Source organism: Litoreibacter ascidiaceicola, from assembly GCF_900129235.1.
GTDB classification, from domain to species: Bacteria; Pseudomonadota; Alphaproteobacteria; order Rhodobacterales; family Rhodobacteraceae; genus Litoreibacter; species Litoreibacter ascidiaceicola.
The window spans coordinates 1-112,469 of sequence record NZ_FQUV01000010.1 but is presented as its reverse complement, the minus strand read 5'-3'; the positions used below and the strand labels follow the sequence as shown (position 1 = coordinate 112,469).

Sequence of the window (112,469 nt, the reverse complement as noted above, 5' to 3'; positions counted from 1 at the left end):
GCATTGCAGCCTCCAACGCAAGTTAACATGCTGTAATGTAACACAAAAAAACGGACAAACGAAGCTAAATCACGCGATCACTTGGGAAATGTGGGATCATAACCGTCGCAGCATCGGTGGTTGGGATCCTGATTTCCATCCCAATCGGACTGGGCGCGGCACGCAATATCGCACCGCTGCCCGTCTATATGATCTGCCGTGGCATCGTTGCCATCAGCCGTGCGCTGCAAGAAATCATTGTGGCGATCCTGCTCGTTGCCATTTTCGGCTTCGGACCTCTCGCGGGCTTCCTTACTCTAAGTTTCGCCACCATCGGTTTCCTGTCCAAACTTTTGGCCGAGGATATCGAAAGCATGGATCGTTCACAGGCGGAAGCCGTGCGCGCGTCTGGCGCACGCTGGGCGCAATGGATCAACTACGGCGTGCAACCTCAGGTCATGCCACGGTTGGTCGGGCTTTCAATATACCGGCTCGACATCAACTTCCGCGAAAGTGCGATCCTTGGCTTGGTCGGTGCAGGTGGCATCGGAGCTACATTGAACACCGCATTTGACCGCTACGAATACGATACAGCCGCAGCAATCCTGATCCTGATCATCGTGATCGTCATGGCGCTGGAATACATCTCCGGCATCGTTAGAGCGAGGGTGCAGTAATGCCTGTAAAGCACCAAAACGGCACCGACATCTGGCGGCGCAGGACGACCAAGCAATCTGTCGCGCACTCGGCAATGTGGCTCACAGGACTCGCAATATTTGCCGTTTGCTGGCAGCAGATATCAAACGCGACCACATGGTTCTTCGTTTGGGATGCGCCGCGTATTGCAAGTGACATCTGGACCCGCGCAACACCGCCACGTTGGGAATACATTAGCCAACTAGGTCGGCCGATCTGGGATACATTGAACATCGCAACCCTCGGCACGCTGATCTCGCTGTGTCTTGCCGTTCCGGTGGCGTTTCTGGCGGCAAGCAACACGACACCTTCGCGCCTTTTCATCCGGCCGATTGCCCTGTTGATTATCGTCGCGACCCGCTCGATTAATTCGCTGATCTGGGCGCTGCTGCTTATCGCAATCATTGGGCCCGGCGTGTTTGCGGGCGTGATCGCAATCGCGATCCGCTCAATCGGCTTCTGCGCGAAGCTTCTGTACGAGGCCATCGAAGAAATCGACGCCGTTCAAGTTGAAGCCATCACCGCGACGGGCGCTTCTCGCTGGCAGGTTATGGCCTACGGGATTGTGCCCCAGATCATGCCAGCCTTCGCGGGGATTGCCGTGTTTCGCTGGGACATCAACATTCGTGAGTCAACGGTATTGGGCCTAGTTGGTGCAGGGGGCATCGGGCTTCAGCTTTCATCGTCGCTGAACGTGCTTGCTTGGCCTCAGGTCAGTCTCATCCTGCTCGTGATCCTCGTCGCAGTTGTGATCAGCGAATGGGTCTCGGCTAAAGTCCGTGGAGCGATTATTTGAGCGGAATGGATACCGCCAAAGCTCTCGCTGCGTATGAAGCAGTCCGGCACCGGCTCCCCGAATTCGTTCCGCCTAAAAACAAGCCGGAGATCGTCGCTACATTGGAGGACATAGCAGATCAGTATGATGCGTTTCTCTTAGATGCTTTCGGCGTTCTAAACATCGGAGAAACCGCGATTCCCGGCGTGGTGGAGCGGATCCAATTGCTGAAGTCGCGGGGCAAGCAGGTCATCGTCGTATCCAACGCTGCCGGGTTCCCGCACGCTGCGTTGATGGAGAAATACTGGCGGCTTGGATATGATTTCTCAGCCGAAGACGTGATCACCAGTCGTGCGACTTTGTTATCCGCGATTGGCACTGCCGAAGGTAAGCACCTTGGGCTCATGGCAACGCCGAAAGCAGGTTTGCGCGATCTTGAAAGCTTGAACGTAAGCTATCTGGAAGAAGACCCCGCCGTTTATGAAAAGGTCGATGGCTTCTTGATGATCGGCAGCGCCGTTTGGACCGAAACCCGCCAATCGCTGCTCGTGCAGGCATTGAGGCAACGCCCCAGACCCGTTTGGGTCGGCAACCCCGACATCGTCGCCCCGCGCGAAACAGGCTTTTCAACGGAGCCCGGGTATTTCGCCCACAGACTTGCCGATGAAACCGATATTACACCGCAGTTTTTCGGCAAACCCTTCGGAAATATATTCGAGCTGGCCTTTCTGCGCCTGAGTAACAACATCTCGCGTGATCGCGTTGTGATGGTCGGCGACAGTCTTCACACGGATATTTTAGGCGCTCAAACCGCTGGAATCGCTTCAGCCCTGATTGCAGATTACGGGTTTTTCGCTGACCACGACGTGCAAAGCGCAATTGGTGCATCAGGGATTTCCCCTGATCATATCGTCGCGCGCCCCTAACAGCACTTAGGTTCAAGACCTGCTGTGCAACGACAAGCCCTGCGTGGCGATTGCGGCGCGATCCTAAAGCTGGGCATCCAAGAAAAGATGGTGACCCCGATTGGATTCGAACCAATAACCTGCCCCTTAGGAGGGAACCGTTCATAGCGCTATTCCTTCTTTGGTTTCCGTTGTTTGGGTGCCTGTACAGGGTCTTCCTGTACATGGTTTGTACGAACCCGCGCTCTAATGTCGGCCTCATCAGTCTCCGCATGGGCGTAAATCCGCATTGGCAAATTGGGGTCAGCCCAGCGTCCAGCCTTGGCCGCATTTACGGGATCGACACCCTGCCGGACAACTAATTCAGTGAAGAACCCATGACGCCCTGCTTGGTGCCAGGATAGGTATTGGATGCCAGCCCGCTTGCAGATGGTCTTCCAGCGTGTGTTGTACCCGGTCGAGCTGCCGTAGCCAAAAACGCGCGGCTTCATGAATTTACCGGTCTTGCGGTTCTTGGGTCGCTTTGGTGGCAAAGCCAGCAGTTCGTCCATCAATTCTGGCGATACCGTGATCCAGCTCTCGGGGTGTCCCTTCTGGGCCTTCACCCTGACCTTGTTCTCGGCAGGCCTCAGATCATGAGGCTCTAACGAACCAGCCTGATCGATCCGCGCCGCCGTCTCGAACATGAACCGGACCAGCGCCGCGTTGTATGGATCAGCTGCGCTGCAAAACGCCTCGATCCACTCCTTGTCCGATGGGGTTCGCTCCACCCTACTTTGCTTTCCACGCCGCCTGTCTTGGACGGTCCGCTCGAACTTGTCATAGGGTTTCACCCTGATCAGCGGTGTTCCTCCCAACTCATGCGCGTTGTTGTTTACCGCACTAGCGGGCGTCATGATCTCGCGCCACCACGTGTCGGTAAGCGTTTTGCACTTTATTGGTAACGTGCAGCAGTCACTTTTGCCCTGACTCTCGCGCGGGGTTTTGCGTGTTGGCGCGGCCTGCTACGCCCCGTCTCGCGCCGCGCAAAACGGTACTTACCCCTTGCAAGCAACTATAATTTTGAGTAGCGGAATTTATGGCCAATAAGCAAACGACAAAGCCCCGCACGGCGAATAAGACCAGTAAAGCAAGCAAAGGCAAGGCCACCGCGATTGTGGTGCTTGGCATGCACCGCTCTGGCACATCTGCGCTTAGCGGCATTCTGTACAAGATGGGCTGTGTTGGGCCAAAGACGCCATTCCCCCCCGCGCCAAACAATGAAAAGGGCTTCTTCGAGTCAAAGCCGCTCAGCGACCTGCTCGATCAGGTCCTAGGCTCTGGGGATTCCTCTTGGCAGGACTGGCGGCCGTTTAATCCGCAGTGGATGCAGTCGGTTGTGGCCGATCCGTTCATTGATGACGCCGTTGACATGCTTGCCGCCGAATACCCAAATGCAAAACTGTTTGTCCTCAAGAACCCACGCCTGTGCCGGTTAATGCCATTCTGCACCCAGATGCTCGAGCAAGCAAAAATCGAGCCCTTCTTCATTCACACGCACAGAAACCCCATCGAAGTGGCCGCATCGCTGGTGGCCCGAAACAAGATAAGTGCAACTTTGGGGCATCTGCTTTGGCTACGCCACGTGTTGGATGCCGAAATCGCAACGCGGGGCCGCACGCGTTACTTCACGAACTTCACGTCCCTGTTGAATGACTGGGGCAAAGAGCTCACCCAATTTCAAGACATCACCGGCTTCACCTTCCCCAGATCGGTTATGCAGGTTCGCAAGGAGGTCTCGGAGTTTCTGGCCCCTGACTTGCGCCACCATGAGGCCCCCACCGAAATCCCCACCGGCGATCTTGACGTGTCGGGCTGGACCCGCAGCGTATTCAGCATTTTGCAGCGATGGGCTGGGACGGATGGAAACCCCAAAGACTTCGCCGAGCTGGACGAAATCCGCGATCGCTTTGACGAGCTGGCCATAAATTTCGGCGGTGTCATTCAGGACGGCGTGAACTTCCCAAAGGCTAAAAGCGACGCCGCCGCTGCTTTGAGGGCAGCGCAGAGCAAGCTGGTCGAGGTCGCGACCGCCAAAGAGGCGCTGCAGAAGCAAAACACCGAGGCCGCCGAGAAGACCGCGGCGTTGCAAGCGGCGCATGCCATCAAACTAGGCGAAATCGCTGCGGAAAAAACAGCGGCAGAGGCGAAAGCACAAGCGGATGCCGACGCGTTGGCCAAACTGACAGCAGAGCTTGCCGCTACGCAATCGCTGGCAGAGCAACAGGGCGGCGAAGCCGCCGCCAAAGTCATAGCGCTGGAAAACGAGTTCAGCATCAGGATCGCGCAGGTCAATGCAGACAAAGACGCCGTACTCGCAAAAGCGCAAACAGACGCCGACGAGCTGACCCGGCTGAAGGGCGAGCTGGCGACAACGCAAAGCGCGCTAGAGCAACGCAGCCTAGAGGCAGAGCAGTCGCACACCGAGCTTGGCGAATTGCATGCCATTCTTGCGCAGCAATCCGAGGACGCTACCGCCCAGTTCAAGACGTTTGAAACCGAACGCGATGAGGCTTTGACGGCCGCAGCCGTCACAGAAGCGAAGTTGCGGCAGCAGCTCAGCGACCGCTTTGACGAGTTGGCGCAGCTGGGGGCGATGCAAGTCAGCACTCAGAAGGCTTTAGACGAGGCCCATATCCGCAATCACCAACAAGGCTTGGACTACCGCGACCTGCAAGAGCAGGCACACGCCACGGGTGCCGCGCTACAGGCGGTCAAGAATAGCACATCTTGGAAACTCACAGCACCTTTGCGCAGGTTGATGGGCGTCCTGCGCTCCATGACAGGCCGGGGCCGCAAGTAAGCGGCACGCGCGCGCCTCGCCCTAGCTTTCGCTCATCATTTTGCGAATTTGACTGCTTGAAATAGACGGCGTGCGCTCGAAGTAGTTGACCTCGCACTGGTCTTTGAGGAAATCGAACTTCCCTGTCCAGTCGTCACCCATCGTGAACACGTCGACCTGAAACAGCCGGACATCTTCGGTCTTCTGCTCCCAGTCATTCTCTGGAATGACCAGATCTACGTAGCGCAGAGCTTCAAGGTCGTGCTTGCGGTCCTCGTAGCTGAAGAGCGCCTTCTTGTCCTTCTTAGCGTTGAACTCGTCCGTAGACAGGCCAACGATCAGGTAATCCCCCAGCTCTCGGGCGCGGCGCAGCAGGCGAATGTGGCCGTGGTGCAGCGTATCAAATGTCCCATATGTGATGATCCGGCGCATAAACTTGCCCTTTCAGATTTCTCGGTAGGGCGTTTGATACCTGAAGCGAGCCCGCCCCGAAAGACTGTTTTAGAAACTCTGCGGTCTCGCGGCGTGCTCCAGCCTGCGGCAAGCGACGGTTTAATGCGTGAACACCGTTAGGTCAGCATTGCCAACTGTTGTCATTTAGGCCCCTCCTCTCTTATAGTAGGGTGCCAGCGAGCGGTGTAGGAATTGCTCCGATGTTGCCGCCAAGGACATTAATAAATGTTTAATTCTAAAGAGACACGAGCCGCAATTGCGTGGTTATCGGATTCTGGTCTTTTTGACGAAGACTGGTACATGTCTACTTATCCAGACGCCGCCAAAAGCGGCCTGTCCGGCGCAGAGCATTACGTTCAGATTGGAGCCATGTTGCGGCGCAAGCCAAACGCGGATTTCGACCCAGAGGCGTACCTCGCGCAGCGCCCGCAACTCGAAGCCTCTGGCCAAAACCCATACTTGCACTTTGTATCACAGGGCGTAAACCCGCCGCCAGAATCCGCCTCCAAGGGCACGGTGTCCACGGGCAAAGCGCAACCGTCAGACGTGGTGGTTGACGAGGCATTCTATCTGCTGAACAACCCCGATGTCGCCGCAGCGGGCGTCAACCCGACGCGGCATTTCAACTCGTACGGGCACGAGGAAATGCGCAACCCCCGCGCTGACTTCGATCTTTGGTGGTACAGCCAGAATTACCTGCTTGGCACGCCGGACGAGGCGGTAAACCCGCTCAAGCACTACAACGAGATTGGCCGCGCAAAGGGCTACCTTCCGCGCCCTCCCCTGCCGGTGGCCTTCAACACCGCACACTCTAAGCCTTTAAGCGATCAACCGCGCCGAATTTGCCTTTTCGCCGCTTATGACGGGCAAGGTATCGTGGACGACTACGTGCTCGACTACCTGCGTGACTTGTCTCAACACGCCGACATTTACTACTTGGCCGATTGCCCCATCGACAAAACCCAGATGGCCAAGCTGGACGGGTTGGTCAAAGGCGCGTGGGCGCAGCGGCACGGCGCTTACGATTTCGGGTCATATTCCATGCTAGCCCGCGATTTAGTCGGCTGGGATGTCATTGAAACATATGACGAGATGATATTAGCCAATGATAGCTGCTATCTGGTGCATCCGCTTGCCGAAACCTTCCGCGAAATGGCATCGCGGCCTTGTGCGTGGTGGGGATTGCAAGCGACCAAAGGGTTGATATCGACGGCGCATCAGAACAAAATTCCGACTGAAGTCCTCGTCCCTATGACTGACATCAAGAAAACCTATTTGGCCGCGTTTGAAACCGATGTGTTGTATGACTTCCTTGTCGGTTCATACTTCTTGGCCTTTCGCAAAAGTGTTATCAACGACCAAGACTTCCGCCGGATTTTGGACAATGTCACCGTTGAACAAAACAAACTGAGAATCATTCGGAAGTACGAGATCGGCATAACTCGGTTTTTGATCGGAAAGGGGTACGAGTTTGACACGTTGGTCGGTAGCGTGTCGAAGCAACAGCCGATTTTCACGCAGCGCGCTTTCGATCTGATCGACGATGGTTTTCCGCTTCTCAAGCGGTATTTCCTAGCGGAAAACCACTATAAAATGCCCGGCCTTGCCCAGTGGAAGTCGCGGGTCTTGCAGGCAAATCCGGCCGCTGATGTTGACAGCTTCGAGCGCAACCTGCTGCGCGTCAGCAACGCGAGTAAGTTGTACAGGAATTTCCGCATTGGCCAGAACAAGGAGCTGTCCAAGACCCCGCGCACCCATACGGAAATGGAGGCAGAGGATCTCGAGACTCCGAAATACGACCACTGGTGGGCGTTCCCAGTCTGCTGCCACAGCCACCTCTTTTCAGACAACAACCGCGCGGTGTTCGAGCAGGTCAAGAACGACCCAAACGTCAAAAAGATCATCTTGACCCGCAACGTTCACGTTGAAGTCGAAGGCGTGAACACGGTTGTCGTTCCACTGCAAAGCTATGAAGGCCAGACTTATTTGTTACGGGCCCGACAGGTATTCCTGCGCCACGGCGTGCGGGCCAATGTCGGGTATCCGTTGTCCAGTGATCTGCATAATTTTCACAATCTGTGGCATGGTATTCCGCTCAAACGCATCGGGTACACCTCTCTGGATCAGACTCGCAATCTTGATGACATGGTCGCTGAAAACAAGCGTCTCAAGTCAGTTATTGCCGCATCAAAGGTTGACCGTCTGGCCATGGCAGCAGCCTATTGGCCACTGACCTACCATGACATCTGGGTCACAGGTCTGCCGCGTCACGACTTTATTCTAGCTCCTGAATCGCAACTTCCTTCAGATTTTAAATCGCGAACTGATTTTTTGAACACCCGTTTAAAGGGTAAGAAATTTGTTCTTTTCGCTCCGACCTTCCGGGCAGATCAGGAAAACGGATATTACAGCTTTTCTGAAGACGAAGTACGCGAGCTTGCTGATTGGTTGACAAAGAACGACATGATCATGGGAATCCGCGAACACATGGCCGATAAAACCCGACTGTATAGTTCACAGTTACAGGGGGAGTGTTTCATGGATGCGTCGGAACGGCTGTTCCCGGATATAGAGTTGTTATACCGCAAGGCAGATTTGTTGCTTACGGATTATTCCAGTTGCTTCATCGACTTTATGCTGACCGGGCGTCCGATGATCAGCTTTGCCTTTGACCAGGACAGCTATACCAACACCGAGCGTGGGCTGTTCTACGAGCAAGAAATGGTGTTTCCCGGTCCGATTTGCACCGATTTCAGCCAATTGATGCGCGCATTTAGGAAATCCATCCAACCGGTGACGGAATCCGAGCGGCAATCCTACGTATGGAAGACCAGATTTTTTCACACGTTCCACGATGATCAAAACTCGGAACGGCTCGTCAGCAAGGTGAAGGCTACCTATGAAGGGTCTGATCACATGCTCATGGATCAAGATGTAAGACCCGTGAAAAAAGGGAGGCGTATTACGTTTGTCTATTCTCCAAATAATAACATCACCAATCGGTATCGCATTTACAACTTAATGGAGCATCTGTGCGATGCAGGTTGGGCCTGTCAGGCGGTCAATTCAAAGTCTCTGAAACCCGAAATTTTAGAAAAATCGGGCATTCTGTTTATCTGCCGAATTCCGCTGGCCGATGAATTAATTGATATCTGTGAATCGTTTAAATTAGGCGGCGGCAAGATTATTTTTGACCTCGACGATCTCATCCACGACATCAAAGCTTTCAGCCAATCTGAGTACTTTCGCAAGCGCCCTGAGTTCAGTAGCGACTTTACCGTTCTGTCAGAGCAAACCCGTCAAATGATCGAAACCGTTGATGCCGTCACTGTGACCACACCCGCCCTTATGCGGACGATCAAACCGTTCAACAAACCCGTCACTGTCATACCCAACTCGATCTCGACGGCGCTTAGTCGGAAGTACCATTCCATACCTGAGCGGAATTCGGACAAGATCCGTATTTGTTATCTTTCTGGCACCGCCACCCATTCCGAGGATTTTGCGCAATGCCGCGATGCCTTGATTGCGATGCTGCAAAAACATCCGCAAGCGGAACTGCATGTCGTTGGCAAGATGGGCATCGATGAAGCAAACGTAGAAGAACCCGAGTTCCAATTTATCCGCCACCATCTGATGTCATATGAAGCGATGCAGGAATTCCTGTCGGGCATGGACATCAACCTTGCCCCGCTTAGTCCAAGCGTTTTCAATGATGCGAAGAGCGAGCTGAAGATATTCGAGGCCGCCCTGCACGGCGTCGCAACCATCGCCTCCCCGACCGAAAGCTACGCCGCTGCGATCGACAACGGCCAGAACGGGTTCTTGGCGTCCACACCCGCCGACTGGGAAGCCGCGCTGGATCGTTTGATCACGTCGGCCCAGGACCGCAACCGTATTGGCCGAGCCGCGTTCAACGAAATAGCCCCGCGGTTCAGCGCGGCGGGCGCGGCCAAGACACTTTTGGATGTTTTGAACGGGCTGCTGAAGCCGTAGACCCCGCTTTCCCTAGCGCGTCATTCAGGGCATACACGATCCCATGTTAACCAAGCTCTTCCGCAAAGCGACCGCGCCCAACAACCGGCTTTTAGTCATTGGCCACTCTCACGCGGTGTGCATGCAGCAGGCTTTGGGCAAGCGTCCCGACCTGACAAATGTGAGGGTGTTAAACCTGCGCAAGATCACCGATGGCGGCATGGGCCCTCACAAAGTGGCGCAGGTCGTCAAAGCCGAAGCAAAAGGGTTCAACCCTGATGCTGTCTGGTGTTTCATGGCAACGAGCACAACGTGCTGCGCGTGCTTGAGCACCCAAAGCCATTCGCCATCGGCGACACGGTCCACGGAAGCGCCCCAAGCCCTGCGCAAGACCGCGACTTCATCATCCCGACCTCAGCCGACCCAAATGCGTCAGCCCGCGATCAATCTCGACCTACCGCGCTTCTAGCTCTGTCTCAGCCTCTCTTCGGCGTCCTTCGCTAAACTCAAGCTCATGCTCAATTGTTCGTCCAGCGTCGCGTAGCTCTCCTCTTTGTTCAACAATCCACGCAATGCTTTCAGTGACACGGCTTGCGAACGCACCAGCAGCGTCACGCATTGCGCGATACCATCCAGTTGGCTCTGCATCCTGTCCGTCGAGCGTTCCTCTAACCCGCTCAATTTCTGCGCTGAGACCTCGTAGGCCGTCACCAACCGCTCGACGCAGGCGAGTAAGTCGCGTTCCAAGGCTGTCAGGGGTGTCGTCATCTAATCCTCCTCGATCTTGATGCAGGTCACTGATCTGCCGCCAAGCGTGCAGGTCCTCAGCCGCGTCTTGGTCGGGTCCAATACCAGCCAGGTCCCGTCCTCCCTGTTGATCCGCGTCAGGCCCAGTTCGGTCATCTCCGAGCTCGCCAGCATCAACGTCCAAAGCAAGCTCGCAGCCATCATCGAGACGATCCCCGCCAAGAACGTCCCCGTGATCAGCCAGGGCGAGATCGTCAGCCAGCTCTTGTTCTGTCGCAGAAAGCTGCGGGTATCGCTCTCGATTGTAAGCTGCGCGCTGGTCGCAATGCTGTTCAAATCGGCCCTGAAGCTCTCCAGTTGCGATGCCATCGAGGCGGCGTAATCCTGACGGATCGTGTCCAGTTCCGAATTCAGCTTCTCGCTCAGCCGTGTCGGCTTGCCAGTCTTCATGGAAAATCTCTCCTTTCAAACGCCAGCGTTCGTCCGTGTCCGGATCGCGGGCGGTCAGGTATGCTTTGCCGACGCGCGGCAGGTCGTAGCCTGCATCTGTGAGGGCATCGATCATGGTTGCGCGGTCAGCGATCAGGCCGACGCTGATCTGGTCTTGCAGCCATGCCTGCAGCTCGTCGCGGCCTTGCGCTCGGGTCGGGGTCTCGATGATGTCGCGGACCTCTTGAGTGCGCTCCAGCTCCATCGGATCGGCCCAGCCGTGGCGCTGGTTCATCACGTCGCGCAAGGAATCGAAGGCTTTCTCATAGCCCGGCGGCGCGATGTTCAGGCTGCGCCCCGAGGTCAGCTCTAGACGCGGCGTGCAGAAGTGAAGCTCAACGCGGTCTTCGTGGGTGTGCCGGACCCAGAGCACCTCATATTGCGTCGGGTCCAGCCCCGCGAAGGCCAAATCCTGGAAGTGGTCCATGACCTCGGCCTGCTGTTCCTCGGTCGGGGCGTCGGTGTCGGCAAAGCTAATTACGCCTGCGCGGTAGGTCCACTGGTGGCGGCTGGCGTCGATCAGGGCTTCGGTGCGGTTAGGGTTGCCGCGCAGGACCTCGGGCAGTGGCTCGCGCGTGACCGTCATCGGCTGGCCGTCGGCATCGCGGATCAGGTCGCGGTTGTCGTCATAGGCCAGCACCTTGTCCGCCACGAGGTAGCCGACCGGACCAGCGCCCGCGCCTTTGCCGTTGCGGAAGAACTTGATCAGCATCGGCGGGCAGCCTCGATGATCTGGGGAAGTTGGCGTTCGATGGTCAACAGGTGGCGGGCAACCGTGAGCGCATCGAGGTCGACACGGCCTGCCAACATCGCGCGATTCAGCCACCGGGCGATCTGGTTGAGGTTGCCGCCGATGCGGCCAACGGCCAGCACAAGCGCTGGGTCAACGCGTGGAACAGGCTTGCGACGGCGGGCTTCGGTCAGGCCAAGCGCCTCACGCAGCAGGATCGCGGCGGGCAGGCCAGCGGCTTCGGCCTTGGCGCGCAACTGGGCCTTCTCTGCTGTTGTGCACCGAAAGACGAAGGTCTCGGTCAGCGGCTCTTTGGTGCGGGCTTTTCCCGCGCCGGTGGGGTTCGAAGGGGAGGCCTGCCGCCCCTCGCAAGGTCCCGTGTCAGCAGCGCCAGCGCATGACATGGGTCGCCTTGCTGTTTGCTCTTCGGTGGGATCGGTTGCGGTCATGATCCGAGGCCTGCGGCTTGAATTTGCGCCTCTGAAACCAGCTTTGAGGCGAGCAACGCCGTGACTTGGTTGCCCGTGATGTGTTTGCACATCGGGCTGCGGTCGCTGATCCAGCAGCCGAGCCGCTTGTGGTGATCGGCACTTGCAGCTTGGGACTTCTCTCGCTTGGCGCGGATATCCTCGATGTATCTTTGCCAGCGCCGCGACTGAAACCAGTTGTCGGAAAAGCAGACCTTGGAGCGGGTGAAGCCTGCGCTGTCGGTGGCGTAGGCTTGGACCGCTAGCAGCAAATCCTCCGGTGCGATCTCGTCTTTCATGGCCACTTCGATCTGGGCAAGGCAGGCCGCTTTGCCCCGCAATCGGTCTGGCGGATAGGCGGCCAAAATCTTCTCAGCTTTTTCATCCGCCACTACCTCGCGCTTGCGCGTAGGTGGTTTATGGATGGTTTTAGGACGGTTTGGGGGCCGTGGTGGCCCCGGTACCCCGGCCACTGTGGCCCCCGTTCCGGGTTCAGTCTGGACGGGGTCCACTGTGGCCCCCGTCTCAATCTCGGGCTCAAGCGTGGGGTCCAGCGCCTCCACCTTCGCTAGATTGATCCGGTAAACGACGGTAAAACCGTTCTTGCAGGTCCGTGCGCCGGTCTCGACCAGGATGCCGTCCTTCAGAAACTCGCGCACGGTTCGCTTGACGGTGGTCTCTCCCAGCTCCGTGTGCCGCTGAATCGTTCCCTTAGAACACCAGATGCCTGAGCCATCGTCGCTCGCCTTGTCTGCCAGGAACATGATGATCTGCTTGCGCGTTGCGCTGCCGAACTTCCGTTCTGCGCATGTGTTTGCAACCCGCCAGCTCATTGGAAGGCCTCAAAGTGCGCAAAGACGTGCGAATTTTGTACAGGTTTTGTACGAGATTTCCGCCGTTTCAGCAGAATTCGGCCTGAAAACTCACGGGACTTTCTGCACGCTCCTGCACAACGCCCTGTAAATAAGCCATATTTTTCAGTTGTTTTTGGTGACCCCGGCAGGATTCGAACCTGCAACCTGCCCCTTAGGAGGGGGCTGCTCTATCCAGTTGAGCCACGGGACCACGCGAACTGTATGGCGTTTTTCACGGAAGGCAGGCAACCCTAAATGCCGTCACAGTTGCGCCTTGGAGTGGGGGATGTTTAGCGCTATCATGCCTCACACTCAAAAGTTGACGAGATACACATTGGCCGAACGCTCAAGCCCCGAATACCGCCACCAGCTCACCCTTCGAGACGTGTCGGAGGCGTCTGGGGTAAGTGAAATGACAGTCAGCCGCGTGTTAAGAAACCGTGGAGAGGTGTCTGACAAGACCCGCGAAAAGGTTCTGCTTGCTGCCCGCCAGCTTGGCTATGTCCCAAATAAAATCGCTGGAGCCCTTGCTTCTAACCGCGTGAATCTGGTGGGCGTGATCATTCCCTCTCTGTCTAACATGGTGTTTCCGGAAGTGATGATGGGGATATCCAAGGTTCTTGATGGTACGCCTTTGCAGCCGGTCGTTGGTGTCACCGATTACGTTCCCGAAAAAGAAGAGAAAGTCATATTCGAGATGCTGTCATGGCGCCCGTCTGGCTTGATCATCGCCGGACTTGAGCACACCGATGCCGCGCGTCGCATGATGGAAAACGCTGGTGTACCCGTTGTCGAGATAATGGATGTGGACGGGCCCGCGGTTGACGCTGCAGTTGGCATTTCCCACACACGCGCTGGCCGCGAGACCGCGAAAGAAATCTTGAAGCGCGGGTATCGCAAAATCGGCTTCCTTGGCACCAAGATGCCGCTCGACCACCGCGCACGGAAACGCTTTGAAGGGTTCGAAGCAGTCTTGCGTGAGAACGGTCTAAGCCTTGAGGCAGAAGAGTATTACTCCGGTGGTTCCGCCTTGGGTAAAGGTCGCGAGATGACTGCGAATATCCTCAAGAAGAACAAGGACTTGGACTTCCTTTACTATTCCAACGACATGATTGGTGCGGGTGGCCTGCTATACTGCCTGGAAGCAGGAATTGACGTTCCTGGCAAGCTGGGACTGGCAGGATTCAACGGTGTGGAATTGATAGACGGATTGCCTCGCAAATTGGCAACTATGGATAGCTGCCGCGTTGAAATCGGGAAGGCCGCCGCACAAATCATAGCCAGCGAAGCCGATGGTTCTGTTGACGCTGCCGCGGAGAAACGCGTTGAGCTTTCCCCGATATTTGCCCCCGGCGACACCCTACGTCCAATGGCGTAGATGTTGCTTTGGCGCGCTAATCTCCACCAGCTTTCTTGCCGTGATTGCGTCGTGATAGCTCGCAATTCAGTGTCGCCCCAAGCAGGACGACCCAAGCGCTAATATAGAACCACATCAGCAATGCGACGACGGCGCCAATTGATCCGTACACCTCGTTATATTTGCCGAAATTTGCCAGATAGAGCGAGAACGCCCAAGATGCCGTTCCCCAGATAACCAAGGCGACCAAGGCACCGGGGGATATCCAGCTGGTTTTGAGATGTGGCGTTTTATGGTTGGGGCCAAAGCGATAAATCAGACCCAAACCGAGGACCACGGCAGAAATCACAACCACCCAGCGGAGCAGTTCGAACATGTCTTCGGCATACTCCCCCAGTGGCAGTAGGGCCAATGCGATCGGGAAGACCACAATACCCGTAAGCGCAATCAGCGACATGGCAATCAAGCACATCGTTAGAAGCAACGCTGCGAAAGTCCTCCTTAGTCCCGTCCGATGGGGGGCCGAATACACCGCGTTCAATCCACGGATCAGAGCAGACACTCCTGCGCGCGTTGACCAAAGTGCCGCCATTAAAGAGATTAAAGTCGTGTATCCCAACGTCGAGTCATTGGCATTGATCAACGCATCCACCTGCGTCTCGAAAAGCCTGAATGCATCGCCTGGGATAAAACTGCTTAACAAGGTAACCTGTTCGTCGATCAGGTTTGGATCAGAGAAAACGCCCCAAAGTGCAATAAGGGCGGCCAGAGCCGGAAAAATCGCCAACATTGCGTAGAAGGCGACACCTGCCGAAATCAAGCTCAGGTTGCGTGCGTCCATCGCTGTCAGCAAATTGCTTACGAAGGTGTAAGCCGACACTAAATAACGCAGTATCTTCACGATCAACGGGCCGGTTTCGGACCCGCGAAGTACCAGATCAAGAAGCCGATGATTGGTAAGAACAGAACCAATGCGATCCACAACACCTTTTGTGCAGTCTCAATCTTAGCATTAAAAATCGAAGCAATGGCCCAAATGTCGAGCGCGAAGACGATGAGGGCGAGCAAAGAGTTTAGGCCCATTTCAGGCTCCTTTTGCGTTAGTCGGCATTCCTAAAGGTAAGCGCGTCCAGCCCGAATACCAAGCGTTGCGTTGGGCCTAGGCCTCGAAGTCCTGCCTGCCGATGGATACATACGCTGCAAAGCCAGATTTTTTGGCGTCTTTGGCCGAGTAAATGTTACGCAGGTCAGCCATACGTGGACTCTTCATCTTTTTGGCAATCTTCTTGAGGTCCAGCGCCCGGAATTCGTTCCATTCGGTCAAGATCACAACGGCATCAGCATTGTGCACGGCCTTGTAGGGATCATCGGCCCATTGCACGCCCGGCAGTAGCGCCTCGCCCTCGCGGAAGCCCTGCGGGTCAACCACTCGAACCTTCGCACCACCGCCAACCAGCGCCGGTACAATCGTCAAGGAGGGCGCATCACGCATGTCGTCGGTGTTCGGTTTGAAGGTAACGCCTAAAACAGCAATCGTTTTACCATTGAATGTTCCTTCACAAAGATCGCGCAACTTTTCGATCATCCGCATTTTAATACCGTCGTTCACGCGCATGACAGTCTCGGTGATTTGCATGGGGACCGCATGTTCCTGCCCTATCCGCGCCAGCGCAGAAGTGTCCTTGGGGAAGCACGATCCACCATAGCCCGGCCCTGCATGCAGAAACTTGTTTCCGATTCTGCCATCCATGCCCATGCCACGGGACACCTGTTTGACATCCGCACCCGTCTTTTCGCACAGAGCCGCGATCTCGTTGATAAACGTGATCTTGGTCGCCAGAAATGCGTTGGCGGCATATTTGATCATCTCAGCGCTCTCGAGGTCGGTCGTGATAATCGGGAAATCTCGCAAATAAAGCGGTCGGTAGACTTCTGCCATTACCTCGGCTGCTCGGTCGGTCTGAACACCTACAACCACCCGGTCTGGCTTCATGAAATCGTCAATCGCTGCACCTTCGCGCAAGAACTCCGGATTGGAGGCAACATCAAACACAAGATCAGGAGCAGCTTTACGCACCACCTGTTTGACCTGCCGATTGGTACCCAACGGGACCGTCGATTTCGTGACGATCACGGTATAGGGATTGCCTTCAGCAGCACAGGCTTTGGCAATGTCTTCAGCCGCCGCATACACGAACGATAGATCGGCATGCCCGTCACCGCGCCGCGTCGGGGTGCCGACGGCAATGAACACCGCATCGGCGCCCTTGACCCCTGCGCTCAAATCAGTGGTGAATGACAGTCGGCCAGCCTCTACGTTCTTCGCCATCAGGTCATCCAAGCCGGGCTCGTAAATCGGAACGTTACCACTGTTGAGCATTTCAATCTTGGACGGATCGCGATCTACGCACACCACATCATGTCCGAAATCCGAGAAACATACACCGGACACCAATCCAACATACCCGGTGCCAATCATCGTGATTTTCATACTATCCTCTTGAAACAACTCACTGCGACTTGCGAAACTTTAAGGCCAACTGTCAACGAAAAGTCAGATTTGCAGCTTGCCCCGTAATCGGATGCGATCTTTGTACCTCACATTGCAGGGGTGTTTAGAAAACTGTTTTGATCATTATCCACGCATCCAAACACAGGTTGCGCTTCCGTTGATACATCAGATCAAGGCGGGCTTTGCGCGGGACACATCGCCTTGCATAGATCTCGTCTGTCTCTTTCGACGACTGACATTTTGCCAACAAATACTCTTCGTGACGATGAAACGCGATCGAGGCCAAACCGGTAATTCCGGGCCGGCTTTTCAGCACCTGTGCATATACATCGGGAAAGCGCTCGACATACTCCCGCAGCGGTGGTCGTGGCCCGACAAAGCTGATATCGCCACGAAGCACGTTCCAAAGTTGCGGAATCTCATCAAGCCGTAAACGGCGCAGCGTCGCGCCTGTCCGTGTGACCCGATGGGCCTTGTTTCCACCTGACACACCCTGATCTGCTTGTGTCACTGTCATGGTGCGAAATTTAACCAACGGAAACCCTTGCGTCGGAGTTTTCATGCGTTCTGCCGCGTAGAAGACGGGGCGACCATCGAGCAGCGCCACCATCAATGCCGTCACAAGCAAAACAGGGAGCAAGATAGTGCCAAGCAACAGCAGGGCCGAAAGGTCGAACAGACGTTTTGAAATGGTCAAGCCAAGACCCCCAGAGTGCGCAACTCGGCTACCATACTGTCCGGCGTCGTAGCAAGACTGCCCGACCCGATTGCTGCTTCGAGCAACGCGCAGTCCAGCGTAATGCGCTGCGTTTTATAGCGTTCGGCTGCAGCCGCTGTCCAAGCCCATGGAAGCCCCGCAGCTTGGACCAGGTCCGCCATCTCAACCGGCGGTGTGGCTGCAAAATTCAAGACCGGAGGCAAGCGCGTGCGGTGTTCAACCAAAAGCTGCAGACAACGGGCGAACTGAGACGGGCCAATATAAGAACGCAACGGTCCCTTATTGTCTGAAAACCTGTCCAAGCTAAACGTCTTGCGGCTCGGAGCTTGAGCGGCTTGCCCCAGCAACGCGTCAGCTCCGGCCACATTCCCGATCCGAAGGCAACACACGTCGATAGGCGCACCCAAATCCGCAACGGCATGCTCCATATCGAGCTTTGCCTGACCATATGCGGTAGTCGGTGCGGGATCGTCGCTCTCGGACAACCCTTCACCCACTGCGTAAACTGCTGATGACGACGCCAGAAAAATCCGCGGCACACCAGCTTGGGCCGCTGCTTCGACAACCGCGCAAGAAAGCGCTGCGGTCTGGGATAAGTCGCCCGCAGTTGATGGCGTTGCTCCAATCATCGCGAAGATCGCGCCCAATCCACCTTCGGCCTCATTGAAGCGCAGCAGCGGGTCTGGGCCATCCTCGAGGGGCGACCATTTGAGATCGAAGCCTTCACCGCGGGATTGTGACCGAACCGGCACGTTCGGGGGCACAGCTGTCCAGTGCTTCAAAAGCAACTGGCTCACCCGGCCCGTGGCCCCCATCAACAACAAAGGTCGGTCGTTTAAGTTAGATGTTTGCAGGGCCATTGCAGACGTCAGACCACGTCATCCAAACCCGTTTCAGCAACATGAAACCCGTCCACGCTTGCCTCGATAATCGCACGCAACTTCAGTGGATCATTCGCCGCAATTGCTGTGCGTATCTGCTTCAAAATTCGCGCCATCTCGATCTGAGAAAGTTTACGTTCTTCGGCACGCATGATCTTTTCATGCGGCGTCGGCAGCATGTTGTTCCCGATCAGCAATTCTTCGTAGAGTTTTTCGCCCGGACGCAAACCCACGGTCTGAATGTCGATATCGCCCTGCGGGTTGCTTTCGTCGCGCACGGTCAATCCGGTCAGCTCCACCATGCGCCGTGCAAGGTCGCGAATGTTTACCGGCGCGCCCATATCCAGAACGAACACATCGCCACCAGTTGCATAAGCACCCGCCAGAAGCACCAGACGCGCAGCTTCCGAAATGGTCATAAAGTAGCGGGTGATCTTGTCATGTGTCAGAGTTATCGGGCCACCAGCGGAAATCTGGCTTTGGAACAGCGGAATAACAGAGCCGGAAGAGCCCAACACATTACCAAAACGCACCATGGCGAACTTCGTAACTTCGGAGCGCGTTTGCAGATCCTGAATGGCCAATTCAGCAAGCCGTTTGCTAGCCCCCATGATATTGGTCGGGCGAACTGCTTTGTCAGTCGAAACCAGTATGAACCGCTCGACACCGGCTTTTTGCGCAGCTTCTGCGGTTGTGAGGGTCCCGAACAGATTGTTCCGCAACCCTTCAATCTCGTTCTCTTCGACAAGTGGCACGTGCTTGTAGGCCGCGGCGAATAACACAATGTCAGTTTCGGATTCAGCCATGACATTGGACATGCGTTCTTTGTCGCAGACAGATCCAAGCCGCGTCACCAACTCAACTCCATGCAGCGCCGCCAACGGCATGAGTTCTTGAGAAATCGTGTACAGCGCGTACTCGGAGTGATCCACTAAAGTCACGCGCTGTGGTCCACGCAATATGATCTGGCGACACAGTTCCGAACCAATTGAGCCACCGGCCCCCGTGATTAGGACGCGACGGCCTGCATAGGCGCGCGCAACCTCCGGCGTCTCTAGATCAACTTTATCGCGACCCAAAAGGCGGTCGGCTGTGACGGGACGAAGGTTTGACGCCAAACCCGTTCCTTCGACCAACTCGCTGTAGGACGGAAGCGCATGAACTTCGCATCCAAATTCTGCAAGCTCTTGGGTTAGACGACGCATCTTAGGTTCACTGACCGATGGCATCGCCAACAAGACGCGCTCGACCTCTTTCGACTTCACCAATGCTTCCAGCCGAGACCTGGAACAAACCTCCATGCCGGAGACTGTCATTGATTGTAGTGTGACGTTGTCATCCACAAACGTAACCGGGCGCATCTGAAAATCTTGACGCAAAGCCGCGAGCAGTTGAACGCCCGCAGACCCCGCTCCATAGATCGCCACCGGGATTCGACCTGCCCCGTCGTTAAACCGGCGAACCAGAAAATTCCTGCCCAGCGTTCGAATGCCCAAATGCAACAGAAGAAAGACCGGTCCGGTCAGCATCACGACAGCGCGTGGAATATTCAGGCCCAGCGCGTAGGTGATAATGGCTGTCAAAATCGCGACTGAAAGAGCCGCGAACGCGCCCCGGCGCATGTCGTGCACTTCAAAAGCCATAAGCTTGATGCGATTTAAACCAATTTTCAGAAATACGGGCGTCGCGAGAATAGGTGCAATGAAGAAAAGTGGTAGGGCCGACCAAAGCAAGTCGCTTGCGGGCGCCGTATCGAACAGCAGCGCGAGTGCGATTAAGAGGCTTGCTGGGACCAAGACAACGTCAATGAGGAGGAGGATCTGACGCTTAACAGGCCTTGGAAGTGTAACAAGATAATCAAGCATTAGAAAAATTCGCCCCCTACCCCACAACTCTCAGGAATTGAGACTGGCAATTAAGCTTGCTTAGGGATTATTAGATTTAGCTCTGATGAGCCCGAGTCCGCAACAGACTTCCCTTGCAATACAGGGGGAAACGGCGGTTTTCTGCTGCATAATTGACCATTCATGGTGGATTCATGCACTTTAACGACATCGTTGAAACTCTTGGCTTGAATGATTCATGGCTTAGAATACCAATTTCCGAGCATTCGGAAGCACAATAACAGTCTATTTTCACCCCGAATCAATGACATCGCGATAGATAAACTTGCGTTGATACGCGCATCTCACTTACCTGATTGGTGGCAGCCAGCATGTTCGAAACGGCTTGATAAATGGTTAACGGTCCCGTGAGGTTTTTTCATCGGCAATCGCTTCAACAGCAGAACGCGACCCTTTTTTGCACAACAGTTCGTAGGCAGACATTACTGCTTCACGAAAAACAGGGTTTTGCGCAATCGTTGTGTCAAAAACGGCGTCGATATCCAGCAGGTTTGCAACTTTCGATGAGGGGTCCAGACCCGCTGCCGATGCCTCTCTCAGAACCGCTGCGAGCGGGTCACGAACATCAATCGCTTGGCCGCTTTCATCGACGCCACCGACGTAGCGCATCCAACCTGCTATCGCGAGCGCCAACCCTTGAATGGGTCGCGACGCTGCAAGATTGTCGGCAACGGTTCCAAGCAGCCGCTGCGGCAGTTTTTGCGATCCATCCATCGCGATCTGCCAAGTGCGGTGGCGGATAGAGGCGTTTTGATAGCGCTCCAATAATGCAGCACAATAGGTTGGCAAGTCTTCACCCTCTGGCTGCGATACAGCCGGGATAATCTCTTCCGCCCACAGCTTTTGGCAGAATTTCGCGAAGGCCGTATCAGCAACGGACTCGGCAATTGTTTCATAACCTGCAAGATACCCCAGATAGGCCAGTGCCGAATGCGTTCCGTTGAGGCAGCGCAGCTTCATCGCCTCGTGTTTTTCGACGTCTGCAACGAACTGGGCACCACCCGCCTCCCAGCGCGGGCGCTCTGCGTCAACGAAGTCATCCTCGATCACCCATTGTCGAAATGGCTCGTGCTGCACGCATGCGGGGTCAAGGTATCTGGTAGAGGCTGCAAGTCGCTCCACGTCAGCTTCGGTGGTCGCGGGTGTGATCCGGTCAACCATGGTCGACGGGAATGGCACATCCGTTGCGATCCAGTCTGCAAGATCGGAATCCGCTGCGCGAGCCAACGACACGACGATTTCGCGGGCCAACTTTCCATTCGCAGGAATGTTGTCACAAGACAAAACGGTGAAAGGCTTATTCCCAGTCGCACGACGCTGCGCCAGCGCCGCAACAATGTAGCCAGCTGCAGAGCGGGGGTTACCCGGCTTCGCGATGTCATGGACGATATCCGGGTGGTCCATTTTCAATTTGCCGGTCGACGGTTCGTAACAATACCCCTTCTCGGTGATCGTCAGCGACACAATACGAATGGCCGGATCAGCCATAGCCATAATAACCGCGTCAGGGTTTTCCGGTGCGACGAGCACATCACAGATAACACCGACCACTTTAGTATCAGACCCGCTCGGCCCCAGTGAGACCGAGGTATATACCCCGTCCTGCGGCCCCAGTTGGTCACGCGCAGTCGCGCTACGGAGTGACACTGCCACGATACCCCAATCACCGCCGTGACTTTCAATCGCGTCCTGCGTGTAGATTGCCCCGAAGGCCTTGAAGAACGCGCCCGGACCAAGGTGAACAATCCCCGGCTTTGGCTTGGTCATGGATCGGGTCAGGCGGGGATGATCGGGCAAGTCGGCCTCCCTATTGTCACGTCAATGCAGATCAAAGCCTGTAGGCGGCTTTGGCAAGACCATAAGCAAGGTCTTGAGCCACCTCGAAGGCCTCAGCCATGCCCAGTCGACCCGTCTCCACCAAGCTGGCAAGATATGCGCAGTCCGACCGACGCGCCACGTCGTGCCGCGCAGGTATCGAACAAAAGGCCCGCGTGTCGTCATTGAAACCCGCAGTGTTGTAGAACCCGCATGTCTCGGTCGTCGCCTCGCGGAACCGCTTAATGCCTTCATAGCTATCGAAGAACCACCAAGGCGGTCCCAGCTTCAACGAAGGATAAGCCCCGGCGAGGGGGGCGAGTTCTCTGCCGTAAACCGTCTCGTCCAAAGTAAACAGAAGCACGGTCAAATCCGGCTCCATGCCGACCGCATCAAGCAATGGCTTCAAACCGCCCACGTAATCCGTCCGCGTTGGGATATCGAAACCCATGTCGCGACCGTGTGCGCCAAAGACCTGCTGCGAGTGGTTGCGCCCGGACCCAGAATGTATTTGCAGAACAAGCCCGTCTTCCAAGCTCATTTTCGCCATCTCCGTGAGCATCTGCCCCCGAAAGGCATCCGCCTCGTCTGCCGTGTGACTTCCCGTCAGAACTTTCTGGAAAAGTGTCTCGGCATCCAAATTGCTCAGGTTTTCGGTACGCGCCGTCGGGTGTCCGTGATCACTTGCCGTTGCCCCGAAGTCTTTGAAGAATGCGCGGCGCTTGCGGTGGGCGTTTAGATAGCCGCCCCAAGATGCCGTGTCCTCGCCTGTGATCTTGCCAAAGGTTTCCACATTCTTCGAAAACCCCTCAAATTCCGGATCAACCACGGCGTCTGGCCGATAGGTTGTGATCACCCGTCCTGACCAGCCGCTGTCTTTGATCCTCTGATGCGCCCGTAGGTCATCCAACGCGCCTTCGGTCGTTGCCAGACACTCAATCCCGAACGCCTCGAACAATGCACGAGGGCGGAAAGCATCTTGCGATAGCTTGTCGTCTATGTGGTCGTAATATGCGTCAGCAGTCTCCGCGCTCAGCGGGATATCCAACCCGAATACATGCTCGAATGAATGGTTCAGCCAAAGCGCCGAGGGTGTGCCCCGAAACAGATGGAAATTCTGCGCAAACAACCGCCATATCTTTCGCGGATCAGCCTCTGTCGCGCCGCCATCCGCGCGTGGGATACCAAGGTCGGCCATCGAGACACCCTGACTGACAAGCATCCGAAAAACGTAGTGATCGGGGATCACCAGAAGTTCGGCCGGATTTGGAAACCGCGCGTTGTCTGCAAACCAACGCGGGTCGCAATGCCCGTGGGGGCTAAGGATCGGCGTGTGTTCAATGCTCTCGAACAAACTGCGTGAGGTTTTGCGCAACTTGGGATCGGAGGAGAAAAGCCGGTCTGGCTCGGTAAGTGGCATCTCGGTTCCTACTCGCTTGGAGAGCTTCGCCTGCAATACTGATATGCTAACATACCAGCTTGTCAAACTCGCCTCGCTTCATGAGAGGCACCCGCGTCTTCGAAACCACCTCCGAAGCACAACACATGAATACAATCGCACAGCTTTTCATGGGAACGCTAGCCTCTTGCAAAGTCTTTGATTGGTCGGAAATCCGCTTTCTCCGGCCACAATCATGCAGCGCACACAACATACCACTTGGATGTTGAAAGCCTAGATTTACCCGGCTGGCCTACAGCATTTGAGCAGACCACACCGCCGAAATGATGGCATCATTCAGCCTTTGCCGATCTTCACAAGCTGACACCAACAACTTATCCCTGCCAATAGAAGACTTCACCCCCTACAATAGAAACAAAAAGGGGTTTTCACCTTGATTTAACTGGTCAGCTTGTTAATCGAGACGCGAGACAATTTATGCTTAGGGATAGACTTTGTGATTGTTGTTCACTTTTTCATTGGCGTGATGACTGGAACAATCGCTGCTGCGAGCAGCCTACTTCTTGGATATTCTGTCTTGTGGTCGCTCTTTATGTACTCCGCCGTGGGAGTGCTCGGAATGCTCGTCTCAGTCGCAATAATCTACACTTTGCCAAGGTCTTCGAAGGCCCAAAAGTTGTCGCAAAAAATTTCCAAGGCCAACTTGAACTAGTCTTGGATAAGTGGGTTGCAAGGATCGGCTGATTTTGATCACGCGAGCGCTGCAGATACTCATCATCTCAATTGTTGCACAAGGGTTTCCGATCCTTGAACAATGGGTCCTTAGAGGCATCTCAATCAGTCAAATGTAGCTTCAAAATCGCCGCATATTCACCTGTATCAGTGGTCCATGCAGAACCGTATGGACCGTGATGCTCTGCAAAGAGAGAACAGCAATACCTGACCCTTTAGCTCTAATTTTAGCTCGGGGCGCTGTTGCATTGAATTACTCTGAACCCCGTTTAGTATGCGATAGGCGTTACTATGGTTCTGCGCGTTCATGGTGTAATGATCGGCTATTGTTTTAAAGGTTGGATGAAATGACTGATAAGCCCGTGCTTGTAGTAGATTTAGACGGAACATTGCTACGGTCCGACATCCTCTTTGAGACATTCTGGAGTGCCATCGGTCGAAGCCGGATGAATATGGTACGCGGCGCACGGGCATTACTACATGGAAAAGCTGCGTTGAAGCGGATCCTTGCGGAGGAGGGACCAATTGATGTGGCTACTTTGCCTTATGATGCACAAGTTGTTGCCTATGTGGAGAAATGGCGCGCAGAAGGTGGCAAAGCCGCGCTCGTAACAGCCAGCGACGAAAACATCGCACAGAGCATTCAGGATCATTTGGGCGTGTTCGACGAGGTGTATGGCTCTGACGGGATGCGCAATCTCAAAGGACCGAACAAAGCAGCGTTCTTGACTGAGCATTACTCAAAGGAAGGATTTGCCTATATGGGCGACGCGGCGGCGGATATCCCGGTTTGGTCAAAAGCAAGCAAAGCCATTACCGTGAACGTATCCGCAGCATTGTCTCGCCAAGTCAACGACCTCGGCCAAGAGGTGGAGCACTTAGAGACCGTTCCCAGCAGCATCAGGCCCTATTTAAAGGCCATCCGTCCACATCAATGGCTTAAAAACATTCTGGTTTTTCTACCGATGCTGACGGCGCATCAGTATGATTTTCAGACCTTCTTCTACAGTTTACTGGCATTCATCGCATTTTCGGTCGTGGCTTCCAGTGCCTATGTTTTCAACGACCTGCTTGATCTCGCTGCCGACCGTGCCCACCCACGCAAATGCGAGCGCCCTTTTGCATCCGGCGCCATTCCCATCGCCCATGGAACCTGGATGGGGATCGGATTGCTTCTGACGGGTTTAATAATAGCATCACTGGTCAATGGGCTGCTGCTGTTGGTTCTAGTGGGGTATTATATCATAACCATGGCCTACTCGCTGGATTTGAAGCGGCGCACAATTGTCGATATTTGCACCTTGGCGGGCCTCTATACATTGCGCATTGCTGCCGGAGGGGCCGCGACGTCTTTGGTGTTGTCGGTGTGGCTCTTGGCTTTCTCTATCTTCTTTTTTCTGGCACTTGCAGCGGTCAAGCGGCAAGCTGAACTGGTCGATAGCGCCAAACGTGGCAAGTTAGAGGCGAGCGGACGTGGCTACATTGTCGATGATTTACCTTTGATTTCACAAGTCGCGATATCTGCCGGGTATGTGTCGGTGCTCGTGATGGCACTTTACGTAAATTCGCCAACGGTAATCCAGCTATACTCCTACCCTGTAGCACTTTGGGGCGTATGCCTGATCCTGCTCTACTGGATTACGCGCATCGTCATGATTACGCATAGGGGGCACATGGACGATGACCCCGTCGTCTTCGCGGCAAAAGACAGGATCAGCCAGATATGCTTCCTGGTGATCTTAGCCTGTGCATTGGGTGGGGCTCTTTTGTGAGCCTAACTACGCTGGTTTTTCGTTATGCGGCGTTTGCTGTTATTGCGACGATCGCCAATCTGGGCATGCAGCGTTTGGTGTTAGCGGGAGGAGTTGGAACAGGTCGTTTTCTCACCGCTATAGCTGCGGGAACGCTGGTGGGACTGGTTGTTAAGTATCTGCTCGATAAGCGATGGATTTTTCATGATATGTCCACGAGTGTAGCCGCTCACGGTCGACAATTCACACTTTATTCCATGATGGGATTGGCGACGACGGCAATTTTTTGGGGCCTGGAAACTGCGTTCTGGCTAGTTTGGAACACAGAGGTCATGCGAGAAATTGGCGCAGTGATCGGGTTAAGCATCGGATACATCGTGAAGTACAAACTGGACCGACGTTTTGTGTTTACCGGCATCGACGGGACCGAAACATAGACACCGCCAGACGTTCAGTTTGCTTGCCCGCAATCCGGAAGCACCTGAGGACACGAAAGTGATCGCAAGCGCTTTCGAGACGGGAAGGAATTTGAACTCCGTTCGCACAGTTTGGCAATTGTTCGTGGGCGTAATCCGCAATACCCCTGACAGTATTTGCAAGAAGACTAAACTCTTAGCCTCTGTGAATTGAAGAGTATCGTTGCGTTTTTGCGTCTAAAATGCATAAATACGGCCATAGAGCTACCCGCATTTTGCCTTGTTTAAAATCTTTCAACGTACGAGTTCCAATGAGTAATAGAATTAAGATTGCCGTCGTTGGCTTAGGTAAAATGGGTTTGTCTCATTTTTCCATGGTCAACGCACACCCTGACGTTGAAGCTGTGGCCTGTGATGCTTCTGGGTTTTGGGTGGATATTCTTAGCAAGAACACCAAAGCCAACTATTACAAAGACTACGCCAAGATGTTGGATGAAGCCGGTCTTGATGCAGTGGTGATCGCAACTCCGTCGCGCGCGCATGACCCAATGGTGCGCGCCGCCCTCGAAAAAGGCCTTCATGTTTTCTGCGAAAAGCCGTTCAGCCTGAACTGGGAAGAGGCGATGCGATTGACGGAGCTGGCCGAGAGCAAGAACCGCGTCAATCAGGTGGGCTATCACTACCGCTACGTGGGCGCGTTCCGCGAAATGAAGCGGCTGCTGGATGCGGGAGCGATTGGCACCGTCACCCATGTTCTGGCGGAGGCTTACGGCCCGGTCGTATTGCGCGAGAACAAGAAAAGCTGGCGCACGCAGAAATCCGAAGGCGGCGGCTGTCTTTATGACTACGCCGCCCACCCGCTGAACCTGCTGAACTGGTATTTCGGGGAGCCTGCGCGGGTTTCCGGCTCAGTGCTGAACTCGATCTTTTCCAGCGATATCGACGACGAGGTGTTCAGCACCTTGCAGTTCGACGGCGGCCCGACAGCGCAGTTGACTGTGAACTGGTCCGATGAAAGCCACCGCAAGATGACCACCCGCGTGTCGATGATCGGCACCAATGGCAGGCTCTATGCCGACCGTCAGGAATGCCAGCTATACCTGCGGAAACCGGTTGAGGGTCTGGACGGGTATATCAAGGGCTGGAACGTCAAATACACGACCGAGCTGACCGAAGACCCATGGTTCTATCTGCGCGGGGAGGAGTATTCCAACCAGTTGGACGACTTCATCAGCGCGGTGCGAGACGGCAAAAGTGCCTCGCCGGAGAACAGCTTCCGCTCTGCCGCTTTGACCGACAAAACGATTGCGCTGATACAGGCCGACAATGAGGCCGCGCCACAAGTGCTGAAACCGAAAATTGCCGACACGACCGCCGCGAAAAAACGCGGCTGGTTCGGACGCGGATAAGAAGGAGATCACGACATGGACCCGCTTCTTTTCGGCGATAACCAGTTTTTTGGCATCAACCACATGTCCGAAGAAAAGGCTCGCAATCAGGCGATGCGCTTTCAGGATGTCTCCGCGATTATGGAGGTGCTGGACGCCGCCTATGACGAAGGCGTGCGCACTTTTATGTGCACCACCCACGACCGCGTGGTGGAGATTTGCGACGTGATGCGCGCCAATCCCGAGCGCTACAAGGATTTCATCTTCTATCCCTGCATGCCCTACGCCCACAAATACGCCAATGCCGTGACGGATCACGGAATGGTCGGCGCGCTCACGCATTTCATGCCGGAAGGCGGCATGATGAGCACGATCATGAAAAGCGGCAAGGTGCTGGCCTCCAAGGATGTCGAAGGCATCGCCGAGGTGTTGATCGACGTGGAAATGAAGATGTTCAAGGGGCTGAACACGCCCGTTATCTTCATGCAGAACGTGTTTGTGGACCTGTTGCTGGGGCTGGGTTTCACCAAGGTGTTCCGCACCTTCCATGACCACGTCATCAGAACCTACAACGCGGAGCCGGGGTTCATCACCATGAACACCCCGATGCTATACGCCGCGCTGGAGGCGGAGGGGATTGAGAACCCGATCATCTGCTCCAACATCAACAAGATCGGCTTTCGCATGTCGGGGGGGCTGGATGCCTACCTGCACACGCTCAAGACCAAACAGATCCGCGCAATTGCGATGTCGGTGCTGGCGTCCGGCGCCATACCGCCGGATGAAGCGGTAGAGTGGCTGTCGAAGCAGCCCAACATCCAAGCCCTGTTGTTCGGGGCTTCGAGTCGCCGTAACATTGTGGGTATTAGAGACCTCGCAAACAAGTATATGGGCGCCAATGTGCAGCCTCGGACAGAGGCCGTTTCGTGATTAAGGACCAAGTGACACCCGAGACAAGCTATAAGCGTGTGCCGATGCTCAACGCTTATGTGCACGACATTGCGATGGATGATCTGGTGGAGAACTTCACCGAAGGGGTGATGCTGACGCTGCATGTCGACATGATCATGAAACTGCAACAGGACCGCGAATTCTACGACCTGCTGGACAAGTTCGACGTCGTCACCTGTGACAGTCAGATCATGTATTTCTCGACCAAATGGCTAGGCACACCTGTGCAAGAGCGGGTTTCGGGGTCAGACTACTTCCCCAAGTTCTACATGCATCACAAGGACAACCCGGACATCACCGTGTTCCTGTGTGGCGGCAAGCCGGGGATTGCGGATCTGGCGATGAAAAACGTCAACGCCAAAGTGGGCCGCGAGATGATCGTGGGCGTGGATGCGCCCGATTTCAATTTCGACACTAATCCCGCGGAAATCGAGCGTATGATCGCCGCGATCAACGATAGCGGTGCCACCGTTTGCCTTGTCGGCCTGGCGGGCGGTCGGCAAGAAAAGTTCATCATGAAATACCGCGACCGCATGCCAGGGGTGACCCTTTGGCTGCCTTTGGGCGGCACCATCGACTATGAAAGCGGCACGTTCGACCGCCCGCCTGTGTGGATCACCGAGTGGGGGTTCGAGTGGCTCTACCGATTAATAAAAGAGCCCCGGGTGCGGTTCCATCGTTATGTCATCCACGAACCACCATTCTTATGGGCGGTGCTTAAGCAGAAGTTCGGGTGGTATAAAGATCCGTTTGGGGACAAATGAAGTTAGCTGTTTCAATCTTTTGGTTGAACACTTCGGGGATGCGCTCTCATGAGTGAGTTCCCGATCCCGTTCAATAGGCCCTCCATTGTGGGCCGAGAATTCGAGTATCTTCAAGACGCCATTGAGCGCGGACAGCTTTCAGGGGATGGCCATTACACCCAAAAATGCCATGCGATGTTGAAGCAGATTATTGGCGCACAGAGTGTGCTTTTGACACATTCGTGCACTGGCGCGCTGGAGATGGCTGCGATCTTGTGTGACCTGCAGCCCGGGGATGAGGTAATTCTACCCTCTTTCACTTTCGTCTCGACTGCAAATGCCGTTGTGTTGCGTGGGGCGGTTCCGGTTTTTGTCGACATTGATCCAGCGACCCTCAATATCGACCCGCTGCGAGTACAAGAGGCGATTACGTCTAAGACCAAAGCCATCATTGCAGTGCACTACGCAGGCTATCCGGCTGATATGGATCGTTTGTCAGAATTGGCTAGATCCCACGGTCTCTTCTTGATTGAAGACGCAGCCCAAGCACTGGGTGCGACTTACAAAGGCCGACAGGCAGGGACATTGGGCGACTTGGCCACCTTTAGTTTTCACGTAACCAAGAACGTCATCAGCGGAGAAGGGGGGGCATTGGCGATCAACCGTCCCGATTTGGTCGACCGAGCAGAGATCATTCGCGAGAAAGGTACAAATCGCCCTCGATTCTTGCGTGGTGATATCGACAAGTACACTTGGGTCGATCTGGGATCGTCCTTTCTGCCGGGCGAATTGGTTGCGGCTTTCCTATATGCGCAGCTGGAGCAGGCGGATGAAATTCGCATCCGCCGGTGCGCGGCCATGCTCAAATACGAGGCCGCACTGCAAAAGTTTGCGGACCTTGGACGCGTCGAGTTGCCGCGCACGCCGCCAGGGACCACTGGTAACGGGCACATGTTCTACCTTCTTATGCACGACCGAGCGGACCGGGAGGCATATATCTCTCACATGAGGAGACATGGGATTAACGTGGTATTCCATTATGTACCTCTCCACAGCTCTCCCGCGGGTCAACGATTTGGCGTCACTCCGAAAGCACTGCCTTTCACTGATGATACCTCTGATCGGCTGGTGCGATTACCGATGTATTCTGAATTGGGCGAGGACATAGAAACCGTGCTCAAGGCGACCGAGGCATATCTTGCAAAATAGAGATACATCGCAAAAAGGCCGAAGCCTGAAATACATCGTGAATGCCCCAGCGTTTAATCCCGACAGCGGTGGTACGATCTTCATGCACGAGCTGGTTCATGCGTTGAATACTCTTGGCGAAGAGGCCTATCTTTGGCCTATGGCGCCTGTTTACAAACGTGGGCGGTTTCGTGGGCCGCTTTACCGGCTGCTGTCTTGGTTTAGCCCTGCGCCTTATCCAGTTAACCCGGATTTGAATACACCCCTCGCGGCAAAGGCTGATCTACGCGCGCCCGACGTCGTCATCGTTTACCCCGAAATCGTGTTGGGCAATCCAGTGGGCATAAAGAACGTCGTGCGGTGGCTTCTTTATAAGCCGGGCGATCAGCATCCTTACAAGTTCACGGATAACGAGATGTTTTTCCGGGTTTTTGAGAAAGCTGATTTGCCAGAGATAACCGGAGGCGCACCGGATCTGTATTTGTACAAGGTCAACCGGACTTACCGCAATGAGAACCGCCCCAATCGAAAGGGGGCGTGCTACATCGTACGCAAAGGGCATCGAAAGCCACGCATACCGCAAACGGAAGAAGCCACTACGATCAATATCGAAGGCCTCACGCATGCCGAGGTCAACGATGTCTTCAATCGCTGTGAAACTTTCTATTCCTACGATGAAGCAACGATGTATTCGCAATTTGCAGTGGTGAGTGGCTGTGAGAGCGTGGTGGTTCCCGGAGAGCACGAAAGCCGTAAAGATTGGGCTAGGGTGAATGAGCTGGGCCAGTACGGAATTGCTTACGGACTAACTTCCTCGGAGCGAAGCCACGCCCATACAACACGGGCACAATTGATTGCCCTCCTTGAGCACAAAGAAGAGGCTAGCCTTGAGACCGTCAAAAGGTTCATCACTTTAACCAAGGACCGTTTTATCCATGACGCTTGATCTAAGTATTGTCACCGCCAGCAACAATCAGGCTTGTCTGGAGCTCAACTTGATGGAATCCCCGATGATCAAAAGCGGGCAAGTGCCTGTTCAAGTCGAACGGGACGCGCCTTCTGCCACGATTGCCTACGCGCGAGGGCTGGCCGCTACCACATCAGAGATCGTCATTTTCGCCCACCAAGATGTGTATTTCCCGCGGGGCTGGGAGGATCAACTTGCGCGTGTTCTGAACGACCTTGAAGATCGCGACCCCGATTGGGCAATTTTGGCATGTTGTGGAATTTCAGTTGCAGGAGATTTTATCGGCGACGTTTGGTCGACCTCGCTGGGTGGGCGGATTGGTGCGCCGATTGGGGACGCTCAACCTGTGCAAAGTATCGACGAGCTGGTCATCATAATGCGTCGCAGCGCTGGGCTTACTTGGGATACGGAGCTTCCGAACTTTCATATGTATGGAACGGACATTGTGCAGACCGCTTTGGCGGCAGGGCGGGGCGCTTGGGTGGCAGATCTACCCGTAATCCATAACGACAGTTTTCATACTCGTTTGGGTGCGGATTTCACTGCAAGCTTCCGTTACATGCAGCGCAAATGGCGCACGGTATTGCCAATACATACGACGGTGGGCAAGATTTCGCGTTGGGGTATCGCCTTAGCCTTGTCCAAACGTGAGGCGCGCAAGTCTATCGGCTACCGCAAAAGTTTGGCGCTGGATCCTTCGGTTGATCCTCGCCAGTATGCGGCCGAAAGTGGGATGGAGTAACAGGCCAGCGCGCTACAGAAAGTCACCTAAGGTGCGGGAAAATGATGCCACTGCGCCGCCGATGTCCCATCCTATGGATACGTCATGCGACAAAAGCAGTGATAAGCACAGCATTGCGTAAACTCCAATTACCGAAGGCACTTTGGCCATAGTTAACCTGCCTGAAGCATGGGACAGCAATACCAATATGACCCAAAAACCATAGGGAATGCTGAGCCACCGCCCCCAGTCTGTTGCCACTGCGTACAGGGGAAACATCGGTACAAATGTCAAAACCAAGTACCAAACCAGTGTGCGGGTCTCAGTGAACACACGAAATGCCAATACAACGGGCACAAGTGCGATGAGTGCGACAATCAAAAACTGCGCGATATTGGTGAACGTCATACGAACAGCCACTTGCGCTAGGTGGTCGACTTCACCATCCACTATCCATCGCAAAGCTTCGTCGCAGAAAATGGCCTCAAACCCTCGGGCTACAAGAGGGTCGCATATCCCTGCCAGCATTGGGACATCTTGGAACCAAAGCGCAAACCCGATGGCAGACAATGCGGTTGCAAGCGCTACACCCACAAGGCCGATTAAAGCCCGTTGCGAGAAACGCCCCCGATCGTAGAGCAGAAACAGCCCGACACAAAAAGGGAGGACCATCATTGCGTTGATGATATTGCCAAAGCAACCGACAACAAAAAACGCCATCGCTGGAAGAACAAGAAACGTCCGGTTCGACCGAGACAAGGCCGTCAAAAGAAGGCTCATCATCGCAAGATATCCGAAGATTTCCTTACGCATGATCCCTTGCACCTCTCCTGCCCATTGGATGAGGAAGAAGGCGGGTGATGCAATCAAGAATAAGATTAACAAGCGGTGTTCGTGAAACCTCCACACCAGAATGAATAACCCGATTAAGAGAGCGAGTATCCCGACCTGAACTGCGATGGTTAAGGTGAGAAGTGGTATTGAACTTGTGTCGCTCAACCAAATCAATGCATCACCGATAATGCCACGCCTGACTGGCCCCGATCCGGAATTAATGAGCCAATCCCCTTGGCGCCACCCATTGCCCCGGATTAAAAAATCGAACCATAGCCGCGCTAAAACGGGAACAACCGTTACAATCAGGATGCCTGAAAACGCGATGGAATGCGTAATACTTTGGGACTTAAAATGGGACATGCCACCACTGCTTAAAATGTACAATACAACTCAACCTAGTTGTGCCCCTAACGCATAGAAGAAAGAAAACACCTCTTCACTCTACTCAATTGAAGTCATCCGTCATAGGCTAACGATTGTGTCATGTGTGGACCCGTATGGTGTGTTGGATTTTATGCTCTCATTAATTAACGAGCCCCGCTGATGTGCGGGATCACTGGATTTCTATCGTATCCTGGGCAAACATGGGTTGAAGCGGCGGAAACGCAGCTTGGAGCTATGATGTCTGCCATCGCGCATCGCGGGCCTGATAACCAAGGTCAATGGATTGATGCGGAGGCAGGTGTTGCACTTGGGCACCTTCGGTTGGCCATCGTCGATCTTAGTCCTGCAGGACATCAACCGATGTCCTCGGCTTCTGGGCGTTTCGAGGTCGTATTTAATGGCGAGATCTACAATCACCTTAAGCTGCGACGTGATCTGGAAGAGGCAGGTCATGCCCCTGTATGGCGAGGCACGTCCGACACGGAAGTGATGATGGCCGGCTTCGAGGTTTGGGGGATTGAGGAAACGCTTGCCCGTCTTGAAGGCATGTTCGCCATCGCCCTTTGGGACCGTGAGACCCGAACGCTGAAATTGGTGCGGGATCGACTTGGGGAAAAGCCACTGTATTACGGCTGGCAGGGGAAAGGGCGCGATGCCGTGTTCCTGTTCGGCTCCGAATTGAAGGCGCTTCAAGCCCATCCGGCGTTCAACGCAAGGATTCGCCGTGATGCGATTGTCGCCATGCTGCGTCACGGCCATGTTCCTGAAGACTTGGTAATTTATGAAGGCCTGCGCAAGCTTCGGCCCGGTGAAATAGCCGAGATCTCGCTTGAAGCGCCGGAACCGAAACGCAAACTCTACTGGGATGGTGGTGCTATTGCAGCCGCCCCGCGCGGACCAGCCCCATCTGATGAAGACGCAATCGAAGGGCTCAACACCCTACTGCTGGACGCAGTATCCCAAGAGATGATGTCGGATGTCCCTCTGGGTGCGTTCCTGTCTGGCGGGATTGATAGCTCCGTTGTGGTTGGACTGATGCAACATTTGTCAAAGAAGCCGGTGCATACCTTCTCCATTGGGTTCCACGAGGCGCGATACAATGAGGCCCAGTTTGCCAAGGAAGTGGCCGACCATCTTGGAACCCATCACACAGAGCTTTACGTAGGTGACACCGATCTGCGTGACGTGATCCCGCGGTTACCGCATATGTATGACGAGCCGTTCGCTGACAGTTCTCAGATCCCGACGTTTCTTGTGGCGGAAATGGCAAGAGAGCACGTCACCGTTGCCCTATCGGGTGATGGCGGGGACGAATTGTTTTGCGGCTACGACCGCTACGTGCACGGCCAGAAAATGATGGACAAGTTGCGTGGGCTTCCCGGCCCACTTCGATCGCTTGGGGGAGCGGCAATTCGCGCAATCCCCGAGACATGGCTCAACAAGTTAATGGAGTCAATTCGAGCAACACCGCAAGGTAAGGAGCCGAACGGACAACGCCTGCACCGGTTAGCCAACTACGCAATGTCTGCCACGACCGAAGAGTTGCACCAAAAAATGGTCTCCGTCTGGCGGTTTCCAGAAGACGCCGTGCTCGGGGGCTCAAGCCCACCCAGCATTCTAGCGGACCATCTACCCTCGCGTGGAGACTTGAGCGACATGGAGCGGATGATGCAGCTCGATATGCTCGCCTATTTGCCTGACGATATCCTATGCAAAGTCGATCGTGCGACGATGGCCGTGGCGCTGGAAAGCCGTGCGCCATTGTTGGATCACCGTGTGGCAGAATTCATCTGGGCGCTGCCTGAACGCTTCAAGTACCGCGATGGCAAGTCAAAGTGGTTACTGAGGCAAGTGCTGTACAAATACGTCCCAGCTGCATTGATCGAACGCCCGAAGATGGGATTTGAAGTGCCCATCGGTCTGTGGCTGCGTGGTGGGTTGCGTGACTGGGCGCAAGCTTTTTTGGACCCAGATCGTTTGCGTCGTGAAGGATACTTGGACGAAGCCGTAATCACGCGCTTGTGGTCTCAGCACCTGTTGGGGAGCCATAACTGGGGTGCTCAGCTTTGGAATGTGCTGATGTTTCAGGCGTGGTTAGAGACCTATGGCGATGTCACTTCGGCATAAATTTTGGCACTTCGATTTGCAGTAATTTCAAGACATCCATCAATCGTGCTTCGGCGTTAGCTTCGGTCTCGGTCTTATCTATGATTGTCGTAAGACGCACCAACCCGCCGTCTGTACGACCTGTACGAACACCGTCCGCAATTAACCACATCTTGGCCGCAAAATCCCAAGCCACACGCCGGCCCTTTTGTTCAAACCAGTAGAACACCATCATCCGTATCTCGCCTTTTTGGACGATCGCGCGGTTGATGTTGAAGTCTTCTGATGTGCCGACACTTGATGCAATGTTGGTTCGTTCCAGCCAAGCGATTTCCCAGCCGGCCCCCGGAAGGCAAATCTCGGGACTGTGAACGCCACCAGAACTTTGATCTTCATACCAGGCCATGAACAATCCGACCGTCGGCTGGTCAGGGCTTTCCAACAGCACGTTATGATAATCGTCAGCGGCCAAAGTCTTTTCAGTTACCTGATCCAGGCGCTTGTGTGGACTGAGTTGCCGCCAATTTCCGATATCTCGTGGAAAGGTAGTGAAATTGCTTCGATCAACGCCAATCTGATTGCGATCGGGCAGCTGGTGAAACGTCACAACCGCAGCCCCGACGATAGCCGCCGAGGTAATGAGGGCGCGTGATGGTTGTATTAGTCGCAGTCGCATGGCTTGGATGCCAAGGCCTTCGGTTTCCAGATCGAGAACTTCAGTCAGGCGCATGGGGTCGTGTTGTAAGCGCAACATGATCCAACTCAGCAATAGCAGCATCAATATGCAAGCAATGAAGATGACCCAACCTTCAAAAAAATGCGTGAAGCCCTCAAGCCAATCAGTTCCATAGCGTTGTGCCAAAACACCCGCTACAGCAATACGCAGGGAATTCATCAGAATAGCGATCGGCGCGGCGGATATCAGCAGCACAGCCTTATGCCACATTGGTCCGCGGTAGAGCACGGCAAAGATGTATGAGAAGCTTAAGATAGGGAATAGATATCGAAGCCCGGAACAAGCCTCGGCAACATGCAGCTTCAAAACGCCGAAGTCGATGATGTTGCCTTCTAAAAAAACAGGGACGGCGAGAAGCCGTAAAATCCAGACTCCTAGCTCAGAAGATACAAGCTGCAGTGTGGTCGACATCTTGTAGTAGAACGTGTCAGGCAGGGGCAGCATGTAAACCAGATGAAGAACCGGTGGCCAAAAGTGTTTACCTGTTTTCCAGCCAAAACTTATGAGTAGTATTCCCCCGACCCAAAGGATCATCGCATAGGCAACAATTTCTGGGATCTTTGAAAGTTTCCCTAACGACCCAAGTACGACTGCCATGATGATGACAACCACGCCAACCCAGCGATCATCTATATGCCCCGCACGAAGGGGATATTCCTTGAGTTGCCTTAGAAACAACAGGCCAGACAGGATCGGGATCAGAGGGCCATGGCTGTATTCGGGCAACTGCCATGCCTGAAGTAAGGCAGTGAAACCATCCGTGAAGAATAAGCCCGCAACCAAAAAGTTCACAGCCAGCCACATCAACCCCAAAGTGAGGAACTGCCTGAAGCCTTCGGGCGCTGACTTGGGATCACTGGCTAAAAACATAAAAACCGATCCAACTGGAAGTGGACCTTTCCAAGCAAAGATATATCAAAAACTATTACTTGGAGACAGAAAAAACACGTGCACTGAAGCTGGAAAACTCGTAGACGGGATGATCTTCTAGAGCCGACCCTGATCTGACTGATCAGACGTAGGCATTGAATTTCCCCAAATCCTCGCCGCGTAATAGCGCGTTGTAAATTCCCACGGTATATTTTGCTTTCGCGGGCCAAGTATAGAGTTCGTAGGCGTAAGTTTCTGCGCGTTTGGCCATTTCAGCATGCACCGAAGGGTCTTCCAAACAATGTTCCATCGCTGAGCGATATGCGTCTACCATGCCCTCCAAGGATTGCAGTTCAACTCTTACGCCTCGATCAGCCCCGACCAGATCCCCAGGAGCACCGTAGTTCACTACAATGCAGACCATGCCAGAGGCCATCGCCTCGATCACGACACCAGCCCCCAACTCTTTGATCGATGGGAAAGCGAACGCATCGCAACGCCGCATAAAGTCGGCAACTTCAGCTTGTGTCTTCTGACCCTCAAAGATCACGCGTTTGCCAGCTCCATAGTCTGTCACAATTTTGCGTAAACGCTCTTCCTCCGGGCCGCCGCCTAAAATGTGTAGAAAGTGATCTTCTAGCTTCGGAGACGTTGCGAAGGCGCGAACCGCTGCCTCTGTTACTTTCACAGGGACAAGCCGTCCGGCAAAAAGGAACCTTTTGGGACCACTACCAGAAAAGGGCGCCTTTCGACCTTTCGTATGAAAGATGTCCGGATCGAAGGCAATTTCTGGGAACGGAATTATCCGCTCTTTGGGCGTACGACTTACGTCATCAATGGTATGTCTGAAGGATGCCAACACGGCATCGCTTTTGCGGTAAGTGGACGCAGAGTAGGGCATATATTTGTATAACCAACGCAGCTTTCGCGCGGTTTCACCTTCCCGCTTTTGTTCCTTCGCAAATTCCGTTGGCCAGTCCAAGCTGCCATTCAATGGCCCAATGACAAAGGGCTGACGAACGCGGCCCGCAGCATAAGACGGCAGGGCGGGAGACATCGGCGTGATCCTATGCACGATATCAAATTCGCCCGCATCCAGAGCACCACGGAACGCCTTTATAACTTCGCGTTCAAAGAACACGTAAGGCAAATACGCCATGATTTGATTGGTCGACCAGGCCCGCTGGTTCCCACCTCGTAAAAAAGTAGAGAGTTTGCCCATCGGCCGTGCTATCCATTCATTGTCAACATAGGTCACCTTGTCAGTGATCTCGTTGGCCTTCTGGATGTTCTCGCGATTGCGAATGTGCGTGACGATAGTCGCGTCCGTCACGTTGGCTAATGCGCGGGCATATTTATACCCGACCACCGGAAGAGAGGGCCATTCTGGATTGCAGTCATCGGCGATTATTAGAACGCGGGGGCGCATCATATAGAATCCGGAACTAGTAAACTTAATCAATGTAATTACGGACATAGTTGCAGCTTCGGAGGCTCTGATACAACTGTTTTGCCTAATGACGCCGATGTAAACTAGACTACTTACAAGTTTTCTGTCCCATACAAGCGTCGTCACTGATACCTTCCAACGAGTTGATGGTTCAGTTTTAGGTAATAAGGGTTTTCACATGGCCAATGCCCACCGCCCCTATGTATTGATTTCCCCGTGCCGTAACGAAGCGGAGTATATGCGCCGCACTCTCGACAGTGTCGTGGCGCAAAGCGAGACACCCAACTTATGGGTTATTGTTGACGATGGCTCGACCGATGAAACCCCAAATATTCTTGCGGAATATGTAGCCCGACATGACTGGATCCGCGTTATTCAAAAACCAGATCGCGGTCACCGCGCCGTAGGTCCCGGGGTTATTGAGGCCTTCTATGTCGGTTTGGAGACGATCGACCTTGATGATTTCTCATACCTTTGCAAACTTGATCTCGATCTTGATTTGCCACCTCGCTATTTTGAGCTTTTGATGGATCGATTGGTTGAGAACCCGCGCATCGGGACCTGCTCGGGAAAGGCTTATTTCAAAAACTCAAAAGGGAAAATGGAAAGCGAAGGCATCACGGATGAGATGTCTTTGGGCATGACTAAAATGTTCTCAGTGCGGTGTTTTCAAGAGATTGGTGGATTTGTCCGTGAAGTCATGTGGGACGGTATCGATTGCCACAAAGCTCGAAAACTGGGATGGACACCCCGCAGCTGGGATGTACCTGAGCTACGTTTCGATCACCTACGCCCCATGGGTTCAAGCCAGAACTCTATCTATACTGGCCGCCGACGTCACGGTTTCGGCCAGTATTACATGGGAACTCATCCAGTCTTCATGATCGCCTCGGCAATCAACAAATCGCGTGTTCCGCCTTACCTATTGGGCGGGTTCGCGATGCTACAAGGGTATTTTGGGGCAATGCTGAAGGGCACCGCTCGGCATAATGATCCAGATTTGCGTCGGTTTATCCGTTCCTACCAATGGAAGGCGTTGTTCAGAGGGAAAATGAATGCGGTCACTCAGATAGAAGATGCCCGTGCCCACCTTTGGAAACCATAACCGCAGAAACAGCTCCGAAACTTAGGGCTGTTTTATGTTCTCTATTTACGACTTCGATATTTCGTGCGCACCGCGTGACGGGTGGGGTGGACGCGTATTGCCGTAAAAATCATCGTGGGCGACATCACCACTAACCGCACCACCAAGGGCTCGCGATCCAACAAGCGGAGCATAGCTTGCTACTGTATTAGCGGGTGTCGCTGTGGCAGAAATTATTTTAACAGAACGGGTCCGGTAACCCAAATCTCTTGCTTCCCACAAGACTGGCGAAGTCTCCAAAGGACCATCACTATTCACCGGAACCGACAAGTTCGGTTGATGGATCACATTGTTCCCGACGAAGACATCTGAGAATTGACTGGCAACGATCGCCTCTGTCAATGCTGAAGGATAGTTGAAGTAGTCGGAGTCCTGCATCAAATTTACCAACGTGTTGTTGTAAAACTTAATAGGGGCGGAATAGGTTTCCGGGATGCCACCAGCCAAGTACATCATCTCGATGAAACCCGCGGGATTCAGGATCGTGGCGTCCCTTGCTGCACCTGGAAAAACAATCACGTTATTGCGGATCGTCACCCCGCCCATCTGAGATCGAACACCGGCCCATGTTTGGTGGTTGCCAAGCAAATAGCATTTCTCGACCAACGCGTTGATTGGGCCCGAAGTAAGCCCTTCTTCCACCGTATATTCAAGAATGCCGGCGCCAGCCTCCAAGGACGTTGCTTGAATTGTCGAGAAGAAGCCTGGATCACCAGCAACATTTTGGCGGAGGCAGGGTTGAATGGACTGATAGGAGCCGACGTGAGACCAGCCAATGCGGTTGAAAAAATCACAGTTGCTGATGATCAGGCGCTCACCTCGGTGGAAACGCAAAGGGCCCTGATTGTTGTGCTTTCCGTCTTGCGGCCCACCCGCGCTAGCTTGCGGGTGACACGCCACTTTAGTACCCACGAGCGAAAGGCCGACACCTACAGCGTAAAGAAGACCGTAGCTGCGCCAGTTGGTCACCGAACAGTCATTCAACGCGATAAATCGGTGTGCGATGTTGGGGTCATTCGACGCGGCATAGATCGCAATATCCAACCCATCAAAAGAACAGCCGTCAAATAAGTGGACGCGTGGAGATCGGTCGAAGTGGTTAAAGCCGGTAACATTCGAACCGGTTTCCGTCACACTATCCCAAGGGCCTTTGAAGTCGATGTTCTGCCAGACAAAATCCTTGTCCGTCCCAGAGCCTGAAGTTGATTTGTCATTCCAGTCAAACGATCCGGCCATATCGATAATCGGATTCGTTGCGGATCCGGGTCCGGCTACAATATGTGTGGAAGGAAGGCTGGTTCCGTCATTCATCCCGAAGTTTCGACCAGCAAACGGATAGGTCTCTCCCCGATTGAGCATGACGCGAGTAGGAATCCGGTCATTACCAGCAAACATGTCGAAAGCTTGGTTAATATCCACAGCCAACCGTGCGCCCGCAGGGGCATCAGCGAAATTCGAAGACGGGCTAACGAAGACGGTTCGAATGCCGGGAAAGGCGGTGTCTGAATTGCCAACGGTGATTTGTAAGTTGGCGGTGGTTGATTTTCCGCTGGCGGGTTCAACCACAAGACAAGATACGTTGTATGTCCCTGACGTGCGATAAGTATGGGTTACTACAGGACCATATCCGACGCCGGAACTTGTATGACCGTCAGCAAGGTTGTCAGGGGCGGTAAACGTATATTCTTCATCGAAATCCCAAAAATAGTAGAGCTCGTGCAACTGTGGGTTGTAAACCGCTCCGCTGGCTGGACCAGAAGTGTCAAAGCCTGCGACCTCAACTTCCATAGAAATCGCTTCCGGTACGACTTCAAGGCCAGATCGGTTGAATATTACGATCTGCGCTGACGCATTTGAGCTTGCCACTGCTACACCCGTAGTCGAATACTATATACTGGTTTTTAACTAACATCTTCCTGCATCAAATGGAAGAAATTGGTCGCCCCGGTCCTTAAACCGAACGCCATCTGATCGACTTGAACGGATGAATTTACACCCCTTGGATTCCACGGGAAACTGCGGTGCCTCTGCGGCCTTGCCCTCTCATGATTTGCACTTCCAAGGGCGATGTTTTGTATATTCAATACCCGTTGCCAACAGCCGTGACTGGTCGCCACAGACGGGCCTATGCTCGCCGCTGTCGTTAGGAAGTAGAAAATCAGGAAACTAGTCGCGAGCCATATCTGGGCTAAAATCCACCAGTTTTTTTATGGCTTCGTCACCTGCACCAGACACTGCAGGAGCAGGGCCAGTCATGACAGTGTGCATGAAATCGAAAGCATCCTGCAGGGCGCTTCCAAGCACTCTCCTTTGCCCAGTTGCTTCCGTTAAGATTGTCGTGACCGCAATCGCGCTGTCACCTTCCCGCGCCTTGATTTGATCATCTGGCTGGAACTCGACTTCCTCAAGAATCCATCTGAGTCTGAGAAACTGGACAACCTGTCAACGATCTCAATACGCACCGAACGATGGAAGTGGCCCCGTCTAGAGAGTTGAATTCAAGGCCAATTTTTCTGAGGCCAAATGCTGCTGCTCGCTTGTTTGGCCAGAATGAGTTATGTGCATATCAGTAGTTTTGCCCGAATATTGTTGAGTCGTTTAGAATGAATACAAATTTTTTGTCGACGCTTCGCGACAACGGGATGAAGGCGCGCGCTATTCGTGGCACCGCTTTGAGTGTTGTCGGCTTCGGTGGCGGGCAAGTTATCCGGCTCATCTCAAACCTGATCCTGACACGCATTTTGTTTCCAGAAGCCTTCGGGCTGATGGCACTGGTGCAAATCGTAGTGACTGGTTTGGAAATGTTCTCGGACATGGGAATTCATCCGGCCATAATTCAAAGCAAGAACGGCGAGGATCGCGATTTCCTCAACACTGCATGGACCATGCAGATTATACGTGGACTGTTTTTATGGCTGATCGCTTGCCTGATAGCCACGCCTGCAGCGCAGTTTTATGGTCAAGACGCGCTTATCCAGATGATCCCTGTGTTGGCCTTCACGACCGTCATTTCCAGTTTCAGATCGACCAACTATTCACTGGCCAGTCGACGTCTGACTCTTGGCCGTGTGACTGCAGTGGAATTGATCGCGCAAGTTGTCGGAACGATTATTCTCATCTTAATGGCACTTTGGCTTCAGTCAGTCTGGGCGCTTGTCATTGGGTCACTCATCGGCGTTACGATCCACACAATGCTCACGCATCTGATACTAGATGGTGGTCGCAACAAATTGGCTTGGAGCAAGCCTGCCGCTTGGGAGATCTTCCACTTTGGCAAATTCATCGTAATTTCGACGATCGCGGGTTACCTGGTTAACCAAGGGGATCGCTTGATCTTAGGCAAATACGTCTCCTTAGAGGAGCTTGCGATTTTCACTATCGCCTTCCTCTTTGGAAGCCTTCCGCTGACTCTCGCCATTCAACTCAACTCGCGCGTTCTTATCCCACTGTTTAAGCAGCGGCCACCCGCTCAGAGCGAAAATAACTTTCGCAAAATCAGACGCGCTAGAATGCTTCTCCTCTTAGGCTTTCTGGTAATTTCGACGGCGTTATCATTGCTAGGCGAAGATCTAATCGAAGTTTTATACGACCCTCGTTACTATAGCGCTGGTCCTATGCTGGTTCTTCTCAGCCTGTCAGTTATTCCTGCGCTTTTGCTGGATGGGTACAAGGGTGTATTGCTGGCAAATGGGAACTCGCGCGATTTCACGATCATCATCGTCATTTCAGCCGTTGTTAAAACCGTGCTCTTAGTCGTGATGATTCAAAAATTTGGCATCGTCGGAGCGATCATTGCGCCGTTCCTATCCGAATTCGTGACCTATCCATTGCTGGTCCACTACATCCGCCCCTATCGCGGGTGGCACCCCGGGTTGGATGTGTTGCTGTTGTCGATTGGTGTAGCGATTATGGCCCTAGCTTTGTGGCTAAGCCCTGCGGCGAACGAATTACTGGTCACTGCCTTGCGCGGGGTTTGACATAAGCATGCCTAAGTTGTTCCATTCAAACACCAAAACCCGCGAAGGCGAGAAGGAATGATTGGGAACATTATTCTGTTTGGCTGGCCGCTTGTCGTCGCCATCTTATTTTCAATGTACTCTAGACACGCGGCAATCTTGGCCTCAATTATTGTTGGCTACCTTCTATTACCAGAGCAGCTTTTCTTTAACCTCCCCATTCTTCCTACGTTGGAGAAGCACACAATCCCCGCCTTGTCAGCGTTCCTCATTCTTCTCATGATTGGAACAAGCTTGGAAAACAGGAATCTTTCTGGATGGCTCCCCAGGGTAGTTGTAGTTCGATTGCTGATGTTGGGACTGATTGCTGGTAGTTTTCTAACCGTACTCACGAATGGTGACCCACTGTCGTACGGCCCGCTGTTTATTCCTGCGCTTCGCCCGTTTGACGCGTTTTCAACTGTTCTCAGCCTTCTCGTAAGCCTGCTACCCTTCTTTCTAGCTCGTAAATATCTGGCCTATCCTGAGCAACAAAGGGCGGTGTTATTGACGTTAGCCGTGGCTGGCGCACTCTATGCATTTCTGGCGCTTTATGAAGTACGGATGTCGCCACAACTCAACAACATGCTCTACGGCTTTTTTCCTCATAGCTTTCTGCAACATATCCGCGGTGATGGGTTCCGACCGATTGTGTTTCTCAATCACGGACTTTGGCTTTCGATCTTCTTTGCGATGGCGGTATTGGCAGCTTTCGGCCTATCTCGAGCTCAAAGTGCTGATCGAAAGATAAAGTACCTCGTGCTTGGAACTTGGCTGTTGTTCGCATTAATCATGTCTAAATCCTTGGGTGCGCTGGCAATCACCATGTTGTTGTTGCCCTTAGTATTATTCGTTCGCGTTCCCACTCAGATCCTCGCCAGCGCGATCATCGCATCAACGATTTTGCTCTATCCTGCGTTACGAGGTGGAGAGCTTATTCCGACTGAAACGATACTAGGGTGGGCCCAGATTATCGACCCAGAGCGCGCAGGCTCTCTGTCATTTCGGTTTTTCAATGAGGACATACTGCTGGAAAAGGCTCAGGAGAGACCACTCTTTGGCTGGGGCGGGTTTGGCCGCAATCTGCTGTATGATGAAGCGGGCTTCGATGCCGCTGTTACAGATGGGTATTGGGTTTATTCTGTCGGAATCGGTGGATGGGTGCGCTTCGCATCAGAGTTCGGCTTGCTGTGTCTGCCTGCAATTTTCGCCTTTCTTAAAATTCGCAAAGATCAATACGGGCTGGAGACTTCAGTTCTTCTCCTCATTCTATCTGCCAACCTGATTGATTTGATCCCTAACGCGACAATTACTCCAATAACTTGGTTGCTGGCAGGGGCCGTTTGGGGGCGCATAGAATTAGGTAGGCTCGAGAATGCCGATGACGCATCCGTTAAGCTGTCTGAAGAAACGAAACGACCCGCCTATACTCGATTTGCGACGTCAACTGGTTCCCCCTCCCAAACGAAAGAGCAGGCGATGCAATGACCGTCGGCGTCGTAGTCATAGGTCGAAATGAAGGCGCGCGTCTCATCAGGTGCCTCAGTTCAGTTATGGGGCAGGCAGATTTCGTCGTCTATGTGGATAGCGGCTCATCTGACGGCAGCCAGGCTGCGGCAAAGGAACTAGGGGCGGATGTGATTTCGGTGGATATGGATCTGCCCTTCACCGCGGCCCGTGCGCGCAATGACGGCTTTATTCATTTAGCCACAAAAAATGACGAGATTGAGTATGTTCAGTTCATTGACGGAGACTGCGCTTTGAACTCCGACTGGATCGCACTGGCGCAAAAATATTTAGACGAGCATCCTCGTGTGGCCGTAGCTTGCGGTCGCAGGCGCGAAAGACATCCAACGGCTTCGATCTACAATCGGTTGATTGATCAGGAATGGGACACACCAGTAGGGGAAGCCAAGTCTTGCGGTGGCGACGCAATGATGCGGGTCACAGCTTTCCAAGACGTATCAGGTTTTAATCCCGAATTGATCGCCGGAGAAGAACCGGAGCTTTGCGTACGGTTGCGTGCAGATGGCTGGACCATATGTCGCTTGGATGCGGAAATGACTTTGCATGACGCCGCAATTTCCAAGTTATCCCAATGGTGGAAGCGAAATCGCCGCGCGGGACATGCTTACGGTGAGGGCGTCGCCATGCACGGCCGTCCGCCCGAGAATCACGGCGTAAGAGAAACCAGATCGGCATTGATTTGGGGGGTTGGCATCCCGGTGACCGCACTATTTGGATCATTTCTTTCGACGTGGGCTTTGGGCCTGCTACTGGCATGGCCGGCGCAGGTCATCCGGTTAGGAATCAGGGATGGTGACTTTTCCAGAGCCTTCTTCCTAACACTTGGAAAACTTCCGGAGGCGCAGGGAATATTGGGCTACTATTTCGAACGTTGGCGCGGGAAACGTGTTAGTTTGATCGAATACAAATAGGTGATCCATCAATCCTACGGGCGGTAAGAAAAGTTTTTCTGAATACCCAGGAACACAGTGTTTCGTTTGCGCGTAGGCTGCGCGTCTTCGCGTACCGAAGAATGCGAGAACCCAGAAACCAGGTCCCATTCCCTAGCCAACTGATAGGCATGGCTGACATTAAAGCGGACTGAGCGGCGATCAATCCCACCTGCGTTCAGAACGTTTTCCTCGACCAAAGCAAGCCCTGCGCTGATTTGCGAAAGACTAGTCAATTCGCGCGCATATGACATATCGAGGCGGGTGTTGATCACCTCGTTGTTGCCACCATCGATCCCACCCGACTGTTGCAGCGAAACTTCAAAAGTACTGTTGCGGTCGATTTGGTAGTCAAGCTGCACGTTGGCGATGGGTTGCGGACTAAACCCATCGGTTTTGGTCGCGCCGAGTGAGAATGAGAACTCGCCGCGTCGCAGTTGGTAACTGCGACCAGCTGTAAGCTGGTGGCGTTTGCCATTTAGAGTGTCGTCTTCCGAAAACCGGAGCGAAACTTGGCCGTTCGGGCGGGCGTGTGCGAGTGAGAACGCGTAGTTCAGACCGTCGGTTTCATCTACAACCGTGCCGCGGCTGTCTTCGGTGCTATAGGCAATTTCTCCGGTAAGCGTCGTCGAAGGCGTCACCTCGTATGTGGCGCCAATGCCGATCCGAGATGTTTCGCGGTCTGTAGCCCCTACACCTTGTTCGTCTACTGTGCTGAAACTGCCAAAAACGCTGGCTTCAAGATTTGGTGAAACTTCAAAGCTAAGGCGACCTTCGACGCGTTGCGTAAGGCTGTCGTTAAGTGACGGGTCTGTTGTGTCTGAATACTCACTCTTCTCGAAAACATGGCGCAAAGAACCAGTTATCGGACTTTCCCGACCCACAGTCAGGCCCGTGGTCAAATTGAAAACTTCGCGCTGACCGGCGCCTGTAGTGATGGCGTCATCTTCAAGCGAGGTATCAAAAGCTAGATCATCGACTTCATCACGTAGGTAGAACCCGCCGAACGTTAGTTCTGTACTGCGATTGGATATCCTGTAGTCAAGCGACGCCCGCGTACTTTCAAACTCTGTTGAACCACCATTTGTAAGGTTTTGCACGATCCCAGTGGAAAGATTGAAAGCCAAAAGCTGGCTATGTGTTTCGCTAGAAACGCCAAATGCGACAGTGGTTAGGGATCTCAAGCCTTCATCACTGAAAGAGCCTGAAAAACCGTCTTCTTCGATATATTGAAAACGCTGACCAACTTCCAATGTTGCAATGACCCCACCCGCATCCGTCTCTTGCGCCAGCAGAGCGGCCGGACAAGATAGAAGGGACCCCGTCAAGAGCCCGATGAGATTGGTTTTTTGCAATGCGTATTTTTTTGCGCCTATGTTTTCAACTGCCACGACAAGCCCACCTTTTGCCGCGTAAATTTACTCGAACAGCCTACGTTCCGGAACAACTATCACATCTCCTTCTTGAAGTTTGACGGACAAGTTCTGAACCGCCCCGCGAGACAGTGCTTTATAATTGATAACACTTACGGTTTGCGCCCCTGTCTTGGGGTTTGTTCTACGCAACTGCACACGTTTCTTAGCTGCAAAGTTGGTAAAACCACCCGCCTGCGAAAGGGCCTGCAAGAAGGTCGTGCCAGGCGACACTTCTCTGATGCCCGGCGTGTTAATTTCACCTAGTAAGTAAACCGACATGGTTCTAGGTGGCGGTGGGTCGCGTCGTTCGACTGGCGGCCGCAAAGATACAACGGAAACAAACACCGTCGGGGAATTCGCAAAGTTGCTCGCGATTCCTTGAGCAATAGCAGCTTCGATTTGCGAAGCGGTTCGTCCGCTCGCACGAACTGTGCCCGCATAAGGAAAGTCAAAAGTGCCCCCTGGCAACACAAGAACATTGCGCGCAAGCGAGGCATCTTCGAGAACCTCAATCGATAGGGTGTCACCGGATTTTACGCGGTAGCCACTTTGCGCGTGTGCTGCAGATACTGCTAAAAGAAGGCAAAATACGGCCAACAGGAATTGTTTCATACCAAACCTCAATTTCAGGCGCTCACAAAACGTACTCAACCTGATACTCCAGAGTTCACTAAAAGTGATCATAATAATGCCGCAAATCTAGCCGCTGGAGAAGTAAAACTGTTGGAAAAACTCACCAGATGCAGATTTGTACCTCAAGGAACACGAAAATCGCTCATATCAGCTACAACTAGGGATTTTTTAAAATGATCGTTCCAGGGGGGGGGTGAATGTAGCATTGTATCACTCTTGTACAGACACCGAAGACAGATGAGTTATCTCAGTCTCGATTTCCTGCCGTAGGTCTGAATCGCCAACCGGCCCCACCCCCTCCAATGCACTAACCATTTGCTCAAGTGCCCGCTCTCTATCTCCATTCGAGGCGTAGGCCTGCCCAAGATGGAAATGAACCAGCGCGTCATTGGGTGATCCGGCGGCCGCCGCTTCCAGGTAGGGGATTGCATTACTGACTGCCCCAGTTCGGTACAAAATCCAACCGTAGGTGTCTTGGAAGGCTGGCACGGCATCATTCTTTAAACGACGCGCTATCACTTCCGCGCGCTGCAAACTTGCCACGTCATCGCGGTGTGTCGCCAATAGGCTTGCTAAATTATTTGCGATAATGGGGTTCGATGAACTGCGAGCATATAGCGCCTCATAGATACCAATAGCCCCCTCGATTTCTCCCGCGGCTTGGAGATACGATGCTTGCGCCCACAACAGATCTGGCGCACCAGGGACTGCATCAAGGCCCCGTTGAATAGTAGCCCGTCCTGCTTCTGGGTCCCCTTGGGCCTCTCGTATGCGGGCCAATTGAAGATATAGGCCTGCGGCTTCAGGGGTGTGCTCTAGTATGGTTTCTACTTCTGTCACGGCCGCCTCGAAATCACGCGCGGCAGCAAGCGTCATAGCAAGAGCTGCGCGTAACTCTAGATTGTCAGGCGCGTCTTTGACAGCAGCCTTGGCAAAGGACAGCGCCGCTTGGGTTTGGCCTGCTTTTAACTGCGCTTGGATCAATGCAGTTTTGGGCACCAGAGCACCATCACGTAGGACAATACCTTCAAGGAACTCCACGGCCTGAGCCGGTCCAACTCGACGTGCCAGTATCTCTGTTTTGAGTAAATTAGCTGCGCTACTTCCCCGAGCGTCCTCTAACTTTTCGAGGGTTTCGGCCACTTTCTGTGCGCGAGGCATGTCGTCCATCCGCAGATAGACATCCCCAAGCGTAGAGAGGACATCGAAATTCCCAGCCTCAATCCGCAACGATGAAATCAAGATGCTTTCAGCGGCGAACAGTTTGCCATCCCCCACAAGAGCGCGCGCATAACGAAATGCGTATTTCGGTGCATTGTTTGAGGCCTCGACTGCTTGTGCCAGAAAACTAAGCATCAAATCGCGATTGCCTTCGCGTTCGTAGGCTCTTGCGAGCAGAACCATCGCAGTTGCGTCCCCCGCTCTGTCATCCAAAACTGTTCGTAGATCGGCAATAGCTGCGTCTGTTTCGTCATCGGAAATTGACCAGTTGGCACGCATCATCAACGCATCCGAGCTACGGGCGTCGGCTTGTAGGACTTCAGAAATTTGAATGCGCGCGAGTTCCTCATTTCCACTCGCCACAAGCATCCGCGCTAAAGCCGTTTTGGATTGAAGGCGCGCTGCATCATCTAGCTTTAATGTCTCGGAGCTCAGAACTTCGTGGAGCGCGGAGACCCCTTCTTCGCGTTGCCCCATATCAAACATCAGCGAGGCGCGGAACGCATGCAGAAATCCGTTGCCAGTCTCAGTTCCGGCCAACAGCTGATCTACCCTTGCTAGTGCAGCATCCGCCCCCTCAGTCTGCTGAATGAACTGCAAAAGCGTGACCATTGCTGCATCATATTCTTCTGGTTCGGCCGAGAGGACTAAGTCTTCAAGATAGCTTTGAGCGTCTTGCGAACGGTTATGCGACATCAGGAATCGTAAATAGGTTTCTTTGGGACCTTTTTCATCCGGAAACACGTCGAGCATACTGCGCAGTTCCGCCTCAAGATCGGCGTGTTTTCCTAACCGCGATAATAGCTCCAAACGTAGGGTATACAGTCGCATCGACTGCGGTGCCTCCGCGATACTTTCAGCTACAAGTACAAGTGCGTCATCAAATCTGCGGTCAGCGATGCGGGCATCAAGCAGAATTTGACGCAAAATGCTGTTGTTCGGCAACTCAGTTGCCAAAGCCTCCGCTGCGAACACAAGACCTGCGCGCTCGGCACTCTTTTTCTCGATTAGCGCAGTTCGATAGTTCATCCCAAGATCGATTGCCTTAATTTCAGAGCGGTTTGGAGCCAGTTTGACCGCCATCCCTCCATGGCGCGCGAACTCATCCCAATCACCCAACCAAAACGCCAATTCACTTAGCGCGATGCGGCCGTCAATGTCGTTGGGTGCACGCTCCACGAGCTTAAGAAAATCGCGATACGCTTCGCCCAAACGCCCCATAGAACGGTTGGCCTTTGCAAGATGGCGATATGCTCCAAGATTGGCGTCATCCAATTGTAGCGTGTTGCGAAATTCAACAATCGCGCGGGGCAGATCGCCGCCATCAAGAAGCGTTAAACCGCTTTGATAGTGCCGCTCCGCACGTTCTTGAGACGACTCAAAACAGCCAGACAGAGCTAGGACCAACCCAAAGATCACAGCTTTTTTGCAAAGTTTAGACGTCAGCGACATGAAAAGCTCACTTGGTCGATCCCAAAAATAAACGGGGCCTGCCTAGCATAGCAGCCAGCAAGCCCTGTTCCAGTTTTGTCTGTGCCTAACGTGTGAGGTCACGCATAGAATTTAATAGCCAGTTCCCCGCACTACCACACGGAAGGTGCGAATAATCACAGCCATATCAATCGGGAAGGAAGCAATGTCGTTGTAAACATCGTCGTACTTGACCCGATCACGGAACCCACAGTCATTGCGGTCAGATATCTGCCAAAGGCCCGTCAGCCCCGGGCGAAGCTCGTAGTAAGCGTCACCTTCATACATGACCTGCTGTTCCACCATCATCGGGCGTGGCCCAACCAGTGCCATATCACCCAGAAGCACGTTAAGAAGTTGCGGCAATTCATCTAGAGATGTTTTCCGCATGAAGTGGCCCATGGGGATGATACGAGGGTCATTTTTCAGTTTCTGATCCCTATCCCATTCGGCTCTAGCCGATGGATTGGTCGCCAGATAGCTTTTCAATACAGCGTCTGCATTGGGCACCATGGTTCGGAACTTATAGAAACGAAACCGCTTACCATTTTTGCCAACCCGCCACTGCGTGTAGATCGGATTATATCCATCACGCGCAATCAAGAGAGCCGAGAGAACAATGAGGGGCAAAATAATTGGTAAGCTCACGAGTATTAGCACAAAATCTACTGCGCGTTTGACGTATGCACGGTAGAAAGAGATGCGCTGGTGAGAGGTATGGGTCGTGAGATGACGGGATTGAGAATTTACGTCGAATTTAACAATATCAAAATCAATTTGCATGGCGGTTTTATTGGCCCAAGGGCCTACTCCATAACTCTGTAACAAAAACATGGCAGCTGTTGCCGGGTAAACTGCCCAATCCCCCCCTTAAGGCACCTGGCAGAACACAATCTTAACAAAATATTAAAATATTTGCGAGTCTTTACTTCGCGAAAAATCGCCTGTTTACTGGGGATCTGGTGAATTGGTTTGCATTTCCAAAGAAGGCTTCACAACAATGCCTCAATGTTCGGGATCGTCCCTAAAATGTGATTCGCTACTGCCTGCAACGGCCACTGCCTGTCAAATTCTCGCATGTTCCACGCAGGACCGTGGGACACGCTTAGCTTCTCATTGATGCCATTTTTTCGTTATATACTGTGACTTTGTATATTGGGTAACGTCATTCTAACGTCATGTGTTAGAATGACGTGGGAATAGTAATTGTGCAAGCGCGCCACCCTAGGCGCGCAAAGGTAATAAGCAGTAATGAGCAGATCACTTTACACAGATTTCTTCGGTTTCACCGAGCGACCGTTCACACTCTCGCCTGACCCAGATTTTTTGTTCTGGTCAGACAACCACAAGAAAGCGCTGGCCGTTTTGGAATATGGCCTGATGACCCACGCGCCGCTTACGGTGATCACCGGAGAGATCGGGGCGGGCAAAACAACTCTGATCCACCATCTTTTGCGCAACGCTGAAAAGGACATTACAATCGGCCTGATCTCGAATGCACAAGGTGGGCGGGGTGATCTTCTGCATTGGGTGCTATACTCACTTGGGATCAATTCAGATCCCAGCGATGATTATATCTCAATGTTCCAGAGCTTTCAGAACTTCGTTATCGAAGAATATGCTCAAGGTCGTAACGTGATTTTGGTGATCGACGAGGCGCAAAACCTCTCCATGGAGGCGCTTGAAGAATTACGCATGTTTACGAATATCAACTCCGGCAAGGACGAGCTGTTGCAGTTGATCCTGGTTGGGCAACCAGAATTGCGCGATCTGATTTCAGCGCCCGGACTGGTGCAATTCGCCCAGCGTGTGACTGCCGCCTACCACCTCACAAACCTGAATGGGCCCGGAACGCGTGACTACATTTGTCATCGCCTCAAACACGCCGGGGGAAGTGGAAAAGAATTCTCGATCATGGCCGTCCAAGCAATTTATCAGGAAACTGGGGGCGTGCCCCGGCTTATCAACAAGATTTGCGATCTTGCACTGGTCTATGCTGCAAGTGAAGAACGCGAGGGCGTAGGGGTTGATCTGATCCGGGAGCTTCTGGCCGATGGTCTGTTCATCAATTCAGAAATATCCGGTGAAGTTGTCCAGATGAAGAATCCTATCGGGAAAGTGTTGAACAAGGCAGCGGAATGATCTCTGACGTACGTTTCTATCTAAGTCTTTTACCGCGGCGGCTGCCGGTCATGGTCGTACTGTTTCTTGTCTCCTCGATCGCAAGCGTGATTATCGCCCAGCGCTTGCCGCCAATGTATTCCACATCAGCGACGCTGTTGGTGGAGTCTCCACAGATTTCCGAGGATTTGGTGCGCTCGACCGTGCAGGTCACGGCTTCCGAGCAACTGCAGGTGATTCAGCAAAGGTTGCTGACCCGCTCGAACCTTCTCGACATTGCCAGGCAAGTGCGGGTCTTCCCCGAACAATCCACGATGACGCCCGATGAAATTGTTGAAGGCATGCGCGATGCAACGAACATCAGCCTGTCGATTGGGCGGGATCAGGTTACCCTGATGGTGATCAGTTTTGTGGCCGGCACTCCGCAAACTGTTGCCGATGTCGTCAACCAATATGTCAACATCGGGCTTGAGACGAACTCTGCCTTCCGCACCAACCTGTCCGAAGACACTTTGGCGTTTTTTCAACAGGAAGGGCAGCGCCTATCGGACGAGTTGGGGCTACAAAACGCCAAGATAGTTCAATTCAAAAACGCGAACGCCGATGCGTTGCCAGAAAACCTAGAGTTCAGTCTTGATCGGCGGTCTCTACTTCAAGAACGGTTGTCACGCTCCGAACGCGAGAAGCAAAGCCTTGAAGCGCAACGTGCCAATATTCAGCGCATTTATGAGGCAACCGGCATTGTCAACAATCCCCGCGACACGCCAGTATCTCCGGAAGAGGCGCAGCTCAATCAGTTGGAAGCTGAATTGCGTGTCGCCCGCAGTGTCTATGCCGCAACCAGTCCACGTGTGAGAAATCTGCAGGTGCAAGTTGATGCGTTGCGCGCTCAGCTTGAGGCGACTGCTCCACGAGATGGGGGTTCCGATGAAAGCGACGATCTGAATCCGCAATCCGCGGCCCTGACGATCAGTCTTGCGGAGATCGATGGTCGTCTTGCAAATGCAGTGCAAGATATTGAGGACACCACCGAAGAATTAAAAATTCTGCAGGCGAGCATTGAGAAAACCCCATCCATCGGCATTGTCCTGTCCAGCATGGAGCGCGAACACGAGAACACTCAAGCGCTCTATAACGCGGCGGCCTCACGCCTTGCCCAGGCTCAAGCCAGTCAACGCGTCGAGCTTTCCGCCAAGGGCGAACGGATCACCGTGCTTGAAGCCGCGTCAGTGCCCAGTTCTCCCTCCAGCCCCAACCGGACCCAAATCGTTGCGCTTGGCATCCTGATCGGACTTGGCTTAGCCGCTGGCTTTTTCGCTTTGCTGGAATTACTAAACCAATCCATCCGGCGGCCCGGCGACATTATCCGGGCACTTAACGTGACACCATTGGCAACTCTGCCGCCGATTGAGACCAAAGCCGACAAACGCTGGCGGCGTGCCAAATTGATGATCTCGATATTGATCGTCACCGCCGCTGTCCCTGCAGCACTTTGGGCTATCGATACCTACTATATGCCGCTTGATCTTCTCTATGAGAAAATCAAAGACCGCCTAACTTGATCTCTGTTCGAGCTGGAAATGACCGATGGAAAAATTGCAAAAAGCACTGGAAAAAGCGCGAGGGCAGCGCGGTGGTACAAAAGCGCCCGATCTTAGGTCGCATTCCAAACAGTCGCACCTGCGCGGGAAAACTGCGAACGCAGCCGTAAAAGCGCCCCTCTCTCTTTGGGACGATCTGACCCCTTATGAGCCCAATCCAGATCTGCTTTTGCGCAACAGGATTCTAACACTCAACTCCGAAGCTGAGGCAAACCCATTCGATGTCCTACGCACCAAGGTTTTTCTGCTAATGCAGGAGAATGGCTGGACACGATTGGCAATCACATCGCCCAACAAGGATTGCGGCAAAACCACAACTGCCTGTAATCTGGCAATCGGCTTTTCGCGACAACGCGAGAACCGGACCATGCTGTTCGACTTTGATCTGCGCAGTCCGGCCGTGGCAGATATGCTGGGTCGCAAACCCAATCATGGCATCAAAGCCATGCTGACGGGGGATGTACCCCCTAAGGATCAGATGCTGTGCCTCCGAGGCAATGTAGCCCTTTCGCTGGGCAACATGGCCATCTCCGATCCGACACAGCTTCTTTTGTCAAAACACACGGCCGATATGTTGGATAAAGTGCAGGCCGATTTTGCCCCCGACCTCATGATCTTCGATCTGCCATCCATGTTTGCCGCCGATGATGCGCGGGCTTTTCTCAAAAATGCAGACTGCGCTCTCATTCTTGCGCGTGCCGAACACACCACGATGGCTCAGCTCGATACCTGTGAACGTCAGGTTGCGGAATACACCAATGTACTAGGCATCGTGTTAAACAGTTGCCGCCATGCGGATGTAGAGGGAACGTATTTTGGATCGAAGTGAGTGACCCGATCGCAACCAAAACCTACAGACCTAATAATACATTGTAGTTTTATAAGCTTACCTCATTTCATACACATCACTAACGTACTTCCCGAGGGTACATTTACTGTCAACTGGTTACGGAACAAGTGGACGCAGACTAGGAGCATATTTTGAGCAAGCATATTCTTCTGACAGGTGGCGCCGGATTTATTGGGTCTCACACTTATGTCGCCCTTATAGAGGCCGGATATAGCGTCACTATTCTTGATAATTTTGAAAACGCTCATTCGGATGTGGCTGACAGGCTCGAACGCATTACGGGTGCGCCTGTATCCGTGATCAAGGCAGATGTCCGGGACGCAGCTGCCATGAAAAGCGTGCTCAATGCGGGTTTCGATGCCGTAGTGCATTTTGCCGCGCTTAAAAGTGTCCCCGATGGGGAAACTGATCCGGCAAGCTACTACCGCAGCAATTGCGCAGGGCTGATGAACACGGTCGAGGCGATGCGACAGGCGGATGTAAGGCGGATTGTGTTTTCCTCGAGTGCTGCCGTCTATGGTAGCGCGGACGCGATGCCGATTTCTGAAGCCACAGCCGTCGCCCCGGAAAACACCTATGCACGCACAAAAGCCTTCGGCGAAGAATATCTCCAGGCAATTGCCCATGCGCATCCGGACTTCAGGATTGGTCTATTGCGCTATTTCAACCCTGTCGGGGCCCACAGCTCTGGCCTTATTGGCGAGGACCCCAGCCAGCCACCCGGCAATCTCGTGCCGGTCATCGCCCGGGTTGCGACAGGAGATATGCCTTCGCTAAAAATTTTCGGCGATGACTACTCCACGCCCGATGGTACGGGCATTCGCGATTATATTCATGTCGAAGATTTGGCCCGTGGCCATGTACTGTCTCTCAATGCCTTGTTTGAGCGCGATGAGAGCCATCTGGTAAATCTTGGCACGGGACGTGGGTATAGCGTCCTAGAGGTAATAGCGACCTACAAGACGGTTTCGAACCGCGATATCCCGTTTGAAATTGCGCCTCGCCGCGTCGGTGATCCGGCCATCTCTTATGCAGATGTCACCCGAGCCCGCGAACTATTGGGCTTCGAAGCGCAGCACGATCTGCGCTCCATGTGCGCCAGCAACTGGGCTTTCGCGGCTCAGTCCAAAGCTTTGTCCTGAGGTTGCCCACTGATGCATGTCGCCTATCTAATCAACCAGTATCCTGCCGTTAGCCACACCTTCATCCGCCGCGAGATTCACGCGCTGGAAGCCCAAGGCGTGTCGGTAGACCGCTTTGCCTTACGAGGCTGGGACAGCGAACTTGTCGACCCGCTCGACCTCGAAGAACTCACCAAAACGCGCCACACTTTAAAAGGTGGACTGGCCCCGTTATTGCTGGGTGCAATGCGGTTTGGTCTACGCAAACCGGGCGCATTCTGGAAAGGATTGAAACTGGCGCTGGCCATGTCTCGCAAAGGTGCGCGGCCTTGGCCTTTCCACCTCATCTATCTCGCCCATGCGTGCCAGATCATGGATTGGCTGAAGGGGTCAGGTGCCACGCATTTGCACGCGCATTTTGGCACCAATTCGGCCGAGATCGCGGTGCTAGTGCACGCCCTAGGTGGGCCAAAATACAGCTTTACAATCCATGGCTCAGAAGTGTTCGACGTGCCGATCCATCACGCTTTGCCGTTGAAGGTTGATGGGGCAGAATTTGCAGTGACCTCCTGCGCCTATATCGGCAGCCAGTTGATGTACAACATTCCCCATAAGCTTTGGGATAAAGTAAAGGTCGTGCATTGTGGCCTTGCCCCTTCGGCCTTTGAAAGCGACCCTGCGCCTTTGCCTAACAACCCTGTATTTCTAAGCGTAGGACGATTCAGCCCCGAAAAGGGTCACCTCATATTGCTGGAAGCCTTTGCGGCTCTTTATACAGATTCCCCAGATGCCCGTTTGGTTCTGGCTGGGGATGGCCAGATGCGAACTGAGATCGAAGCCCGAATAGCTGTCCTTGGGCTCACAGAGGTGGTCCGCATTACGGGTTGGGTTACTTCCGATCAGGTCCGCGAAGAGCTGCGCAAAGCCCGCGCCCTTGTTCACCCGAGTTTCTCCGAAGGATTGCCCGTTGTTATCATGGAAGCCATGGCAGAGCGCCGACCTGTCGTCTCCACTTATATCGCGGGCATTCCAGAACTTGTGCGACCCAAGAAAACGGGGTGGTTGGTTCCAGCGGGGCAGATAGACGAGCTAACCGCTGTTTTGCGAGACTGTGCCGCAACCACCGACAATGCAATGAACGCCATGGGCGCAGCTTGTTTCGAACGCGTATTAGCCCGACACGATGCCATGACAGAAGCAGCAAAACTTAAAGCGCTGTTTAGCGCGCATTCGACGTCATGAAGGCTGCACTAAAACGGATCGCCCTAATGTTACTAACATCGGATCCAGTCTATACGATGCTGCGCAAATATGCGCTTCAGGACGATCCCATAACGATCCTTTGCTATCACACCCTGCGGCCAGACAACGAACCTTTGGATGCGTGGACAACCCTTGGAGTGAACGCTTTTCGAGATCAGATCACTCTGCTCCGGAAGACTTATGATATTGTCTCATTAGACGAGGCACTGACCTTAGGGAGCAGAGGACGTCCTCGTGCAGTCCTGACATTCGATGACGGCGAGCGCGGTCTCTTCGATCATCTTCTCCCAATTGTGGAAGAGGAAGACCTGCCAGTCACAGTGTACGTGGCAACGGAACAGTTTGTGCGCGATGAGCCATTTTGGTTCGATCAGGTCATGAACGCTCTGCAGGGCGCTGGTGAAACATTAATCGACCTGACAGACCACGGATTGAACAAGTGGAAAATCGGTCCTACACGAGGCAAAACCCGCTGGGTGCAAATTGGACTGGTTCTTGAAGCCTTAAAGGCAACATCCATGGCTGATCGTGACAGACTCGCGGCCGAAGTCGTAGCGCAAGCTGGTCCCGCGACTGACGGCTTTACTCCATTGCACCCCATGACGTTGGTACAACTTAAGGAACTTGCGGCCCACCCGCTGGTGACTATTGGCGCTCATAGCCATGGCCATGAACTTCTTGACCAAATCTCGATCGATGCGGCGCGCATCTCGGTTGCCCGCTCTCGTGAGCTGCTTCAGGATTGGACGCAACAACCTGTGTACCATTTCGCCTATCCAAATGGCAATTACACACCTGCGTTGATGGCGATGCTTAAGGAGGAGGGGTTTGCCTCCGCGACTATTCTCGAAGACCGTTTGATGCGTACCGATGCACCGGCACTATCGTTGCCGCGAATCGGAGTGGGGCGGTACGACAGCTTTGCGCGTTTCAAACTGCGATTGATAGAAATATGAAGTGTATTGTCACGCTTTCAAACAAACTTCCCCGCGGAGATTTTGTGAAATGCCGTTCTCCGCTATGACTTTGACTGAATGTATTTGCGCTCAATCGGTTGGATTTTAGTAATGAAGCACCTGTCCGAGAAGTCTGTTTTCCGTGTGGTTGTCGTAGCTTTGGTTCTTGCCACGTTTTACCGCCTGTACCCGCTCGTTTCTGGCGATCGCGTACTGTCTGCTGCCTTCATGACCGAAGATGGGTATCTGATGCTTACCGTGGCCCGCAATATGGCAATTGGATTGGGCATGTCCGTCTCCGACGGGACAATTCCCAGTAATGGGGTTCAGCCAATAGCAACCTTCTTATTTGCGGTTCCTTACTGGCTGACTGACGGAGATAAGATATCGGGGCTTTGGGGAGTCCAGTTGATTGGGGCCGCTATCTCTGTGATTGGGGTTTTCACGGTCCGCGCCTTTGCGCGGGAAGCTCTGATGCCTCAGGACAAATCTCACATTTGGCCTTGGTTGGTTGCCGCCCTTTGGTATTCCGGGCAGCATGTGCTGCTGCACACGATGAATGGGCTGGAAACGGGGCTTTATGCAGTTTCCGTGACGACCACACTGGTGATTTTCACACGACTCTTGGCCAAGGGGGAAGACGCCAAGTTTAGCGATCGAATGCTTTTAGGCACCGCTGGGGGTATTACCTTTCTAGTTAGGGTCGACGCCATTTTTCTGTTGTTGGTAATTGCGATCGTATGGATCCTTCACGAGATATTTGTAGCTCGTAAGCGTGGTGGTCGAATAGCACAGGAAGCTGCTGCACCGATGTTGTTGGCGGCCCTAATTGCAGCGCCTTGGTTGATCAATAATTATGTCAATTTCGGCTCCATCATCCCGGTCAGCGGCACCGCCCAAGCCCTAAGCGGCGGCTTCGCGAAGAATGCCGACCTGGTGCCAGCGGTGATCTTCGAATACTTCTTCCCGATGCTGCCAATACCGCACGCACTGCAGTTCAATCCGATCTTCCAGACACTCGCCTCCGCTATAGTAGTCCTGATAGGTGGTACCTTCTTCATTCAAGTCTGGCGACGTGGGCGCGCGGTACGATACGCCATCCTAGCTTATCTGATCTTCGCCTTTGTAATGGTCGCCTATTATGGGTTCTACTTCGGCGCTGGTTGGTTCCTAAGCCGATATTTGTCGCCTTTGGCACCACTCTTCATTGTCGCAACGCTTTCGGTTGCGTTGTCACTGCTCACGCGGGTAAATCCTGTCCACGGCAAAGCTATCGTCAGGGGTCTTGGTGTGGCTAGCCTGGTACTTTGCTTCGGATTATTGGGCCGGCTACTGATCCCCGGAGTTAAAGAGCAAGGCCACTTTCAAGTTGTCGATTGGGTAACCGAAAACGTACCCAAGGATGTCTGGGCCGGAGCTATTCAAACTGGAACGCTGGGGTATTGGCATGACCGAACGATAAACCTCGATGGCAAGGTTAATCCCGACGCACTGGACGCCATTCTAACTGAAGGCAACGTGTTAAATTATGTGCTGAATAGCCAGATTGAATATCTGGCGGACTGGCATGGCATCGCGGCTTGGACGACAACGAACAATCGCGGGAACGATGCATTCTCTAATGGTTTCGAAGTGCTTGTTCAAGATCCGGTCCGCAACCTTGATGTTCTGAAACGTAAAAATTGACGGGCATGGGTAATGAAACTTAATTCAAAACAACTAGATGCTGCTCGGTCGGCTCTCCTTGGCGAACACTCTGAACAAGTCATTCGATATATGGCGGGCCAAAGCGTTGTGATCGATAGCACTCTCCCAACCCAACAAGCACAAGAAATCGCCCAAAATTGCGGCTGGACACTCCCTAAATCGGAGGCCCGAACGTCACTTGGTTTTCTGGTCAGTGACTCCTGTCGTGAATACCTATTCTGGCAAGAAAGGCACAAAGCCCTGCCATTCGAGAACGGATTACCCCATCTTTCCGACACGCTTTTCGAAGGCAAATATGTCGCAGAAATTGGATCCGGCATGGGGGCAAATTTGATGTCTCTATCTCATCGAACCGGTCGTGTTTGCGGGGTAGAGCCCGTAGAAACCTACATTCAACTTGGTGAAATATTCTGTACGCGCGAAGGCATCAGCACTTTAGAAACCCGTGTTGGGGGGGCGGAGAGCTTGCCGTTTCAAGATGATGAACTGGATCTCGTGCTATGTGTTTCTGCTCATCAGTACTTCGACATTATGCCTGCATTCCATGAAATAGCCCGCGTTCTTAAACGGGGAGGGGAACTTGTCATAATTGGTGGGATTCTTTCTGACTATGCGCGGCACTCAGTGGATTATGCGTTGAATTCCGAGGGTCCGAAGGCTGTCGCGATTACGCTGGTGAATTCCCTAAGCTACACAGCAGTGGGACGACGCATTATTGGCAATCGAAATGGATTTTCAACATCACGCCCTGTTTACCCCACTTCCAACGCAATGATCCGCTGGATGCATGACGCAGGTTTAACGCAGAAAACTCCATTCGAAAAAATCGGAGAAGAGACCTGTTTTTACGCAGTTCTATCGGGCTAGAACACGATGTCGCTTGAAAAACACCGTGCTGATCTGTCTCGCTACTGATTAATTTAAAACAGCTCGTGCCACGAAAAGTTGAAAGATTTACATTTTTGGGCCATAATCTGCTCAAGTTTCGCGTCCTGTAGTATTTGGAGTAAGTGGTGATATTTAGGTTATTGACAGCGACGTTTACCGCGACTGCGGTGTTTTCATTGAACTTTAATGCGGTTGAAGCGGCGACAATTGATATTGTTCGTAGTGGCGCTGAGCTCATCGAATCGACCCATGGTTTGCGGGATGATACCGGTACAGACGGCACCGATCTTGATGGCGCCATGATAACAGCGACCTACGCAGACGGAACCAGTGAGCAAATCACTTGGGAAGGTGATCCTCGGATTTACACCGATCCTGACGGTAGCACCTATGGTAGCATCAATGGCTGGGCGCGTGGGGCGGACACTGATTTGTTCATGAGTTGGGACGGGTTTGAGATGACCACGACCAGTGTTCTTACATCTCTTTCCATCGATTTGGCACCAGCCAGTGCTGTATTTGATACGACCTTCATTTTTGACGACAACGACCCGAACGGCGAGTCTACTCAGGGTTCCAGTTTCGGTTTCCCGTTTGAGCTTTACTCTGGGTACGAAAACTTAGAAGGGGCGATAACGGCAACCTACACTGGGATAGTAAACTTGGTGGGCGATGCTCCAGTTGGTGATTTGTTTACGACGATGTCCTTAGATTTCTCGATGCTGCTGGGTGGCGGCATATTGGGTGATCTCGGCTTCCGGTCCGATATTGACGTGATGCGCAATGAGGGTGATTTATCACCGGTTCCGCTACCAACGAGCTTGTCGTTCCTTCTGATTGCCTTGGCGGGCCTAGGACTTACACATCTTGCAGGCAGGCGTCGCATTCTGGTCCCTGCCCAGACCGGCTTGCCGCAAAAAGCGTAGTATAACGCTTTTTCGATGTTGCTTCGCACGCAGCATGCAAAGCCTCACAGTCAAGAATCCGGCTAGTTTGCTATCCTGCGAACCGGAATAGCCGTCGGAAGTACCTCTCCAGATGGGTTTATATGCTTATCCAGCATTAATCGCGCACTGCATGCATTTCTAGGCTTTCTTTTGTAAAAATACTGCGCAATCATCAGGTTATTGTGCAATAATCCATTTAAATTCCCTATATTCGCCGCCAAGTAACCAAATCTTATCTTTTAGCAGTTTCTAAGCGCCAAATGCGTTAAGGTTTTGTAATGAGTTTTGACCCCGAGAACCTCATCTCTGAGAGCGACATAGCCATCGTCGGAATGGCCGGACACTTTCCGGGCGCTCACACAATAGACGAGTACTGGCAAAATCTGCGTAATGGAATTGAGTCCATCCGCCATTACACCGCCGAAGAATTGCTCGCGGCTGGAGAAGCCCAACACCTCATAAATCGTGACGACTATGTCCCAGCAGCGGCCCCTCTGGATGGGTTCGCACATTTTGATGCAGAGTTTTTCGGCCTCTCGCCCAAAGAAGCCGCAATCATGGATCCGCAACATCGGCGCTTTTTGGAGGTCTCTTGGGAAGCTCTGGAAAATGCTGGACATATGCCCGAAAACGCCAAAGGCCCAATCGGGGTTTACGCCGGCTGCGGGATGGGAAGCTATTTCTACTTTAACATCTGCTCGAACCCAGATCTTGTTAACGATGTGGGCATGTTCCTGCTTCGCCATACCGGCAATGACAAGGACTTCCTGTCTACCCGTTTGAGCCACGTTCTGAACCTAAAAGGCCCGTCAGTGACCATGCAGACCGCATGCTCTACATCACTGGTTACGACCCACTATGCGGCGCAGGCCTTGATGACAGGCGAATGTGATACAGCGCTTGCTGGCGGTGTCACAATCGAGCTACCTCAAGATCGCGGCTACATATTCAAGGAAGGCGAAGTGCTGTCTCCCGACGGGCACTGCCACGCGTTCGACCACCGCGCGGAAGGTACCGTCTTCGGATCAGGGGCCGGTGTTGTGGTCCTACGACGTCTCACGGATGCCATCGCAGACAGCGACCACATCTGGGCGGTTATCAAAGGCTCTGCCATCAACAATGACGGGGCTGCCAAAGCAGGGTACTTAGCCCCGTCAGTCGACGGTCAGGCGGCAGCGATCGCCGAGGCCCAGGCCATGGCAAATATAACTGCTGACACGATCGATTACGTCGAATGCCACGGGACAGGAACCTATTTGGGCGATCCAATCGAAGTGGCGGCGTTGACCGAAGCCTTCGAGGAAACCACAGATGAGACCCAGTTTTGCAAGATTGGGTCTGTTAAAACCAACATTGGACACCTCGACACCGCGGCTGGCGCGGCCGGATTGATCAAAACGGCGCTTTCGCTTCATCACCGCGAGATTCCACCATCCTTGGGATATGAGAAACCAAACCCTGCGATTGATTTCGAAAGCGGACCATTCTCTGTCAATGACACCCTTAGCCCTTGGGTCTCTCACAATGGACCGCGCCGCGCAGGAGTGAATTCACTTGGTGTCGGGGGCACCAACGCACATTTGGTATTGGAAGAAGCCCCCAAACGCGCTGCTTCCGAAGAATCCGATTGGCCGTTCCAAATCTTGACCGTATCGGGGCGCAGCAAGGCTGCGCTTGAAGCCAACGCCGCCAATCTTGCCTCTTACCTACGCACCAATCCGGATCAACCCCTCGCGGATATCGCTTGGACGTTGAAAGAACGCCGTCGCGGATTTGAACGCCGTAGGGTTGTAGTGGCTGAAACCCACGCAGACGCCGCCAAGCTTCTGGAAGAGAATGATCCGCGCCGCGTCTTTTCGCATACCGTGGTTGGCGAAGACCCTGACTACGTTTTCATGTTCCCCGGTGGTGGCGCACAATATGCCGGAATGGCGCGCGATCTTTATGAGACAGAACCAGTATTCGCCGAATGGATGGATCGTGGTCTCGACGTTCTTCAACCAAAACTAGATTATGATATCCGTGCGCTTTGGCTGCCGGAATTGGATGCGATTGAGGCCGCAAATACGACGTTGAAAAAGCCGTCCGTGCAGTTGCCCCTCATCATGATCACCGAATATGCGCTAGCGCAGCTTTGGATGTCCTGGGGGGTTGAGCCTTCTGCACTGGTTGGTCATTCCATGGGGGAAAACACTGCCGCTTGCGTTGCTGGAGTAATGTCGTTCGAGGACTGCATTGGCCTTGTGCATCTCCGGGGCCAGTTGTTCGACACGGTGCCAGCGGGCGGCATGTTGTCCATCGTTCTATCGGCTGATGAGTTGGAGCCTCTGTTAGGTGATGACCTTGATTTGGGAGCGGTCAACGCGCCAAATTTAAGCGTCGCTACTGGACCACAAGCCGAGTTGGACGCTTTGGAAGCGCGGTTGGTCCAACGAAGCATCGACTTCCAGCGCATCCCGATCGACATCGCGGCCCATTCGCGCATGTTAGAGCCGATTTTGAAAAAATTTGGCGACTACTTGCGCTCGATTCCCCTGAACCCGCCGAAAATTCCGTTCACGTCAAACCGCACCGGCGATTACATAACGGACGCGCAGGCTCAAGATCCTGACTACTGGGTGGCCCACCTACGCGGCACCGTACATTTCTCCGATTGCCTGACAACTTTGGCCGACGCACCCGCGCGCGTTTTCATCGAGGTTGGACCTGGGAAGGCGTTGTCATCTTTGGCTGGTCAACACGGCAAGGTTACCGCCAATCAGGTGATCTCCAGCCTGCGTCATCCTGACGATGACACGCCTGACGATGCATATTTCCTTGCAATGCTGGGCCGTATCTGGGCCGTCGGCGGCCAATTTGATTGGGACCAGTTCTGGGGCGAGGCACGCCGTTTACACATACCGCTACCAACATATGCTTTCCAGCAATCCTCCTATTTTATAGAGCCGGGGAGACCTGCATTAGACAGTGATGCTCAATGGCTAAGCCGAACGGACGACGTTGAGGAATGGAGCTATCGCCCTGCGTGGACCCCGCGCTACGCGGAGTGCGATATCGACGTCAAGGGTGATCTATCGGAAGCCACCAAACAAACATGGCTGATTTTCGAGGATGACGCAGGGCTTGGAGCAGATGTCGCCGCCAAATTGCGCTCGGCAGATCATAAAGTGGTGACCGTTAAACCCGGTGACACTTTTGCGCGCGTCGGGGAAATGGGCTACATCATCGCCCCTGAACGAGGTCGCGAAAGCTATGATGCGCTAATCCATGACCTGAACACGCGCGACCTGGTTCCAACGCGCATCGTCCATGCCTGGACGATAACTAAGGACGAAAGCTTCCGACCGGGATCAAGCTTCTTTCACCGCGTTCAGGAGCAAGGATTTTATAGTCTTCTATTTCTAGCACAGGCGATTGGGGGCGAAGACCTGCCGATGCCAATACACCTTACCGTGCTTAGTTCTGGCGCAATGCAACGCGCGAACGAAGAACTCCCCTACCCTGAAAAAGCAACGGTCGCAGGACCTGTGCGTGTTATACCGCGCGAGTTCTCTGGAATGACCGTGTCGCAACTGGATATCGAGCCGCTTCGTCAAGGGCGTCTCAGGCGCGGGCCTGACAAGACCGACCAATCGCGTATTGTAGATCAGATTTTGGAAGAGGTTCTTGCAGCACCGACATGCGGAACTGCCCTGATCCGCAACGATAAACGCTATGCGCTTGGTTATCAGACAACCAACCTTCCTGATCTTGATAGCGAATTACCCGTTCTGAAAGATGGCGGGGTGTACCTGCTGACGGGCGGCTTTGGTGGCATCGGCCTGACCCTTGCGCACGAGTTGATCGAGCGTTGTAACGCCAAAATAGCGCTGCTTGCTCGCAGCCCGTTACCCCCTCGCGACACTTGGGACCAGGCGTTGCAAAACAACGCCCCGGGTACCGCCATAGTTCGCCGGATTGAAGCTATTCGCGAGCTTGAAGCTATGGGCGGCGAAGTCCTGACGTTAGTTGCCGACGTGTCCAATGTCGAAGATATGCGGCTGGCAAAGTCCACGCTGGAAGAACACTTCGGTAAAGTCGACGGTATCATCCATGCTGCTGGTCAAATTGATGACGATCCGATCATGGCCAAAACAGTTACTTCGATTGAGGACGTATTTGCGCCGAAAATTCATGGCACGCAGGTTCTTCACGAAGTCTTTCCCGATGGCTCTTTGGATTGGATGGTTCTGTTTTCATCAAGCTCCACGGCGACGGCCCCGATCGGTCAAGTCGATTACGTTGCTGCAAATGAATACCTCAACGCATATGCCAAGTCGCGCAGCGGTGGGCAAACCCGCGTGTTAGCTATCAACTGGGGCATCTGGGCTGATGTAGGCATGGCAGCGGACGCAATGGACAGTCGGTTGGGCAAAGCGACCCCGCCACCGGTGACCCCGATCAATGCGCCAATGCTGGACGAGGCGACGTTTGATACCGTTGGAAACCGCTGCTTTAGAGCCGAATACCGCGTCTCGGAGCGCTGGTTCCTAGACGATCACCGAACAATGGCAGGTGATGCGTTGGTACCTGGAACGGGATACCTTGAACTGGCAACAGAAGCTCTGCGCGCGCAAGGTGAGACCTCTGCTTTTGAGATCCGTGATCTCTACTTCCTGCGCCCGTTGACTGTCTCCGACCATGCGCCCCGCGATATTCGTGTGGGCCTGCTACGCACAGATCTTGGGTATGACCTGAGTGTAGAAAGTGGTGAACTCGGGCAATTTGAGCAAAACGCGCAAGCCAGCCTCTCGTTATTACCAATTTCCACCCCTGCCCCTTTAGATATCGCCGCCATCGAGGCCCGCTGTTCGAACAAGGTCGACGCCGGAGATGCAGGTTGGATGGCGTCACCGCAAGAGGTTCATCTTAAATTCGGCCCACGCTGGCGCGTATTACAATCAACCACCCTAGGCGACGGTGAAGGTCTCGCGACACTCGCTTTACCAGATGCTGCAGCAGGAGATGCTAAAGCAGGTTACCATCTACACCCTGCCCTGATGGATATTGCAACGGGTTGGGCCATGAATCTGATCGCAGGCTACGAGGCGGCGCATCTCTGGGTGCCAGTGTCTTATCGCTCAGTGAAGGTATTTGGGCCCTTACCGTCAAATATTGTCTCTTGGGTCCGCAATAGCGCGGACAATCGGGCAGATAGCGAAACGGCGAGTTTTGACATCACTATCGCTGCGCCCGACGGCACAATTTGCGTTGAAATCCACGACTTCTCAATCCGGCGGATGGACACAGATGCTGGCTTCGCGATCACCCCTCCCTCGACCGCTTCAGCGACTCCGGCCGATGGCGGCATGCGGCCACTATCCCCAGCTGAGGAGCGACTACGACACAATTTGACCCAAGGCATTCGCGCGGATGAAGGCGCGGCGCTGTTTTTGCGCGCACTCTCGAGTCCGCAGCGTCAGGTCATTGTCTCATCCCTCAATCTGGATGCGCTCATAGAACAAGCAGGACAAGTTGATGACGGCGCTCAAGGCCGGGGACAGAAATTTGAACGCCCTGAACTTGATTCCGAATTCATAAAACCAGAGGGCCCAATCGAAGAGCGGCTGGCCGCTTTCTGGCAAGACCTGTTGGGTGTCGATGAAATCGGTGTCGAAGACAGCTTCTTCGATCTAGGTGGCCACTCATTGATCGCCGTGCGCCTGTTTGCACAAATACGCAAAGCTTGGCAGGTAGACTTCCCGATCTCGGTTTTGTTCGAGGCCCCTACAATCCGCAAATGCGCTGCGCTCATTGCGGCGCAGGGAGTTAACAATGAGACGGATGCCGACAGCGAAGATATAGCCCAAGCCGCGCCGGAACGTCGCTTCACCCATCTGGTGCCAATGCATACCGGCGAAAGCAGCACCAAGTCGCCATTCTTCTTGGTCGCGGGCATGTTTGGGAACGTATTAAACCTGCGCCATCTGGCACATTTGGTTGGAAATGATCGGCCATTCTATGGCCTACAAGCCCGTGGATTGTTTGGCAGCGAAGAACCACACCGTACGATCACTGAGGCTGCACGTGACTACATCGCGGAAATGCGGCAAGTTCAACCCGAAGGCCCCTATATGGTGGGCGGGTTCTCTGGGGGCGGGATTACCGCGTATGAGATTGCTCACCAGCTTACTGCTGCAGGTGAAATCGTCTCCGCCGTGGTAATGCTCGACACTCCTCTTCCCGTTCGACCATCCATTTCTCGAGCGGATAAATTGCGCATCAAGTGGATGGACCTGCGTAAGGGCGGCGTGTCTTACATCGTTAATTGGGCCAAAGACCGCATCGCGTGGGAAATCCAAAAACGTCGCGGGAACGATGACACCGCCGAGGAAGGCCAGCAGTTCCACAATGTCGCCATCCAAGACGCCTTCCTTGAAAGCGTTGGGTCGTATGAAATTGCCCCATGGTCAGGGCCCTTGACCTTATTCCGCCCACCATTGGTTCCGACTTGGATCATTGGTGACAAGCTGGTCAGCGAATATCGGACATATCTGTATAGTGACAACGATTGGACAAAATTTGCTCCCAAGGTCGAGGTGTTCGAAGTGCCAGGCGATCACGATTCAATGGTACTAGAACCCAATGTTCGCGTTCTAGCAGCCCGTATTAAGCAGGTGCTCGAAGATGCGAGCCGTGACTCACATACCTCAACGAAAGCCGCACCGACCAAGCAAGCCGCAGAGTAAATACCCATGCCAGCACCCACTGTTTTGACGATCATTCTTAATTACAAAACCGCCGATATGACCCTGCGCTCGGTTCAAGCGGCACGGATCGCCATGCAGGGCCTGCCTGGCGAAATCACAATAGTCGATAACGACAGTCAGGATGGGTCTTTTGAGAATATCCGTGACCATGTCGAGGCCGAACGTTGGGAAGGCATCCGCGTCCTTAGATCAGGGCACAATGGCGGATACGGAGCAGGGAATAATGTTGGAATCCGTGCGGGAATGTCGGATGGCACAGCACCTGATTTCATCTACATTCTAAATTCTGATGCATTTCCCGAACCCGAAGCGATCACTGAACTTTACAACTTTTTGCAAACCCACCCAAAAACTGGCTTTGTGGGTAGCTATATCTTTGGTGAAGACGGTGATCGGCACACAACTACATTCCGGTTTCCCTCAATCCTCAGCGAACTTGAAAGCGCCATCCGCTTCGGTCCTATAACAAAGCTGCTAAAGTCTTACAGGGTTCCACGCGAAGATATCGTCGGGACAGCATCTGTAGATTGGCTTGCCGGGGCCAGCATGATGATGCGCCGAAGTGTGCTTGATGAAATAGGGCTCTTTGATGAGACATTCTTTCTATACTTTGAAGAAGCTGATTTGTGCGCGCGCGCGCGGACATCAAATTATTCTATACACTATGTGTATGAAAGCCGGGTAATGCACTTGGGCTCCGTGTCTACCGGTATGAAGACGTGGGACCGCGTGCCAGATTACTGGTTTGAATCCCGTTTTCATTACTTCCAGAAGAACTATGGCCTCACCTATGCTGGCTTCGCCACTTTGGTTCACCTCAGTGCGGGAAGTCTGCATTGGCTGCGCTGCAAGTTGACCGGAAAAACGCGTGATGTGTCCCCAAACTTCCTGCGTTCCATGGCAAAACACGATTTTGCCAACATTATCGGCTCTATTACGGGCACGACCCATAACCAATCACCTGAACTCGACACTAAAATCGGAGAGTAGATCCCATGTCTCAATTCAGCGCGATTATCATCGGCAATGAATCCCTCGCCATTCAGTGCGCGGAAATGTTGCTTGAGGCGGGGCACCAAGTACCCGCAGTAGTCACGCGTAACACCGATATCTCGGCTTGGGCAAAGGGCGCGGATATTCAGGCCATTTCTGCGGACGCCAATCTGGCTGAGGAAATGAACGGAATGTCTTTCGACTGGCTGCTTTCCATCGCCAATCTCGACATGATCCCCGACGACGTGCTCGCGATCCCTGCACGTGGCGCGGTAAACTTCCACGATGGCCCACTACCCCGTTACGCCGGTTTAAACGCTCCGGCTTGGGCGTTGATTAATGGTGAAACCGAATATGGAATCAGCTGGCATATGATCGCTAGCGGCGTCGACGAAGGCGATTTGCTAACTCAGCAATTTTTTGACATCGCGCCGAACGAGACGACCCTAACCCTGAACACCAAATGCTATGGCGCCGCGATTGAAGGGTTCTCGACCGTTATAGATAAATTGGCCACCGAACAGCCGCTATTGACGAAACAAGACCTCTCCAAACGAAGCTATTTTGCCAAGAACGACCGCCCACCTGCTGCGGGTCGGCTCGACTTCTCGCGCTCGGCGCGTAGCATCACGACATTGGTGCGCGCGCTGGATCATGGCGGCTACTGGAACCCTCTCACCTGCCCCAAGATTGAGGTGAACAGCCAAGTTTTTCTGGTGTCCCGAGCAACAGCCGGAAAAGCTGCATCCGATAGCCCTGTTGGTACGGTTCTAGACGTCAGTGATGACAGTATAACTGTCGCCACAGGCACGGCCCCGGTAACCCTTCACGGGCTTCGTAGGTGTGACGGCGAAACGGTCGATCCCTCACAGATCGCAAAGCCGGGCGATATGCTACCTTCCCCCGATGCTGTTTTATCGAAAACTCAGTCGGAAGCGCTGAAGCAAACATTAAAATCCGAGGCCAAATGGCGTGCACGACTTGAAGGCGCTACCCTCGCTACATTGCCCCTAATTGATGCATCAGCCTCGCAGGGTGAAATCAAGTCCCGTACGCTTGACTTACCCGAAGGGGTCACACGCACACAGAGCCTATCGGCGATGGCTGCCCTCGCTTTGCAATTGGGAGACAACGAGGACATCACAATCGCCGCAGAATTGACGGCTGATCATACCGGATACCTGAACCCTTGGGTTCCTGTCCAAGCTTCCAACATCGAAGACGATCTTGCCGCCGCGCAGGCTATGGGGCCATTTGCCTCTGACCTTATTGCTCGCATCCCCAGTCTAGCCAGGCCCGCAACACCTGCATTGGGTCTGTCAAAGCAATCACATTTGGAAGGAACTGCGCTGACATTGACGTCAGATGGCACTCTATTCGCGGACATCGGAAAGATCGGCCCAGAGGCGGTAGACTTGATGGGTGATCGGCTCTCTCACATGATCCATCAGATAGCGGCAGGCAAAGCGCCAACGATACTGCCCGAAGCAGAGCGCCAGCAAGTTCTCTATAACTGGAACGCGACTGCCACCGAATTCCCAGAGGACCTTTGCATCCACCAGGCGTTCGAAGCCCAAGTCGCCAAAACGCCCAACGCTGAAGCTCTATCGTTTGAAGGCGAGACACTGACCTACAGTGAGCTTAACACCCGTGCTAATAAAATGGCCCAAGTGTTAACAGACATGGGAGTAGCACCTGAGGTAGTTGTCGGCCTACATTTGCCCCGATCCGCTGATCTTGTCATTGCCGCGCTGGCCATCTTGAAGGCGGGCGGCGCCTATCTGCCAATGGACCCAAGTTACCCCACAGATCGCACCGCTCATTATATTGAGGACAGCGGAACTAATGTGATCATCACAGATACTAATCTTGCGGAATTATTGCCAAAGCATGCCGCCAGAGTTTTGTGCGTTGATAACGCCCCATCGCTGGATTCTGCCCCTTCGGAAAACCCCGAAAGTGGCGTGATCGGAGAAGGATTAGCCTATTTGATCTACACGTCCGGATCGACCGGCAAGCCTAAAGGCGTGATGGTTGAACACCGCAACGTCGCCAATTTCTTTACAGGTATGGATGGGCGCATCGCCCATGAAGACGGGTCCGTCTGGATGGCAGTGACGTCATTGTCGTTCGACATATCGGTGCTGGAGCTATTTTGGACCCTCAGCCGCGGCTTCAAGGTTGTCATCAGTTCGGATGATAATCGAACTCTCGGGGCGACAGATAGCCCGTCAGGGCGCGCTGTTGGAGGTATGGAGTTCAGCCTATTCTATTGGGGTAACGACGACGGCGTTGGTCGCGACAAGTACCGTACGCTTCTTGAAGGTGCGAAATTCGCGGATCAAAACGGATTTTGTGCTGTTTGGACCCCGGAGCGCCACTTCCACGCCTTCGGCGGCCCCTATCCTAACCCATCCGTCACCGGTGCGGCGGTCGCGGCCGTGACCCAGAATATTGGCGTACGGGCCGGCTCCTGCGTGGCCCCACTCCATCACACCGCCCGCATTGCCGAAGAATGGGCGGTGGTCGACAACCTCACGAACGGGAAAGCCGGTCTCGCGATTGCATCCGGCTGGCAACCTGATGACTTCGTGTTGCGTCCAGAGAACACGCCACCCAAAAACAAGCCCGCGATGTTCGAAGCAATCGCTGACCTACGCAAGCTTTGGTCCGGTGAGGAAATTTCTTTCCCGCGTGAGAATGGCGAGATGCACAACGTCCTTACGCAGCCCCGGCCGGTGTCAAAGAAGCTTGATGTTTGGGTCACGACCGCAGGCAATCCCGAGACTTGGAAAGAAGCGGGCGTTCACGGCTGCAATGTGCTGACGCATCTTTTGGGCCAAAGCGTGGATGAAGTAGGTGAGAAGATCATTCTTTATCATCAAGCTTTACGTGATGCTGGTCATAACCCTGATGATTTCACAGTCACTTTGATGCTGCACTCCTTCTTGGCCGAGACTCGCGAGCAGGCGCGAGAAATCGCACGCGAACCAATGAAGGATTATCTTCGCGCGGCTGCGGGATTGATCAAGCAATACGCATGGGCGTTCCCCGCTTTCAAGAAGCCAAAGGGTGTAGAAAACCCCATGCAGCTCGATCTTGGGTCTCTGACCGAGGACGAGCTAGAAGGCATTTTGGATTTTGCTTTTGAGCGCTATTTCAACGATAGCGGCCTGTTCGGCACCATCGAGGAAGCCATGGAGCGGGTCGAGGAGGTCAAAGCCATTGGCGTAACCGAAATCGCCTGCCTTATCGACTACGGCATCAATGTGGAGCAGGTCCTTGAAGGGCTGCGACCTCTGGCTGAGGTGGTGAAGCTTTCAAATGCAGACGTCGCGACGACAGCACAGGACTATTCCATCGCAGCCCAAATCCTGCACCACAAAGTTACGCATCTGCAATGCACACCCTCTATGGCGCAAATGCTGGTGATGACAGACGAGGCCCGCGAAGCCCTGCCCCAGCTGGATGTGATGATGGTGGGTGGCGAAGCCTTACCCGGCGCGTTGGCCACGGAGTTGAAGACACTCACGGGCGGTCACGTGGAAAATATGTATGGCCCGACCGAGACAACTATTTGGTCCACGACCCAGACCGCTACTGGCGGCGAAGGCGTGGTGTCTATCGGGACTCCAATCGCAAATACCCAAGTTTACGTGTTGGATGACAACATGGAACCACGCCCAATAGGCGTGCCAGGAGAGTTGTATATCGCAGGCGCCGGGGTCACCCGTGGTTATTTCAAGCGCCCTGACCTGACCTCCGAACGCTTCGTTCGCGATCCATTCGTTAATGACGCCGATCCCGACAGGGCTGGTGCCGGCTTGATGTATCGCACCGGCGATATCGCGCGTTGGCAACCAGATGGCACACTTGATTTCTTGGGCCGTGCTGACTTCCAAGTGAAGCTGCGTGGCTATCGCGTGGAACTAGGTGAGATTGAGACCGCAATCGACCAGTTCGAAGGTATCAAGCATTCAGTCGTGGTGACACGGGAAGACAGCCCAGGCCAGTTGGTCGCTTACATGCTGTCCAACGACGACGTCGACCAAGATGCCTTGCGCACCCATCTGCGCGACACCCTACCGGACTACATGGTGCCACATCATTTCGTGACGATGAACGCCTTCCCGCTGTCCCCGAACAAGAAGGTAGATCGCAACGCTTTGCCCGCGCCGTCTGAAGTGCAAGCCCAAAGCAGTTCCACCCTAAATGCTGCGGCGAAAGCAGAGGAGGCATCTACCACTCCGATCAACATTAGCTCAGACGAAGAAGTCACCCAAGCAATCGCTGCCATTTGGTCGCATACATTGAACATTCCCAACATCGCACCGAAGGACAACTTCTTTGATCTTGGAGGGCATTCCCTTCTGGCTGTTCAAGTGCATCGCGAGATCCGCCAACGGTTGAATGTGCAAAAGCTCTCGATCACCGACATTTTCCGCGCGCCGACTCTAAGTGCCTTGTCGGCCATCGTCGCGAAGAAGGCAGGTGTTACAGCAATGCCCAAAGCCCCTGCTGCGGCGCCCCCTCAACCAGAGGCGGCTTCTGAGACCCCCGCCCGACCCGAGCCTGACAATGCTCGCAATGCAGCGATGGCCAAGCGTCGCGAAATGCGCGCGCGGCGACAAAACCGGACGTGACAGAAAAAATACGATCCACGCTGCGCGAGATGCTTGGTGACGAGGTTGGGATAGGCATCACTGATCCACGTGATCCAGAGCAGGGTCTGCTTGAAGCCGAGTATCCAGCCATTGCAAGTGCGGTGCCAAAACGTCGTCGCGAATACGCAGCTGGCCGTCGGGCTGCTCGCGCCGCCATGACCGAACTAGGGCTTCCACCAGCACCGATATCAACGGGAACTCAGCGGGAACCACTTTGGCCACAAGGGCTGGTAGGTTCTATCGCTCATTGCAACACGCTGTGTATTGCTGCTGTTAGCCTTACCCATCGCAGCATTGGACTAGATGTTGAACCCGCAGTGCCGCTTCCATCCGATTTGGAACGCATTGTCTGCACCCCAACGGAGCGTCATTGGCTGAAAACTCTTCCCACCAATGATCGCGGGCTTAACGCCAGGAAAATCTTCAGCGCCAAAGAAGCCGTATATAAAGCGCAATATCTGGTAACGAGCCAGATGATCGGATTCGAGGACGTCAATATTCAGTTTGAAGGTATAGACTTTACGGCTGATCTGCCCAGCACCCTGACAATTCAAAGCATGTCTGGGCAGCTGCGGTTGGTCGAAGACTACCTGTTAGGATCTGTCCGGATCGACATGTGACATGCGCTTGCCGAACTCGATCAGGAAGTCGTGCGACTTAGCAAATTCCAACGCTTTGTCACATCTCAGACCTATCTCTGCTCGCTTTTTATCTATCTCCGCTATCACGTCCACAATGCCAGTGATGTCTCCCATCGGAACTGTCCAACCTGAGCCGCTTGCCTGGTTCAAAGCAGCCCACATCTGGTTTCCATACCCAACCACGGCGACGCCGCACCCCATGTTCTCCAGATAGGTACATGATGGGTCTGATTGCCGATGGCAGCAAAGATAGATGTCACTGTTTTTGCGAATATGAGGGACCAACTCGGTCTCGAAATCGACCGGAGCGTGCAGTGCCACGCTGTTCTCTAAGCCCTGAGACGTGATACCTCGGGCAATCTGTTGTTTGAGCCCCCCCTCCCCAAAAATATCGAGGTGGAAACGCACTCCCTGCCCACGTAGCTTTGAAGCTATGGGCAACAGATCATGTGCCCCTTTCATCTGTTCAAGTCGACCAGAGTAGATCAGCCGCAAAGGCTCGCCAGAATTGAGACGTTCCGCGCGTGCCTTTAGTTCGTCCTCTGTCGCGAACAAAGAGGGTGTCATACGATTATCTAGGTAAAGCAGCGGATCGCGGTTCAAGTGCGCATAAGTTTGATAAGCCGGGTACCCGTTCGACTGAAACCCTTCAGCCTTGCGAATAAACCGTTTGCGCAGCCCCTCTTTTCTAACCAACCACAACATAGTGTATAAGCGCTTTGCCAGCCCGTGCTGGGGGTCAAGCCACGCCGCCTGCAATCGGGTCTTCAGGGTGTATTCCATGGTGACGAAAAACTTGGGAGGCCGCTGGATTTCAAGGTTAGGAATGTCCAAGTTCTCTGCATCATCGACGCTGCATAGAACTACGTCGTAACCATCCAGATGCTCTGCTGAAATAGCTTGATCTTGTTTCAGGACTTTAAGCCCAAATCCTGGATCGGTTGTAATTTCTTGCGCACCAAAGGGAATGTTCTCAGCCCCCTCGCGCAGCAGACAGTCGACTTCCCCGTTCCAAAATTTTTGGTGCAACGCCATTCCGGTCAAAAACTTGCCATCCATGACAAACCCGTTTTCGGTGGGAATGACCGGCGCCGGGGCGATGAGAAGAAGTCGCGACCTAGAGTTCACATTCAATACACTTAAACCTAAGCGCCTTCCAATTCTGCGTTGCGTTGTTACAGTTGACGCTTATCCTCGTTCACAAGTCAAAGATTAGTAGGAATTTGGGGATGACTAAAGCACTTGTCGTAGTTGCAGTGACCATTGCAGTTCTTAGCGCGCTTTATGTCTGGCGCAGCAGCAGCCACAAACCACTGGGTCAAGAAGCCTTCGACGCACTGTACGAAGCGCCTGCCCCAAAGCCGCCCCAAACAATGACTGCGATGCACTTGGGCCATAGTCTTGTATCGCACGATATGCCCGAGCTGCTCGTTCAGCTTTCTGACGGACGCTATCACTACAACAGCCAACTTGGTTGGGGGACATTTTTGAAAGCCCACTGGGATCCGGACACGCCTATCAACGGGTTTGAGGATTCAAATGGTCACCCGCAATTTCGCGACGCACATGAGGCCATCGCTTCGGGTGAATATGATGCCATCATCCTCACCGAAGCCGTCGAAATCCGCGACTCCATCAAATACATGGACAGCGCCAAAATGTTGCATAACTGGGCGACCAAGGCGCGGGCCAGTAACCCTGACGTCAGGGTTTATTTCTACGAGACTTGGCACGACCTCGATGATCCGGAAGGTTGGTTGGAGCGCCTCGATCGAGACCTAGAAATGTATTGGGAAGGAGCGATCCTGCGCCCTGCTTTAAACCTTGATGATAACCCGCAACCGATCTACGTGATCCCCGCAGGCCAGGTTATGGCACGCTTCGTGCGTGAAATTGAAAAGCGCGGTGGGGTTGGGCCAATCAAATCTCGGACAGACCTGTTCTCAGACACTATTCACTTCAACGCTTATGGTGCTTATCTAGTCGCCCTCACTCATTTTGCGGTATTGTATCAGACGTCTCCGGTCGGACTTCCCCATAATCTGGTCAAGTTTGATGGAACGCCCGCACCCGATCCGGGACCGGAGGCTGCGAAGCTTATGCAGGAAATTGTTTGGGATGTCGTGACTCATTACAATAGGACTGGCGTGCCGCAGCAAGGCTAAGCGTGCTATTGGCGCTCAAAAAAGGCGCACGTTTTCGCGGGTCTTGTGGTAAGTATTCTAGACTGCCGTTTGTAAGCTTCAGTGTCGCGCGAGGTGCCCAGTGCGTTTTCTATCTTCAATAAGAAATGGCATGGCTGGTCGCGAACAGTTCTATGCATACACGATTATTGCGCTCGTAGTATTAGCACTGGCCAGCGTAACCATACTAAGTGGAGATCGAGTGAGATCACTCGATGAACCGAACTTCTTGGCCATTGCAGAAAACCTTGCCCTTAACGGCATATACGCCCACCAAGACGGCGAATTAACTGCCTATCACGCGCCGGGGCTGGTCTTGTTTATCACGCCCTTTGTGAAATTGGGCGCGGGCCTCATGGAGCTACGCCTAATTAATAACCTGCTGCTAGGAGCGAGCCTCCTATTGGTATTTCACATGGTTCGCCGCAATGCTGGCCCTCTTGCAGGTTTAATGGCCGTGATCCTGATTCCGCTGTGGCCCGTCATCCTTTATGCTTCTCTCACACTTTATCCGCAGACACTTGCTGCATTCATGTTAGTGCTGACGGCTTTTCTTCTAGATCGCCTTACAGTGACCCAGTCAAAGGTAACCGCCGCCTTGGCTGGTCTGTCGTTTGGCTTTCTGATCTTAACAATCCCGATTGTTTTGCTTCTGGTGCCAATATTTGTCCTGTGGGTCTGGTTTCAATCTCACAAACCATTGCGCCACTTAATCGCCTTCCTCGCATGTGCCGCGCTTCTTGTAGCTGGTTGGGGCATACGAAATCACAACGCCTTTGGAGTCGTCATCCTGACAGCAACCAGCGGCGGATATAATTTACTTGCGGGGAACTCGCCTGAAGCACGGTATAACACTAGTCTTGATGTGAAGTTTCCCGACTATGTTTACACTGAGATCACCGGAAAAACCGAGATCGAACGCGACAAGATTTTCAAGCGTGCAGCCTTTCGTGAGATGGCGAACAACCCGGCACGGACAGTTTCTCTATATTTTGGAAAATTTCTGCATTGGTTTGATTTCAGCAATCGGCTCATGTCCGACACTGCTGTTGAAGGCGGTGCCTCAACAGTGAATGTAAGCACGCGTGAGGTCATTCTGCTGGCTGCATATAGCCTCATTATCCTACCCCTCGTCGCCCGTGTCGCCTTATTGCATAAACACCCATTCCGGCCAATTGAGACACTTGGGCTATGTTTGTGGATTGGTGCTGGCCTTGCGTATGCGGTGTTTTTCACTCGCGTTCGGTTCAGAATGCCTTTTGACTGGCTGATCATCGCGAACAATGCGATTTTCATAGCGCTGATTTTCGAAACATCTATAGAACGCTGGAAATCTGATATTAAGACTGTAGATTACTAGCCATATTTGGGGTCTTATAAAGTATTTTTCTGAAAAGTCATAAGTAACTATGTAAATTTGAAAGAACACTAACTGAATATTAATCCACTTAGAACCCTCAGTTCTTCAAAAAAAACGTTAGATATCTTTCTTCTCGACACATTGATTACACTACAATTCTCGCTGATTCAAAACGATTTCTAAAAATTGAAATCACTCAGTTTAGAGGCGAATTTGATAACCGAGAGGCAGATGCGCTTCGGCTCTACAGTCAAGGCACCCCCAAGAGTTAAAAAGCGCACACTCGCCCCACGGGGACGACAAGGAAGGTGGCCGCATACGTGAAGCAATCGAAGTTCTGAACTATGTCGCTGGATCTACTTCGCCTGACCGGCGCGAGGTTTCAGCCCGTCACTACGCCCGCCGAGCCACTTGTGAGAACACCAATCTCGCCTACAATGAGACCGCCAGCATTTCGACAGTTGGTGCCGCAGACGTAGCGCACATTCGAGCCCCCGAACTGGCCCCCGAATTGATCCGATTGTATCTCGCCAACTGCTGTGCACTTGATGATAACGCCGCAGCCATTTCAGTCGTGACAATTGAGCCTCGTATGTCTTGTCTTGCAAGGCATTATTGAAAAGCAGTTTTGTCCATAGTCGCCCGACCTGCCACATCACCACTGGTTCGGCAGGTGTCCAGTGCTAACATGCGCGTCCTTCTGTTTTTCGCACAATCAGCAACCACCCCCTACTCGGGTCTCGAGTCATTGTTTTTTCCGATAAATGCGGAGCTTAGTGGGTTTGAAGAGGCTTAAAGGGTGTTGCCTAACGGTTGCGCGCGTCCTTCATCGCTAATGCTAGCCGACTTATAACGCCAAGTAGCGTTTGAGTACCAAATGCCATCCATCCCTTGACGGCGTGTTCGCCTCTGAGTAGGAGGCGAACTTATCAATTTTTCCGACGAAAATATTTTCACCTAGCTTACGAATATCCCCTACTTCGCCATCAACCTGATCACTCACATACAACAGTTGTCCCGGTCCTTTGTCGGCGATAACGGCCCCCAAATCATGTAGTTGGCCGTCGCTGATATGCTCGTTCCGTTTGTAAACGAACGTTCTCTGGCCCGAAGCAAGAAGGCTTTTCATTTTTTCAATCAAATAAAGAATTTTTTTTTATTCTTTAGTATAAACCTCGTTGCGCTCGCATTCTGTGTGAACAAATACTTTGTTTTTGGAATGCATGGCGGTATGAAAATATAATCCATACCTTTGGTCCAAAACCATACCGTCCGTGTGTGGTGTCAAGTTATCGTAAAGATACAAATCGGAAAAATCATTTGCGATCCCAGCAATGAGCGCATCGGGAGGGCTAACCGACCATCTTAAAAGGCCGCCCTCTTCATTCCTTTCAAACCTTTGAATAAACCCAAGCTCACAATTGTCACCCAGGCTTTCAAAATCTCTCGTGAAGTCTTCATATTCCATGGACGCTCTATTCCAGTATCAGTTGAAAAGAGCTTGGGCGGCTTCGTAGTCTTCGGGGAAATCAACTTCTCGCCAAGCAGCTCCCGTGACATCAGCGACACCAACTTCAATGCCCTCAGAGTCAATCAACTTTTGCACCGCCAATTCGAAGAAGGCTTGAAATTCCATATTTTCAAATAAAGAATTTGATGCACGTACCAATCTGGGCAACAAGTCACTCGAAACACGCGCAACTCCAAGATCTTAAGAAAGAGTACTGCGACCAACGAAGTTCGGATGTGTTGTATTCCGTTTTAGATTGCTCCGGAGTGAAGAATGTCTTGGGTTGGGAGGCGACAACCCCATTGTCAGAAAGCATTAGAAAATTTCTTGCCCGCTCGGAACGCTCGTCAGAAAGCTGAGCCATGTTAATGTTTCGCAGAACACTTTTCACCAACAACCACCAATGGCAGCATGTTACCGGGCTCGAGGGGATCGAGGCTTGTCCATAGCGGGCAGTTGGTGGAATAGAGCCCCAGATCATCGCTGACGCACACCTCCAATTTGGCAGGCTCGAAGCCGATAATGCGGAGGGTTTCGACCAAGTCCCAGCCGAAATTGTGGAATGTCAGGACACCGTCGGTGAGGTTGTCCCCATGGATCTCGTCCGGATGGTGGCGGATAAGGGTGCCGTCGTCGCCCAGTTCCGCCCGAAGCACGCTGTGCTCCATTGGAAAGACAGGTGCCGTGAACACTAACTTTCCGCCAGGTTTCAAGATGCGGTAGCATTCGGCCAGCGCGGCTTTTTGGTCCGGAACATGCTCCAGCACATCGCAATGAATCGCAAAATCGAAGGCAGCGTCCGCATAGCTCAACTTTTGCATATCTTCGCGGTGGGGGTCGTCCTCGCGGTCGACATAATGGCTGGCGGTGACCTTTAGCCCGCTGTTCCGAAACTCGTTATGTAGCGGCGTGTTGTACTCGAACAACGCCGCGGTTTCCCCCCGGGCGGAAATCCGGCTTTGCACCGCCAGCAAGAGCTGCCTTTGCCGCGCGTTGAGGCCCGTCGGGTCGACGAAACTCTCCCGGAAGTTGAACATATCCAAAAACTTGGCAGAGGTCGCCACTTTCACCTGTGCGGGGCTGTTGCTGCCGGAATGATAAATCGAAACCTCGCCGCCTTTTCGGGACAAGGCCGCTTCGGCCTCGCGATGTTCGGCAAAGTGCTTTTCATGAAAGGCGAGAAGCGGCTGGAACGCATCAAATTGGCGCCTGTTAGACCGGTACAGATCAAGAGCTTTGCTCTTGGGTTTCAAACCAAGACGTCGTCTCACACGATGCCAGAAATTTCCCATCTATTGGGTCTGACCATAGTGGCGCATCACTTGAGCAAGCTTCAACCAGTGCTTTGGAGTCAAATCATTGCGGAAAAGATAGTCGCGCTCCTCGTAATCGACCATGGAGAGGTCCGCGGCTGTCAGCTTGGTGTAGCGCTTCAAAAAGGTCTCGTTTCTTGGCGCAAATTCGGCACGGATTCGCTTGGCCTCGGCGCGCGCATACATCGTGGTGCGCCGGTCCTCGAAGATCGGCGCCATCGCGTCCGCCAGCAGGGGATCGAAACCGTCTGGGCGATTGACCAAAACGGCCAACCATGTCTGCAGCGCTTCATGCGACCGGTTCGCGTCCTCTTGCTTCATCTGTTCCGCCAAATGCCCGAACCCGATATGATCAAGAAAGTTGGTGAGCGGGTTCACCCCCTGCCCGTTCGGGCGGAACGGGATGAAAGTGATCTCTTCCTCGGTAAATGTTTCAAGCAACATGTCGTAGAGGTCATTGTAGTCCAAAAATACCCCTGTCGCCTGCCGTTGCGTGAAGCAGGCCGCAAGGTATTTTTGCCAATCGAAACTCGGGGTCTTGCGAAACACCTCAAAGTAGACTGATTGCACAAGGCTAAGTTGATCGCGCAGGGAACAAACGACCTGCACCTCGTCAAACGGGGCGATCCACTCGCGCAACTCCGCAAAGTTTACTCTGTTATTTGCGGAGCCGCGTGAAAGCTCCTCGGTCGAGATAAGGACCGTTTTGTCGGAGTTGCCATTCACCGTGGCAATATTTTGCCAATGCGCCTTTGCCCCCGCCGGATAGCGGTAAAACTCCGGCAGTCTGATCCAGTCTGCGACCAGGCCGTGATGCCGATGTGGTAAAACCGGGTAAACCAGCCCCGCACGATGCGCGATCTTCTGGTTATGTTCGAAGGTTTTCTGAATTGTCGTGGTCGCCGTCTTATGCGTCCCGATATGAAGGATAATCTTTGACACCTCAGATGCATCCCCTGCTGAAAGCTTGGTCCAATTCTTCACATTTCATCAGGTTTTACTCCATTTCGCGAGTACTCTTAAATAGGCGTCCCCGTATTGTCGCGATGGTTCCAACATCGCTTTCTCGGCCCATTCGTTCCACGAGTTTACGAACAACTCTGAACGGTAGGACTTGGAAAGGCGATGCGTGCAGGTTTGCGCCATCCACGCGTCAAAGGTCATCGGATTTGACCCCCAGGCGATGTGACCGCTCGCACCACGGCGCGCCGTGTTGTCCCAAGACGGCATCACGCCCGCAATGGTGTTGTGAGGTAGTTTGTCGGTGTATGCAGGACTGTTGCTGTTGGCCACGACGCCCCGATAGTCATAAATCAGCCCGCTAAACCCTGCCACAGGGTGCAAGTCCAGTTCCGTATCGGCCGGCCCGCCCAGCAGATATTGCTCGGGCGTAACCAGATTATGGGGTGGCATTTCTACCCAGAAGTCCAACAGATCGGGGTCGAATTGATGTTCGCCTTCCACGTGGAATAACACGGCACCCAGCTCGACCTCCCCTACTCCGCATGTGCGCCACGCGTCGCGCAGGCGGGCAATGCTGGCATTGGCGTCAGGAATGTCCTCTGGCCGATAGATGACAAATCGGGGGCGTGTCCCGTCAGGGCGTTGGTAGCGCGGGTCTCGCATATAGACCGCCGTGTCGTTGGCAAGTTTCTCTTCGAACCCGTCGGCATAGCCTTGATCAAGGAGAACTTCGCCAGTCAGCCCATCCCAGTTGCGCCGCCAGCTTTCGTTTGCCCAGCACAGGTAGAATGGGAAATCCAGGTCGGGGCACTTCAGCAGCCGATCGATCGGGCTTTCCAAGATACGCTTCCCATCAAACCAGTAAAAATAAGTACAGAACGCGTCGATGCCCATTTCCTTAGCCAGCTCGGCCTGTTCGCCCAAAACCTCGGTTTGGCGGAGATCATAAAAGCCAAACCGGCCAGGAAGCTGCGGATGATGGTGAAAGTCATAGTTCGGCTTGGCGGCGGAAACGGCCACCCATTCGGTGTATCCATGCCCCCACCATTCGTCATTTTCCGGCACACGGTGGAACTGCGGCAGGTAAAAAGCCGATACATAGTCCGGCCTCGGCGCAATCTCGACAGGCGCCATCTCCTCCAGCTGGCTGGTTTGAACGATGCGGTGGCCGCCATCCTCAGCCATGTAGCCAAGCGCCCGCTCGAACGCATGGGCCACAGTGCCGTCGACCTGACCGTATTCCTGCTCAAAATCGGCCGCCGTCAACGACAAGCCTCGCATCGTCGCCACAAGTTCTTGCTTCAGCCAATACATAGACCCCGCGGCAAAGGATAAACGGTCCTTATCCGCAACCAGTTCAACCCGTCGCAACAAACTGTCCGCCACAGCCAGATTGCTGCCCCACCAAACCGGATCGTCATAGTGCTGGCCGTCTGCGACCCAAAGGCTAGCCATCGGATCCGCCAGGAAACGGTCAAGATAGGCCGAGGTGTCTTTTCCCCGAAGCAGGCCCGAGATCAAGGCATCACGCCAAATGTCACCATCCTTGCGGTGCGGCGATTTCTTGGTGTGCACCTTGCACACGGCCTCATAGCGCGACAACAGGCCAGAGCTTACCAGATGCACAAAAGGGAAAATATCGCGGCCGTGGTTGGGCATGAAGACCACTGTGGCGGTTGGAAACTGCTCCAGAATCTCGGCCCGCAACGCATCGGTTTTCTCACCAAACCGGGTGATCGTCACGAAAAGATCGAAGGGAATATCCAGGTCGACCAGTTTGCGCGAAAAGTCGTCCCAAAGCTCGTGGTAGTAGATATGCGCATGCACCGCAAAGCGGCTGGGAACCTTGGGTGCCAAAGCTGCAAGACTGCGAAGGTCAGCGATCGAAATGTCATCTGCACGCGGCCCCGATGAGATGTCCTTGATCAGACGCCCTTCTTTCTTGCCGAACCGAATGTAGTGAAGCAAGGGCAGAACCTTTGGGTCGGCAAGGTCGGGGTTCAGGCGCTTATAGGCTTCCGGCGAGAAATCGGGGTTGGGTTGCCAGCCGATATTTTCGCCAAAACGGACGTAATGGCGGATCGGAAATGCGCGATAGATCGGATTAACGCCCCGGTTCACGCCACGGTAGAAGTTGCGATCAAACAGCCCGCTTCGCCATACGCGGAACGCATAGTAGTCCATTAACGGCCGAGGCACGAAAAACGTCAGGAAGCTGGCCAGTTTGGCAAAGAATGTATTGGTCATCGGGAGGCTATACTCGGCAGTATGAATGGGGTTGGTTAGCACCTGCCGTGACAAGGCTCAACCCGCGCGACTTATCTCTCCAGAAGGTCACGGTAATACCGCCGCAATAGTAACAGACCTAAAGAGAGCAGACTTCCTGCTAACAGGTATAGGTAGACCACAGAAACGTAAGTCGCATCATACGTAGCATAAAACCCATCCCGCATCATGCCAGTCAAATGCAGGATCGGATTGTACCAAAGATAAGTCTGTAACTCGACCGGTACATCTTCATACAAAAAGAAAACGCCGGAAATTATAAACATCGGGCGCATGAGGATCGACCAAACTGTGCGCAAAACTACGAATCTGGTGAACAAAAAACAATTTATCGTTCCGACAGCCAGTCCGAAGATCGCAGCGCTCAAGAGAGCCAGAATAACAGTGGGAAAATCAACGATTAATCGAACATCGTATATTTGATGGATGCCAAAAATAACCAGGTAAAAAACCATGAGATGCGTAAAGGTACTTAGGAGGAACCGTGCTAGCATCGCATCTATGATGGTCACACTCGGATAGGACAACAACTGCCTAGAGAACAAGATGGATTGGGACATCTTGGTCGCAATATCGTTGAACATCATGAAAGGAAGATAGGCCGTTGCATAGAACAACGGAAAATTCGTGCCCAGCGACGGCGCCCGCAATGCGTAAGAGAAGATAAACGACAGCACAGCAATTGCGGCGACCGGTTCAAGAATGGCCCAAACATAGCCACCGGGCGACCTGCCATAGGTCGAGGACATCTCACGTAGCATGAGCGCAAATGTGGCTCTTGCAGTCTGGAAGCGCGGGCGGAGCGAACGCGTTTGGCCAGCCATTCAATCCTCCTTGCCGTCATTGCGCATCGTGATGATAGCCAGTTATACGTTGACTGGCGGTGAATGCCAGCCACCGGATGGAGTACGATAAAAAATGTCCCAAGCACAATCAGGCAACCTGCCCTACACGGTGGTCGGGCTTGCCCGTACCAAAACGCGCCATCTTTGGCTCATCGTCAGCTTCGTACTTTTCTTCCTACTACCTGTGCTGACCACCGGAGTTTACCTTTATGCCATCGCTAAAGACCAATATGCCTCGACGGTCGCATTCACCGTTCGGACCGAAGATGTAAGCTCTGCGGTTGATATCCTTGGTGGTATTTCGAACCTGTCCGGGGCGAGTTCATCGGATTCAGACATCCTTTATGAGTTTATTCAAAGCCAACAACTGGTTAAAGCGCTCGACGAAAAGCTTGACCTGCGCAATCGATATTCTCGGTCCTATTCCGAGGACTTCTACTTCTCGCTGAAACCGGGGGGAACGATCGAGGATCTGACCAAATACTGGGAGCGTATGGTCAAAATTTACTACGATAGCGGGTCCGGCTTGATAGAATTGCGTGTGAAAGCATTCGATCCGAATGAAGCGCTTGAGATCGCGAATGCGATCGTAACCGACAGCACCGAGATGATAAACGAGCTTAACGCCATCGCCCGCGAGGACGCCACGCGCTACGCCAAGGAAGATCTCGATCTGGCAGTGGACCGCTTGAAGCTTGCACGTCAGTCCATCCTTGAGTTTCGGGCACGGACCCAGATCGTGGATCCGCAGGCCGATCTTCAAGGGCAAATGGGCATTCTGAACAACCTTCAACAACAATTTGCCACAGCCCTGATCGAACTTGACCTCTTACGTGAAACCACGCGCGACAACGACCCGCGCATTGTGCAGGCCGAGAACCGCATCAAGGTCATCCAGGACCGCATCACTGAGGAGCGGTTAAAGTTTGGCTCCAGTACGGTCGAAGGCGGAGAAGACTACGTTACAATCATCGGTGAATTCGAACGTCTGAATGTTGATTTGGAATTCGCCCAGAGTACCTATCTTGCAGCTTTGGCGTCCTACGACAGTTCCATCGCGGAAGCGCAACGAAAGAGTCGCTATCTGGCCGCATATCTCAAACCGTCGGCGGCGGAACGTTCCTTATATCCGGAGCGCTCACTGCTGCTACTGATGGTCGCCGTTTTTGCGTTTCTTTTGTGGACCATACTTTCGTTGGCCTATTATAGTATCCGGGACCGTGGGTAGATCAGATGATTGAACTGCGCGGCGTTACCAAGGCTTATCATGGGCGTCGGAAGACGACTTTTGTGGCCAATAACCTCAATCACATTTTTCCATCTGGTGAGTCTATCGCACTGCTTGGCCGAAATGGCGCCGGCAAGTCGACCTTGCTCGGGATGATTGCAGGCACGGTGAAACCCGACCATGGGGAGATCATCCGGCATGGTCGCGTTTCTTATCCTGTCGGCTTTGCCGGGAGCTTTCACCCTGATCTGACTGGCGCTCAGAATGCCCGTTTTGTCGCACGCATATACGGTGTCGATTCCGATGGATTGGTGGAGTTCGTGCGCAAGTTTGCGGGGCTGGGGCACCACTACCATCTGCCCTTCCGGTCATATTCGTCCGGCATGAGATCGCGGTTGGCGTTCGGTGTCTCGATGGGTATCCCTTTCGACACATATCTGGTCGACGAAGTCACGAGCGTCGGCGATGCCTCATTCAGGGCAAAAAGTCAGGCGGTCTTCAAAAAGCGAATGGAAAGCGCCGGGGCGATCGTCGTCAGCCACTCCATGGATTTGATGAAGGCCCTTTGCACCTCCGGCGCGGTGCTGGAAAACGGCCGCCTGTTTTACTACGAACGCGTCGAACGCGCTGTGGAGCATTATGAGAACATGCTGCTCGGCAAGAAACCCCCGCGACGGCGACCTGCGGCTCCCGGATAATTCCAGCGCGCCACAAGGTCAGGCTATGTCAAAAACGGTGCCGCCAATTTGCAGATTGATCTCGTCCTGAGCGTTACCATCCACCAAAGCCCAGATAATCTGACCGGTCGGCTTGTAGATCACAAAAGACTCCGAGACCCCCGAAATCCCGGCGTTTGCGGTTTCGGCAACGTTGACTTGAAAGTCGTCGACGCTCGCAAAAGAATCCGCGAAGACCAGAACGTCGCCATCAGCGGAATTGTAGTCTTGAATCCAGTCTGAGCCATGGCCGCGGATGCCAAGATGATAGAAAGAGTCGCCCCCTGCACCACCGTTAATTCGGTCATGGCCGAAACCACCATTCACGAAGTCCGCACCGTCGCCACCAAAGATTAGATCGCTCAACGGGCCGCCGGTTATCACGTCATCTCCAGTTTGCCCAATGAGTCTGTCGGTGCCGAAACCGCCGATTATTGTGTCGTTGCCGGCACCGGCATAGACTTCGTCGTTGCCATAACCAGAGTCGATATAGTCATTGCCGCCGCCGGACGAAATCTCGTCACGCAAGTCGGCTGAATCAGCGCCGCCATAAATAAAGTCGTCACCGCTGCCGGTATCGATTCGGTCAAATCCATTGCCGCCGTAGATGGTGTCGTTGCCACCGCCGCCTGTCAGCACATCGTTGCCGCGATTGCCGTGAAGCTCGTTGTCCTGCGCGTTCCCAATCAGCCGGTCATTTCCGTCCCCGGAGGTGACATTTTCGAACTGGTTCGCGCTAAAGCTGGCCCACTCGACACCCTGAACGGAAACGCCCGTGTTGAGGTTCAGAATCACATTTCCCGAAACCGCCGCAAAGTTCAGCCAGTCGGTGCCACCATCTGTGTCTTCAATGGTCGTCCTGCCGGAGTCAGCATTGGCGAGCTCCATGAAATCGTTGGTAAAATGCTGGATATCATCCGCGCTGGCGTTTGATCCGTAAAACTCCAAGGAAACGCTGTCCAGACGACCTCCGTTGCCGCTTACGTTGTCGTCGATGCGCACGGACCAGTCGCCGGCAGAGCTTTCGCCCTGCAAAGCCGAGATGCCAAAGGTCCAATTCCAGCCGTAATCCATTAGGTAGCTGCTTCCGACACCCTCAAATAGCATGTATTCTTGACCCGACGGCGAAACCAAATAAGCAGACAGATTGCTGGCATAGCTGTGCGTTATGTCCAGCGTGACGTTCACGTACTCGATCTGGATATCTTGGTCGACCGTGAGCGTGGATGTGACACTGCCAATCGCGGGTATTGTGTCAAAAGGCGAGCTTGAGACCGTCACCGAAGACTCATTGCCCGAAACTGCCGCCTCTTGCGTCATGTAGGACCATGCTTCCGCCATGCGGACTGCGGCCAAAGCATCAATCAGGCCAAAACCGTAGCTTAGGTTGAACGATGCGCCGCCGCCGTTCCAGTTGGTCGCGTCATTGGCAAACCAGTCGCCTTGCTCGTAACCCGTATGGGCATTGCCAAAAGTCGAGCCGGTCTGGGCCGCCGACATTGCCAGCACTGTTTGAACGTCGCGCCATCCAAGGTCACCATTGGCCTCTAACATCAGTGCGACAACACCAGAAACCACCGGCGTGGCCGCAGATGTGCCTCCGAACGAGTTCGTGTAGTCGTTGTAGCTGTAACCATCTACACCAGAAATATCGGTGGTCACTGACGCAGCCGGGGCGCTGATCAACAGGCCTGTCCCGAAGTTGGAATAGTCGGTTACATTGTCGGTTCTTCCGGTGGCGCCCACGGTGATCGCCCAACGATTGGTATGCTCGCCGGTGCCTTGCACGTTCAGCGCATCATTGCCCGCCGCTTGAACGATGATCGTGCCAAACCCGTCCCGTCCCTGCTCGGCATTACCTTGATAGGCGTCCGCAAGATCGCTCAGGCTTCCGTATCCGCCGCGTGAATTTTGGAAACTGGCAAACAGCGGTTCATAACCCCAGCTATTCGACGTGATGTCGAATGTGCGCATATGCTCCATTGCCGTGATTTCATCGAGACCGTCTAGGTAGACATCGTCGAAAACGTCCACAGCACCGAGTGTGGCCTCATAGGCGATGCCGACACCGCCTCGGTTGTTCCCTGCTTCGGCAGCGATGATACCTGCAATCGCCGTGCCATGGGCGTTTACGCCCACATTCGGAAACGCGTCCCAGTTAATCCCGCCAGTCACAAGGTTCAGGCCGCTGTCGAAATTTCCGTCCAGATCGACATGATTGTAGTCAATACCGTCATCGAAAACACCAACCGTGACGCCGTTGCCACTGTAGTCGTCCCAAACAAGTCCTACATTGATACGGCCAAAGTGCCACTGGTTCGAAAATAACGGGTCACTGAATGAGGCCACTGGGAAATCTCCGCCTGAAAAATTTTCTATGCGTTCGATTCACAAAGAAGTGGCGCTTTTTTGAGGCAATTATGAGAGGTTTTCAAGCCAACAAATCAAAGACTTCCGAACTTGATCCTATTTGAAGGGAAATTTCATCCTGCGCCGCCCCATCAATCAATGCCCATATAATTTGTCCTGTCGGGCGGTAAATTACGAAGGCTTCGGCAACTTCGTTTTGCCCCGCATTGTCTGTCTCCGCAAAGTTCACTTGGAAATCAGCCGCGGTTGCGTCGCCATCTGCAAAAACCAGCGTGTCACCGTCAGCGTGGCTATAGTCTTGAATCCAGTCGGAACCGTGATCGCGAATACCTAAATGATAGAACGAGTCCGCCCCTGCCCCGCCATTTATCCGATCGTGGCCAAACCCACCATTGATGAAGTCCGCACCATCACCACCAAAAATCAGATCGCTCAGAGGGCCGCCGGTTATCACGTCATTGCCCGCCTGCCCAATCAGCATGTCCGCGCCGAAGCCCCCCAGAACGAAGTCGTCACCGGCACCTGCATAGACCTGATCATTGCCGTAGCCTGCGTCAATATAATCATCGCCGGCTCCCGAATTGATTTCGTCGCGAATGTCTTTCGAATTGAATCCGCCGTAGATCACGTCGTCACCGTTGCCCCCCTGAATCTGGTCATAACCATTGCCGCCATAAATCGTGTCATCGCCGTCGCCCGCACTCACAACATCGTTGCCCCCGCCGGCGCGGATGGTGTCGTGCGCGGCGCTACCGACGAGGGTATCATCGCCCTCCGTTCCCAGAAGCAACGCGGTTGCGGGAGGGTCAGGCTCTACCGGCGGATCGGGTTCCATGGGGGGGTCAGGCTCAACCGGCGGGTCCGGCTCCACGGGAGGGTCAGGTTCAACCGGCGGGACAGGCTCAACCGGTTCATTCGGATTGATTTCCGGCACACCCGGCGCATTCCCGACAAATTGGTGCTCCAGGTCGAAAAACGAGCTGGCTGAAAAATCTGATGTGCTCAGGCTCGATCCATCGTCGCTTTGAACTGTTAGCGTGACTTCCCCGTACCCAATCACGGCACCCGTCGCCGTGGAGGTGATCGAAAGCTGTGACATGTTGCGCAGCAGGACAAAGCCGGGGAAAGAAATCCGGTCATGCCCGCTCTGGAAGTCCGAAATGGTCCCGAGCGATCCGATGCTCTCATAGGAGGCTTCGAAGACGAAATGGTCGGAACCCGCGCCTCCTGTCAGGGTAACATCCATCGCGCTGGCGATCAGAAGATCATCCCCTGCTCCCCCGGCGACAGAAGCCCCTGATGTGTCAGCGAAGTGGGTGAGGCCCAAATCGTCTCTGGCAATTTCAAAGCTTGATATGCCCGCGTCGCGCTGGCTGGATACGAAGACCTTGATGGTCGCGGCATCCAGCGTTGCCACAATAGAGCTGACGTTTTGCAACACTGCGCCCGAGCTGTGCACAACGGTTTGAAGATGAACAAGCCGGCCGGTCGGCAACAGTTGCAGGACGCTCATGCCGCCATCGGTCCCAGCAGCAAAGACGAGCGTGCTTCCATCAACCTCAAGCGTGGTCATCGCCGACAGGTTGGCAAATCTGGTCCCGAGATTGTCGGTCACATGGTCAAGCGGCATCAAGGTTCCGTCGTCCTGAACCCTGATTGCGGTGATTGACGAACTACCGCTGCTGCCGACCAACAGCAGGGCGTTGCCCCCTATCGTGGTGCCAATCAGGATATCGGGCCCGTTCACCCCCAATCCGGTTTCGGCTCCTATGCGATCCGTTTGGGTCAGGGCCCCACTCACGTCGACGTGAAAGCTTGTCAGGGAGTCCGCCCCTGATGCACTCGCGACCAGCCATTGCTGCCCGCCCGCCTCAACCATCACAAGATCGCGCAAGGTAACGGCACTGCCGGTCTCGGCAGGTGGTCCGAACACGGTGATGGCTTGCGTTGACGCGCTTGAGCCGCCGACGAGTTTGTCAATCGTAATTTTGTCGTCTGTCCCGCTGATCGAGAACGAGTATCGGCCCTGACCGGTTTCCGCGACAACGAGGGATTGGAGCGGGCTTAAAGCGTTGCCAAGCGTGGTAACCGGAGGTTCGGGTAAAAAGCAGCCGTCGACATCAAGCGCCAGCTGCCGCGCTTCGGAGGTCCGGCCTTCGGTCACCCACACAACGCCGGTATCTGCTATCTCGAAGCCAACGCCACGGCCAACACCTGTATGGCCCGAGCCAAGCAACATATCCCGCTGCACAAGGTTGCCATCGGCCATCAGCTCATAGCTGACAAGGTCGCCCGTAGCCTCGTAGGCGGTGACGAGAAACTGCCGTTCCCCGTCGCGCCAGACAACCATTTCGGTGATCCGTGACTGAGGCTCGAAGCCTGTCACCTGAACAATTGGTCCTGATAAGATTTGCATGTTGGCCCCTCGATTTCACACCTGCATTTAGATTGGGAGGGGGCGAAGTTTTGAGGCTGGAAATCAGTCAAATTCGGGGCGATCACCGATAAATTTAATAGACTTATCGGCGGCTCCGCCCCGACCGGTTTGATCCAAGATTGACACTCGGCGGTGCATCCACCAGACAAGATAGGCGACACAGACAGCCGCCTGAACCAATTTCGGACATCCGCAACCATGAGAACCCCTTCACCAAGCTGCGCTGTCGCCGTCTGCACCTACAATGGCTCCCGCTTCCTGCGTGAACAGCTTGACAGCATCACAAATCAATCGCTCCGCCCCTCCAAAATTCTGGTGTCTGACGATGGCTCCAGCGACAACACGCTCGCCGTAGCCGAACGCTTCTCAAAGGAGTGGACTGCCGGAGATACGCGGATTCTGAATGGCCCGGGGCGCGGCTATGCGGTCAATTTTCTGGCATCGCTGGCACGGATTGCCCCCGAAACTGACTTGGTGGCGTTGTCGGATCAGGATGATGTCTGGACGCCGACCAAGCTGAACCGCGCGCATAAAATGCTAGAGCCGCTCGGCGATATGCCGGCACTATATGGCGGTGCGACGTGGATTTGTGACGAGGGACTTAAGGTCACGAGCAAGTCCAGACCCCTTCGGGTTGCCTTGGGGTTCCGTCATGCCATCGGCCAAAATTTCGCGGGCGGCAACACTATGGTACTGAACAACGCCGGTTTGCGGCTGGTCCAAAAGGCATGGGCGATGTCGCAAAACGCGGTGCCGGTTCATGACTGGTGGCTTTACCAGCTTGTCTCTGGCGCCGGGGGCCGTGTTGTTTATGACCGCGAACCCTGCCTTTTTTACCGTCAGCACAGGACCAACCAGATTGGTGATGCCGCAGGGCTTTTGGCCATGGGGAAACGGATGCGTCGCATGGTCCGCGGTGATTACCGCGACTGGAATACCGCCAACCTGAAGGCGCTGAGCGCATGCTATCCGCTGTTAAGCCAAGCCAACAAAGCTGTGCTGGAAATCGTGCTTGCACAACGAAGCGGCGGAATGGCGCAAAGGTTGGCTTTGATGAGGTCACCTGGGCTCTACCGCCAAGGGACGTTCGGGCAGGCTGGGCTTATGGCCGCCCTTGCGTTGAACCGTTTCTAATCCAGCAAGGACGAAAGATACTGGCCGTAGCTCGACTTTTTGTAGGTCTCGCTGTGGCCCCGCAGTATCTCTGCGTCAATCCATTCCTGCTCATACGCAATTTCCTCGGGGCAGCCTGTTTGCATCCCTTGTCGGGACTGCAATGTCCGCACGAAATTACCCGCGTCAAGAAGGCTGCCATGCGTGCCAGTGTCCAGCCAGGCAAACCCGCGCCCCATACGCTGAACATTCAAAAGCCCATCTCTCAGATAGGATTGCAACAATGTGGTAATCTCCAGCTCGCCCCGCTCCGATGGTGCAATCTGTGCCGCACGCTCAGGCGCAGTCCCATCCAGAAAATACAGACCCGTCACCGCGAAGTTGCTAGGGGGATCGACCGGTTTTTCGACCAAATCAATAACTTGCCCGTCCTCGTCCATCTCCACCACGCCATAACGCTCCGGGTCGGTGACGTGATACCCGAAAACGGTGCCGCCTTCAGACACGCTGTCGGCTTCCTCCAGCAACTCCGACAGACCGTGGCCAAAGAAAATGTTGTCGCCCAGAACCATCGCGCTTGGGGCGCCGTCCAGGAAGTCTTTCGCCAAAAGATACGCCTGCGCCAGCCCGTCGGGGGTTGGTTGTTCGATGAACGTCAGGGAGACGCCCCATTGGCTGCCGTCACCTAGAAGCCGCTTGAACTGCGCCTGATCCTCGACGGTGGTGATCACGGCAATCTCCCGGATCCCCGTAAGCATGAGCACGCTCAGCGGGTAATAGATCATCGGCTTGTCATAGATCGGCATCAGCTGCTTCGACACGCCCTGTGTGATCGGATATAGCCGTGTGCCGGACCCTCCGGCGAGAATGATACCTTTGCGTTGCGTCATAACAGCCTGCCTTCTTAAAGTTCGTTGTCTGCGCGAGCACCCAGCTCTTGCACGATATCCGCGACGTCCTGCCGCCAGTTTGGTCGCGCTATGCCGAAAACCTTTTCCAGTGTCGCACAATCGAGCCGCGAATTCAGCGGTCGCGTTGCCGGCGTCGGATAGCTTGCAGTGGGGATATCCGTCACCGTAACCGACCGGTCGGCAAGCTCGAAAACCGCGCGGGCAAGATCTGCCCAACTCGCGTCAGGGGCCCCGCTGAAATGGTAAATGCCAGAGCAGGCCGCGCCCTTGTCCCGCAGTGCTTGTGCAATCGTCATGCAGGCCGTTGCGATGGAGCGGGCCGCTGTCGGGCCGCCAATCTGGTCTGCCACCACAGACAACGCGTCGCGGGTCTCGGACAGGTGCAACATCGTTTTCACGAAGTTGCTGCCATGGGCTGACACCACCCAAGAGGTGCGCAGGATACAATACTGACCACCCGCGTCTGCGACGCCCTTTTCCCCTGCAAGCTTGCTGCGGCCATAGGCATTCAAAGGCGCAACCGCGTCATCGGGCGACATCGGTGCGGTGCCCTGACCATCGAAAACGTAATCCGTCGAAATATGCACGAAAGGGATGCGCAACTCCGCGCAGACCCGCGCCATCGCTGCGGGCGCCTGCCCGTTGATCACAGTGGCCGCCGCTTCTTCCTGTTCGCAACGGTCAACGGCGGTGTAGGCCGCCGCGTTGATAACCGCGTCGGGGGCGTAGTGCCGAATAGCCGCTGCGCAGGCTGCCGGGTCCGACAAATCCGCCTCGGCGCGGCCAAGGGTCGTGACCCCGTCAAACCGGGACAATTCCAGGGCGACCTGCCCCGTCGCGCCAAATACCAAAACGCGCATTAACTTTTCCCCAGACGGGTGCCGACGCCATCACGGTCTTGCAGCGCACGCCACCAGTCTTCGTTGTCCAGATACCACTGCACCGTTTTCCGCAAACCCTGCTCCAGCGTGACAGACGGGCGCCACCCAAGCTCAGTGCGAATGCGCTCCGGATCAATCGCGTAGCGAAGATCATGGCCGGGGCGGTCGGTGACAAAGGAAATCTGTTCTTCATAGGGCGTATTTGTCGGTCGCAACTCGTCGAGCAACGCACAGATCATCCTGACAATTTCGATGTTCTGCGCCTCGTTCTCGCCCCCGATATTATAGGTGCGCGCGTTGGCTCCGTTTTGCAGAACCGTTAGCAATGCGTCCGCGTGGTCCTCTACATAGAGCCAGTCGCGCACGTTGTCGCCTTTGCCGTAGACCGGCACAGGTTTGCCCGCCAAAGCATTCAAAATAACCACCGGGATCAGCTTCTCGGGAAAATGGTAGGGGCCGTAATTATTGGAGCAATTGGTCAGGACGTAGGGCAACCCGTAGGTTTCCCCCCAAGACCGTACCAAATGATCGGACGCCGCTTTCGACGCCGAATAAGGGCTATTGGGGTCATAAGGGGTCGTTTCGACAAACTGCCCCTCCGCCCCCAGAGAGCCATACACTTCGTCAGTCGAGATATGGTGAAAGCGAAACCCCTCCGGCCGCCCCATTCCATCCCAATATGCCAACGCGGCTTGCAGCAATGTGAATGTGCCAACAATATTAGTCTGGATGAAAGCCTGAGGGCCATCAATAGAGCGGTCAACATGACTTTCGGCGGCAAGGTGCATCACTGCATCCGGCTTGTGCGTCGCAAAGATGCGCTTCATTTCCGCCGCATCGCAAATATCGGCCTGCTCGAATGCATATGCCGGATCGGTATCAACGGCGCTGACATTGGCGAGACACGCCGCATAAGTCAGCGCATCAACATTTACCACCTCATGACCATCTCGGATGGCCTGCCTTACAACCGCCGACCCAATGAAACCGGCTCCACCTGTGACGAGAATCTTCATATCTTTTGCACCCTGCTAAAATGGGGATTTGAAATCGGCGAAGCGCGGAGCTTGCGCGTCTTTGTCTGATAGTATGGCTCGCTCGGGCGCGATTCTCCAATCAATGCCAAGCTCCGGGCTGTCAAAGTAAACGGCCCCATCGCAGTCAGGCGCATAGATATCAGAGCATTTATAAAGAATTTCGGTGTTTGGGACCAGCGTCACAAAGCCATGCAGAAAGCCCTTCGGAATCAACAATTGCTTGCCATTCTCGGCGCTCAGCTCAACCGCGACGGATTTCCCGTAAGTCGGGGAGCCAGTGCGAATGTCGATGGCGACGTCCAAAAACGCCCCCGTCCCACAGCGCACGAGCTTGTCTTGCGCATGCGGAGGGCTTTGAAAATGCAAGCCGCGCACGGTGCCTTGCGCCGCCGAAAAGGAATGATTGTCCTGAACAAAGTCAATATCAACGCCTGCTTCTGCCAAAGCATGGCGGTTCCAAACCTCGGAAAAAAATCCCCGGTCATCGCCAAATCGCTTCGGCGTAATGACCAGCACCCCATCAAGAGTAGTGTTTTCGACCAGCACGTAAAGTTCCTTTTTCTTTGAGATGCTCTACTAGCAGCGTCTCGGTCGAGTGTCACGGAACACTCTGTTGGAAGCCGAAGAGCGTCGGGTTTTTTCGCGAAGAGGGTACTGCCCGCCTTACGGAAGCGTTAACCCTGCTCAAACTGATTGCAACCCCAGAGCCGTATTCCCGCAACACCAGAATGCCAACAGGGTCAACGGACGAATCTGACAGCCGTCCCCTCCAGAAAACGACATCCAACGCGCTACCCGTCGGTGCCGACGCGTGCGTTCGGGCTGGCTGTGGTGGCTTCAGCCGAGAAGTTCATCTGTTTGAGGATGAGGTTCGCGCCGACGGTTAAGAGCACCGCCGCGCCAATTGCGACAAGAAACGCTTTCATGCTCAGGCTTCCTTCGTCGTAGTGGTGGGCTTTTGGGCGGTGACTTCATCAACCCAGAGGCTGTGGTGTTCGCGCGCCCATTGCTCCTCGACCTGACCCGATCCCATGGCGTCAAAGGCCCCCTCCATCCCGACAGAGCCGATATAGATATGGGCGAAGACTATCGCGATCAGCACCAGCGACACGATGGCGTGCCAAAGTTGGGCGAATTGCATTTCCTCTTGCGGGGACAGGGTCGCGGACAAGTCCGCCATACCAAACCAGCCCGGCGCGCCGATCGCGTTCAGCTTTGCAAAGGTTGGCCCGAATAACTGCAGGTCAAACGGGAACAGCAGCGACAGGCCAGTCAGCGAAATGGAGCCGCCCAGAATAATCACCGACCAGAAAATCAGCTTCTGCCCCGCGTTGAACTTCTTGGCCGGCGGGTGCCCCTTGGAGAAGATGCCGCCGCCTTTGGCCAGCCAGTTCAAGTCCGTGCGATCTGGCAGGTTGTGCACAACCCAGACCACGAAGATGATGACCAGCGCCACGATAAACGTCCAGGAGATGTTGTTATGCACCCATTTGGAGCCAATCGCGATGGTCGAAAACGCGTCATGCCCGAATGTGGGGATCATCACCTTGCGCCCGAAAAGGGAGATCAGGCCCGTCAGGCCCAGCACAAGAAACGAGCTTGCCAGCAGCCAATGACCAAACCGCTCGAATGCTTTGAACCGCTCGATCTTGCGGCCGGTTTTTTCACCGTCAATGCGGATGCGGCCCCGGATCAGGTAGAACAGCGCCAGCAGCAGCAATGTACCGCCGAGTAGGTAGCTGCCATAAGTCAGCAGCGGGCCTTGGCGGAATTCCAGCCACCACATGCCACCATCTTGGATCAGTGTCTTGGCAGCGGGGCCGCGTGACTGTGTGGTGATGTCTGCTTTGCCATAGCGCAAGGCGCGCCACAGTTCCGGGTCGGATGCCCCTCCAAGGGTTCCCAACTGGTCCGCCGAGGGTGCGGCGCGGGCCGGATCGCCGATGGCGTCGCTGCGGAAGCTGTCATCCATCGCCTGACCGGCCTGCCGCGCCAGAATATCTTCAAGCGTTTGAGCGCCACCCGTGCTGGCACGAGGGTCGGCTGCACTATCCTGCGCGGCAACCGGGCCAAGAAGGGCAAAGGCAGAGATCAGGACGATCAGCATAAAGCGCATCGGGTGCTTCCTTGCGTGTAAACCAAAACGGGACGGCCCAGATTGAGCCGCCCCTGATGTCTCAAATCAAAAAGCGGCGGTGTTAGCCACCCTTTTGGTCATAAGCGGTGCCCCAGCCCCAAGCGCCGGACCCGAAGCCACGGGCGACGACGCGCTCGCGGTAGATACCCGACACCACATCGCCGTCACCGGCAAGCAGGGCCTTTGTGGCGCACATTTCGGCGCAGATGGGCAGCTTGCCTTCGGCGATCCGGTTGCGGCCATATTTGGAGAACTCCGCATTAGAGTGGTTCTCTTCAGGGCCACCGGCGCAGAAGGTGCACTTGTCCATCTTGCCGCGCGAGCCGAAGTTGCCCGCTTGTGGATATTGCGGCGCACCGAACGGGCACGCATAGAAGCAATAGCCGCAGCCGATGCACAGGTCCTTGGAGTGAAGCACCACGCCGTCGTCGGTCTGGTAGAAGCAGTCCACTGGGCACACGGCCATACAGGGCGCGTCCGAGCAGTGCATGCACGCGACCGAGATCGACCGCTCCCCCGGTTTGCCGTCATTGATGGTGACGACCTTCCGGCGGTTGATGCCCCAAGGCACTTCGTGTTCATTCTTACACGCGGTGACGCAGGCGTTGCATTCAATGCAGCGTTCAGCGTCGACGAGGAATTTTGCTCTAGCCATCGTCAGTCTCCCTTATGCTGTCCAGATTTTGCAAAGAGTCGCTTTGGTCTCTTGCATCTGGGTTACGCTGTCATAGCCATAGGTTTGTGCGGTGTTGGTGGATTCTCCCAACACGTAAGGGTCGGCCCCCTCGGGGTATTTGTCCCGCAGGTCCTTGCCCTCGAAATGGCCGCCGAAGTGGAACGGCATGAAGGCTACGCCTTCGCCGACCCGTTCGGTCACCATCGCCATCACCTTGACCTTCCCGCCTTCGGGGCCTTCGACCCAGACCTGCGCGCCGTCACGCACACCAAGGTTGTTGGCATCGCGGGTGTTGATCTCGACGAACATGTCCTGCTGCAATTCCGCAAGCCACTTGTTGGAGCGGCTCTCGTCGCCGCCCCCCTCATATTCGACCAATCGGCCAGAGGTCAGGATAATCGGATAGTCTTTCGAGAAGTCGTTTTCCTGAATGGAGGCATACATGGTCGGCACCCGCCAGAAGGTCTTGTCCTCGTAGGTCGGGTAGTCGGCCACCAGATCGCGCCGGTTGGAGTAAAGCGGCTCGCGGTGGGTGGGTACAGGATCCGGGAATGTCCAGACCACGGCCCGCGCCTTGGCGTTGCCGAATGGTGCGCAGCCATGCTTGATCGCCACCCGCTGGATACCTCCCGAAAGGTCGGTTTTCCAGTTCACGCCGCCAACTTTTGCAGCGTAATCCGAGGGCATCTCGCCAGTCTGGCTAGTTTCCCCAACCTCCTCACCGCCGGGGCGGGTGTCGCGGAAACCCGAGACCCATTCGATCGTCGCACGCTCTTGAGCGGTCAGGTCGCTGTCCCAGCCCAAATCAATCAACATCTGCATGGTGAACTCGGGGTAGCCGTCCTGAATTTCCGAGCCGGGGTTATACACCCCTTCCGCCAGAAGGTTGTCGCCATCCCGCTCCACGCCAAATCGGGCGCGGAAGGTCAGACCACCGTCGGCTACCGGCAGCGACATGTCATACAGGTTCGCTGTGCCCGGATGGTTCATCTCGGCGGTGCCCCATGTTGGCCATGGCATACCGTAGTAGTCCCCGTCAGCGGGCCCACCAATGGCCCGCAAAGTGGTGCGGTCGAAGGTGTGCTGGTTCGCCATATGCAGTTTCATCCGCTCCGGCGACTGGCCGGTATAGCCGATGGTCCACATGCCTCCGTTGAACTCGCGGGTGATGTCCTCGATATTCGGCTCGCCGCCTTCATCAATCGCGATGTTTCGGAAGATGCGGTCATGGAAACCGAACTTTTCGGCAAACATTGCCATGATCGTGTGATCTGGCAGCGATTCAAATAGCGGCTCCACCACGCGGTCGCGCCACTGCAAGGACCGGTTCGACGCCGTGACAGAGCCACGGGTTTCAAACTGGGTGCAGGCCGGCAGTAGGTAGACACCGTCGGTCCGGTCTTGCAGCACCGCCGAGACGGTCGGGTAAGGGTCCACCACGACAAGCATGTCGAGCTTTTCCATCGCCGTCTTCATTTCTTTCATGCGGGTCTGGGAGTTCGGCGCATGGCCCCAAAGCACCATCGCCCGCGTGTTGTCGGGCTGTTGCAGGTTAGCTTTGTCTTCCAGCACGCCGTCAATCCAGCGGCTAACCGGAATGCCGGTCAGGTTCATCATCTCGGTGTCGCCATAGCTTGCGTCCGAGAAGCGGCCTTTCAGCCAGTCCATATCTTCTTCCCATACGCGGGCCCAATGCGCCCAAGAGCCTGCCGACAGGCCGTAATAGCCCGGCAGGGTGTCGGCCAAAACACCAAGGTCGGTTGCGCCTTGAACGTTGTCGTGACCGCGGAAGATGTTGGTGCCGCCGCCGGCGGTGCCCATGTTGCCCAAGGCCAGCTGCAACACGCAATAGGCACGCGTGTTGTTATTACCGTTGGTGTGCTGGGTGCCACCCATACACCAGATCACGGTGCCGGGGCGGTTGTTGGCCAAAGTGCGGGCCACGCGTTGCAGTTGCGAGCCGGGGGTGCCGGTGACGCGCTCGACCTCTTCAGGTGTCCACTTGGCCACCTCTTCTTTGATCTGGTCCATGCCCCAAACTCGGGTACGGATGAACTCTTTGTCCTCCCACCCGTTTTCGAAAATGTGCCACAGAATGCCCCAAACCAGCGCCACGTCGGAGCCGGGCCGGAAGCGGACATACTCATCAGCATGGGCCGCGGTGCGGGTGAAACGAGGGTCGCACACGATCAGCGGCGCGTTGTTTTCCTCCTTGGCTTTCAGCATGTGCAGTAGCGACACGGGGTGCGCCTCGGCAGGGTTGCCACCGATCAGGAAGATCGCCTTGGAGTTGTGGATGTCGTTGTAGCTGTTGGTCATGGCGCCGTAGCCCCATGTATTCGCCACACCGGCCACCGTAGTGGAGTGGCAAATCCGCGCTTGGTGATCGACGTTGTTGGTGCCCCAATAAGCGGCAAATTTGCGGAACAGGTAGGCCTGCTCGTTGCTGTGCTTGGCCGATCCCAGCCAGTAAACTGAGTCCGGCCCGCTTTCGTCGCGGATTTTCATCATGCCGTCGCCGATCTCGTTGATCGCGGTTTCCCAACTGATGCGAACCCATTCGCCGTTTTCTTTCTTCATCGGGTATTTCAGGCGGCGCTCGCCATGGGCGTGTTCACGCACCGCGGCCCCTTTCGCGCAATGCGCTCCAAGGTTGAACGGGCTGTCCCAGCCGGGCTCTTGGCCGGTCCACACGCCGGCGTCGACTTCCGCAATCACGGTGCAGCCAACCGAGCAGTGGGTGCAAATCGACTTGATCGACTCCACCGCCGTCTTCGCCGCAGTTTGGGCCGTAGCGGGCGCGATCGTGCCGCCGGTTGCGGCAATCGCCGTCAGGCCGCCAATGGCCAGACCAGAGCCGCGCAGAAATGTCCTGCGGTCAACCGATTTGGATGCCACCTGCGCCACCATCGAAGGCCGTTGCCCACGCGTTGCGACACGAGTTGTCTTTTTCCTCAGCATGTCTTTTCTCCCTTTCCCGCTGCCGCGCCCCTGCGGGCCAATCTACGGGGAACTATTGTTTGCGCGCCGATCAGAAGCGGGCGCTGTCAAAATAAGCCCGCGTATGTGCGGTGTCCTGCATGGTGTCAGATGACAGGTCCGGTGCCGCCGGGCCTGCCTCGGCGGCGGTGCCGGTTGCTGCGGCCGCAAGCGCCGCGGGTGCGGCCGTGCCCGCCAGCTTCAGAAAATCGCGGCGGCTTTTACCTTCGGTCTTGTCGCTCATGGGATGTCTCCCCTTTCTGGTTTTGGCGGGCATCCCCGCCAGTGAAGTGGCAGGCCCGTCAGCCCGCCGTCATACGAAATGCTTCTTTTTCGATCTCCATGAAGGCTTTGCCCACAGCGCCGACAGACGCATAGAGAACGGATGTCTTGGCGGCTTCAAGGTCCGAGAAGAAATGCGGGGCCCAAACGCCGATATGTGTGTTGAAGAATGTCTTTTGCTGATCCAGTGACGCAGGCACCCCGAAGCGCCCGACAATCATGCCGCCCATCATTTCCATCAAGGACGCGATGTTGTCCTCCGGCTCGAACACGTTCGGCGCGCGGCTCATTCGCAGCGACGCCATGTCCTTACGCAGACGCGCCAGCGGCTTCTCGTTCAGAAAGCCGGTCAGGTAATAGCTTGCATAAGGCAGCAGCTCGCCCCGGCCCAGCCCGATGAACAGCGCGTTATATTCGGCGCTGACACCGCGCGGCTTGCTGACATTCGCTACGCGGGCAAGGCTGGTGATCGCTTTGCCCAACGCACCATCATCGCCGTTAAGCGACGCGGTCTGGGACAACAGCATCTCGTCAGGCGGGCCGGCCAGAAGCAGCCCAAGGAAATTGTAGAGATCCGCCCGCAGGCGATCTTCCTCGGCAATCTGCAAATCCGCGGCGGCGGTGGTCATGCAACGTCTCCCTCGAAATGGAATTGCATCCGGCGCGGTGCGGCGGGTGTCGTTTCTTCGGTGTCAGCTTCAGACAGCTCATAAGGTGCATTGACCTCACGTGCTTCGACAGCCTCGCCTTCCGGCTCGTCGTCGACAACTACGACTTTGGTCGTATCTTCCACTACCGTCTCGCCGTCATCGGCTGAGTCGGCCAACGCCTTTTGGCGGGCCATCTCTTCCACATGGGCAAGCAAACCCTTGCCCACTTGATAGGTTGTTTTGATCGGGCCGTTGCCGGTGCTGCCGGTCAGGTAGTCGTCGTCATAATCGTTCAAACCGTCAACGCAGGCCAGCACAGGGTTGCTGCGCCACAGCCTGCGCAACGCGCGATTACGCAAATGCTGCGGGACGGCCTTCACCATGAACGCAGCAAAATCGTCACCCGCCTGCAGGCTGTCAGGGTCGGGCAGCTCCAGCATCTCCAGAATCTCGGCATCGGTTTTCGGCGCGTCCTCTGGCAGCACTTCGGCCATCGCGGCAGCTTCCGCTTCGGCCTCGGCTTCCTGCTTGACACCCGCAAGGCGGCGCGACCAGAAAGAGCGTTCTTGCGTCATTGCGCGGCCTCCTTCTTGCCGGTGGGTGCGCGGTAGACGTCAGAAGGCTGCGCAATGCGCGGATCGCCTATTCCGTCTTCCTTGCCATCAACGCGATTCTTGTCGCGGCGGCGTTTGACGAAGACCTCTTCCTCATAATGGCGTTCTACGAAATCGCGGACCCATGCCAGCATGCCCACGGGCATTGGCACCTTCTCCACAACCTCTTCGCCCGAATCTTCGTAATCCTGCGCCTCGTAGGGGGATGCCGTGATCAGCACCACATTCAACGGAGTGTCATCGGTGACCCCGTCGCGGCGCATCACCACATAGACGGAAGGCTGGCGTGTGCCCAGTTCGTGCACATAGGCCTCCGCGTCGGAGACATATAGCGTCAGATCGCGGGTGGCGGCGTGATATTCGGTAACGCCCTCTTCGTGGCGCAGGATTTTCCAATCCGCAGGCCCGGCCCCTGGCAACACGCCAATGGCCTGCCAGGCCCATTTGGCCCAGCGGGTTACTCCTGGTGATTTACGGATGACGATGCCGACCGGTATCGACTCCGACTGCGGGTAAACGAACATTATTCCCCCTTGAGGCTTACAGGTTGCAACAAGAGTCGGATTCTTCAAAGGCTTTTCTGTATGCAGTCGTGCGCAATTAGACGTTTTGGCAATAGGCCGACGCTCTCCGGTATCAGGAAAGCACCTTTACCTTCCGCACAAATCTTGGCTAGCTGTCCTACGGGGGACGTATGGCGCTACATGCCAACGCGCAGAAAGCGGGAACCACATGGCCAAAACTTTGATGATTTGCGACTGCTTGGGGAGCCAGCCGATAGACGCCAAGGCCCTGTCCGATGCGACGGGTCTGCCCTGTTCGCGCAAATTCACCAGCCTGTGTGCAGCGCAGCTTGGCGATGCTGCCGACGCAATTGGCGCGGGCGAGGTGATGATCGCCTGCCAGCAAGAGGCCCCCCGCTTCATCGCGCTGGCCGAGGAGCTGGGCGTGCCGGAGCCGTCTTTCGTCGACATTCGCGACCGCGCAGGCTGGTCAGACGAGGCCGCCAGCGCCACTGCTAAAATGGCCGCTTTGGTGGCAGAGGCCGCCCTGCCCCGCGCTATGCCCAAAAGCGTTGATGTCGTGTCCGAAGGCACATGCCTGATCCTAGGCGCGTCCGACGTCGCGTTTGAGGCGGCGCAGCAACTGGCCGATATTCTGGCCATCACCGTGCTGATGCCCTCGGGCGCGGAGATTGAAACCGCATTCGGGTATGACACCGTCACCGGCGCGCTGCGAAATGCCAGCGGCACGCTCGGGCAGTTCGACATCCGCATTGATGCGCTGCAACAGGTAATCCCCGGCGGGCGCGGCGCGGCGCAGCTTACCCCGCCGCGTGATGACGCGCTGTCGCAGTGCGACATCATCCTGGATTTGCGCGGCGCGGGCCCGCTGTTTTCCGCCGACGACAAACGCGACGGCTATCTGCGCGCCGATCCCCGCAGCCAGCCTGCGGTAGCAAAGGCGGTGCTGGCCGCGTCGCAACTGGTCGGCACCTTCGAAAAGCCGCTCTATGTGCGCACAGAACCAAGCCTTTGCGCCCATTCCCGCGCCGAGCAGCCCGCCTGCTCCCGCTGTCTGAATCTTTGCCCGACAGGGGCCATCACGTCGGCCGGGGATCACGTCACTATCGACCCCATGATCTGCGCCGGATGCGGCGCCTGCGCGGCAGTCTGCCCGTCAGGTGCGATTGCCTATGACGCGCCCACCATCGATGACACATTCCGCCGGATCAGCACATTGGCCTCCACCTTCCGCAAAGCGGGCGGGACCGCCCCGCGCCTGCTGGTCCATGACGAGGATCACGGCGCGGACATGATCCGCCTTGCCGCCCGTTTCGGGCGCGGCTTGCCTGCCGATGTGATCCCGCTGGAGGTCAGCGCATTGGCCGCCTTTGGTCACGCCGAAATGCTGGCCGCCCTTGCTGCCGGATTTGCCTCCGTCACCGTGCTGATCAGCCCGAAGACCGAGCGCGAGGCCCCCGACAGCGAAGCCGCGCTGGCACTTGCGTTGGCCGGTCGCGACACGGCGGTGACGCTGATCGACGCCACTGATCCTGACCAGTTGTCCGACGCGCTTTATGCGGAAGCTACCCCTAAGCCTGTGACCACCCCTGCCCTGCCCATGGGCACGCGGCGGCAGGTGGCGCGGCTGGCCGCAAAGACCTTGCAGCCTGAGGTTGAAACCGTCGCCCTGCCCGAAGGGGCGCCTTATGGCGCCGTTTTGGTCGATACCGATGCCTGCACGCTCTGCCTGTCTTGCGTGTCGCTGTGCCCGTCCGGCGCGCTTGGTGACAATCCCGACCTGCCGCAGCTGCGTTTTCAGGAGGATGCCTGTCTGCAATGCGGGTTGTGCAGCAACATATGCCCTGAAAACGCGATCTCCCTGACCCCGCAGATGGACCTGACCGACGCGGCCTTCACCCAGACTGTGCTGCACGAGGAAGAGCCCTTTGCCTGCATCGAATGCGGCGATCTGTTCGGGGTGAAATCCACGGTCGAGAAGATTACCGAAAAGCTGGCGGGCAAGCACGCGATGTTCCAAAATTCGCAGGCGGCGCGGATGATCCAGATGTGCGACAATTGCCGGATCAACGCGCAGTATCATTCCGAGAACAATCCCTTCGCGGGCGGCGAGCGTCCCAAGCCCCGCACCACCGATGATTACCTCAGCAAGCGGCGGGATCACTGACTTTGGATCGGGGCCCCCAGATCGGCTGGCGCAAGCGTGGCCACGTAGGCAAGGATCGCCTCAATCTCGTCTTGCGTGATCTCCACCGGCACAATAGCCGGCGGGCGACTGGGATCGAAGGCGGGGGTAATGTCTGCCACTTGGGTGAAGCTGGGATGCGGATTGAGAACGTAGAACGTTGCAAAGCGGTTTTCCCAATCGCCCAAGGTGCGCAGCATCCCGAAGGACGGCGTGGCCCCCATGCCCTTCATCCGGTTGGTCTCGTTTATCACATGGCAGCGCCCGCAATGGGCAAAACTCAGCTTCTCACCCTGCACCGGGTCACCTTCAAAGCTGATCTGGACCTTTGCCACGGCAGGGGCAACATCGCTGGTGAACAACGCCGCACCGTCTTTCTGAAAGGCTGCGATGGTGTTGCGCCCCACTTCAGACCGCAACCAGTTGGCGAATTTTGCGGCGCCCGCATGTCCGTCATGCTGCAAAGCCCAGACCTGACCCAGCCCCGCAAAAACCGACACGCCCTCCGCACCCAAGCGCGCGTCGGCAAAGTCGGTGTCCGCCACGCGGGTAATGCGAATGCCATGCTTGAGCGAAAACCGCGGCACGATATGCTGCATGAACCCGCTTTGCTCCAACACGGCAGGCACCGCGAGGCGAAAGCCGCTGTCCTGCGCCAAGGCGGTGGTGGGCATAAGCAAAACCAGTATCACAGCTATCAGTCGCATCCGCGCCCTCCGTTGGCCATTGCCGCCTGATAATTCAACCATAAAGGAAAACAGACCATGAGCGAAGATTTCAATATGTCGATGCGCAAATTCCTCAAGCAGGTGGGCGTCACCTCGCAACAGGCAATCGAGCAGGCCATGCGCGACGCAGGCGACACCGCCGGCAAGACCTTCGAAGCCAAGATGGTTCTGACCATCGACGGCGTTGATCTGGAACATGTCGTCACCGGTAAGATCGAAGGGCAGTCCTGACGTGCCCGTCACCCGCGATGACGTCTTGGGGCTGCTCAAGACACTGAACGATCCCGTCAGCGGTGCTTCGCTGGTCGAGGCTGGCTTGGTAAAGGCGCTCACCGTGAGCGATGACAACGCCGTCCGTTTCGTGTTGGAGGTCAGCCCCAGCCACGCCGCCGCCTATGGCGAGGTGCGCCAGCAAGCCGAAGACGCGGTGAAAGGCTTGGCAGGTGTCAGCACCGTGTCGGTGGTGATGACTGCACACAGCAAGCCATCCGCCCCGCCCGACTTGAACTCGAAACGCGCAGCACCGTCCGGCCCGCAGAAAATTCCCGGCGTGGACCGCATTCTTGCAGTTGCGTCCGGCAAGGGCGGCGTGGGCAAATCCACCGTGGCCTCCAACCTCGCCTGCGCGCTTGCAGCGGAGGGGCGCCGCGTGGGCCTGCTGGACGCCGATGTCTACGGCCCGTCGCAGCCGCGCATGTTGGGCGTGTCGGGGCGGCCCGCCTCCCCCGATGGTAAAACCATTCTTCCCATGCGCAATTTCGGCGTCACCATGATGTCGATCGGGCTGATGACCAATGACGACCAGGCCGTGGTCTGGCGTGGCCCCATGCTGATGGGCGCCTTGCAGCAGATGATGACGCAGGTCCAATGGGGCGCGCTGGATGTGCTGATCGTTGACCTTCCGCCGGGCACCGGTGACGTGCAAATGACGCTGGCGCAAAAGGCCCATGTGGACGGCGCGATCATCGTCAGCACCCCGCAGGATGTAGCCCTAATGGACGCCCGCAAGGGCATCGACATGTTCAACCAGCTCAAGACACCGATCCTCGGCATGATCGAGAATATGTCGACCCATATTTGCTCCGAATGCGGCCACGAGGAACACGTCTTCGGCCATGGCGGCGTCGCCAAGGAGGCTGAAAAGCTGGGCGTTCCCCTGCTGGCCGAGATCCCCTTGCATCTGGATATCCGCCTTGCCGCTGATGGCGGTGCGCCCATCGTGGTGTCCAAGCCCGACAGCGCGCAAGCGGCGGGCTTCATGGCGGTGGCGCAACGCCTGATTGCTGACGGGCACGCATGACCCAGCCGCAATTCCCGCCTTTATTCACTGGCGAAGCCGTCACACGCGATCCGTTCGCGCAGGCCTGTGCGCGCGCCGTTGAAGGGTGCGATGCGGGGTTGGTGCTCTACGATCTGGCCGCCGACCGGTTGCGCGCGGCCATCGTCTTCGCGCCGGAAACCGCGTTGCAAGACGCACTGGCGGCCCTGCCCGTCTGCGGCGTGGGGTTCCAGAACGCTTTGGGCGCGCTTGGACCGCCCGAAGTCGCGGTGCATCTGGGCTGGGATGGCCCGATCTACGTCAACGGCGGGCGCTGCGGGGCGTTCCGCGTGGCGGCGTCCCCTAGCGATCCGGAAGCAGAGCCGGACTGGCTGGTGGTCGGTCTGGATTTGTGGCTCTGGCCCGCAACGGACGAGGGCGGCCTGACCCCCGACCAAACCGCGCTCTATGCCGAAGGCTGCGCCGAGGTCGACGCGGTGGAGCTGCTGGAAGCCTGGGTGCGTCACACCCTTGTCGGGCTCAACTCCTGGGCCGATGACGGTCTGGCCAGCCTGCACCGCGAATGGGGCGGTCTGGCCCATGGCAAAGGCACCGACATTGACGTATTGGGGCAAGCGGGGCATTTCGTCGGGGTCGATGAGCGCTTCGGCCTGCTGCTGCGACAAGGCGACACGACGCGGCTGATTGCCCTGACAGAATTGCTGGAGACCCTGCCATGAAACTCGCCCGTGCGATCCATTTCGACGAAAGCGACACCCGCGTGTTCCACAGCCCTGCCCGCACCGGCGAATGGTGCGTCTCTGGCGGGTTCGAGTTCTCCAACTGGTCCGAAGGTGATCTGGTCGGTAAGGCCCGTCAGGCCTTCTCAAACGGGTGGATGGGGTGCGAGACGTTCGGGCGCGTCAGCTTCGTCGCCGTCACCCAGATCGAACCTTTAGAACGCGAGTGGCTGATCGACCTTCTGGCGCAGCATTTCGTCGACATCTACGGCGCACCTTCGCTGGACGCCGCCCGCCCCGTCGCCACCGAAGAGGTCGACCATATGGCGTCCCTTTGCAAGGAACACGTGGCCAACACGCTGCTCACTGTGGCGCGCGAATTGACCGACGCAGGGGTGCGCGAAAGCTACCGCGTGATCGAGGCGCAGGAGGCGGGCTTAGAGCAGTTCGCTATCCACGGATCGCTGGATGACGAACCGCACCAGCATTAGGTTTATTCAGCTTTGGCGTTGAACACGAACAGCGTCTCGCCGCCAATGGTGTAGCCGTCAATCAGTGCCTTCGCCGTGTCGCCGACAAGCCAGTCTTCCAACTGCATCACCAGATGGTTTTTGACATGCGGATGCTTGGCCGGATTGACCGGCAGAAAGGCGTATTGGTTGAACAATGCCGGATCGCCGGAATAGAGCAACGCCAGCCCTGCCTTGTTGCCGAATTTCAGCCAGCTTGCACGGTCTGACATGATGTAGGCGTCCATGCCCGCTGCGGTGTTCAACGCCGCGCCCATGCCAGCGCCGACGGCATTATACCAATCCCCGAATGTCGCCGCGTCCAAACCAGCCGAGGCCCAAACCGCCAGCTCTGCCTTGTGGGTGCCGCTGTCGTCGCCTCGGCTTACAAAGGCAGGCTTGGCGTTGGCGATATCTTGCATCGCCTCAATGACAGAGCTGTCACCGGCAATGCCCGCAGGGTCTGCCTTGGGGCCGATCACCACAAAGTCGTTATACATGATCTCGCGCCGGTGGGTGCCATGTCCTGCCGCCAGAAACGCCTCTTCGGCTTTGCGCGAATGGACCAGGATCGCGTCCACATCGCCTGCCTCGCCCAGCCGGATCGCTTGCCCCGTGCCCACAACCAGAAGTTGCACATCAAGGTCCAGATCCGCCTTGATCTGCGGCAGCAGAACATCCGCCAGCCCCGAGTTTTCAAACGATGTCGTCACTGCAAGTTTCAGGTCATCCGCCGCCGCAAAGGCGGTCGAGGCCGCAAGCGAGGCGATCACAGTTAAAGTCTTGATCATTCGACAATATCTCCGCGTAGAAAGGAAGCGAGTTCCGGTGTCTTGGGGGTATCAAAAAAGGCCGGCGCAGCGGCCGAGTCGTGGATACGCCCACCCAAAATGAACAGCGCGTCGGTTGCAAGCCGCTTTGCCTGCCCCAGATCATGGGTGGCCATTACAATCCGCGTGCCGCTGTCGCGGGTCGCCAGCAAAAGGGTCTCGAATTCGCGGGTCGCGCGGCCATCAAGGTTGGCGCAAGGCTCGTCCAAAAACAGAACCTCAGGCTGCCGGATCAGCGCCCGCGCAAGGGCCAGCTTTTGCCGCTCCCCGCCCGAGAGTCGGGTGGCTTGCATCTGGCGTTGACCCTGCAGCCCGATCCGCGCAAGCCAATCCGCCACCAGCGGGGTCGCCTCGCCACGCGCCATGCCAGAAAGGCGCAACGGGTAATGCAGGTTGTCTGCCACCGACCGGCGCAACATGATCGGGGATTGGAAGACATAGGCCTGACGCTCGCGCGCGCAGTCGTCATTCATCCCCCATTGCACCGTGCCGCCGCTCAGCCGCTCCACCCCGTGCATCACCCGAAGCAGACTGGTTTTGCCAGCCCCGTTTGGCCCGACAATAATCGTCAGCCCCTGCCCGTCCAGTTCCAGATTGACCGGTCCAAGGATGGTCTTGCCACGACGTCTCACTTGCGCGTCACTCAGCCGCAGGGGGAACAGGTTGCTCACCACAGGCCCTCCCGCTCGGTGCGCGACAGCCAGTGGATCGCGAAGTTGACCAGCAGCGCCAGCGCGATCAACACAAAGCCCAAGGCCAGCGCCAGCGCGAAGTCGCCCTTGCCGGTTTCCAGCGCAATCGCAGTGGTAAGAACCCGAGTGACATTGTCGATATTGCCACCGACGATCATAATCGCGCCAACCTCGCCAATGGCGCGGCCAAACCCCGCCAAGGCCGCAGTCAACAAGTTGCGTCGCCCGTCCCACATCAGCGTTTTGACTCGCTGCCATTTGGAAGTGTGCATCGAGATCAGCAGATCGTGGTATTCGGCCCAAAGCTCCCGCATCGCCTGATGGGTAATTGACGCAATCAAGGGAGTGATGATGATTACCTGCGCAATGACCATTGCCGTGGGGGTAAATAGCAGCCCCAGCACGCCAAACGGGCCGGACCGCGACAGCATCAGGTAGACAATCAGCCCGACCACCACGGGTGGCAGCCCCATCATGGCGTTGACCACGGCAATGACCAGCCGCCGCCGCCGGAAGCGGGAAATGGCCAGATAGGTGCCAAAGGGAATTGCGATGACGCAGGCGATAGCCAAGGCCGAAAGCGTCACCTGCAGGGACCGCAACGCGATGTCGATCAGCTCTGGATCAAGCGCAATAACCAGCCAGAACGCCGCGCGCAGTCCTTCGAAAATTTCTGTCATGCCCTCAGCACGTCCCTGCCCATTCCGTCGACGCCGGTATTCTTCCCGACGTTGCTAGGAGTGTTGGCTGCGGCTGTCCAGTGCGGTGGGGAAGATTGTCCCGTGCCCTGTCACTCGGTGATGATCACCTGCGACACGCCCGACTCGACGCTTGGGCAAACACGCAGAAGTTTGGTGGCGAAATGGGGTCTGTTGCATTAATTTGACTGGTTTGTGTTATGGACTTATGGCGTCCTTCTGTCAGGCAGCCAAGCCAAATAGGCTTTCAACAAAACGGATT

At 54.9% G+C, this 112,469-nt stretch carries 89 protein-coding genes, 1 tRNA gene and 1 pseudogene; 43 read left to right on the top strand and 48 right to left on the bottom strand.

Going from position 1 to position 112,469, the window contains the following annotated elements:
• Window positions 1-95: 95 nt before the first annotated feature.
• From phnE (BUB72_RS17050) to BUB72_RS17040, 3 genes and pseudogenes are all read left to right on the top strand, one after another.
• A pseudogene (gene phnE / locus BUB72_RS17050) lies at window positions 96-656 on the top strand (phosphonate ABC transporter, permease protein PhnE); the annotation flags it as partial.
• Entirely contained in the window at window positions 656-1,471 is an 816-nt protein-coding gene (phnE, locus tag BUB72_RS17045; protein ID WP_073146060.1) for a phosphonate ABC transporter, permease protein PhnE, read from the top strand. The pseudogene phnE (BUB72_RS17050) and the gene phnE (BUB72_RS17045), both read left to right, overlap by 1 nt.
• Before the next feature lie 5 nt (window positions 1,472-1,476).
• Entirely contained in the window at window positions 1,477-2,376 is a 900-nt protein-coding gene (locus BUB72_RS17040) for an HAD-IIA family hydrolase (protein ID WP_073146059.1), read from the top strand.
• Window positions 2,377-2,525: 149 nt separating this feature from the next.
• Here the strand turns inward: BUB72_RS17040 and BUB72_RS17035 are convergent, their stop codons facing one another.
• Window positions 2,526-3,251 carry a tyrosine-type recombinase/integrase gene (locus tag BUB72_RS17035; protein ID WP_083588721.1) on the bottom strand — a complete coding sequence of 242 codons (726 nt, stop codon included), beginning with the start codon at window positions 3,249-3,251 and terminating at the stop codon, window positions 2,526-2,528.
• 182 nt (window positions 3,252-3,433) lie between these two features.
• Between BUB72_RS17035 and BUB72_RS17030 the strand changes: the two genes are divergently transcribed.
• On the top strand, window positions 3,434-5,197 hold the full coding sequence (locus BUB72_RS17030) for a sulfotransferase (RefSeq protein WP_073146058.1): 1,764 nt from the start codon (window positions 3,434-3,436) through the stop codon (window positions 5,195-5,197).
• A gap of 21 nt (window positions 5,198-5,218) precedes the next feature.
• On the opposite strand, the gene tagD is transcribed toward BUB72_RS17030, so the two are convergent.
• Entirely contained in the window at window positions 5,219-5,608 is a 390-nt protein-coding gene (tagD, locus tag BUB72_RS17025) for a glycerol-3-phosphate cytidylyltransferase (RefSeq protein WP_073146057.1), read from the bottom strand.
• Window positions 5,609-6,505: 897 nt separating this feature from the next.
• Between tagD and BUB72_RS17020 the strand changes: the two genes are divergently transcribed.
• Entirely contained in the window at window positions 6,506-9,625 is a 3,120-nt protein-coding gene (locus tag BUB72_RS17020) for a CDP-glycerol glycerophosphotransferase family protein (RefSeq protein WP_175549197.1), read from the top strand.
• Between the two features lie 43 nt (window positions 9,626-9,668).
• Complete coding sequence (locus BUB72_RS17015; RefSeq protein ID WP_073146055.1) at window positions 9,669-10,073, top strand: hypothetical protein; 405 nt, start codon at window positions 9,669-9,671, stop codon at window positions 10,071-10,073.
• Here the strand turns inward: BUB72_RS17015 and BUB72_RS17010 are convergent.
• The 4 genes from BUB72_RS17010 to BUB72_RS16995 all read right to left on the bottom strand — a co-directional run bounded on the left by BUB72_RS17010 (window position 10,059) and on the right by BUB72_RS16995 (window position 13,102).
• On the bottom strand, window positions 10,059-11,552 hold the full coding sequence (locus tag BUB72_RS17010) for a relaxase family protein (RefSeq protein WP_073146054.1): 1,494 nt from the start codon (window positions 11,550-11,552) through the stop codon (window positions 10,059-10,061). The genes BUB72_RS17015 and BUB72_RS17010 overlap by 15 nt on opposite strands.
• Window positions 11,546-12,019, bottom strand: coding sequence for a plasmid mobilization protein (locus tag BUB72_RS19135; protein ID WP_245814917.1), 474 nt, complete (start codon window positions 12,017-12,019; stop codon window positions 11,546-11,548). The genes BUB72_RS17010 and BUB72_RS19135 overlap by 7 nt, the downstream gene beginning before the upstream one ends.
• Window positions 12,016-12,801 (bottom strand): hypothetical protein, encoded by a 786-nt coding sequence (locus tag BUB72_RS17000; RefSeq protein WP_245814915.1) that lies wholly within the window; start codon window positions 12,799-12,801, stop codon window positions 12,016-12,018. The genes BUB72_RS19135 and BUB72_RS17000 overlap by 4 nt, the downstream gene beginning before the upstream one ends.
• Before the next feature lie 224 nt (window positions 12,802-13,025).
• Window positions 13,026-13,102: transfer RNA gene (locus BUB72_RS16995), tRNA-Arg, on the bottom strand.
• A 108-nt stretch (window positions 13,103-13,210) separates the two neighbouring features.
• Here BUB72_RS16995 and BUB72_RS16990 point away from each other — a divergent pair.
• A complete protein-coding gene (locus tag BUB72_RS16990; RefSeq protein WP_281250225.1) occupies window positions 13,211-14,269 on the top strand; it encodes a LacI family DNA-binding transcriptional regulator in 1,059 nt (352 codons plus the stop codon).
• 16 nt (window positions 14,270-14,285) lie between these two features.
• Here BUB72_RS16990 and BUB72_RS16985 read toward each other — a convergent pair whose 3' ends face one another.
• The 8 genes from BUB72_RS16985 to uxaC form a co-directional block, all read right to left on the bottom strand.
• On the bottom strand, window positions 14,286-15,149 hold the full coding sequence (locus BUB72_RS16985; protein WP_245814913.1) for a YihY/virulence factor BrkB family protein: 864 nt from the start codon (window positions 15,147-15,149) through the stop codon (window positions 14,286-14,288).
• Between the two features lie 2 nt (window positions 15,150-15,151).
• Window positions 15,152-15,331 carry a PLD nuclease N-terminal domain-containing protein gene (locus BUB72_RS16980; protein WP_073146052.1) on the bottom strand — a complete coding sequence of 60 codons (180 nt, stop codon included), beginning with the start codon at window positions 15,329-15,331 and terminating at the stop codon, window positions 15,152-15,154.
• 76 nt (window positions 15,332-15,407) lie between these two features.
• The gene (locus tag BUB72_RS16975) at window positions 15,408-16,739 is read right to left on the bottom strand and encodes a UDP-glucose dehydrogenase family protein (RefSeq protein ID WP_073146051.1); all 1,332 of its coding nucleotides are present in this window, start codon (window positions 16,737-16,739) and stop codon (window positions 15,408-15,410) included.
• Window positions 16,740-16,863: 124 nt separating this feature from the next.
• Complete coding sequence (locus tag BUB72_RS16970; protein WP_073146050.1) at window positions 16,864-17,457, bottom strand: sugar transferase; 594 nt, start codon at window positions 17,455-17,457, stop codon at window positions 16,864-16,866.
• Complete coding sequence (locus BUB72_RS16965; RefSeq protein WP_073146049.1) at window positions 17,454-18,338, bottom strand: NAD-dependent epimerase/dehydratase family protein; 885 nt, start codon at window positions 18,336-18,338, stop codon at window positions 17,454-17,456. Before BUB72_RS16965 ends, BUB72_RS16970 begins: the two co-directional genes overlap by 4 nt.
• An 8-nt stretch (window positions 18,339-18,346) precedes the next feature.
• Window positions 18,347-20,002, bottom strand: a complete 1,656-nt coding sequence (locus BUB72_RS16960) for a polysaccharide biosynthesis protein (protein WP_245814912.1) — start codon at window positions 20,000-20,002, stop codon at window positions 18,347-18,349.
• A gap of 597 nt (window positions 20,003-20,599) precedes the next feature.
• Window positions 20,600-22,060 (bottom strand): mannitol dehydrogenase family protein, encoded by a 1,461-nt coding sequence (locus tag BUB72_RS16955; protein ID WP_483869214.1) that lies wholly within the window; start codon window positions 22,058-22,060, stop codon window positions 20,600-20,602.
• Window positions 22,061-22,091: 31 nt separating this feature from the next.
• A complete protein-coding gene (gene uxaC, locus BUB72_RS16950; RefSeq protein WP_073146047.1) occupies window positions 22,092-23,498 on the bottom strand; it encodes a glucuronate isomerase in 1,407 nt (468 codons plus the stop codon).
• A gap of 1,058 nt (window positions 23,499-24,556) precedes the next feature.
• Here uxaC and BUB72_RS16940 point away from each other — a divergent pair.
• From BUB72_RS16940 to BUB72_RS16905, 8 genes are all read left to right on the top strand, one after another.
• Window positions 24,557-25,981 (top strand): UbiA family prenyltransferase, encoded by a 1,425-nt coding sequence (locus BUB72_RS16940; protein WP_073146045.1) that lies wholly within the window; start codon window positions 24,557-24,559, stop codon window positions 25,979-25,981.
• Entirely contained in the window at window positions 25,978-26,397 is a 420-nt protein-coding gene (locus BUB72_RS16935) for a GtrA family protein (protein WP_073146044.1), read from the top strand. The genes BUB72_RS16940 and BUB72_RS16935 overlap by 4 nt, the downstream gene beginning before the upstream one ends.
• 290 nt (window positions 26,398-26,687) lie before the next feature.
• Window positions 26,688-27,785 (top strand): Gfo/Idh/MocA family protein, encoded by a 1,098-nt coding sequence (locus tag BUB72_RS16930; protein WP_073146043.1) that lies wholly within the window; start codon window positions 26,688-26,690, stop codon window positions 27,783-27,785.
• A gap of 15 nt (window positions 27,786-27,800) precedes the next feature.
• Window positions 27,801-28,694: a hypothetical protein gene (locus BUB72_RS16925; protein WP_073146042.1), complete on the top strand. Its 894-nt coding sequence runs from the start codon at window positions 27,801-27,803 to the stop codon at window positions 28,692-28,694.
• Window positions 28,691-29,479, top strand: coding sequence for a WecB/TagA/CpsF family glycosyltransferase (locus tag BUB72_RS16920; protein ID WP_083588719.1), 789 nt, complete (start codon window positions 28,691-28,693; stop codon window positions 29,477-29,479). Before BUB72_RS16925 ends, BUB72_RS16920 begins: the two co-directional genes overlap by 4 nt.
• A gap of 48 nt (window positions 29,480-29,527) precedes the next feature.
• On the top strand, window positions 29,528-30,667 hold the full coding sequence (gene rffA, locus BUB72_RS16915) for a dTDP-4-amino-4,6-dideoxygalactose transaminase (RefSeq protein WP_073146041.1): 1,140 nt from the start codon (window positions 29,528-29,530) through the stop codon (window positions 30,665-30,667).
• On the top strand, window positions 30,657-31,592 hold the full coding sequence (locus tag BUB72_RS16910) for a hypothetical protein (RefSeq protein ID WP_073146040.1): 936 nt from the start codon (window positions 30,657-30,659) through the stop codon (window positions 31,590-31,592). Before rffA ends, BUB72_RS16910 begins: the two co-directional genes overlap by 11 nt.
• On the top strand, window positions 31,582-32,355 hold the full coding sequence (locus BUB72_RS16905) for a hypothetical protein (RefSeq protein ID WP_073146039.1): 774 nt from the start codon (window positions 31,582-31,584) through the stop codon (window positions 32,353-32,355). The genes BUB72_RS16910 and BUB72_RS16905 overlap by 11 nt, the downstream gene beginning before the upstream one ends.
• Before the next feature lie 12 nt (window positions 32,356-32,367).
• Here BUB72_RS16905 and BUB72_RS16900 read toward each other — a convergent pair whose 3' ends face one another.
• A complete protein-coding gene (locus BUB72_RS16900) occupies window positions 32,368-33,531 on the bottom strand; it encodes a hypothetical protein (protein ID WP_073146038.1) in 1,164 nt (387 codons plus the stop codon).
• Between the two features lie 183 nt (window positions 33,532-33,714).
• Between BUB72_RS16900 and asnB the strand changes: the two genes are divergently transcribed.
• The gene (gene asnB / locus BUB72_RS16895; protein WP_073146037.1) at window positions 33,715-35,682 is read left to right on the top strand and encodes an asparagine synthase (glutamine-hydrolyzing); all 1,968 of its coding nucleotides are present in this window, start codon (window positions 33,715-33,717) and stop codon (window positions 35,680-35,682) included.
• Here asnB and xrtD read toward each other — a convergent pair.
• Window positions 35,669-37,267, bottom strand: coding sequence for a VPLPA-CTERM-specific exosortase XrtD (gene xrtD, locus BUB72_RS16890; protein ID WP_073146036.1), 1,599 nt, complete (start codon window positions 37,265-37,267; stop codon window positions 35,669-35,671). The two genes, asnB and xrtD, sit on opposite strands and share 14 nt — an antisense overlap.
• Window positions 37,268-37,409: 142 nt before the next feature.
• Entirely contained in the window at window positions 37,410-38,699 is a 1,290-nt protein-coding gene (locus BUB72_RS16885) for a glycosyltransferase family 4 protein (RefSeq protein WP_073146035.1), read from the bottom strand.
• Window positions 38,700-38,895: 196 nt separating this feature from the next.
• On the opposite strand from BUB72_RS16885, the gene BUB72_RS16880 reads away from it, so the two are divergent.
• Window positions 38,896-39,822, top strand: coding sequence for a glycosyltransferase family 2 protein (locus BUB72_RS16880; RefSeq protein ID WP_073146034.1), 927 nt, complete (start codon window positions 38,896-38,898; stop codon window positions 39,820-39,822).
• A 45-nt stretch (window positions 39,823-39,867) separates the two neighbouring features.
• Here the strand turns inward: BUB72_RS16880 and BUB72_RS16875 are convergent, their stop codons facing one another.
• Window positions 39,868-41,649, bottom strand: coding sequence for a PKD domain-containing protein (locus BUB72_RS16875; RefSeq protein ID WP_073146033.1), 1,782 nt, complete (start codon window positions 41,647-41,649; stop codon window positions 39,868-39,870).
• Window positions 41,650-42,464: 815 nt separating this feature from the next.
• Here BUB72_RS16875 and BUB72_RS16870 point away from each other — a divergent pair.
• Genes BUB72_RS16870 through BUB72_RS16860 form a run of 3 tightly spaced genes read left to right on the top strand, consistent with a single transcriptional unit; the run spans window position 42,465 to window position 46,294 of the window.
• Window positions 42,465-43,838, top strand: coding sequence for an oligosaccharide flippase family protein (locus BUB72_RS16870; RefSeq protein ID WP_073146032.1), 1,374 nt, complete (start codon window positions 42,465-42,467; stop codon window positions 43,836-43,838).
• A gap of 57 nt (window positions 43,839-43,895) precedes the next feature.
• Window positions 43,896-45,344, top strand: a complete 1,449-nt coding sequence (locus tag BUB72_RS16865; RefSeq protein ID WP_073146031.1) for a hypothetical protein — start codon at window positions 43,896-43,898, stop codon at window positions 45,342-45,344.
• Entirely contained in the window at window positions 45,341-46,294 is a 954-nt protein-coding gene (locus BUB72_RS16860) for a glycosyltransferase family 2 protein (RefSeq protein ID WP_073146030.1), read from the top strand. The genes BUB72_RS16865 and BUB72_RS16860 overlap by 4 nt, the downstream gene beginning before the upstream one ends.
• 14 nt (window positions 46,295-46,308) lie before the next feature.
• On the opposite strand, the gene BUB72_RS16855 is transcribed toward BUB72_RS16860, so the two are convergent.
• From BUB72_RS16855 to BUB72_RS16840, 4 genes are all read right to left on the bottom strand, one after another.
• On the bottom strand, window positions 46,309-47,703 hold the full coding sequence (locus tag BUB72_RS16855; RefSeq protein WP_073146029.1) for a porin family protein: 1,395 nt from the start codon (window positions 47,701-47,703) through the stop codon (window positions 46,309-46,311).
• Between the two features lie 27 nt (window positions 47,704-47,730).
• Window positions 47,731-48,339 (bottom strand): polysaccharide biosynthesis/export family protein, encoded by a 609-nt coding sequence (locus BUB72_RS16850; RefSeq protein ID WP_073146028.1) that lies wholly within the window; start codon window positions 48,337-48,339, stop codon window positions 47,731-47,733.
• A gap of 231 nt (window positions 48,340-48,570) precedes the next feature.
• Window positions 48,571-51,033, bottom strand: coding sequence for a tetratricopeptide repeat protein (locus BUB72_RS16845; RefSeq protein WP_073146027.1), 2,463 nt, complete (start codon window positions 51,031-51,033; stop codon window positions 48,571-48,573).
• Between the two features lie 111 nt (window positions 51,034-51,144).
• A complete protein-coding gene (locus BUB72_RS16840; RefSeq protein WP_245814910.1) occupies window positions 51,145-51,885 on the bottom strand; it encodes a sugar transferase in 741 nt (246 codons plus the stop codon).
• 417 nt (window positions 51,886-52,302) lie between these two features.
• On the opposite strand from BUB72_RS16840, the gene BUB72_RS16835 reads away from it, so the two are divergent.
• From BUB72_RS16835 to BUB72_RS16775, 13 genes are all read left to right on the top strand, one after another.
• Entirely contained in the window at window positions 52,303-53,193 is an 891-nt protein-coding gene (locus tag BUB72_RS16835) for an ExeA family protein (RefSeq protein ID WP_073146026.1), read from the top strand.
• Window positions 53,190-54,734, top strand: a complete 1,545-nt coding sequence (locus tag BUB72_RS16830) for a GumC family protein (protein ID WP_073146025.1) — start codon at window positions 53,190-53,192, stop codon at window positions 54,732-54,734. The genes BUB72_RS16835 and BUB72_RS16830 overlap by 4 nt, the downstream gene beginning before the upstream one ends.
• A 25-nt stretch (window positions 54,735-54,759) precedes the next feature.
• Complete coding sequence (locus tag BUB72_RS16825) at window positions 54,760-55,602, top strand: tyrosine-protein kinase family protein (RefSeq protein ID WP_073146024.1); 843 nt, start codon at window positions 54,760-54,762, stop codon at window positions 55,600-55,602.
• A 152-nt stretch (window positions 55,603-55,754) separates the two neighbouring features.
• The gene (gene galE, locus BUB72_RS16820) at window positions 55,755-56,765 is read left to right on the top strand and encodes a UDP-glucose 4-epimerase GalE (protein WP_073146023.1); all 1,011 of its coding nucleotides are present in this window, start codon (window positions 55,755-55,757) and stop codon (window positions 56,763-56,765) included.
• A 12-nt stretch (window positions 56,766-56,777) separates the two neighbouring features.
• Window positions 56,778-57,986, top strand: a complete 1,209-nt coding sequence (locus BUB72_RS16815) for a glycosyltransferase (RefSeq protein ID WP_073146022.1) — start codon at window positions 56,778-56,780, stop codon at window positions 57,984-57,986.
• Window positions 57,983-58,963, top strand: coding sequence for a polysaccharide deacetylase family protein (locus BUB72_RS16810; protein ID WP_073146021.1), 981 nt, complete (start codon window positions 57,983-57,985; stop codon window positions 58,961-58,963). Before BUB72_RS16815 ends, BUB72_RS16810 begins: the two co-directional genes overlap by 4 nt.
• Window positions 58,964-59,074: 111 nt before the next feature.
• Window positions 59,075-60,649 carry a hypothetical protein gene (locus tag BUB72_RS16805; RefSeq protein ID WP_073146020.1) on the top strand — a complete coding sequence of 525 codons (1,575 nt, stop codon included), beginning with the start codon at window positions 59,075-59,077 and terminating at the stop codon, window positions 60,647-60,649.
• Between the two features lie 12 nt (window positions 60,650-60,661).
• A complete protein-coding gene (locus BUB72_RS16800) occupies window positions 60,662-61,537 on the top strand; it encodes a class I SAM-dependent methyltransferase (protein ID WP_083588718.1) in 876 nt (291 codons plus the stop codon).
• Between the two features lie 161 nt (window positions 61,538-61,698).
• Window positions 61,699-62,484 carry a hypothetical protein gene (locus BUB72_RS16795; protein WP_073146018.1) on the top strand — a complete coding sequence of 262 codons (786 nt, stop codon included), beginning with the start codon at window positions 61,699-61,701 and terminating at the stop codon, window positions 62,482-62,484.
• 299 nt (window positions 62,485-62,783) lie between these two features.
• Window positions 62,784-69,233 carry a type I polyketide synthase gene (locus BUB72_RS16790; protein ID WP_073146017.1) on the top strand — a complete coding sequence of 2,150 codons (6,450 nt, stop codon included), beginning with the start codon at window positions 62,784-62,786 and terminating at the stop codon, window positions 69,231-69,233.
• Between the two features lie 6 nt (window positions 69,234-69,239).
• The gene (locus BUB72_RS16785) at window positions 69,240-70,244 is read left to right on the top strand and encodes a glycosyltransferase family 2 protein (protein ID WP_073146016.1); all 1,005 of its coding nucleotides are present in this window, start codon (window positions 69,240-69,242) and stop codon (window positions 70,242-70,244) included.
• Between the two features lie 5 nt (window positions 70,245-70,249).
• Window positions 70,250-74,890 carry a MupA/Atu3671 family FMN-dependent luciferase-like monooxygenase gene (locus tag BUB72_RS16780; RefSeq protein ID WP_073146015.1) on the top strand — a complete coding sequence of 1,547 codons (4,641 nt, stop codon included), beginning with the start codon at window positions 70,250-70,252 and terminating at the stop codon, window positions 74,888-74,890.
• Window positions 74,887-75,531 carry a 4'-phosphopantetheinyl transferase family protein gene (locus tag BUB72_RS16775; RefSeq protein WP_083588717.1) on the top strand — a complete coding sequence of 215 codons (645 nt, stop codon included), beginning with the start codon at window positions 74,887-74,889 and terminating at the stop codon, window positions 75,529-75,531. The genes BUB72_RS16780 and BUB72_RS16775 overlap by 4 nt, the downstream gene beginning before the upstream one ends.
• Here BUB72_RS16775 and BUB72_RS16770 read toward each other — a convergent pair.
• On the bottom strand, window positions 75,505-76,611 hold the full coding sequence (locus BUB72_RS16770) for a glycosyltransferase (RefSeq protein ID WP_139250714.1): 1,107 nt from the start codon (window positions 76,609-76,611) through the stop codon (window positions 75,505-75,507). The genes BUB72_RS16775 and BUB72_RS16770 overlap by 27 nt on opposite strands.
• 170 nt (window positions 76,612-76,781) lie before the next feature.
• On the opposite strand from BUB72_RS16770, the gene BUB72_RS16765 reads away from it, so the two are divergent.
• Complete coding sequence (locus tag BUB72_RS16765) at window positions 76,782-77,717, top strand: hypothetical protein (protein WP_073146013.1); 936 nt, start codon at window positions 76,782-76,784, stop codon at window positions 77,715-77,717.
• A 130-nt stretch (window positions 77,718-77,847) separates the two neighbouring features.
• On the top strand, window positions 77,848-79,095 hold the full coding sequence (locus BUB72_RS16760; protein WP_073146012.1) for an ArnT family glycosyltransferase: 1,248 nt from the start codon (window positions 77,848-77,850) through the stop codon (window positions 79,093-79,095).
• 847 nt (window positions 79,096-79,942) lie between these two features.
• Here BUB72_RS16760 and BUB72_RS16755 read toward each other — a convergent pair.
• The 7 genes from BUB72_RS16755 to BUB72_RS16730 all read right to left on the bottom strand — a co-directional run bounded on the left by BUB72_RS16755 (window position 79,943) and on the right by BUB72_RS16730 (window position 85,991).
• Window positions 79,943-80,224, bottom strand: a complete 282-nt coding sequence (locus tag BUB72_RS16755) for a hypothetical protein (protein WP_073146011.1) — start codon at window positions 80,222-80,224, stop codon at window positions 79,943-79,945.
• A gap of 27 nt (window positions 80,225-80,251) precedes the next feature.
• A complete protein-coding gene (locus BUB72_RS16750) occupies window positions 80,252-80,563 on the bottom strand; it encodes a hypothetical protein (RefSeq protein ID WP_073146010.1) in 312 nt (103 codons plus the stop codon).
• A gap of 18 nt (window positions 80,564-80,581) precedes the next feature.
• Complete coding sequence (locus BUB72_RS18675; RefSeq protein ID WP_217653870.1) at window positions 80,582-80,764, bottom strand: glycosyltransferase family protein; 183 nt, start codon at window positions 80,762-80,764, stop codon at window positions 80,582-80,584.
• A gap of 206 nt (window positions 80,765-80,970) precedes the next feature.
• Window positions 80,971-81,858: a class I SAM-dependent methyltransferase gene (locus tag BUB72_RS16745; RefSeq protein WP_217653869.1), complete on the bottom strand. Its 888-nt coding sequence runs from the start codon at window positions 81,856-81,858 to the stop codon at window positions 80,971-80,973.
• 39 nt (window positions 81,859-81,897) lie between these two features.
• The gene (locus tag BUB72_RS16740) at window positions 81,898-82,860 is read right to left on the bottom strand and encodes a hypothetical protein (protein ID WP_139250712.1); all 963 of its coding nucleotides are present in this window, start codon (window positions 82,858-82,860) and stop codon (window positions 81,898-81,900) included.
• A gap of 48 nt (window positions 82,861-82,908) precedes the next feature.
• Entirely contained in the window at window positions 82,909-85,128 is a 2,220-nt protein-coding gene (locus BUB72_RS16735; RefSeq protein WP_245814908.1) for a glycoside hydrolase family 99-like domain-containing protein, read from the bottom strand.
• A 71-nt stretch (window positions 85,129-85,199) separates the two neighbouring features.
• Entirely contained in the window at window positions 85,200-85,991 is a 792-nt protein-coding gene (locus BUB72_RS16730; protein ID WP_073146007.1) for an ABC transporter permease, read from the bottom strand.
• Window positions 85,992-86,085: 94 nt separating this feature from the next.
• Here BUB72_RS16730 and BUB72_RS16725 point away from each other — a divergent pair, with 94 nt between their 5' ends.
• Both BUB72_RS16725 and BUB72_RS16720 read left to right on the top strand, forming a co-directional pair.
• Window positions 86,086-87,240, top strand: coding sequence for a KpsE/RkpR family capsule polysaccharide export protein (locus BUB72_RS16725; RefSeq protein ID WP_073146006.1), 1,155 nt, complete (start codon window positions 86,086-86,088; stop codon window positions 87,238-87,240).
• A gap of 5 nt (window positions 87,241-87,245) precedes the next feature.
• The gene (locus BUB72_RS16720) at window positions 87,246-87,938 is read left to right on the top strand and encodes an ABC transporter ATP-binding protein (protein WP_073146005.1); all 693 of its coding nucleotides are present in this window, start codon (window positions 87,246-87,248) and stop codon (window positions 87,936-87,938) included.
• An 18-nt stretch (window positions 87,939-87,956) separates the two neighbouring features.
• On the opposite strand, the gene BUB72_RS16715 is transcribed toward BUB72_RS16720, so the two are convergent.
• Window positions 87,957-90,305, bottom strand: a complete 2,349-nt coding sequence (locus BUB72_RS16715) for a S8 family serine peptidase (RefSeq protein ID WP_073146004.1) — start codon at window positions 90,303-90,305, stop codon at window positions 87,957-87,959.
• Window positions 90,306-90,387: 82 nt separating this feature from the next.
• On the bottom strand, window positions 90,388-92,742 hold the full coding sequence (locus BUB72_RS16710; protein WP_073146003.1) for a calcium-binding protein: 2,355 nt from the start codon (window positions 92,740-92,742) through the stop codon (window positions 90,388-90,390).
• 219 nt (window positions 92,743-92,961) lie between these two features.
• Between BUB72_RS16710 and BUB72_RS16705 the strand changes: the two genes are divergently transcribed.
• On the top strand, window positions 92,962-93,897 hold the full coding sequence (locus BUB72_RS16705) for a glycosyltransferase family 2 protein (protein ID WP_073146061.1): 936 nt from the start codon (window positions 92,962-92,964) through the stop codon (window positions 93,895-93,897).
• Here BUB72_RS16705 and rfbA read toward each other — a convergent pair.
• The 12 genes from rfbA to BUB72_RS16650 form a co-directional block, all read right to left on the bottom strand.
• On the bottom strand, window positions 93,894-94,766 hold the full coding sequence (gene rfbA / locus BUB72_RS16700; protein WP_073146002.1) for a glucose-1-phosphate thymidylyltransferase RfbA: 873 nt from the start codon (window positions 94,764-94,766) through the stop codon (window positions 93,894-93,896). The two genes, BUB72_RS16705 and rfbA, sit on opposite strands and share 4 nt — an antisense overlap.
• Before the next feature lie 14 nt (window positions 94,767-94,780).
• Complete coding sequence (rfbD, locus tag BUB72_RS16695) at window positions 94,781-95,647, bottom strand: dTDP-4-dehydrorhamnose reductase (RefSeq protein ID WP_073146001.1); 867 nt, start codon at window positions 95,645-95,647, stop codon at window positions 94,781-94,783.
• A complete protein-coding gene (gene rfbB, locus BUB72_RS16690; RefSeq protein ID WP_073146000.1) occupies window positions 95,647-96,684 on the bottom strand; it encodes a dTDP-glucose 4,6-dehydratase in 1,038 nt (345 codons plus the stop codon). The genes rfbD and rfbB overlap by 1 nt, the downstream gene beginning before the upstream one ends.
• Window positions 96,685-96,699: 15 nt before the next feature.
• The gene (gene rfbC / locus BUB72_RS16685; RefSeq protein ID WP_073145999.1) at window positions 96,700-97,251 is read right to left on the bottom strand and encodes a dTDP-4-dehydrorhamnose 3,5-epimerase; all 552 of its coding nucleotides are present in this window, start codon (window positions 97,249-97,251) and stop codon (window positions 96,700-96,702) included.
• Between the two features lie 245 nt (window positions 97,252-97,496).
• Window positions 97,497-97,631, bottom strand: coding sequence for a hypothetical protein (locus tag BUB72_RS19215; protein ID WP_281250224.1), 135 nt, complete (start codon window positions 97,629-97,631; stop codon window positions 97,497-97,499).
• 2 nt (window positions 97,632-97,633) lie between these two features.
• Window positions 97,634-98,821 carry a formate dehydrogenase subunit gamma gene (locus BUB72_RS16680; protein ID WP_073145998.1) on the bottom strand — a complete coding sequence of 396 codons (1,188 nt, stop codon included), beginning with the start codon at window positions 98,819-98,821 and terminating at the stop codon, window positions 97,634-97,636.
• Window positions 98,822-98,903: 82 nt separating this feature from the next.
• A complete protein-coding gene (gene fdh3B / locus BUB72_RS16675; protein ID WP_073145997.1) occupies window positions 98,904-99,497 on the bottom strand; it encodes a formate dehydrogenase FDH3 subunit beta in 594 nt (197 codons plus the stop codon).
• Window positions 99,498-99,509: 12 nt separating this feature from the next.
• Window positions 99,510-102,479, bottom strand: a complete 2,970-nt coding sequence (locus BUB72_RS16670) for a formate dehydrogenase subunit alpha (RefSeq protein ID WP_073145996.1) — start codon at window positions 102,477-102,479, stop codon at window positions 99,510-99,512.
• A gap of 70 nt (window positions 102,480-102,549) precedes the next feature.
• On the bottom strand, window positions 102,550-102,741 hold the full coding sequence (locus tag BUB72_RS16665; RefSeq protein ID WP_073145995.1) for a twin-arginine translocation signal domain-containing protein: 192 nt from the start codon (window positions 102,739-102,741) through the stop codon (window positions 102,550-102,552).
• Window positions 102,742-102,799: 58 nt separating this feature from the next.
• Window positions 102,800-103,408 carry a TorD/DmsD family molecular chaperone gene (locus tag BUB72_RS16660; RefSeq protein ID WP_073145994.1) on the bottom strand — a complete coding sequence of 203 codons (609 nt, stop codon included), beginning with the start codon at window positions 103,406-103,408 and terminating at the stop codon, window positions 102,800-102,802.
• Window positions 103,405-104,004, bottom strand: coding sequence for a DUF3306 domain-containing protein (locus BUB72_RS16655; RefSeq protein WP_073145993.1), 600 nt, complete (start codon window positions 104,002-104,004; stop codon window positions 103,405-103,407). The genes BUB72_RS16660 and BUB72_RS16655 overlap by 4 nt, the downstream gene beginning before the upstream one ends.
• Window positions 104,001-104,567, bottom strand: a complete 567-nt coding sequence (locus tag BUB72_RS16650) for a DUF3305 domain-containing protein (protein WP_073145992.1) — start codon at window positions 104,565-104,567, stop codon at window positions 104,001-104,003. The genes BUB72_RS16655 and BUB72_RS16650 overlap by 4 nt, the downstream gene beginning before the upstream one ends.
• Window positions 104,568-104,775: 208 nt before the next feature.
• Here BUB72_RS16650 and BUB72_RS16645 point away from each other — a divergent pair, with 208 nt between their 5' ends.
• A complete protein-coding gene (locus BUB72_RS16645) occupies window positions 104,776-106,734 on the top strand; it encodes a 4Fe-4S binding protein (RefSeq protein WP_073145991.1) in 1,959 nt (652 codons plus the stop codon).
• Here the strand turns inward: BUB72_RS16645 and BUB72_RS16640 are convergent.
• Complete coding sequence (locus tag BUB72_RS16640) at window positions 106,728-107,459, bottom strand: c-type cytochrome (RefSeq protein ID WP_073145990.1); 732 nt, start codon at window positions 107,457-107,459, stop codon at window positions 106,728-106,730. The two genes, BUB72_RS16645 and BUB72_RS16640, sit on opposite strands and share 7 nt — an antisense overlap.
• 57 nt (window positions 107,460-107,516) lie before the next feature.
• Between BUB72_RS16640 and BUB72_RS16635 the strand changes: the two genes are divergently transcribed.
• From BUB72_RS16635 to BUB72_RS16620, 4 genes are read left to right on the top strand one after another with little or no spacing between them, the layout of a single operon-like run.
• Window positions 107,517-107,711 (top strand): DUF6494 family protein, encoded by a 195-nt coding sequence (locus BUB72_RS16635; RefSeq protein WP_073145989.1) that lies wholly within the window; start codon window positions 107,517-107,519, stop codon window positions 107,709-107,711.
• A 1-nt stretch (window position 107,712) separates the two neighbouring features.
• A complete protein-coding gene (locus tag BUB72_RS16630; RefSeq protein WP_073145988.1) occupies window positions 107,713-108,780 on the top strand; it encodes an Mrp/NBP35 family ATP-binding protein in 1,068 nt (355 codons plus the stop codon).
• Window positions 108,777-109,478 carry a biotin/lipoate--protein ligase family protein gene (locus tag BUB72_RS16625; protein WP_073145987.1) on the top strand — a complete coding sequence of 234 codons (702 nt, stop codon included), beginning with the start codon at window positions 108,777-108,779 and terminating at the stop codon, window positions 109,476-109,478. The genes BUB72_RS16630 and BUB72_RS16625 overlap by 4 nt, the downstream gene beginning before the upstream one ends.
• Complete coding sequence (locus BUB72_RS16620; RefSeq protein ID WP_073145986.1) at window positions 109,475-109,969, top strand: DUF6505 family protein; 495 nt, start codon at window positions 109,475-109,477, stop codon at window positions 109,967-109,969. The genes BUB72_RS16625 and BUB72_RS16620 overlap by 4 nt, the downstream gene beginning before the upstream one ends.
• A 2-nt stretch (window positions 109,970-109,971) precedes the next feature.
• Here the strand turns inward: BUB72_RS16620 and BUB72_RS16615 are convergent, their stop codons facing one another.
• The 3 genes from BUB72_RS16615 to BUB72_RS16605 are packed head-to-tail and all read right to left on the bottom strand — an operon-like array spanning window position 109,972 to window position 112,189.
• A complete protein-coding gene (locus BUB72_RS16615; protein ID WP_073145985.1) occupies window positions 109,972-110,778 on the bottom strand; it encodes an ABC transporter substrate-binding protein in 807 nt (268 codons plus the stop codon).
• A complete protein-coding gene (locus BUB72_RS16610; RefSeq protein WP_073145984.1) occupies window positions 110,775-111,491 on the bottom strand; it encodes an ATP-binding cassette domain-containing protein in 717 nt (238 codons plus the stop codon). The genes BUB72_RS16615 and BUB72_RS16610 overlap by 4 nt, the downstream gene beginning before the upstream one ends.
• Window positions 111,485-112,189, bottom strand: coding sequence for an ABC transporter permease (locus tag BUB72_RS16605; protein ID WP_073145983.1), 705 nt, complete (start codon window positions 112,187-112,189; stop codon window positions 111,485-111,487). The genes BUB72_RS16610 and BUB72_RS16605 overlap by 7 nt, the downstream gene beginning before the upstream one ends.
• Window positions 112,190-112,469: the final 280 nt, after the last annotated feature.

Bases quoted from the DNA above. Each gene is read 5' to 3' on its own strand.
- phnE (WP_073146060.1), top strand. From the start codon at position 656: ATGCCTGTAAAGCACCAAAACGGCACCGACATCTGGCGGCGCAGGACG.
- BUB72_RS17040 (WP_073146059.1), top strand. From the start codon at position 1,477: ATGGATACCGCCAAAGCTCTCGCTGCGTATGAAGCAGTCCGGCACCGG.
- BUB72_RS17035 (WP_083588721.1), bottom strand. From the start codon at position 3,251: ATGACGCCCGCTAGTGCGGTAAACAACAACGCGCATGAGTTGGGAGGA.
- BUB72_RS17030 (WP_073146058.1), top strand. From the start codon at position 3,434: ATGGCCAATAAGCAAACGACAAAGCCCCGCACGGCGAATAAGACCAGT.
- tagD (WP_073146057.1), bottom strand. From the start codon at position 5,608: ATGCGCCGGATCATCACATATGGGACATTTGATACGCTGCACCACGGC.
- BUB72_RS17015 (WP_073146055.1), top strand. From the start codon at position 9,669: ATGTTAACCAAGCTCTTCCGCAAAGCGACCGCGCCCAACAACCGGCTT.
- BUB72_RS17010 (WP_073146054.1), bottom strand. From the start codon at position 11,552: ATGCTGATCAAGTTCTTCCGCAACGGCAAAGGCGCGGGCGCTGGTCCG.
- BUB72_RS19135 (WP_245814917.1), bottom strand. From the start codon at position 12,019: ATGACCGCAACCGATCCCACCGAAGAGCAAACAGCAAGGCGACCCATG.
- BUB72_RS17000 (WP_245814915.1), bottom strand. From the start codon at position 12,801: ATGTTCCTGGCAGACAAGGCGAGCGACGATGGCTCAGGCATCTGGTGT.
- BUB72_RS16980 (WP_073146052.1), bottom strand. From the start codon at position 15,331: ATGGGCCTAAACTCTTTGCTCGCCCTCATCGTCTTCGCGCTCGACATT.
- BUB72_RS16975 (WP_073146051.1), bottom strand. From the start codon at position 16,739: ATGAAAATCACGATGATTGGCACCGGGTATGTTGGATTGGTGTCCGGT.
- BUB72_RS16965 (WP_073146049.1), bottom strand. From the start codon at position 18,338: ATGGCCCTGCAAACATCTAACTTAAACGACCGACCTTTGTTGTTGATG.
- BUB72_RS16960 (WP_245814912.1), bottom strand. From the start codon at position 20,002: ATGGCTTTTGAAGTGCACGACATGCGCCGGGGCGCGTTCGCGGCTCTT.
- uxaC (WP_073146047.1), bottom strand. From the start codon at position 23,498: ATGCCACTTACCGAGCCAGACCGGCTTTTCTCCTCCGATCCCAAGTTG.
- BUB72_RS16940 (WP_073146045.1), top strand. From the start codon at position 24,557: ATGACTGATAAGCCCGTGCTTGTAGTAGATTTAGACGGAACATTGCTA.
- BUB72_RS16930 (WP_073146043.1), top strand. From the start codon at position 26,688: ATGAGTAATAGAATTAAGATTGCCGTCGTTGGCTTAGGTAAAATGGGT.
- BUB72_RS16925 (WP_073146042.1), top strand. From the start codon at position 27,801: ATGGACCCGCTTCTTTTCGGCGATAACCAGTTTTTTGGCATCAACCAC.
- rffA (WP_073146041.1), top strand. From the start codon at position 29,528: ATGAGTGAGTTCCCGATCCCGTTCAATAGGCCCTCCATTGTGGGCCGA.
- BUB72_RS16905 (WP_073146039.1), top strand. From the start codon at position 31,582: ATGACGCTTGATCTAAGTATTGTCACCGCCAGCAACAATCAGGCTTGT.
- BUB72_RS16900 (WP_073146038.1), bottom strand. From the start codon at position 33,531: ATGTCCCATTTTAAGTCCCAAAGTATTACGCATTCCATCGCGTTTTCA.
- asnB (WP_073146037.1), top strand. From the start codon at position 33,715: ATGTGCGGGATCACTGGATTTCTATCGTATCCTGGGCAAACATGGGTT.
- xrtD (WP_073146036.1), bottom strand. From the start codon at position 37,267: ATGTTTTTAGCCAGTGATCCCAAGTCAGCGCCCGAAGGCTTCAGGCAG.
- BUB72_RS16885 (WP_073146035.1), bottom strand. From the start codon at position 38,699: ATGATGCGCCCCCGCGTTCTAATAATCGCCGATGACTGCAATCCAGAA.
- BUB72_RS16880 (WP_073146034.1), top strand. From the start codon at position 38,896: ATGGCCAATGCCCACCGCCCCTATGTATTGATTTCCCCGTGCCGTAAC.
- BUB72_RS16875 (WP_073146033.1), bottom strand. From the start codon at position 41,649: ATGGAAGTTGAGGTCGCAGGCTTTGACACTTCTGGTCCAGCCAGCGGA.
- BUB72_RS16870 (WP_073146032.1), top strand. From the start codon at position 42,465: ATGAATACAAATTTTTTGTCGACGCTTCGCGACAACGGGATGAAGGCG.
- BUB72_RS16865 (WP_073146031.1), top strand. From the start codon at position 43,896: ATGATTGGGAACATTATTCTGTTTGGCTGGCCGCTTGTCGTCGCCATC.
- BUB72_RS16860 (WP_073146030.1), top strand. From the start codon at position 45,341: ATGACCGTCGGCGTCGTAGTCATAGGTCGAAATGAAGGCGCGCGTCTC.
- BUB72_RS16850 (WP_073146028.1), bottom strand. From the start codon at position 48,339: ATGAAACAATTCCTGTTGGCCGTATTTTGCCTTCTTTTAGCAGTATCT.
- BUB72_RS16845 (WP_073146027.1), bottom strand. From the start codon at position 51,033: ATGTCGCTGACGTCTAAACTTTGCAAAAAAGCTGTGATCTTTGGGTTG.
- BUB72_RS16840 (WP_245814910.1), bottom strand. From the start codon at position 51,885: ATGTTTTTGTTACAGAGTTATGGAGTAGGCCCTTGGGCCAATAAAACC.
- BUB72_RS16835 (WP_073146026.1), top strand. From the start codon at position 52,303: ATGAGCAGATCACTTTACACAGATTTCTTCGGTTTCACCGAGCGACCG.
- BUB72_RS16830 (WP_073146025.1), top strand. From the start codon at position 53,190: ATGATCTCTGACGTACGTTTCTATCTAAGTCTTTTACCGCGGCGGCTG.
- BUB72_RS16825 (WP_073146024.1), top strand. From the start codon at position 54,760: ATGGAAAAATTGCAAAAAGCACTGGAAAAAGCGCGAGGGCAGCGCGGT.
- BUB72_RS16815 (WP_073146022.1), top strand. From the start codon at position 56,778: ATGCATGTCGCCTATCTAATCAACCAGTATCCTGCCGTTAGCCACACC.
- BUB72_RS16810 (WP_073146021.1), top strand. From the start codon at position 57,983: ATGAAGGCTGCACTAAAACGGATCGCCCTAATGTTACTAACATCGGAT.
- BUB72_RS16805 (WP_073146020.1), top strand. From the start codon at position 59,075: ATGAAGCACCTGTCCGAGAAGTCTGTTTTCCGTGTGGTTGTCGTAGCT.
- BUB72_RS16800 (WP_083588718.1), top strand. From the start codon at position 60,662: ATGAAACTTAATTCAAAACAACTAGATGCTGCTCGGTCGGCTCTCCTT.
- BUB72_RS16790 (WP_073146017.1), top strand. From the start codon at position 62,784: ATGAGTTTTGACCCCGAGAACCTCATCTCTGAGAGCGACATAGCCATC.
- BUB72_RS16785 (WP_073146016.1), top strand. From the start codon at position 69,240: ATGCCAGCACCCACTGTTTTGACGATCATTCTTAATTACAAAACCGCC.
- BUB72_RS16780 (WP_073146015.1), top strand. From the start codon at position 70,250: ATGTCTCAATTCAGCGCGATTATCATCGGCAATGAATCCCTCGCCATT.
- BUB72_RS16770 (WP_139250714.1), bottom strand. From the start codon at position 76,611: ATGGATGGCAAGTTTTTGACCGGAATGGCGTTGCACCAAAAATTTTGG.
- BUB72_RS16765 (WP_073146013.1), top strand. From the start codon at position 76,782: ATGACTAAAGCACTTGTCGTAGTTGCAGTGACCATTGCAGTTCTTAGC.
- BUB72_RS16760 (WP_073146012.1), top strand. From the start codon at position 77,848: ATGGCTGGTCGCGAACAGTTCTATGCATACACGATTATTGCGCTCGTA.
- BUB72_RS16755 (WP_073146011.1), bottom strand. From the start codon at position 80,224: ATGAAAAGCCTTCTTGCTTCGGGCCAGAGAACGTTCGTTTACAAACGG.
- BUB72_RS16750 (WP_073146010.1), bottom strand. From the start codon at position 80,563: ATGGAATATGAAGACTTCACGAGAGATTTTGAAAGCCTGGGTGACAAT.
- BUB72_RS16735 (WP_245814908.1), bottom strand. From the start codon at position 85,128: ATGACCAATACATTCTTTGCCAAACTGGCCAGCTTCCTGACGTTTTTC.
- BUB72_RS16730 (WP_073146007.1), bottom strand. From the start codon at position 85,991: ATGGCTGGCCAAACGCGTTCGCTCCGCCCGCGCTTCCAGACTGCAAGA.
- BUB72_RS16725 (WP_073146006.1), top strand. From the start codon at position 86,086: ATGTCCCAAGCACAATCAGGCAACCTGCCCTACACGGTGGTCGGGCTT.
- BUB72_RS16720 (WP_073146005.1), top strand. From the start codon at position 87,246: ATGATTGAACTGCGCGGCGTTACCAAGGCTTATCATGGGCGTCGGAAG.
- BUB72_RS16710 (WP_073146003.1), bottom strand. From the start codon at position 92,742: ATGCAAATCTTATCAGGACCAATTGTTCAGGTGACAGGCTTCGAGCCT.
- BUB72_RS16705 (WP_073146061.1), top strand. From the start codon at position 92,962: ATGAGAACCCCTTCACCAAGCTGCGCTGTCGCCGTCTGCACCTACAAT.
- rfbA (WP_073146002.1), bottom strand. From the start codon at position 94,766: ATGACGCAACGCAAAGGTATCATTCTCGCCGGAGGGTCCGGCACACGG.
- rfbD (WP_073146001.1), bottom strand. From the start codon at position 95,647: ATGCGCGTTTTGGTATTTGGCGCGACGGGGCAGGTCGCCCTGGAATTG.
- rfbB (WP_073146000.1), bottom strand. From the start codon at position 96,684: ATGAAGATTCTCGTCACAGGTGGAGCCGGTTTCATTGGGTCGGCGGTT.
- BUB72_RS19215 (WP_281250224.1), bottom strand. From the start codon at position 97,631: ATGAAAGCGTTTCTTGTCGCAATTGGCGCGGCGGTGCTCTTAACCGTC.
- BUB72_RS16680 (WP_073145998.1), bottom strand. From the start codon at position 98,821: ATGCGCTTTATGCTGATCGTCCTGATCTCTGCCTTTGCCCTTCTTGGC.
- fdh3B (WP_073145997.1), bottom strand. From the start codon at position 99,497: ATGGCTAGAGCAAAATTCCTCGTCGACGCTGAACGCTGCATTGAATGC.
- BUB72_RS16670 (WP_073145996.1), bottom strand. From the start codon at position 102,479: ATGCTGAGGAAAAAGACAACTCGTGTCGCAACGCGTGGGCAACGGCCT.
- BUB72_RS16665 (WP_073145995.1), bottom strand. From the start codon at position 102,741: ATGAGCGACAAGACCGAAGGTAAAAGCCGCCGCGATTTTCTGAAGCTG.
- BUB72_RS16660 (WP_073145994.1), bottom strand. From the start codon at position 103,408: ATGACCACCGCCGCCGCGGATTTGCAGATTGCCGAGGAAGATCGCCTG.
- BUB72_RS16655 (WP_073145993.1), bottom strand. From the start codon at position 104,004: ATGACGCAAGAACGCTCTTTCTGGTCGCGCCGCCTTGCGGGTGTCAAG.
- BUB72_RS16650 (WP_073145992.1), bottom strand. From the start codon at position 104,567: ATGTTCGTTTACCCGCAGTCGGAGTCGATACCGGTCGGCATCGTCATC.
- BUB72_RS16645 (WP_073145991.1), top strand. From the start codon at position 104,776: ATGGCCAAAACTTTGATGATTTGCGACTGCTTGGGGAGCCAGCCGATA.
- BUB72_RS16640 (WP_073145990.1), bottom strand. From the start codon at position 107,459: ATGCGACTGATAGCTGTGATACTGGTTTTGCTTATGCCCACCACCGCC.
- BUB72_RS16635 (WP_073145989.1), top strand. From the start codon at position 107,517: ATGAGCGAAGATTTCAATATGTCGATGCGCAAATTCCTCAAGCAGGTG.
- BUB72_RS16625 (WP_073145987.1), top strand. From the start codon at position 108,777: ATGACCCAGCCGCAATTCCCGCCTTTATTCACTGGCGAAGCCGTCACA.
- BUB72_RS16620 (WP_073145986.1), top strand. From the start codon at position 109,475: ATGAAACTCGCCCGTGCGATCCATTTCGACGAAAGCGACACCCGCGTG.
- BUB72_RS16615 (WP_073145985.1), bottom strand. From the start codon at position 110,778: ATGATCAAGACTTTAACTGTGATCGCCTCGCTTGCGGCCTCGACCGCC.
- BUB72_RS16605 (WP_073145983.1), bottom strand. From the start codon at position 112,189: ATGACAGAAATTTTCGAAGGACTGCGCGCGGCGTTCTGGCTGGTTATT.